Below are 115343 nucleotides of genomic sequence, written 5' to 3' on the forward strand. Positions count from 1 at the left end.
CGGGCCGGGAACGGCCGTTCGGGCAACGGCGGCGCGGCGAAGGGCAAGGGCAGGCCCGGTGGCGGTCGGCCGACGCGGCCGGGCCCCGGCCGGGGCGGCTCCGGGGCTGGGCCGGCGTCCGGGGCGCCGGCGCAGGACGCCGCCCCCGCCTCGTCGGATGCAGGTCAGGCGGGAAAGGCTGCCGCTGCGGCAGTGGGCGCGGGATCCGCCGTCGTGACGGACGGCGGGAAGGCCGCGGGCCGCACCCCGGCCAACGGGGACGCCACCTCGGCCGGAAGCAGGCCCGCCGAGGCCGAGTCTGCGGAGCACGAGCGCGTGGAGGAGGCTGCCGCGGGCGAGCCGGTCGAGGGCACGGCAGCGGAGGAATCTGCCGCGGACGAGCCGGTCGAGAGCATCGCCGCGGAGAAGACGGCTTTAGGAAACCAGGCCGCGGACGAGCTGCCCGGAAACCAGGGCGCGGACGACGAGCCCGCGCAGGACGAGCCCGCGAAGGGCGAGCCCGCGAAGGGCGAGCCCGCGAAGAACGGAGCCTCGGCCGAGCCGACTGCGGACGCGCGGCCGCAGCCGCCTTCCGCGCCCTCTGCGCCGGGCACTTCGCAGGAGACAGGCCCGCAGCCTGCACCGGACGTGCCTGCCGTCCCCGGAGCCGCCGGCGCGACACCGGCAGGCCGGCTCAGCGCGTTGCGGCCGCTGCTGGGCACGAACCGCCGCCAGATCGCCATCGCGGCCCTGCTCGCCCTGGTCGGGTTCGCCGGGGCGGTGCAGGCGCGCACAACCCATGACGCCGGGCTGACCGGGCTGCGCCAGGCCGACCTCGTCCGGATCCTCGACGACGTCGACGAGCGCGCCGCGCGGCTGCGGGCGGAGGAGCGCGAGCTCGAGGAGTCGTACGAGCAGCTGGCCAGCGGCTCGGGCGGCTCGGGCGCGGCGATCGAGGACGCGCAGCGCCGGGCCGACGTGCTCGGGATCCTCGCGGGGACCCTGCCCGCCCAGGGCCCGGGCATCGAGCTGCGGATCCCCGACCCCGGAGGGGCCGTGCCCGCCAGCCAGCTCCTCGACGCGGTGCAGGAGCTGCGTGACGCCGGAGCCGAGGCGATGCAGCTGGGCGACGTGCGCGTCGTGGCGAGCACGGCCTTCCTCGATGCCTCCGACGACTCGGGCCCCGCCGTCTCGGTGGACGGCGTACGGGTGGAGCCGCCGTACCAGCTGCGGGCGATCGGTGACCCGGACGCCCTGGAGTCCGCCCTCGGGATCCCCGGCGGTGTCCTGGAGTCGCTGCAGGCCGCCGGGTTGCGGCCCGACGTGGCCCGCCGGTCCAGCCTGGAGATCGACGCGTTGCACGCCGAGAAGGACGCGCAATACGCTCGCCCGGCCGCCGACGAGTCGGGCGGGTGACCCGGATCAAAGATCGTCGGGGACGGCGAAAGGCTCCCGACGGACACGGGCAGGCTCCGGGCGGCGGCACCGAGGAGGGCTCCGGAAGGGCGCACACGCAGCTCCGTACGGGCGACCCACGGGTCCCGCACACCCGGCCGGCACGAGTGCGGCGCCTGACCGGCACAATCCCACCGCACAGACGAGGCGGCGCCCCAGCCGCCGCGACGCGACGACGAGAGGCGTGACGTGCTGCCGCAGGAGCTCCGCTACACCCCCCAGCACGAGTGGGTCCGCGACGGTGGGACCGTCCGCGTGGGCATCACCGACTTCGCCCAGGATGCGCTCGGCGACGTCGTCTTCGTCACGCTGCCCGAGGTGGGGGCGCAGGTGCAGGCCGGCGAGCCGTGCGGCGAGGTCGAGTCGACCAAGAGCGTCAGCGACGTCTACTCGCCGGTGACCGGCACCGTCACGGCGCGCAACGAGGCGCTCGAGGCGACGCCCGAGCTCATCAACTCCGACCCGTACGGCGACGGCTGGATGTTCGAGGTCGAGGCGGCCGACGCGGGCCAGCTGGACGGCCTGCTCGACGCCGACGCGTACGCGGCGCAGACCGGCGCCTCCTGAGCCGAGCGGCCGGGCGGGACGGCCCGTCCCGGTGACGCCTGCGCGACTCCGTCCGGACGGCGCAGATTTGTCCATGCCGCGGCGGGGCAGACCCTCACCCTCGACCTTCGGTTGACGGTCGGTGCCGCCAGCCTTAGGTTGCGGCACTACGGTGGAGACTCGCTCACGACGAGGCCCACATCGAGGAGGCCCCACGCATGCCGGTCTGCACGAACTGCGGACACGCGAACCCGGACGACGCGCGCTTCTGCAGCAACTGCGGGAGCTCGCTGCGCGCCGCAGGCGGCCCGGGTGGAACAGACATCACCTCGACCATGTCCATCTCCGGGCTGACGGTCGAGCCCGGCCCGGACACCGACACCGGGACGGAGCTGCCCGCGGTCTCGGCCGCCGACCTCGCCGCGGTCGAGGCGCTGCCCCCGGGGTCGGCGCTGCTCGTGGTGCGCCGCGGGCCGAACGCGGGCAGCCGGTTCCTGCTCGACGAGGACGTGACGACCGCGGGGCGCCACCCCCAGAGCGACATCTTCCTCGACGACGTGACCGTGTCGCGCCGGCATGCGGAGTTCGTCCGGTCCGGGCAGGGCTTCGCGGTGCGGGACGTCGGCAGCCTCAACGGCACCTACGTCAACCGCGAGCGGATCGACGAGGTCGTGCTCAGCGACGGCGACGAGGTCCAGGTCGGCAAGTACCGCATGGTGTTCCTGCCCAGCGGTGGAGGAGCCGTGGCGTGAGACCGCTGCCCGCACATCTCGCGCAGACGCGCGGAGCAGCGACCATGAGCATCGGCGAGGTCCTGGCGGCGCTGCGCCAGGAGTTCTCCGACGTCACCATCTCCAAGATCCGGTTCCTCGAGGCGGAGGGGCTGGTCGAGCCGCAGCGGACGGCCTCGGGCTACCGCAAGTTCGCGCAGGAGGACGTGGAGCGGCTGCGCTACGTCCTGCGCGCCCAGCGCGACCGCTATCTCCCGCTGCGCGTCATCAAGGAGCACCTGGACGCGATCGACCGCGGTCTGGAGCCGCCGGCCGACCTCGACGGCCCGCCGCGCGCGCCGCGCCCGGTGCCGGACGCCGGCGGCTTCCCCGGGCCGGAGTCGTTCCGCCGCGACGGCGCGGGGCTGCGGCTGGCCCGGGGCGAGCTCTGCGAGGCGGCGGGGATCGAGGACCAGCTGCTCCGCGAGATCGAGGGCTACGGCCTCGTGGCCACCACGTCAGAGGGCTATTTCGACGGGGACGCCCTCCTCGTCGCCCAGACGGTCGGGGAGCTCGCCCGGTTCGGGGTGGAGCCCCGACACCTGCGCCCGTTCAAGACGGCGGCCGACCGCGAGGCCGGGCTCGTCGAGCAGGTGACCCGGCCGCTGCTGAGCCAGCGCAGCCCGGAGGCGCAGGCCCGGGCCGAGGAGGCCACCCGGGAGCTCGGCGCGCTCTCGGTCCGACTGCACGCGCTGTTGGTGAAGGCGGCCCTGCACCGGGGATAGGAGTGCGGGACGGCGCTCGACAGGCCGCTCGACAAGGACCGTCTCGGGGGCCGCGCGGCCCGTCGGTGAGAGGTAGGGTTGCGGAGTGCGCCAGCTCGACGTCGTCGGCGTCCGGGTAGAAATGCCCTCGAACCAGCCCATCGTCCTGTTGAAGGAAGCAGGCGGTGAGCGCTACCTGCCTATCTGGATCGGGGCGGTGGAGGCCACGGCCATCGCGTTCGCCCAGCAGGGGGTCGTGCCGGCCCGGCCGCTGACCCACGACCTGCTCCGCGACGTGCTCGGCGCGGTCGGCCGGGAGCTCGAGCAGGTCCGCATCACCGGCCTGCGTGACGGTGTGTTCTATGCCGAGCTCCGCCTCTCCGGCGGCGTGGAGGTCAGCAGCCGGCCGTCCGACGCGATCGCGCTGGCCCTGCGCACGGCGAGCCCGATCTTCTGCGCGGACGCCGTCCTCGACGAGGCCGCGATCGCGATCCCGGACGAGCAGGAGGACGAGGTCGAGAAGTTCCGCGAGTTCCTCGACTCCATCTCCCCGGAGGACTTCGAGGCCGGCGGAGCCCCGGGCTCGCCCACCTGATCCCTGCCGGCCCGCTGACGTCCACGACGTCGGTCGTCAAGACCGGCCGCGACACGCCCGGGGAGCTCGTTGACCCCGGAGTTCGGACCCCCGTACCGTGCGGAGGGAAACGCCGTCGCTGTAGTTCCACCGGTGAGAGCAGCCCAGGTCCAACCCGGGATGTGCCGGTCCCCTGACTAGCGACCCACGACGGCTGGACGGAGGACGGCATGGCCGGGAGCGGCTCGGACGGTGGCGCCACCGCGAGCGGTGCGGCCGGGAACGTCCCCGGCAGCCTGCCGCGGGCCACGCAGGAGATGCTCTTCCCCGACCAGCTGCCGACGCTGCCGGAGGACGTGGGCTACCGCGGGCCGACCGCGTGCGCCGCAGCCGGCATCACCTACCGCCAGCTGGACTACTGGGCGCGCACCGGGCTCGTCGAGCCGAGCGTGCGCTCCGCGGCCGGGTCCGGCTCCCAGCGGCTCTACTCCTTCCGCGACATCCTCGTGCTCAAGGTCGTCAAGCGGCTGTTGGACACGGGCGTCTCGCTGCAGAACATCCGCGCCGCCGTCCACCACCTGCGCGACCGCGGTGTCGAGGACCTGGCGCAGATCACGCTCATGAGCGACGGGGCGAGCGTCTACGAGTGCACGTCCGCCGACGAGGTCGTCGACCTGGTCCAGGGCGGGCAGGGCGTCTTCGGCATCGCCGTCGGCCGGGTCTGGCGCGAGGTCGAGGGCTCCCTCGCCGAGCTGCCGGCCGTGCGCCCGGACGCCGAGGACGGCACGGCGGCCGCCGACGCGACCGACGAGCTGGCGAAGCGGCGCGCGCGGCGCATCGGCTGACGCGCGCCTGCGCCGGCTCGCTCGGCTAGGGTGGAGGCGTCGACGACCCCGGACGGGAGAGTCGGCGCCGCAGCCAGCGGTGCCGCGCCGAAGGAGCAATCCTCCCCACGAACCTCTCAGGCCCACGGACCGTTCGGGAAAGACGCCTCTGGAAAGCAGGCGATGGCTCCTCGTACGCGCGGTGCGGCGCGTACGGCCCCGGGGCGATCGGCTCGCCGACGGTGAAAGCCGGCCCTCGTTCCCGGGCCGGTGAAGCTCTCAGGCCCACGGACAGAGGGGGAGGCCCTGCCCCGTCGTGCCCGGGAGGCCTCGTGACGATCCTCGACCCGCTCCGCACCACCGACGCCGCGCCGGCGTCCGCCGCGCAGACCGACGAGCCTGGCGCCGCCGCGTTCGTCCGTCGGCACATCGGCGCCGCGCCCGAAGAGCAGGCCCGCATGCTGGCCGTGCTCGGCTACTCCTCGCTCGACGAGCTGACCGACGCCGCCGTCCCCGAGGCCATCCGCAGCGACGAGCCCCTGGCGCTGCCCGCCGCCGCCAGCGAGGAAGCGGTCACGGCCGAGCTGCGCGCGCTCGCCGCGCGCAACCGGGCCCGGACGCCCATGATCGGGCTCGGCTACTACCGGGCCGCGACGCCGGCGGTGATCCGGCGCAACGTGCTGGAGGACCCGGGCTGGTACACCGCGTACACGCCGTACCAGCCGGAGATCAGCCAGGGCCGGCTCGAGGCGCTCTTCACCTTCCAGACCCTCGTCTCCGACCTCACCGGCCTGCCCGTCGCGGGCGCCAGCCTGCTCGACGAGGCCACCGCGGCCGCCGAGGCGATGACGCTCGCTCGCCGGGTCGCGGGCGCGAAGGGGGCGGGTCGGCCGTTCCTCGTCGACAGCGACGTGCACCCGCAGACCCTCGCGCTGCTGCAGGCCCGGGCCGAGCCGCTGGACATCCCCGTCGTCGTGCTCGACCTGTACGCCGCCGCAGCCTCCGGCGCCGGGCTGCCGGACGCCGTGCTCGGCGCGCTGGTGCAGTACCCCACGTCGACCGGTGCCGTGCACGACCCGGCTGCCGTCGTCGCCGCGGTGAAGGAGCGCGACGGCCTCGTCGTCGCCGCGACGGACCTGCTCGCGCTCACGCTGCTGACGCCGCCCGGCGAGTGGGGCGCCGACGTGGCGGTCGGCAGCTCGCAGCGGTTCGGCGTCCCGCTCTTCTACGGCGGGCCGCACGCCGGGTTCATGAGCGTGCGCACCGGCCTCGAGCGCCAGCTGCCGGGCCGGATCGTCGGGCTCTCGCGCGACGCCGACGGGCGCCCGGCGTACCGCCTTGCCCTGCAGACCCGCGAGCAGCACATCCGCCGGGACAAGGCCACGAGCAACATCTGCACCGCGCAGACGCTGCTCGCCGTCGTCGCCGCGATGTACGCCTCCTACCACGGCCCCGAGGGCCTGGCCGCGATCGCCGAGCAGGTTCACGGGCGGGCCGCCGCGCTGGCTGCGGGGCTCCGGGCGGCCGGGGTCGACGTGGCGCACGGCGCGTTCTTCGACACCGTGCTGGCCCGCGTGCCCGGCCGCGCCGACGAGGTGGTGGCCCGGGCCAGAGCGGCCGGCGTCGACCTGCGCCGGGTGGACGCCGACACGGTCGGGATCAGCGCGGACGAGACGACCACCGCCGCCCACGTCGAGGACGTCCTCGCCGCCTTCGGCGCCCGCCCGGTGGCCGACGCGCCGGCGACGGTCCCGGCCGCGCTGCGCCGCACGTCCGCGTACCTCACCGCCCCGGTCTTCGCCGACTACCGGTCCGAGACCGAGATGCTGCGCTACCTGCACCGGCTGCGCGACCGCGACTACGCCCTCGACCGCGGCATGATCCCGCTCGGGTCGTGCACGATGAAGCTCAACGCCACCGTGGAGCTCGAGCCGATCAGCTGGCCGGAGTTCGCCGGGCTGCACCCGTTCCAGCCGGCTGAGGACGCGGCGGGCTACGCCGAGCTGACCGCCGACCTCGAGCGCTGGCTGGCCGAGGTCACCGGCTACGACGCGGTCAGCCTGCAGCCCAATGCAGGCTCGGCGGGTGAGCTGGCCGGCCTGCTCGCCATCCGGGCCTACCACCGCGACTCCGGGGACGCCGAGCGCGACGTGTGCCTCGTGCCGGCCTCGGCGCACGGGACCAACGCGGCGAGCGCCGTGCTCGCGGGCCTGCGCGTCGTGGTCGTGAAGACCGACGAGAACGGTGAGGTCGACCTCGCGGACCTGCGTGCCAAGTGCGAGCAGCACGCCGGGCGCGTCGCCGCGATCATGATCACCTACCCGTCGACGCACGGCGTCTACGAGGAGGGCGTGCGCGAGGTCTGCGCGACCGTCCACGACGCGGGCGGCCAGGTCTACGTCGACGGCGCCAACCTCAACGCCCTCGTCGGGGTCGCCCGGCCCGGCCGCTTCGGCGCGGACGTGAGCCACCTCAACCTGCACAAGACCTTCTGCATCCCGCACGGCGGGGGCGGCCCGGGTGTCGGCCCGGTCGCGGTGCGCGCTCACCTCGCGCCGTTCCTGCCCAACCACCCGCTCGCGTCGAAGGCGGGCCCGCCGTCGGGCACCGGCCCGATCAGCGCCGCGCCGTGGGGCAGCGCGGGGATCCTGCCGATCCCGTGGGCCTACATCCGGCTGATGGGGGCGGAGGGGCTGCGCCAGGCGACGCAGTCGGCGGTGCTGTCGGCCAACTACGTGGCCGCGCGCCTTCGCGAGCACTACCCCGTGCTCTACACCGGGCGCGGCGCGCTCGTCGCCCACGAGTGCATCCTCGACCTGCGCCCGCTCACCGCCGCGACCGGGGTCACGGTCGATGACGTGGCCAAGCGGCTGGTGGACTACGGCTTCCACGCCCCGACGATGAGCTTCCCGGTCGCGGGGACGCTGATGGTCGAGCCGACCGAGAGCGAGGGCCTGGCCGAGCTCGACCGCTTCATCGACGCGATGATCGCGATCCGCCGTGAGGCCGACAAGGTCGGTGCGGGGGAGTGGCCGCGAGAGGACAACCCGCTGACGAACGCGCCGCACCCGGCGGAGCGGCTGGTCGAGGAGTGGGCACACCCGTACTCGCGGCGCGAGGCCGTCTTCCCGGGTGCCGTCTCGCCGACGGCGAAGTACTGGCCGCCCGTCTCGCGGATCGACTCGGCCTTCGGCGACCGCAACCTGGTGTGCGCCTGCCCGCCCACGGCGGCGTACGAGGACTGACGGGAGCGGCGGGTCGACCGCGCGGGGCGCTGGGCGGTCGACCGGCTGACCCGGCGGGAAAGCCCCGCCTCTGCACGAGCGCGATGCGGCCTGGGCCGCGGGACCGGCGCGGACGCCGGCCCGTGGCTCAGGCCGCGTTGCTCACGGCGCGGTGCGGGGCGACGGCCCGCCCGTTGGGCAGCAGGTGCCCGGTGTCGTCGAAGATGACGACTCCGTTGCACAGCAGGAACCACCCCTGTTCAGGGTGGCCGGACACGATGGCAGCAGCCTCGTGGTCCAACGCGTCCGCCGCCGGACAGGCGGGGACATGGGTGCACTTCATCGCACGCCTCCCTTCTTGGCTCGTGCCGAGCCACTCCAGAGTGCTCCTCGGCTGTGTGCTGCGCCACCTTCAACACGCCTGGCGTTTCCCGGCTTCCTTTCACCCAGGAGACGTGACCCACATCGCCGGATACGCCCGATCGGCCTAGCCCGTCCCGCGCCAGCGGGCTACGCCGGAGGGGGCTCAGCCGACCGGGGGCCAGGACGTGCGTCGACCTCGCATCCCAGGGCCGCACCCTGGCGGCCGCGTGCATGCCGGTGCTGGCGAGCCTGCGCCGCCTCGAGCCTGCGCCGCCTCCAGCCAGGGCCGCCGGAGGAGGCTGTCGCGGCAAGTCGTCGAGGTCGTCCGTCGGCCGGCGGGGACCGGCGCCGACCGAAGGGGCGCGAGCCCTGTCTCACCGGGCCGCTGCGTCCTAGTCTGTGCCTCGTGGACGTCGTGAGCAGGAACAACGTCGTCGTACGCGGCGCGAGCGACGCGCCTCCCCTCGTGTTCGCGCACGGGTTCGGCTGCGACCAGGGCATGTGGCGCTACGTCGCTCCCGCCTTCGAGGCGACCCATCGCGTGGTGCTCTTCGACCACGTCGGCGCGGGCCGGTCGGACCTCGCGGCGTACGACCCCTCCCGCCACGGCAGCCTCGAGGGCTACGCCCGCGACGTCCTGGAGATCCTCGACGCCCTGGCCCTGGGCGAGGTGACGTTCGTGGGCCACTCGGTGAGCGCCACGATCGGGCTGCTCGCCGCCGCCGAGCGCCCGGACCTGTTCGCGCGCCTCGTCCTGGTCGGGCCGAGCCCGCGCTACGTCGACGACGTGGGCTACCGCGGAGGGTTCGCCCGCGAGGAGATCGACGAGCTGCTGGAGACCATGGACGGCAACTACCTCGGCTGGTCTGCGCAGATCGCGCCGGCCATCATGGGCGTGCCCGAGCGGCCGGAGCTCGGCCGCGAGCTCGCCGACAGCTTCTGCCGCAGCGACCCGAGCATCGCGCGGGCGTTCGCACGCGTCACGTTCCTGTCCGACAACCGCGCCGACCTGGCCCGCGTGCGCACGCCCGCGCTCGTGGTCCAGTGCCGCGAGGACGTCATCGCCCCGCCCGAGGTGGGGGCGTACGTCCATGCGTCCCTGCCCGGCAGCGAGCTGACCGTGCTGGATGCGACCGGGCACTGCCCCAACCTCAGCGCGCCGGGCCAGCTCGTCGCGGCGATCCGCGACTACCTGCGGCCGCGCTCCGACGTCAGCGCCGCACCACGGGTGGGCGCCACGCGGTGAACGCGTCGACGCCGTGGGACGACGCCCCGTGCGGCCTGCTGACGATGCGACTCGACGGGACCGTCGTCGCTGCCAACGCCACCCTGCTCGCGTGGGTGGGGCGTACCCGCGAGGAGGTCGTCGGGCGGGCGCGGCTCGCAGAGCTGCTCACGGTCGGGGGACGGATCTACTGGGAGACCCACCTCGCCCCGCTCCTCATCGTCGAGCGTCGGCTCGACGAGGTCGCGGTCGAGCTGCGCGCGGCCGGCTCCCGGCTCCCCGTCCTGCTGAGCGCGTCGGCCACTGCCGCCCGCCGTGACGGGCCGGCCGCGGCCGAGGATGCCGACGGCGCGCTCGTGCAGGTGGCTCTGACGCCGTCGTCGGAGCGGTCGCGCTATGAGCGGGAGCTGCTCGCCGCCCGGCGCGTGGCCGAGCAGTCGGCTGCGCACGTGCGGGCGCTGCAGGAGGTGACCGCCGCCCTGTCACGCGCCGTGGGGGTCGAGGCGGTGGCCGGGGCCCTGCTCTCCGCCGTGCTCGCGACGTTGCGAGCTCCCGCGGGGACCGTGTGGGTCGCCGAGGCGGGGGCAACGCTCGTGCAGCGCGCCAGCGCCGGTGAGGCGGGCGGCGCCGCGCCGGCGCCCAGCGCGCAGGAGCTGGCCGCGGCGGGCGAGCCGTGCCTCGACGGCGCCCGAGTCGTGGTCCCGCTGCACGGCCGCGACGCCCTGCGCGGCGTGCTCTCGCTCGTCCGGCCGAAGGGGCCCACCGCGCCGGCGCTCGACCGGGACGTTCTCGTGGCCGTGGGCCGTCAAGCCGGCCTCGCCCTGGACCGCGCGCAGCTCTACGAGCAGCAGGCGGGCGTCGCCCACGAGCTGCAACGCGCGCTCCTGGTCGGCGAGCCGCCGGAGGACCCGCGCTACGAGGTCGCCGCCGCGTACCAGCCGGGGGTGGAGGCTCTGGAGGTCGGCGGCGACTGGAGTGACGTCTTCCTCGCCCGCACCGGCGTGCTGGCCGTCGTCGTCGGCGACGTGGTCGGGCGCGGGCTCGGGGCCGCCGGGGCCATGGGGCAGCTACGCAGCGCCGTGCGTGCCCTGGCCGGGACGGGCGCGCCGCCTGCCCGCTTGCTCACGCTGCTCGACGGGTTCGTCGCTCAGATCCCGGCGGCCTCGATGGCGACCCTGGCGTACGCCGAGCTGGATCTCGCGACGGGACTGCTGAGCTACGCGTGCGCTGGGCACCCGCCGCCGCTGCTGCTGCCACCGCAGGCGCCCGGGCTGCTGCTCTGGGAGGGCCGCTCCACCCCGCTCGGCGCGTTCGTGGGACGCGCGCCGAGGACCCAGGCGCGGGCCTGGATCAAGCCCGGCGCCAGGCTGCTGTTCTACACCGACGGCCTCGTGGAGCGGCGCAGACAACCGCTCGACGACGGCTTGCTGCGGCTGCGGGAGGCGGCCGATCGGGTGCGGGACGTCCCGGGTGCCGACGCCGTCGGCACGATCATCGGCACGCTGCTCGCCGACGCGGAGGCCCGGGACGACGTCTGCATGCTGTTGCTCACCTGGCTCGGGCCGACCCTGGCCGAGGAGCTGCCGGCCGATCTGCGCCGCCTGCCCGGGCTGCGGCGGTCGCTGGGGGAGTGGCTGGCGGCGCAGGGCGTGCCGACCCCGGTCTGCGGAGACGTCGTCCTCGCGGCGTCCGAGGCGGTGGCCAACGCCGTGGAGCACGGCTGCGCCGGAGGCCCCGGGTTGGTCCGGGTCTCTGCGGGCATCGAGCGGCACGCGGACCGGCCGCAGGTCGTCGTCACCGTGAGCGACGACGGACGTTGGCGCGAGGCGGGCGCCGCGGTTCCCGAGCGGGGGCGTGGGCTGCGCATCATGCGAGGGCTGATGGACGACGTGCAGGTCATGGCCGGGGAGGGCACCACCGTCGTGCTGCGCCGCGCGCTGGGAGGGGCGGTGCCATGACGATCCTCGGGCTGGCGGAGCCCGGGCCGGACGCGCCCCAAGTGCTCCACGCCTCCGGCGAGCTGGACGCCGCCACGGTGCCCGCGCTGCTCGAGCAGGTCCCGGACCTGCTGGCAGGCGCCTGCGGCGTCGTGCTCGACCTCAGGGACGTCACGTTCTTCGACAGCTCCGGCGTCCGCCTCGTGGACGTGGTGGCCCGGCAGTGCGCGCGCCGGGGAGTGCCCGTCGCGGCCGTGGCGCCGCCCGGGCACCTCGCGCGACGCGTGCTGGAGATGGTCGGGATGGCCGAGAGCTTCGTGGTGGACGGCATCGACGAGGCGTTCACGGCCGTGCGCCGGGGATGAGCCCGGCTCCCGAAGGAGGAAGCGCTTTCCCCTGAGCCGCACTTCCTCCGCGGTCCGCCCGGAGAGGGCAGCACGACACGGCCTAGGCGTAGCCGCGCACGTAGTCGACGACGAGCTGCGGGACGGCTCCGGCGTCGTGCCCGTCGGAGCGGTCGGGGAAGTCGAAGACGGCGAGCATCAGCTGCATCGGGTACGTCGGCGGCGCGGCGCAGGCGCGCACCGCGACGCCGTCGACGAGGAACTCGACCCGATCGCTCGTCCAGTCCACGGCATAGGTGTGGAAGTCGGCGACGTCGATCGGCAGCTGCGTGACCGCGAAGTCCTCGGGCACATGTGGGTCGCGGAACGAGTGCAGCCCGCACCCGACGCCGGCTCCCGAGCCGGGGACGACCGCGTCGCCGAAGACTTCTGCGACACAGATCTCCGCGCTCCGCGCGGGCACGTCCTCCAAGCCCACGAGCCACCACGCGACCATCGAGCGGGGTGTGATGTCCGCGCGGGCACGCATCTCCAGGTAGCCCGAGCTCGGAGTCCAGCCCCTGAACTCCGGCTGCTCCTGCTTCACGGTCAGCCCGGGCCGGAACGGCTGCTGGCCGCGTGTGGACCCGACGGGCCCGGACAGGCTCGCCGATTGCACGCCGGAGACGCGCAGGGGAGGGGAGTGCTCGTCGGCGCACCACAGCCCCTGGTCGGCCGGGATCGACAGCCGGAGGCAGGAGTCCTGGACCTCGTACGTCGCGGCGCTCGTCGCGCGCGAGCTCCACTCCGGCAGGTAGTGCGGCAGCCACCGCGAGCGGTCGAGGCGCGGGGCGTCGAACTCCTCGGCGAAGACCAGCCGCGACCGGCCGGGCGGCGGGGTCACGGTGCCTTCTCGAGACGGTCGGGCGTATCGGCTTCGGCCGCCGCGGTGCCGGAAGGGGCCACGAGGAACGGCTGCCGGTCACCGCCGGGCTCGACCTCCGCACGTGTGCGGGGCAGGGCGTACGGATGGTTCTGCTGCAGCCAGGTCAGCAGCTGCTCGCGGATGTCGCACCGCAGGTCCCAGGCACTGGGCGCGTCGTGGGCGGAGGCGAGGACGCGCACGACCATGGTGGTCGGAGTCGTGTCGACGACCTGCAGCACCCAGTCGCGCCGGTCCCAGAGGGGCGACCCCTCGATCACCTCGCGCGCGTGGTGGCGCAGCGCGTCGAGCGGGGTCGCGAAGTCCAGGTGCAGCTGGACCGCCCCCAGCACCCGCGACTCCTGCCGCGTCCAGTTCTGGAACGGGTTGCTCGTGAACCAGCTCGTCGGCAGCACGAGGCGGCGCTCGTCCCAGAGGTGCACGACGACGTAGGTCAGCGTCAGCTCCTCGATGCGCCCCCACTCGCCCTCGACGACCACGACGTCGTCGATGCGCAGCGCGTCGGTGAACGCGAGCTGGATCCCGGCGAAGACGTTGCCCAGCGTCGCCTGCGCGGCGAAGCCTGCGATCGCACCGGCGATGCCCGCCGAGGCGAGCAGCGAGGCGCCCACGGTGCGCAGGGTGTCGAAGGACATGAGGATCGCCCCGACGCCGACGGCCGTGACGACCGCCGCGGTGATGCGGCGCACGATCAGGATCTGGGTGCGCATCTTGCGGACGCGCCGGTTGTCGGTGACGTCGATGCGCAGCTTGGTGAAGGCGGCGTCCTGCGCGACGAAGAGGGCCTTGACGACGAACCACGAGACCGCGGCGATGGCCGCGATGACGAGCGCGTGGCGGACCACCCGCTGCACGTCGTCGTCGGGGAGCGGCTCGGCGTCGACCGCCTGCAGCAGGGAGAACGTGACGAGCGTCGACACCCAGGCGCGGTGGCACGCCTCGTGGACCCGCCGCGCGAAGCCCCGGTAGCGCTGGGGCGGCAGCAGCGTCACGGCCTTTCCGGACAGCCAGCCGGCGAACGCGGCGGCGACCCCGGTCGCGGCGAGCACGAGCAGGGTCCGCCAGAGGCTCTCGCCCTCGGACAAGCCTTCCTCCTTCCTCGCCTGCCGAGCGGCAGCAGCGGTACGACGAGCGCCGTGCCCGTCGGGGTGGGTCGGGGTCAGGTGCGCCCGTCGTGCTCCTGGGCCTCGAAGAGCGTCGCCTGCGCCCCCTGGTCGGTGCCCGCGCCCGGCTCGGTCATCCACGTCGCGTGCAGGACGGGGAAGCCGGCGGCGCGGACCGCGGCGACGACAGCTGCGTCGTCGTCGACGACCATCCCGACCGGCGCGTCCCGGGCCAGCTCGCGCAGCCGCTCGACCTTGACCAGGCGCGCCGGGCGGCGGTCACGGGTGGGCCGCAGCAGCAGCCGGCCGGGGGGAAGCCCGTGGCGCCGGAGCCAGTCCTCGGTGGCTGTTCGGCAGGAGACCGGCCGCCCGCTGAGGTAGACGACCTCGTGCTCGGCGGCGAGGGTCGCGGCTACGGCAGCCCCTTCGGCGAGCAGCTCGTCCTCCGGTGCCGCTGCGAAGAAGGCGGGCCAGTCCTTCGGCCGCTGGTCCAGGTGATGGAGCCGATGGCGTACGTCGGCCAGCACGCCGTCGATGTCGAGGACCGCATAGGGCCGCGCCGGGCGTTCGGTCGCCATGCGCCCAACGCTAGGCAGCGTCGCTTCCGGCACCGCCCCCGGCCCCGTCGTGGCCGGTCGGGCCCGGCTCGTCGCCGAAGAGCGTGCCTTGCCCCAGCGTGTCCGCAGCCGACGCGCGCCGGCGCCCCTTGGTGGGGCGGCGCGCCTCACCCGAGGTCGCGGGGACCGGCTCCGGGGCTGGGGGAACCGCCTCCCGGGCCGGCAACGACGCCTCGACCGACTCCGCAGCCGGTTGGGGCACCTGGGCGACCGCATCCCATCCCGCCCGCGCCGGCGTCGCGGCCCGGTCGGACGCCCGCGGCCCGGGCAGCGGCCCTCCGGCTCCGGCTGCGGCGGCGGGCACGCGGTGCAGCAGCGCCCGACGCGGGCTCGTCGCGGCCGGCGCGGCGCTGCCCAGGCCGGCGGCGGCGGCGGCCGCCGCCGAGAGCCCCACGGTGGACCCGCTGCGCCCCTTCGCCACGAGCAGCTGAGCGGGGATGCGGGCGCGCAGCTCGGACACGTGGCTGACCAGGCCGACGACGCGGCCGCCCTCGCGCAGACCGTCGAGCACGTCCAGCACCTCGTCGAGCGTCTCCTCGTCCAGGGCGCCGAACCCCTCGTCGACGAACAGCGTCTCCATGAGCACGCCGCCCGCCTCGCTCGTGACGACGTCGGACAGCCCCAGCGCGAGCGCGAGCGAGGCCATGAACGCCTCGCCGCCGGACAGGGTCGCCGGGTCCCGCTCGGCACCGGTCCACGCGTCCAGGACGGCGAGGCCGAGCCCCGCTCGGCCCCGGCCGCCGGCCGCGTCGGTGTGGACGAGGCTGTAGCGCCCGCCCGACATCCGGCAGAGGCGCTCGGTCGCCGCCTCGGCCACCTGCTCGAGCCGCGCCGCGAGGACGTAGGCGGACAGCCGCATGCGCAGCGTGTTGTCCGCACTGGTGCCCTCGCACAGGGTCGAGAGCCGGTGAGCGACCTCGGCGGCCGCGCGCAGCGGCGTGATCCGCTCGACGGCCTGCTCGACCTCCACGCTGATCTGCTCGAGCTCGACCGCGCGCTCGCTCGCCCGCGACGCGGCCGCCAGCGCCGCTCCGGCGATCGCCTCGGCCCGGTCGGCGAGCTCGAGGGCCGCGGCCTCGTCCGGGGCGGGCTCGGCGAGCAGCTGCTGCAAGGCGCCGTCGGCGTAGGCGGGCTCGGCGAGCCGGTCTGCAACGGCGGCGGCCTCGCGGTCGTGGGCCGCGACCTGCTCCTCCAGTCGCGCGAGCGCGGGCGCGGGCAGGGCAGCGCCGTGTGCGTCGGTCACGGTCGCAAACCCCTGCGCCTGGGCTGCCTCGACCGCCTGCCGCTCGACCTGCGCGACGTCCGCCGCGCATCGAGCGGCGTCGGCCGCCGTCTCGGCGGCCTGGTCGACGGCTGCGCACAGCGCCTCGAGGCGGGCGCGCCGGGCGCGCACGCTGTCATCCTCGCCCCGCGCGGCGTCCAGCCGCTGGCGCAGCTCGCGCGCCTGCTCGGACGCGGTGGCCGCCGCGGCGGCCAGCTCGGCGCCGCGCTCGGCCAGCGCCTGGTCCTCCTCGACGAGGGCGGACTGCGACCTCTCCAGCTCGGCCAGCGCCTGCTCGTGTCGGGACAGCTGCCCGGCGGCGCGGGCGACGGCAGCGGCCGTGGCCCGGGCGGTCGTGAGCTCCTGCTGCAGCTGCTCGAGCGCGGCGCCACCTGCGGCGGCTTCGGCAGCGGCCAGCTCGACCCGGAGCGCCGACGAGGCCTGCTCGCGCCGTCGCCGCTCGCCCTCGGCGGCGTCGGAACGCCGGTGCGCGGCTTCCTCTTCCTCGGCCGGAGCGTCAGATGCGGCCCGGGCGGGCTCGGGGTGGCTGGTGCTACCGCAGACGGGGCAAGGGTTGTCGGGCGCCAGGCCGGCGGCGAGCTCGGCGGCCATCCCGTCGAGCCGGCGCTGACGGGCGTCGAGCCACGCCTCCCGGGCGCGCAGCGCGCGGTCGGTCGCGGCGCGCTCGGCATCGGCCGTCGTGACGACGTCCGACCTCAGCGCAGCGGCGCGGCTCGCCGCGGCCACGCGCGTGCCGAGGTCTGCCACCGCAGCATCCGCGCGCTCGCGCTCGAGGACCGCCGACCGGGCGGCGTCGCGCCGCTCGGTTGCGTCACGCAGGCGCGCTGGAAGCGCGGTCAGCTCGCCCGCGACCTCCTCGCGGCGCTGGCGAACGCCCGCGGCAGCCGCGGCGGCGGCGGCGGACCGGCGGCGCAGGTCACGCTCGGTGGCCTCGTCGCGCTCGAGCAGGGCGAGCGCCCCGCACTCGCCCGCAGCCGCCGCGGAGGCTGCGCGCAGCTCGTCGAGCCCGGCGGCCTGCAGGTCGGGTGGGAGCGCCTTCCGCGCGACGCGCTCGGCCCGGGCAGCCGCGCGCGCTGCGGCTGCGGACGCGGTGGCGGCCTCGAGGTAGGGCAGCACCCCGGCGGCGCGCCGAGCGGCCGCGAGCTGCTCCGCCGCCCGCTCCCGCTCACCCCGTGCCGCCTCGACCCGGGTGGCGCGCGCCGCCAGCTCGACCGCGTCCCGCCTCCGCCGGGCCTGGTCCTGGGCGGCGGCGGCGCCGGCGCGGGCCGCCCGGGCTGCCTCGGCCGCAGTGGCCGCTGCCGCGGTGGCCTCGTCCGCGTGCGCGAGCGCGGCGCCGGCGAGCTCACGGACGCGCTCGAGGGCGGTGCTGTCGTCGTCTCCCGGGCCGGTGCCGCCGAAAGCCCCTACCGCCCTGCTGCCGCCCTCGGCGACCGGCCCACCGCCGTCGGCGGTTGAGCCGCTTGGTGCGCCGTCCGCGCCGTCCGCGCCGTCCGCGCCGTCCGCGCCGTACGCGTCGAGCGGAGCGCCCGGGGACGCGCCGCCACCCTCTGCCGCGGACGGCCCGCCCTGCGCGCCCAGGACGTCGACGAGCCCGCCCGCCGCCTGGGCCGCCCGCGCGGACAGCAGTGACAGCTCCAGCGCGGCGGACTGGACCGCGTCGCGGGTCGTGCGGCGCCGCTCGGCGAGCCAGGCCTCCACCGCGCTGAACCGGTCGGTGGAGAAGAGCGCCTCGAGGATCGCCCGCCGCGCCTCCGCGTCCGCGCGCAGGAACCGCGCGAAGTCGCCCTGCGGGAGCAGGACGACCTGGCAGAACTGCTCGGCGCTCATGCCCATCAGGTCGCGCAGCAGGTGGCCGGCCTCGTCGAGCCGGGTCGAGAGCACGACCGGCTCGCCGGAGGTGACCTCCTCGAGCAGCACCTTCGCCGGCTGGCGCGTCACGCCCTCGCCGCGCCGCTTGGCCCTGTCCCACGCCGGGCGGCGCGCGACCCGCAGCCGCCGCCCGCGCACGGTGAGCTCCAGGACCACCTCGGTCGGCAGATCGGCCGAGGCGTGGTCGCTGCGCAAGCGGGCCGCGCCCTGACGCGCGCCGGGGACGACGCCGTAGAGCGCGTAGACGACCGCGTCGAGCAGGCTGGTCTTGCCGGCGCCGGTAGGACCGCTGAGCAGGAACAGGCCGGAGACGCCCAGTGCGTCGAAGTCGACGGACTCGGAGCCGGCGAAGGGGCCGAACGCGGTGGCGGTGAGCGAGTGCAGCCGCACGTCAGGCCTCCGCCTCCGCGCGGCGGGCCGCCTCGAGCGCCCGCTGCAGCAGGGCGGCCTCGTCCGCGGTCGCGGCAGCGCCGCGTACGTGCTCCACGAAGCCGCCGACGAGGGCCAGGTCGTCCAGCCCGCGCACGCGCTCGGAGTAGGACGTGACCGTGGCCCGGACGCTGCGCTCCGGCTCGTGGCCCAGCACGAGCACGTGGGGGAAGCGCGCGCGCAACCGCTCCATCGGCTCCCGCGGCCGGGCGGCGTCGGTCAGCGTCACCTGCAGGTAGGACTGCTCGTGCCGGGCCAGCACCGGGTCGGTGAGCAGCGCGTCGAGGCTGCCGCGCAGGCGGGCGAGCGGCCGCGGCACGGGGCAGGGCACGAGCTGCACCCCGCTGAGCCCGCCGGGGCCGAGGTCGACGAGGGCCACGGACTTGACGTGGCCCGCCTCGGAGAAGGAGTAGGCGAGCGGGGAGCCGCTGTAGCGCGCCCACGGCGAGACCGTCTGCGCCCCGTGCAGGTGGCCGAGCGCGGCGTAGTCGACGCCGGCGAACGTCTCGACCGGCACGACGCTCACCCCGCCGACGGTGATGTCCCGCTCGCTCTCGGACGGCACCCCGCCGGCGACGAAGGCGTGCGCGGCCACCACGGACCGGGTGCCGGCCCCGCGACGGGCGAGATCGGCCCGTACGCGGCGCATGGCCTCCCCGAGCACGCTCGCGTGGCTGCGCGTCGCGCAGCCGAGCCGAGCCGCGACGGCGTCGGGCTCGAGGTAGGGCAGCGGGTAGAACGCGACCGGCCCATGGGCGTCCTCGACCAGCACCGGCTCGTCGATGCGCCCCGGGTCCGTGCGCAGGTGCACACCGGCGAGGTCCAGCAGCCGGGAGCCGAAGCCGAGCCGGGAGGCGGAGTCGTGGTTGCCGCTCAGCAGCAGCACGCGGGCGCCGGTCGCGGCCAGCCGGGCGAGCGCCTCGTCGAAGAGCTGCACGGCGTCCACCGACGGCAGCGCGCGGTCGTAGACGTCGCCGGCGACGAGCACCACGTCCACCCGCTCGGACCCGGCCAGGTCGACCAGGAAGTCGACGAATGCGGCCTGCGGCCCGAGCATCCCCTCGCGGTGGAAGGAGCGGCCCAGATGCCAGTCGGAGGTGTGGAGCACTCGCACGCCCCGCACCGTAGGAGGCCCCACTGACAAGACCCGGGAGGCGCGCGGCAGCCGGTGGGGGATTGCCTCATCTGCCGCACGGGGATCGGGGGGTCATGGGCAAACGTGTCGAGCGGCAGGAGTTCACCCGCGAGGACCGCCGCCGCTACCGGCAGAAGGCCCATCGCTGCCTCGACGTCCTCGGCCTCATGCTGGCCGAGGACCGGTTCGACCGCGAGCGCCCGATGACCGGGCTCGAGGTGGAGCTCAACCTCGTCAACGGGCAGGGGCTGCCGGCGCTGCGCAACACCGAGGTCCTGGACCGGATCGCCGACCCGGCCTTCCAGACCGAGCTCGGCAGGTTCAACATCGAGGTCAACGTCGAGCCGCGCCGGCTCGACGGCGACAAGCTCGCCGGCCTCGAGCGCGAGCTGCGCGGGGCGCTGGACGCGGCCGAGGCGCGCGCCCGCGAGGCCGGCGCGGGCATCGTCATGGTCGGGATCCTGCCGACGTTGCGCGAGGAGGACCTCGGCCGCGGAGCGCTGTCGGAGGACCCGCGCTACGGGCTGCTCGACGAGCAGATCCTCGCCGCTCGAGGCGAGGACATCCCGCTGGAGATCTCCGGCCCGGAGGTGCTGTCGACGCTCGCGGCGACGATCGCCCCGGAGGCCGCGTGCACGAGCGTCCAGCTCCACCAGCAGGTGCGGCCGGAGCGCTTCGCGGCGCACTGGAACGCGGCGCAGGTCCTCGCGGGGGTCCAGCTCGCCATGGGGGCCAACTCGCCCTACCTGCTGGGCCGCGAGCTCTGGCGTGAGACGCGCATCCCGCTCTTCACGCAGGCGACGGACATGCGCAGCGAGGAGCTCAAGGCCCAGGGCGTACGCCCGCGGGTGTGGTTCGGCGAGCGGTGGATCACGTCGGCGCTGGACCTGTTCGAGGAGAACCTGCGCTACTTCCCGGCGCTGCTGCCCCTGTGCGACGAGGAGGACCCCGTCGCCGTCGCGGAGGAGGGACGGGCGCCGAAGCTCTCGGAGCTGGCCCTGCACAACGGCACGGTCTACCGGTGGAACCGGCCGATCTACGACACCGTCGGCGGTGTCGCCCACCTGCGCATCGAGAACCGCGTGCTGCCCGCGGGGCCGACGGTCGTCGATGTGCTCGCGAACGGCGCGTTCTACTACGGGTGCCTGCGCTCGCTCGTCGAGGCGCACCGCCCGCTGTGGACGCGGATGCCGTTCCGCGTCGCCGAGGAGAACTTCCTCGCGGCGGCGCGCCACGGCATGGGCGCGTCCTTCACCTGGCCCGAGGCGGGGCGCATCGCCGCGCCCGACCTCGTCCTGCGCCACCTGCTCCCGCTGGCCCACGAGGGGCTGGAGAGCGCCGGGGTCGACGCCGACGTACGCGACCGGCTCCTGGGCGTCATCGAGGGGCGTTGCATCGCCCGCCGCAACGGCGCGACGTGGCAGGTGCAGCAGTGCGCGCACCTCGAGCGCTCCGGCTGCGACAGGGGCACTGCGCTTCGGCTGTTGACCCAGCGCTACGTCGAGCTGATGCACTCGAACCTCCCCGTGCACCAGTGGCCGGTGGGCTGAGCGCTCCGCCACCGACGGGCGGCCCGGCGCCGGCAGGAGGTGTGCGCGAGGATGGGCCGGGCACCGGGCAGGTGCCTGCGACGTCGAGGGGGAGCCGGTGCGCGAGACGGGGCTGTCGGGGATCGAGCGGTTCCTGATCCTGCAGCGGGTGACGCTGATGGTGAACCGGTACGAGGTCCGTGCCGCGGGGTCCGACGGCACCCCGGGCGCGCTGCTGGCGCTGGCCGAGCAGAAGCGCCTGGCGTTCAAGGAGGAGGTCACCTTCTTCGCGGACGAGGCACGCCGGGTGCCGGTGTTCTCGTTCAAGGCGCGCTCGCGGATGGACCTCGGCGCGACGTACGACGTGCGCGACGCAGCGGGCACCCCGATCGGGCTGTTCCGCAAGGACTTCGGCAAGTCGTTGCTGCGCTCGACCTGGCACCTGGAGGCCGCGGGCGTCGCCGCGACCGGGACCGAGCGGAGCGCCGCCGTGGCGATCGGGCGCCGGGCGTGGGAGCTGCTCCCCGTCGTGGAGAGCCTGCCGTCGCCGTTCCGCTTCCACTTCGACTTCCGGGACGCTGCCGGCGACGTGGTGCTGAGCTCGCAGCGGATGCGCTCGTTGCGGGACCGCTACGAGGTCACCGTCCCCGGCGCGCGGGTGGACGGCCGGGTCGCTGCGGCGATGTGCGTGGCCTTGGACGCGCTGCAGTCGCGCTGACCCGAGGGGGCTAGTCGGCCGGGCGCCGGTGCACGTCGCGCGCCGTCGCCTGGTCCCGGGGGAACAGGTCGAGACGCGCCACCGACACGTGCGCCGGCCGAGTCACGGCCCACGTGACGACGTCGGCGACGTCCTCACCAGTGAGCGGCGTCATGCCGTCGTAGACCGCGTCGGCGCGGTCGACGTCGCCGGAGAACCGCACGGTGGAGAACTCGGTGTTGACCAGCCCGGGAGCGATCTCGATGACGCGGACCGGCTCGCCCAGGAGCTCGAGCCGCACGGTGTCGACGACGGCGGCGGCCGCGTGCTTGGCGCCGGTGTAGCCGCCTCCGCCGACGTAGGTCTGGTGGCCCGCGACGCTCGTGATGACGACGATGCGCCCGTCGCCGGAGGCGCGCAGCGCCGGCAGGAACGCGTTGATGGTGCGCGGCAGGCTCAGGACGTTGGCTTCGTACATCCACCGCCACTTCTCCTCGTCCCACTTCTCCACGGGGTCGAGACCGAGCGCACCACCTGCGTTGCACACCAGGACCTCGCAGGACGTGACCCCGGCGGCGAACTCCTCGACGGAGGCCGAGTCGGTGACGTCGACGCGGCGCGTCCGAACGTCCACGCCGGGAATCCCGGCCGCCACCTCGGCGAGCCGGTCGGCGCGCCGCGCCCCGAGCAGGAGCGGGAAGCCGGCGGCCCCGAGCGCCCGGGCCGTCGCGGCGCCGATGCCGCTGCTCGCACCGGTGATGACTGCCGTGCCGCGCGTCGCCGCAGATGTGGTCACGGGGCAGAACCGTACGGCCCGCAGGTCAGAGCAGCGTCAGCTGGGCGGGCTCGACGGCCGGCTGCGGCCGGGACAGCCGTGCCCGCTCGTGGCCGGTGCGCCAGCGCGTGGTGGCCCGCCGTCCGATGCCGTGCTTGTCGGCCAGCTCGCGGACCTGCCGCGCGATGAGCTCCTGGTAGCCCTTCGGCGCGTATGACCCGGCGGCGTAGAGCGCCTGGTAGCGGGCGACGAGCTCGGGGTGCTCGCGCTCGAGCCAGGCCATCCACCACTCGCGCGCGCCGGGCCGCAGATGGAGCACGATCGGGGTGAGGTACGCCGCCCCCGCCGCCGCGGCGGCGGCGACCGTCTCCTCGAGCTGGGCGGGGGAGTCGGTGAGCCCGGGCAGGATCGGCGCCATCAGCACGCCGCACCGGATGCCCGCCTCGTTGAGGGCCGCGACGGTCTCGAGCCGGCGCATCGGCGCGGGCGTCCCGGGCTCGACCCCGCGCCAGACCGTCTCGTCGACGAACCCGACCGAGAGCGCGGTCGAGACGTCCGTGCGGTCTGCGGCGTCGGTGAGCAGGTCGAGGTCGCGGGCGATGAGCACGCCCTTGGTGAGGATCGAGAAGGGGTTGTTCGCGTCCCGCAGGGCGGAGATGACGCCGCGCATCAGGCGGTAGCGGCCCTCGACGCGCTGGTAGGGGTCGGTGTTGGTGCCGAGCGCGACGTGCTCGCCCTTCCACCGCCGCCCCGCGAGCTCGCGGCGCAGCACCTGGGCCACGTTGACCTTGACGAGGACCTTGGCGTCGAAGTCGGCGCCGGAGTCCAGGTCGAGGTATTCGTGGGTCTTCCGGGCGAAGCAGTAGCGGCAGGCGTGCGAGCAGCCGCGGTAGGGGTTGACCGTCCACGAGAACGGCACCTGCGACGCGGCCGGCACCCGGTTGAGCGCCGAGCGGGCCTGCACCTCGAAGAAGGTCATCCCGCGGAACGCCGGGGTGTCGAACGTGCGGGTGACGGCGCCACGGGGGAGAAGCGGGAGCGCGCCGTCGGCGAGCCCGGCCCCCTCTTCGTCCGCGTCGAGGCGCAGGTTGTCCCATCGCACCGCATCAGTAGAACACATGTTCGACTGAGGGCGCTGGGGCGGCGGGTCGGTTGCTGTGCGAGCAGGGGGTGCGCCAGGGTTGGCGGGTGAGGCAGCGCGAGCGAGGGCCGGTCCGCGAGCCGGCCGGGGAGCCCGGGTCGGCCCCGCCGCCCGCCCGCAGCGACGGTCGGCGGCGGTGACGGGCGAGCGATGACCCGGAGCTTCCTGATCCTGCACGGGTGGCAGAACACCCGCCCGCCGGGGCACTGGCAGCGGTGGCTGGCCGAGCAGCTCGAGGCAGGTGGAGAGCGCGTCGCGTACCCGCAGCTGCCGGATCCCGATGAGCCACGGCTCGACGTCTGGACCGAGCACCTGCTCGCCGCCCTCGACACGCTGCCCGCGCAAGGCCGCACCGTCGTCTGCCACAGCCTCGCCTGCCTGCTCTGGCTGCACGCGGCCGCCCGGCCGTCGCCCGTGCCGCCGGTGGACCGGCTGCTGCTCGTCGCGCCCCCGTCGGGCGAGGTCCTGCGCCGGCACATCGAGGTGGCGGCGTTCGCCGGCCCCGCCGCCTCTGCGGCCGATGTCCGCGCCTCGGCCCTGAGCGAGGCCCGGCTGGTGGCGGCCGACGACGACCCCTACTGCCCGGCCGGCGCGGCCGGCGAGTACGCCCGCGCGCTCGAGCTCGAGCTCGACCTGCTGCCGGGCCAGGGCCACCTGAGCATGGACGAGGGCTACGGGCCCTGGCCCTCGGTGCTGCGGTGGTGCCTCGAGCCGGGGGTTCGCGTCGAGGCGCGGGCCGGGGCGATGCCGCCCGGCTGACGAGTCCGGCTCAACCAGGCGGCTCGGCTGCCGATGAAGAAGCCAAGCGGCCGGAAGGGCCCGGAGCGGACGCGCAGCGGCTCCGGCGCCGCGCCGGCGGTGGGTCTGCGCGGTTGATGTGAGTACGCCGGTCCCGGCCTTGCCCTCGAGGCGCCGGGGCCGGCGTCGCCATGCACGAGCCGCTCACGACGAGCAGGAGGGGAGCACCACATGCGTACGTCGCCCGCCCGTCCGCTGCTCGCGGTGGGGCTGAGCCTCGCCGGCGCGGTGGCCGCGCTCGCCGCGGTCGTCGGCACCCCCGCGCAGGCCGACGTACGCATCACGCTGCCGCCGATCGGCTGGAACCACGGCACGGGCCAGCCGGGCACGACGACCCCCGCGCCGGCGTGCGACCCGCGCCAGCACGGCTACCAGGCCCAGGGCTCGCCCGGTGTCACGCCCGCAGCCGGCGCACTGGTCGTCACGTGGAAGCACATGAGGGACCCCGACGTGACGGCGTACCGCGTCGCCGCGGTGCCCAAGCGGCTGCGGACCGGCGCCCAGCCCGCAGTCAGGTGGACGACGGTGAAGCCGCCGAGCAGCTGCTACGCCACGATGAAGGTGACGATCCGCGGCCTCGACCGGAAGGCCCCGTACGACGTCTGGCTCGACGTCGTCGTCAAGCGGACCACCCCCGGGGTCGGCGGGACGCGCGACCTGAACCTGGGCCGTTCGGGTGTTGTCTGGACCCGGTGAGGCCTGACTCCTCAGATTCGCGTGCGCGCTGTCGATGGCGGCGGCATGGACCAGACCTCCTCCATCAACGCTGCCGGCTCGGGCGCTGCCGAGGTGCTCGAGCTCCGGCGTGCCCTCAGCGCGCTGCAGACGAAGGCGACTCAGCTGCTGGCGGCGCTTCCCAGTGACGCCGAGGCGACCGCCCCGACCAAGCCCGGGCTCTATCTCTAGGCGTGCTTCCGTACTCGTGCTTCCGGTGTCCGCGGCGCTGCTCCGACCGGGTGGACACCGGCGCGGAAGCGTCAGCCGCCCGGCCAGCGGACCGATGAGGAGGCATGGACGGAATCTCCTCGGTCGACGCGAACCCCGGCGCCGCTCAGGTGCTCATGCTGCGACGCGTGCTGGACTCTCGCCAGGACGCGGCGGCTCAACTGCTCGCCGTGCTGCCGGAGCTGCCGCCGGCCGTCGCGCCGCAGCGCCCGGGCCTCTACCTCTGAGCAGGGCGTGACGCGCGCTCGGCCCTGACGGACGCCGGTCAGGAGCGGCCCGCCTCGGCCGCTCCGCCGAGCGCTGTCGGCAGCTCGGCCCGGGTGCTGATGCCGAGCTTCTGGTACGCCCGGTTGAGGTGGTTCTCGACCGTGCGCGGCGACAGCACGAGCTGCGCGGCGATGTCACCGCTGCGCAGGCCTTTCGCCGCGAGCAGGGCGATCTCGCGCTCGCGTCCGGTGAGGGCGGTCATCGCGGGAGTGTCGGCGAGGGCCGGTGTGGCCGCACCAGCGGTGGTCGCAGCCCACGTGTCGGCGAGCCGCCGGCACGCGCCCGCTCGCCGCGAGTCGCGGGCGCGCGCGTAGGCCGCCGCCGCCAGGGTGGCGGCCTCGCGGGCGAGCAGGCACGCGCCGAGTGCGCCGAGCCGATCGGCGCACCGCTGCAGACCGGCCCCCTTGCCCGCGGCCGCGGCTGAGGCGAAGTCTGCTTCCGCCGTCACGAGGGGGGACCCCAGCGCGCGGGAGAGCTCGCCGAGGCGTGGTGCCGCTGCGCCGGCGTCCCCGATCCGCGCGAGGTCGGTCAGCAGCAGGATCTCGGCGGCGTGCAGCCCGGCCTCGCGCGCGCGGCCGGCTGCCGCGGCGAGGACGGAGCGCCCACCGGCGAGGTCGCTACCGGCGACGGCGGCCCACGCTCGCCCGCGCTCGACGAGGTCCAGCTCGAGCAGCACCCACTCGCCCCGCTCGGCAGCGTCGAGCTCGGCGACCGCGTCGGCGGCGACGTCCGGCTGGCCGAGCTGGCCGGCGGCCAACGCGATGCCACCGAGGCACCAGCGCAGCGCGGCGGGGTCGTGGAGCTTGCGGTTGGTGGCCGCTCCCTGCCGGGCCACGGCGAGCCCCTCGCCGAGACTGCCCTGCGCCAGCAGCGCCCACATCAGCACCAGGGAGCCGGTGGCCTGGAGCTCCTCGTCGTTGGTGGCGGCGGTCACCCGGACGAGCTCGCGGGCGTGGCCCACGGCTTCTGCAGCCCGCCCGGTGGCGGCCAGGGCGAGCACCCGCGGCACGAGCTGCACCTCGGCGGGCATGTGGCTCGCCCCGCTGACGCGGTGGGACCGCTCACCCGCCTCGCTCACGGCGATGGCCTCGGCGAAGCGGCCCTGCATCCACAGCGCGAGCGCAGCGGGGTAGGAGCTGCGGGCGAAGTCCGGGGAGGACTCGTCGAGGAGCGGCTCGAGCGTGCGGGAGGCGAGCGCGGGACGACCCGCGAAGACGTGCTCGAAGGCGAGGCGCTGCACCAGCAGGGCTCGGGTCTTGGGCTCGGAGATCGTCGGCAGTGCTCGCTCGACGGCCGCGACGGCGTCGGCGTAGCGGCCCAGCTGGTTGGACAGCAGGTAGGCCTGGCCGTTGATGACGCGCACCCGCTGCTCGTCGTCGACGGCCAGCGGGAGGAGCGTCTCGAACAGCTCCAGCGCCTCGTCGCGCCGGCCCTGCTTGAACATCGACTCCGCGAGCCGGATCCCGGCGGGAACGCCGGCGCCCGCCTCCCACGCGGCCGCCGCGACGCGCTCGGTGACCGTCCAGTCCAGGCCGACCGTCGCCTCCTCGGCGGCGCGCGCCAGCACGGCCGCCTCGCCGGGAAGCCCCGCGTCGAGCTGCCAGAGGGCCAGCCGGAGCGCGTCTCCGCGGCGGCGGAGCCGGCCGTCGGCGAGCGAGTCCGCGAGGACGCGGCGTACGCGCCGGGCGCGCAGGGCGGGCAGCCGGGCCCGCGCGACCTCGCCGAAGAGCGGGTGGGCCAGCCGGACCTCGTGCCGCCGGCCGTCCACGTGCAGCTCGACCAGCCCAGCCTCCTCGAGCTGCTCGAGCGCCTGCTCCCCGGTCTCGGCCTCGAGCCACGAGAGGCCGAGCGAGCCGCCGACGGCGAGCAGGTTGACGGCCGACTGGGCGCGCGTGTCCAGTCGGTCGAAGCGGGCGGCGAGCAGCTCGACGAGGGCGGCGGGGGCCGGCGGCGGGCCCGACAGGCGCCATACTCCGCCCGCCTCCGTGAGCAGGCCGGCCGCGGTCGAGCTGCGGATCAGCTCGTGCAGATAGAGCGCGTTGCCCCGGCTCAGCTCCGCGAGGACGTGGGCGGCCCGGACGTCGACGGGGCCGCCGAGCGTGGCCGCAGCCAGCTGGCCGACGTCGGCCTCGGCGAGCACGGACACGTCCAGCCGGTGCACCCAGGCGTAGCGCGTCAGGGCCGACACGGCGTCGGGCGCCGGCGCCCCGGAGCGGACGGTGGCGACCACCGGCAGCTCCCGGTCGGCCACGACCTGCTGGAGCAGCGCGGCCGATGCGTCGTCCAGCAGGTGGGCGTCGTCCACGACGAGGACAGCCTGCGCCGTGCGGCCTCGCTCGGCCAGCCGCTGGCGCGCCGCGCGCAACAGATCTAGCGAGCCGCCGGCGCCCTCGAGGTCGCCGGTGAGCACTCCGGCGAAGGCGCCCAGCGGGATGGTGCGGGCCGCCTCGCTGCCGACCGCGAGCAGCGGCTCCGCCCGGTCGCCGAGCGAGCGGCAGGCCTCCTGGGCCAGCCGGGTCTTGCCCACGCCGGGGTCGCCGCTGAGCAGGACGGCCTCCGCCGGGCGGCGCCGCAGGGCTGCGGCCACGGCGCTCAGCTCGGCCTCTCTGCCGACGAGCGGGCTCTGCTGCACGGCGCTCAGTCTCGGCAATCAGGCGAGGGGCACGCAACCGGCGGGGAGCGTCAGACGAAGACGAGCCCGGCCGGCAGGGCGGCCCCGGACGGGACGCCCGGCGCGGGCACCGGCGGCCCCTGCGTCGTCCGCAGGGGCACGACCCCTGCCCAGTAGGGCAGCGTCAGGTCGGCCTCGTCGTCCGCCACGCCGCCGGCGCGCTGCTTCAGGCTGGCTTCCTCGATGTCCAGCGCGAGGACTGCGGTGGCGGCGAGCTCCTTCGCGTCGGCGGGGCGGCACTCGCGCGACCGGCCGGGCGAGACCGCCTCGAGCAGCGCGTCGAACGCCGCCCGCTTGGAGGCCTCGTCCTTCATCAGGCTCAGTGTGCCGTGCACGACAGCACACCTGAAGTTCACCGAATGATGCATCGCTGAACGCGCAAGCACGAGTCCGTCGACCGTCGTCACGGTGAAGCCCGCCGCGATGCCCGTCCCGCGCGCGGCGAGAGCCGCCGCTCCGCCGGTGGACCCGTGCAGGAGGAGGCGGTCGCCGTCCCGGGCGTACAGCATCGGCAGCGCCTGCGGGGCCCCGCGCGCCACCCACGCGAGGTGCCCGAGGTATTCGCTGTCCAGGAAGCCGTAGAGCGCCGTGCCGTCGTGGGTGACCCGGTCACGCAACCGCGTCGCGGAGCTGCGTGCGCCCGCGAGACCTGTGCTAGTACATTGTGTCGTCACACCTAGGACGATAGGAGCGTGGCATGGGCGCTGTCGAGGGGTTTGCCGAGGCGTCGGCCATCTCCGGGCGGACTGCCGCGGCGATCGCCGACAGCATCGAGGCCGGCGTACGGGGTGGGCAGCTGCCTGCCGGAGGCCGGCTTCCCGCCATCAGGGCACTCGCGGCACACCTCGGCGTGAACCCGAACACCGTCTCGGCGGCCTATCGCCTCGGGCGCGAGCGCGGGCTGCTCGAGGCCGCCGGCCGGTCAGGTACGCGGGTGCTGGCCCGCCCCGCCACCGCCCCCCGTGGGCAGGTCGGCCCCGACCTCCCGCCCGGGGTGCTCGACCTGTCGCGGGGGGAGCCGGACGGCGCGCTGCTGCCGCCGCTCGAGCTGCCCGCCTCCCGGCCGGCACGCAACTACTCCGACGCGGCCGGCGCTCCGGTCCAGGCCGACCTGGCCCGGGTGGCCCGAACCGCGCTGGATGGCGCCGGCGTGCCGGCCGAGCACGTCACGTGCACGTCGGGGGCGCTGGACGCGATCGAGCGGACGCTCCTGGCACACCTGCGGCCGGGCGACCGGGTGGCCGTGGAGGACCCGGGCTGGCCGAGCCTGCTCGACCTGCTGGCGGCGACCGGGCTCGTGGCCGACCCGGTCGCCGTCGACGACGAGGGGCCGCGCGCCGAGGGGCTGACGGCTGCGCTGCGCCGTGGTGCGCGCGCCGTGGTGGTGACGGCCCGCGCGCAGAACCCGACCGGGGCCGCGATCTCCCCGGCGCGGGCGCAGCTGCTGCGCCAGGTGCTCGCAGCGGCGCCGGGCGCGCTCGTGGTGGAGGACGACCACGGGGCCGGCATCACCGGCGCGGCGCTGCAGACGCTGGCCGGCGCGACGGATGCCTGGGCGCACGTGCGGTCGGCCTCGAAGGCCAGTGGGCCCGACCTGCGGTGCGCCGTGCTGGCAGGCGATGCGACGACCGTCGCGCGGGTGACCGGACGGTTGCGGCTGGGGCCCGGCTGGGTCAGCCACCTGCTGCAGGAGGCGACCGCGCGGGCCTGGGGTGCGCCCGGCTTCGGCAGCGCGACGGCGGTGTACGACGCGCGCCGGCAGGCGCTGCTCGACGAGCTGGCGGCACGCGGCGTGGGTGCGGCTGGCCGCACCGGGCTCAACGTCTGGGTCCCGGTGCCCGACGAGGCGGCCGTCGTGAGCGGGCTGCTCGCCCGCGGGGTCGCGGCCGCCCCCGGCAGCCGCTTCCGCCTCTCCGCGGCGCCGGGGGTGCGGCTGACATCGGCCGCGCTCGCCGTCGAGGACGCGCCCGGGGTGGCGGCAGCGGTGGCGGAGGTGCTGCGCCCCCGGGCGTACCTCGGGGTCTGACGTCAGCGCGAGTAGTGCTCGACGACGAGCTGCTCCTCGCAGACCACGGGGACCTCGGCGCGCTCGGGCATGCGCAGCAGCCGGGCCTCGAGGTCGGCGAGGCGCACCTCGAGGTAGGGAGCGGTCCGCTCGCTGGCGTGGGCGCCGGCAGCGGCCACGGCGAACGGCTGCTTCGCGCGGCTGCGCTCCGCGATGGACACGACGTCGCCGGGGCGTACGCGGAACGAAGGCTTGTCCACCCGGCGGCCGTTGACGACGACATGCCGGTGCGTCACGGTCTGACGCGCCTGGTAGATCGTGCGGGCGAAGCCGGAGCGGAGCACGACCGCGTCGAGGCGGGTCTCCAGGTCGGCGACCAGCGCCTCGCCGGTCTTCTGGCCCACCACCTTGGACGCCTTGTCGAAGGCGTTGCGCAGCTGCTTCTCGCTGATGTCGTACTGCGCGCGCAGCCGCTGCTTCTCCAGCAGCCGCACCTTGTAGTCCGACGTCTGCTTGCGGCCGCGGCCGTGCTGGCCGGGCGGGTAGGGGCGGGCCTCGAAGTACTTCACGCACTTGGGCGTGAGCGGGATCCCCAGGGCGCGGCTGCGCTTGACCTTCGGGCGGGACGTGTTCATGCTCCTCCTCATCGACTAAGGCAAGGCTAACCTATCCGTGATGAAGGAGCTGCTCGTGCCGATCTCTGCTGCTGCCGCCGGCTCGCCCACCGGAAGGCCCCGCCTGTCCGCCCCCGAGCGCGTGCGCTCGGTCGTGCAGGCCGCCGGCTCCGTGACCCTGGTCACCGGCACGCACCGGGCGCACCTCGAGGGGCTCCACGCGGTCGCCCCCGACGGCGGGCTGCTCCTCGCGCTTCCCGAGGACTCCACCATCGCCGCCGAGGCGGCGCAGGAGGGCGGGCTGCCGGCGCACGTGGAGCTGACCGACGTGGCGCCGGTAGCGGTCAAGGACCGGGTGCGCGCCCGCGTCCTGCTCGCGGGCTGGCTCGAGACCGAGGACGTGCTGGACGACGCGCCGCAGTGGCGGCTCACCCCGGTCGAGGTCACCCTCGAGGAGGAGGGGCGGCGGGTCGAGCTCGACGGCGAGGACTACGCCGCAGCCAGCCCGGACCCGCTGTGCTGCCTCGAGGCCGAGCTGGTCTCCCACCTCGACAGCGCCCACGGCGCCGAGCTCGACGCGCTCCTGCACGCCTGCCCGCCCGCGCTGGACGGCGGCCGCCGGACCCGCCCCCTGCGGCTGGACCGGCACGGCCTCACCCTGCGGGTCGAGCGGCTAGCCGGCTCGTGCGACGTGCGGGTCCCGTTCCCGCGACCGGTCCGCGACGTGGAGGAGGCGGGCGCCGCCCTCCGCGCGCTCACCGCCGCTGCGCTCGCGGCCCGGCTCGACCGTCCCGACGCCTGAGCCGGGACCAGGGCCCCGCTGCGCCCCCTCGCGGGCCGCGCACCCCCTGCGCCTCAGCCGGCGACCACCCGGACCGTCTCCATCGACGGGTCCGCGGCGTCCGGGATGAGCATCCCGGCCTTCGCCCCCGAGACCAGGTAGTCGATAGCCTCGGCCGTGATGAGCTCGCCGGGAGCGAGGACGGGCACTCCCGGCGGGTAGGGGGACACCATCTCCGCGGCGACCCGCCCGACCGCCCGCTCCGCGGGCACCTGCTCGACGGGCCCGAAGAACGCGTCCCTCGGCAGCATCACGGTCTCCAGCTCGAGGGCTCCGGCAGAAGGCAGCTGCGCCTGCGGCTGGGGCGAGATGCGGTTCCGGTCGCGTACGAGCCGCTGGAAGCCCTCCACGAGGGCCTGGACCGTTGCGTCGTCGTCCCCGTGCGTGATGCGGGCGCTGACCCGGCACTGGTCCATGGACCCGAGGTCGAGGTGGTACTCGGCGCGCATCCAGTCCGCAGCCTGGTAGCCGGAGATGCCGAGGCCGCGGACGTCGACGGTGACCGCGAGCGGGTCGATGTCGAACGCGCCCTGCGGCCGGACGACGTCGCGCCCCATCAGCGCCAGATGCGGGATCGAGCCGATCTGCGCGCGGGCGCGCTCGGCGCGGCGCAGCGCGCCGCCCAGCAGCTCGCTGCCCTGCTCGGCCATCTGCCGCCGCCAGCCGTCGAGCGAGGCGTAGACCAGGTTGGAGGAGCTCGTCGTGCCGAGCAGGTCCTCGCGCTGCTTCAGCACCGTCGGGTCGATCCGGTCGCCCTGCAGGTGGAAGACCGAGCTCTGCTCGACCGCCGAGCCCATCTTGTGCACGCTCGTGACGACGAGGTCGGCCCCCGCGTTCATGCCCCAGGCGGGGAGCCCCTCGTGGAACGGCAGGTGCGCCCCCCACGCCTCGTCCACGATCAGCGCCACGTCGTGCTCGCGGCAGACCTCGGCCACGCCGGCAATGTCCGCGCACGTGCCCCAGTCAGTAGGCGTGATGAGCAGCATGCCCTTGGCGTCGGGGTTCGCCTGCAACGCACGGCGGACGTCCTCCGGCTCCGGCGGGTGCGCGAGCGCCAGGTCCTCGTCCCAGTGCGGGTGGACCCACACCGGCCGGGTGCCGTTCACGATGACGCCCGCGATCACTGACTTGTGGGCGTTCCGGGAGATGAGCAGCTTCTCGCCCGGCCCAGCGACGGCCAGCATCGCGGTCTTGACCGACAGCGAGCTGCCGCACGTGGAGAAGAACGCGACGTCGGCCCCTACAGCGTCGGCCATGAGCTCCTCGGCCTGCGTCAGGACCCCCTGGGACTCGCGGCGGTCGTCCAGCCCGTTGAGGGTGAGGACGTCCGAGCTGAAGACGCCTTCGCCCATCACCTCGAGCACGCGCGGGTCCACCCCGCGGCCCTGCTTGTGCCCCGGGGGCCCGAAGACGAGGTCGCCTCGACGGCGGAACTCCTGCAACGCCTCGAGCACCGGCACTCGCGACTGGTCCACGACCCGCTCCTTGCACGCTTCGGAAGCTGTTCGACGGTCCAACCTGCCCTGTCGTCGCCGGGCTACGCACGTCGAGCGCCCGGCCCGTTCGGCGTGGGCAAGGCCCTGCCCGGGGATGCTGGCGACACCACTCCCGCCAGCGACGCCGAGGAGCATCAGGTGACGACGCTCGCCCCGCTGCCGGACGCCGTGCCGGAGCGCCCTGCTGCCGCCGTCACGGTCGGCGTCGAGGAGGAGTACCACCTCGTCGACGCCGAGACGCTCGCGCTGCGCGACTCCGCCGAGCTCAACGACGCGGCGCTGCACGGCCGCATGGGCCCGCAGATCCAGGCTGAGATCGCGACGACGCAGCTCGAGACCGCGACGGCGGTCTGCCGCACGGCCGGGGAGCTGCGGCAGCAGATCGTCCACGTACGCACGGAGGCCGCCGCTGCGGCGGCGACCGCCGGGAGCGCCCTGCTCGTGGCGTCGACGCACCCGTTCGCGACGTGGGACCAGCAGCGGCTGACGGCGCGCCCGCGCTACATCGAGCTCTTCGAGCGCTGGGGCCTGCTCGCGCTGCAGCAGGTCATCTGCGGCTGCCACGTCCACGTCTCCGTGCCCGACCTGGACACCGCCGTGGCGGTCATGGACCGCGCCAGGGCGTACCTGCCGACCGTGCTCGCGATGACCGGGAGCTCACCGTTCCACGAGGGCACCGACACCGGCTACGACAGCTACCGCACCCAGTGGTTCGCCCGGTGGCCGATCACCGGTCCCACCGAGCCGCTCGGCAGCGGCACGGCGTACCTCGAGCTCGTGGAAGGGCTGCGGCGTGCGGGCGTGATCGAGGACTCCTCGAGCCTCTACTGGGACGTCCGGCCATCGGCGAAGTACCCGACGGTTGAGTTCCGGGTGGGCGACGTCTGCACCGAGGTCGACGACGTGGTCCTGCACGCGGTGCTGCTCCGGTCGCTCACCCGCGTCCTTGCGGCGCAGGCCGAACGGGGCGTGCCGGCCCCGGAGATACGTCCGGAGCTGCTGCGTGCAGCGCGCTGGCGGGCAGCCCGGCACGGGCTGTCGGAGTCGCTCTTCGACGTCCTGCAGGGCGACCTCGTGCCGGCGCCGGTGGCCGTCGAGCGGCTGCTCGCCCTGCTGCGGCATGACCTGCAGGACGCGGGGGAGTGGCAGGAGGCGAGCGAGCTGACCACCCGGCTGCTCGCCCGCGGCACCTCCGCCCAGCGCCAGCGGGCGGTCCTGCAGCGCACCGGTGACCTGCGCGCGGTCGCCGCCTCCGTGGTCCTGCGCGCCGGCTCCGCCTAGCCCCGAGCACTGATCGAGCAGACGACACGGGAGCGGCACATGGCACAGGACGTCGACCGGGTCCGCGACTGGGTGCGCGACCAGGAGCAGGACCTGCTCGCGCACCTCATCGGCTGGGTACGCCTGCGGCCGGTGGCTGCCGAGGAGGAGCACGCGGTCGACCTGGAGCGGTCGGCGAACTGGCTCGCCGGAGTCCTCCGGGAGACCGGCTTCCCCACGGTCGAGCTGTGGCGCTCCGGCGGTCCGCCGGCGGTCTTCGCCGAGTGGCGCGCCGAGCCGGGCGCACCGACCGTCCTGGTCTACAGCCACCATGACGTGCGCGCGGCGAAGGACGACACGTGGACGGAGTGCCCGCCGTTCGAGCCGGCGTTGCGCGACGGGCGGCTCTACGGGCGCGGCGCCTCCGACGCCAAGGGCCAGGTCCTCTGCCACGTCTGGGCGCTCCGGGCCCACCTTGCGGCCACGGGGCGCGACCGCCCGGCGGTCAACGTCCAGTTGCTGGTCGAGGGGGAGGAGGAGGCCTCCTCGCCCCATCTGGCCGCGCTGCTCGAGCAGCAGCGGGACCGGCTCGACCCGGACTTCGTGATCGTCTCGGACACGATGTTGTGGGCGGCGCACGCTCCTGCCGTCTGCGTCGGGGTGCGCGGCATGCTCGAGGCCCATCTCGAGGTGATGGGCCCGCGGACCGACATCCATGCCGGAGCCGTGTCGGGGGTCGTCCCCAACCCGATCGTCGAGCTCTCCGCCCTCCTGGCCCAGCTGCGGGACGAGCGCGGGCGCGTCACGCTGCCCGGGTTCTACGACGACGTCGCGGACGCCTCTCCCGAGGAGCGGGAGCAGCTCGCGCAGCTGCCGCAGGACGAGGACGAGTGGCTCGAGCGCACGGGTGGGCGGAGCGTCGTCGGCGAGGCCGGCTACACCCTGGCCGAGCGGCTCTACGTCCGGCCGTCCGTCGACGTGACCGCGTTCCTCGCCGGCGACCCGACGGGCGCGTCGCGCGGAGCGGTCCCGTCCATGGCGGCGGCCGACGTGAAGTTCCTGCTGGTGCCCGACCAGACCGTCGAGCGCGTCGCCGAGCAGGTCCGCCGCTGGGTGGACGAGCGCATCAGCCCGCACGTCGCGTACGAACTCACGCTCAGCGAGGAGCTCGGCCAGCAGCCGTACGTGACCCCACGCCACCACCCGGCCCTGGCCGTCCTGCGCGCCGCCATGGAGCAGGGGTTCGAGCAGCCCGTGGGGCACATGCGCAACGCCGGCGGCGCGCCCGCCGCCCTCCTCGCGAGCACGCTCGGCACGCCGGTGCTCTTCTTCGGCACGGGCCTGCCGGAGGACCGTTGGCACGACAGCAACGAGAGCGTGCTCGTGGACGTGCTGTTGAAGGGCGTCGTGTCGATGGCGGTCTTCTGGGAGGAGCTGGCCGCGAGGGGGACGGGCTGACGTGGGAGGCTGCTTGGAGCCGCCCGCTAGTCCAGCCGCGACTCCAGCCGTGCCTTGACCGTCGGCCACTCGTCCCGGAGCACGCTGAAGACGACCGTGTCGCGGAAGGTGCCGTCCTCGCGCCGCATGTCGCGGCGCAGCACGCCCTCGCGCACGGCGCCCAGCCGGGCGATCGCCGACTGCGAGCGCGTGTTGAGGGCGTCGGTCTGGATCTTCACCCGGCCGTAGCCGCACTCCTCGAAGCAGTGCTGCAGCAGCAGGAGCTTGCACTCGGGGTTGACCTGGCTGCCCCACCACCGCCGGCCGTAGAGCGTCGAGCCGACGTGGATGCTCTCGTTGAGCACGTGCGGCTCGAGCAGCGAGGTGGTCCCCACCAGCTCGCCGCGCCGCCCGAGCGCGCTGCCCCCGACGAGCCGGACCGCGTACGCCATCCGCCCGCCGCCGCTCCCGTCCAGCCGGCCCTGGCCGCCGAGGAACCGCTCCCGGGCCAGCAGCACGCTGTCGTCGGCGGAGGACGGGCGCCGGTGCATGACGTAGCCGTCGGCGTAGATACCTGGGTCGGCCAGGAGGAGCCCCACCTCGGGAAGGTCGGCCTCCGTGAGTGGTTGGAGCCGGACGTAGCGACCCGTCAGCTCCTGCCCGTCGGGAAGGCGGGCGCCGCTCATCGCTCGACCGGAAGCGAATGCGTGCTATGCGATGCGTGCATCAGCCTTCGTGACCGACGTGGTCGACCGGCGGAGGCGCGATGTCTCCCGGCCGGCCGCCCTTCGGGACGATGTCGAACGTCGCCATCATCCCGAGGTCGGAGTGAAGCACGATGTGGCAGTGGAAGACGGACCGTCCGATGAAGTCCCGGATCGGCATGCGGAACGTGATGCTGCCGCCGTTCGGGGTGACGGGGTAGGTGTCCTCGTAGCTCTGCCGCTCGACCGGCTGCCCGTTGACGTGGGTGAGCTGGAACGGGTTGACGTGGATGTGGAACGGGTGGAGCAGGACGCTGTTGTTCACGATCGTCCACTCCTCGATCGTGTCCAGCTCCATGGTGATGTCGCAGCGGTCGGGGTCGAAGACCTTGCCGTTGATGGTGAAGCCGCCGGTCATCGAGAAGACGACCTCGCGCTTCGTGTCGACCTTGGCCTGACGCAGGTCCTCGAACGGGCGGAAGAACGGCGTGGTGCTGCCCGGGAGCACCACCTTGTCGCGGCGGGTCACGATGGTGGCGACGTCGTGGTCGGGGGTGAAGAACCCGGCGCCCATGTTGTAGGGGAGGGCGCGCAGCCGGTACGTCCCGGGCGCGGCGGCCTTGACCAGCACGTCCGCGCGCTGGCCCGGGGTGAGCGAGAGCGTGTCGATGGGCACGGGCTTGGCGAAGGGGTGCCCGTCGGCGCCCACCTGGACCATCGAGTGGCCCTCGAGCTGCAGGTGGAAGGCGGGGTCGGGCGAGGCGTTGACGATCCGCCACCGCTCCGTCTGGCCGGTCGACATCTCGAGCGCGGGGACGCGCTGGCCGTTGATGTGAGCCACGGTCTTGCGCACCAGGGTGGCGGTGAACGGCACGAGGCTGCCGGCAGCGTCGAACTCGGGGCTCTGCAGCACGAGCACGCGCTCGGGGATCCGCTTGGTCAGGACGTTGTCCTCGGCGGGGTCCCGCACGATCAGCGCCCCGGCCATGCCGCCGAACAGCTGCAGCACGCCGTTGCCGTGCGGGTGGGGGTGGTACCAGTTGACGCCGCAGAAGTGGTCGTGCGGGATCTCGAACTCGAAGTCGAAGGTCTCGCCGGGCGCGATGTGCAGCAGCACGTTGTCGGCACGCCCCTGCGGGGAGATGTGCAGACCGTGCGTGTGCAGGTTGGTCGACTCGTCGAGGTTGTTGACGAGCTTGATGCGCAGCGTGTCGCCGGGGTAGACCACCAGCGTCGGCCCCGGGACCCTGCCGTTGTAGGTGTAGGTCGTGACCGGCTTGCCCGCCACGATCGTCTGCTTCTTCTCGCAGACGAGGGTGACCTCGAGCAGGCCGTTGCTGCTGCGCAGGACCTCGGGCTGGGTCAGCGGGTTGCTGACCGCTGCCTCGACGTCGGCCGCGAAGGGGTCCGTCAAGAGCCAGGTCGCCGCGGTGGCGACACCGAGCCCGAGCAGGGCACGGCGGGACATCGGAAGCCGGTCGACCTGGTGCTCGCCCATGAGCATGCCTTTCGATCTGCGCGCCCGTCTTTGGGTCGCCACTGACAAAAGTTCTGTGGCCCGTGCAGTATCACCATCAAGAGGCGGCCGGGCAAGCAAGATCACAGGATTGCCGTCACCCGGTCGCGCTTCGCGTCCGTCCCGGGCGGGCACCTGTGTCAACGTCGCTCGGCAGGGCTTCATTCCTGCTGGGCGTGGGGCGCAACTGATGCGTAAGCCACTGATGCATCTGAGGTGGGACCCGCTGGCGTGCTCCGGTGCGCACGCGTCACCCTCGTTCGCCGCCGACGCGCGCGCCTGCGAAGGTGGACGAGGAAGGTGTCCCGCCGCAGGCGGGGCCGGGTTGTGGAAGAGGGTTGCAGGATGCAGGGCAGCGTGCGGTGGTTCAACGCGGACAAGGGCTTCGGCTTCATCACCCCTGACGACGGCGGCGAGGACGTCTTCGTCCACTTCTCCGCCATCGCCGACGAAGGAGGGTTCCGCACCCTGGACGAGGGCCAGCGCGTCGAGTTCGACGCGGCCCCCACCGACCGCGGCCTGCACGCCTCGAACGTCCGCCCCCAGGGCGGCCGGCCCGCCGGCCGCGGGGACACCCGGCGCGACGTCCGGGACGAGCCGCGGCGGGACACGCGCGACTACCGCGATCAGCCGCGACGTGACGGACGGGACAGCCGGGAGAGCGGCCGGGGCTTCCGGGACCAGCCGCGTTCGGACTTCGGGCGCGGACGGGACCGCGGCTCCTCCGGCGGCGGGGGCCGAGGCGGCGTCGTCACCGGGACCGTGCACTGGTTCGACGGCGAGAAGGGCTACGGCTTCATCACCCCCGACGACGTCTTCGTCCACTTCTCGGCGATCCGCAGCGGCGGGTTCCGCTCGCTCGACGAGGGCCAGCGCGTGGAGTTCGTCGTGACCGAGGGCGAGCGCGGCCTGCAGGCCGAGGAGGTCAGCGTCTTGGACGAGCGGCCGGCCCGCCGCGAGCGGCGTGAGGACGACCGCTGGGGCCGTGACCGTGACGCGGCGCCTCGCACCCGGGAGCCGCGGCGCCCGGTCGAGCGCAACCCCGCCAACGACGTCCCGGGCGGCCTCGTGCAGGGCACGGTGCAGTGGTTCAACGGGCAGAAGGGGTTCGGCTTCATCACCCCGGACGACGGGGGAGAGGACGTGTTCGTGCACTTCTCCGAGATCGACGACGCGTCCGGATTCCGGTCCCTGGAGGAAGGGCAGCGCGTCGAGTTCGGGCGCACGTCCGGCGAGCGGGGGCTGCAGGCCGTCGACGTCCGCCCCGTGGGCTGATCGGCCGCGAGGGCCCCTGGCATGCCGGCGGGCCGCAGCGAGCGGGAGGGGCGGCCCTGTCGGGGCCGCCCCTCCCGCCCGTTCGGCCGCTACGCGTCGGCGGCGTGCTCGGGCAGCGGCCCGACGAGCGCCGACCGGCCTGCGTGCCAGGCGGCCAGGACGTGGTCCGACAGCCGCGCGTCGAGCAGGTTCGCCGCCTGCATGCCGAAAACCACCGCCTCGGCCATCGCCGGGTCGCCGGCGACGAGCGGCGCGAGGATCCCGTGCCGCACCACCTGCTCGTGCACGGCGTCCGCCTCGACGTGCTCGGCGTAGAACCCGATCGTCGCCGGGCCGCAGCCGAGCCGTTCGGCTGCGCGGACGAGCCGGTCCGAGCCGGGCGACGACGTGAGCTCCACCACGGCGAACTGCCCGACCAGGGCGCCGCGCAGCGCACGGTGCAGCCCGCTCATGGACATGAAGTTGACTTCGGCGATCACCGGCGCCGGCGCCACGTCGACGTAGGCGCCGTAGCGGTCGGAGAGGCCGAGCTCGCGCATCATGTCCGCGAAGAGCTGCGCGTGCATGCGCTCGCCCCGCCCGGCGCCGTACTCGTCGTGCTCGACGGACACCAGCGCGGCCTTCGCCTCGCCCTCCAGCCGCGGGATCACCCACGCCTGCGGGTCGGCCTCCTTGAGGTGGTAGAGCGAGCGGAGCGCGATGTACTCGCGGAACTGCCAGAGCTCCCCGCGCCGACGCAGGTGGCGGGAGACGCCGGGGGCGTCCACGTGCTCGACCAGCAGGGGCTCGATCTCAGCGGCCACGTCGCCGCCGCCCGGGACCTCTGCCCGCAGCGCGGCGAGGAAGGCCGCCTCGAGCCGGCGGCGCAGCCCGAGCAGGGCCGGGTCCCACTCGAGGTCGTCGTCCACCCCGGCGAAGCCGCGGTAGTGCAGCTCGTAGCAGACGTAGAGCGCGAGCTGGAGGTCGTCGCCGAACGGGTCGGCGCCCTCGACGTCCAGCTCGTCCGGAAGGGGGCCGCCGCGCAGCGCCGCGAGGACCGCGGCCGACAGCGGGCCGCGCGCCAGGGGCAGCGCCGGAGCCGAGAGCGCGGGGGCGGTGGGGGTGGTCGTCATCGTTCCTCCTCACGGGCGGACCGGACACGGCGCCGGTGGCTCGTGTCGCAGAAGGGGTAGCGGCGGCTGTTGCCGCACACGCAGAGCGCCGTCACCGGCCGCTCGGACACGGCCTTGCGCCCGTCGGGCAGCTCGACCTCCACCGGTCCCTCGACCAGGATCGGGCCGTCCGCGGTGACCACCACCCGGTGGGGGAGCGCCTCAGGCGGCACGCTCGGCACCTGCCGCTGCCTCGGCCCCCGCCGGCCGGCGGACGTCCACCTCGACGAGCGCCGGGCGCCGGGCCTCGATGACGACGAGCTCCTCGTGCTGCTGGCCCGGCTCCACCAGCCCGCGGGCTGCGAGCATGTCGGCGCGCTTGCGCATCACCGGCCCGAACGGCTCGAGAGCGCGCTGCACGACGGACGCCTCGAGCCCGGCCTGCTTAAGCCGCTCGACCGTGAGCCGCTCGTCCGCGAGCGCGGAGTGGGTGAGCAGGAGCACCCCGTCCTCGGCCAGCACGTCGCCCACGTCCGCGCAGATGCGGTCGAGCACCGCGCGCCCGTCGCGGCCCGCGTCCCAGCACCGCCCCTGCCGGTGACGGGGCAGCTCGTCGCTCGCCGCGGGGACGTACGGCGGGTTCGCGAGCACGAGCCCGAACCGCTCCCCGCGGACGGGCGCGAACAGGTCGCCCTGCCGGACCGTGATCGGAGCCCGGTTGAGCCTGCTGTTGAGTCGGGCGGTCATGACCGAGCGCAGGGACAGGTCGACCGCGGTGACGGCGGCCGCCCCCGCCTTGGCGGCTGCCAGCGCCAGCGCTCCGCCCCCGGTGCCGACGTCGAGGACCCGTCGCCCGGTGGCGAGGTCACGGCGCCGCAGGGTCTCCGCGAGGAGCCTGGTGTCGCCCTGTGCTGGATAGGTGCCCGGTAGGCGCAGCAATATCACGATTGAGAAGTCTCCTGGCTCCGAGTCGTTTCCGCTCGCCGGAGCTTCTGCCCACCTCGACGCGGCTCAACAGCCCCCGTACCCAGAAGATCATCGAGGTGGGCGGTCCACCGTCGCGTCAGCGCCCCGGCGGGAGCGGGAGCGGGTCGACGCTCTGGTCGTCGTCGGTCAGGTCTATGCCGAAGTCGGACGCGAACACGTTGTGCGTCTCGACCAGCGCGCCGTCCACGCGCTCGTCGAGGGTGAACACCCGCGCGCCGCGCAGGCGGTGGTTCGCGGCTCCGCCGAGGCCGTACGTGCCGAAGCCCGTCCCGGGCCCGTAGCCGAGCAGGACGCCGTAGTAGTTGCCGACGTAGGTGTTGACGTGGTCGTGGCCGCAGAAGACGCCCTTGACGTCGCCGCGGTGCTGGATCGCCGAGAACATGCCGGAGTTGAACGGTCCCGGGCACTCCTCCTCGTTGCGCTCTCCGACGATGGAGTGCTTCTGCACCGCGCGCTGGTGGTCGGCGTCGGTGCGGCTGTCGACCGAGGCGTACCACATGAAGCGGTGCTCCCAGAGCGGGATGTGGATGAACATCAGGCCGGGCACCTTGCGGCCGTGGCGCTTCTCCAGCTGGGCCGACTCCTCGAGGTACCAGCCGATCTGGTCGCCGCGCAGCCAGTCCCAGTCGGGGTAGCCCCCGAAGTCCTGCCCCGCGATGGTGTCCGGCGCGTAGCGGCCGCTGTCCAGCATCCACACGTTGAACGCCGGCGCGATGCCCTGCGAGTCGTCGATGAGCAGGCTCATGTTGCCCGTGCCCGTGATGTCGCGGGCGCCCTTGTCGTTGACGTTCCAGCGGTAGCCGCGGAAGAAGTCGAGCATGGCGGGCTCGTCGAAGCCGGTGCGGCCGGTCGAGTCCTCGTCGTGGTTGCCGAACGTCGCCGCCCACGGGATCTGCCGGCTCTCCATCGGCTGGATCACGTTGTTGAGCGCCTGCTTCATCTCCGACGTCGTGCGCGGCCCGCCGTTGATGTTGTCGCCCACGAGGACGACGAGGTCGGGCTGCTCGGAGTCGAGCACCCGGCCCATGAGCTCGAGCGTCCGCCGGTCGGTCCGGGCGTCGTCCTGCGTGTCGTTGAACTCGACGATCTTGAACCTGCCGTCGGCGTCGAACCGCAGCCGTTTGGGTGCCCGCTCCTGCTTCGCCTCGGCCGCTGCCGGGAAGCCCGTGCCCATCGCCAGGGCGAGGGCGCCGGCGCCTCCCGCCCGGATGAGGCTCCTGCGGTCGATGCCGCGCTCGGTCGTGCCGTCCATGGTGGCCCTTCCTCGAGGTCTTCGGGGTCGGGCCATCACGCTGGGTGAGAAGCGTGAGCGCAACGTGAACCCGGGTCAGCGCCCGGGGGAAGCCGGGGTGACGGGCGCCCTGCACCGGGGGCTCACGTCCGGGCAGGGTCGTGCAGGCGCGGGGCCAGGCCGATGCCCGAGTGCACCATCATCTGCAGCCGATTGCGCGCACTGTGATTCAGCCCCGAGGCGTCGGCCTCGCGGGCGCCGGCGAGCGGTGCCCGGCTGCGTCAGTCCCCGTCGTCGGCGCCGCCGTGTCCGCCGTCGGCCCAGGCGGGCACGAGGCCGCCGGTGAAGAAGGCGGGGACGGCCGCCACCGGCACGCCGGCCACCCATGTCGCCGCCGGAGGACGGGCGTCGCGCAGCAGCTGCTCGAGCGGGACCGCGTAGGGGGAGCGCTCCATGCCCTCAGGATGCCCCTGCGGGTGATCGTCAGTCCAGTACGCCCCGGGCACGAATGTGGGGATGGCCCGGAGTGCTCTGCGGCCGAGCCGGCCACCGGGCGGCGTGCGAGGCGGAGGTGCCCCGCAGGTGGACCGGGAACGCCGGCGCCCGAGCCGACGTCACCGTCCCAACAAGAGGCGTTGCGCCCGCCGTCCTCCTGGCACTGAACGCGATCGTCGTGGTGAACGGCTCGATGCCGTCGCGGCTCGGCGGGATGCACTTCCTTGGGTGTGCGTTCACGTCGCATTAACAATTCTCGGTCCACCAGCGCAAATCTCGACATTGGCTGCGAGTAGCCCTAGCCTGACGCCGCGTGTGCTGCGTGGTGCGAGCCACCACGCGCCCCGCACACGGACGACGTGAACTTCGGCTTTCGGAGGGGCAGTGGGCACGATCACCACCGCGGACGGCACGGAGATCTTCTACAAGGACTGGGGGAGCGGGCAGCCCATCGTCTTCAGCCACGGCTGGCCGCTCTCGGCCGACGACTGGGATGCCCAGCTGCTGTTCTTCCTCGGCCACGGCTACCGCGTCATCGCGCACGACCGGCGGGGGCACGGCCGTTCCTCGCAGACCAGCGATGGCCACGACATGGACCACTACGCCGCCGACCTCGCGGCCCTCACCGAGCAGCTGGACCTGCGCGAGGCCATCCACGTCGGGCACTCCACCGGTGGCGGCGAGGTCGCGCACTACGTCGCTCAGCACGGTGAGGACCGCGTCGCGCGCGCGGTCCTCATCAGCGCCGTGCCGCCGATCATGGTGCAGACGGAGAGCAACCCCGGTGGCCTGCCGAAGAGCTTCTTCGACGACCTGCAGGCGCAGCTGGCCGCAAACCGGTCGGGCTTCTACCGCGAGCTGGCGGCGGGGCCGTTCTACGGCTTCAACCGCCCCGGCGTCGAGTCCTCGGAGGCCATCATCCAGAACTGGTGGCGCCAGGGGATGATGGGCGGGGCGAAGGCCCACTACGACGGCATCGTCGCCTTCTCCCAGACCGACTTCACCGATGACCTGAAGAAGATCACGGTGCCGACGCTGGTCATGCACGGCGACGACGACCAGATCGTCCCGTACGCGGACTCGGCGCCGCTGTCCGCGGAGCTCCTGCAGAACGGCACGCTCAAGACCTACGCCGGGTTCCCGCACGGCATGCCGACGACGCAGGCCGACACCATCAACGCCGACCTGTTGGCCTGGCTGCAGTCCTGACGCCGTCGTCCCTGCCGGGCTCGTCGACAGTTGGCGTCAGCGGTTGCTCCGGCAGCCGCTGACGCCAACTGCTGCGCTCACGGTCCTCGCGTCCCGCCGCGGGTAGGCCAGGGGCGTGGACACACGCACGCTGCTGCTCGGTGACTGGAGCCCGGTCGTACGCGACGGCATCGACCTGCTCCGGATCGGGATCCTCGCCGGCGCCGCCGGGTTCGCCCTCGCTGGCGATTGGGGCGCAGCGGCGGTCCTCGGGGTCCTCGGGGCGCTGACCCTGCTGGCGCGCGCCCTCAACCTGCCCCGGGTCTACGACCTGTGCTTCACGGCCGCGATGGCCCTGCAGGGCTACGGGGAGGCGTTCGCCGTCTACGACAGGCTCGTCCGCTTCGACGACCTGGTGCACTTCACGCTCCCGCTGCTCACCGCCCCCGTGGCCTACATCGCCCTCGCCCGGGCCGAGGTCGTACCGGACCCCAAGGACGAGACGCGGCTCCCGCACTACGTGGGCATCTTCGTCGTGACGCTCGCGCTCGGGACAGCGCTCGGCGCCGTGTGGGAGATCGTCGAGTGGCGCTCGGACGCCTGGCTGGGCTCGGACCTCTCGATCAGCAACGACGACACCGTCGGAGACCTGGTACGCGACACGGCCGGATCACTGGTCGGAGCGGCGCTGCTCGTGGTCTGGGCCCGATGGGGCTGGGGGTCCGTCCGGCGCGTGCCCGGGGTCAACACGCACGAGGACGTGGACGCGTGAGAGCGCCGAGCTTCCTCAGCCGCGGCCCAGCACGCAGAACTCGTGGCCCTGCGGGTCGGCCATGACCGTCCACGGCACCGAGCCCTGGCCGACGTCGAGGCGGCTCGCGCCGAGTGCCTCGAGGCGGGCCACCTCCGCGTCCTTCGCCTCGACGGGATCCGGCACCAGGTCGATGTGGATCCGGCTCCAGGCACCGTGCAGATGGGACGTGCGCAGCAGCTCGAGGTAGGGCCCGACGCCCAGGGGAGACCGCAGCAGGGCGCGGTCGTCGCTCACCTCGAGCAGGCGCCAGTCCAGCGCCTCGTGCCAGAACCCGGCCATGGCGCGCGGGTCGGGGCAGTCGACGACCACGGCGGCGATCGGCCCGGTGTCGCGGTGGGCGTCCGCCGGCTCGCGCACGCAGAACAGGTTGCCCTCGGGGTCCGCGAGGACGGTCCAGGGGAGGCCCGCGGAGTCGGCCGGTGTGGCACCGAGCTCCCTCAGGCGGGCGACGAGCTCGGCGTGGTGTGCGGTCGAGGTGGACGCCAGCTCGAGGTGTACGCGGTCGCGTACGGCCTCCGGGTCGGGCACGGCCACGAGGTCGATGCACACGGCGGTGGGGTCGGGCCAGGAGAGCCCGACGGGCTCGAGGTTGGTCACGCCCGGCCCTTCGCTCGAGCTCTCCCAGCCGAGAGCCTCGGCCCAGAACCGCCCGAGCGCCGCGTCGTCGCGCGCCTTGATGTTCACCTGCACGAGCTGCAGAGCCATGACGCGGAGCCTATTGCTGTTGGGTGCGGGCTGGTCGAACGCGACCGGCCCGAGCCTGGATAAGGCTCGGGCCGGTCGTCTCTGGCGCGAGGAGTGTCGTCGCCTGCTCGCGGGACTGCGAGGGCTACCGGTAGCTCGGGGCGGGCTTGAAGAAGCGGTTGGACTCGGGCTTCCAGAGCAGGAAGATGACCGCGGCCGCGACGACGACCTGGACGGCCCCGAGGACCAGCGACAGCGCCGTCTGCTCCTGGGTCAGCCCCACGAGCCAGAAGAGCACCGCGAGGCCGCCGAGCACCGTGCCGAAGATGCGCGACCAGTTGGCGCCACGACCGCAGAAGACGGCGTTGAGGATCCAGAGCGCCGCTCCGACGACCGCTCCGATGATCCCGACCGTGACCCCGACGGCGACGGCGGTGTCGATCTCCGAGGCGGTGAGGTCGCCCTGGTCCTCGAGCTGCTCGCGGATCGCGTCGATGCCGAGCAGCGAGGCCAGGATGGACAGCGCCGAGAGCGCTGCGCCGACGTACATCAGCTTCACCGCCAGGTCGACCGACTTCGGTCGCGGGCCGCGCTGCTGCTGCTCCGGCGGCGCGGCCGGGGCGTTCGGCACGCCGTACTGGTTGAAGCCACCGGGGGGAGGGGCGGAGGGATAGTCCGTCATGGGCCTTCACCCTAGGGGGCGAAGCGGGCGAAAGTCGCGCGCCGCCACGGTCGTTGCGAGAACAGCCTCGACGGCATGACGGCCGGATGCGACGTGGGAAGATCCGCCTGGTGATTTCGCTTCAGTGCAAGCGAGTGAGGCGAACAGGCGTCCTCCCGGGGTGGCGGTCCGCAATGACCAGGCCAACGCAGTCGCGCAACGTCTGGGTTGGGGCGTGGCGTGGTCACCGTGGTGCCCGTGACCGGCAACACGACCAAGCTGCTCCCCTCTCAGGTGCTGCTTCCGGCCGAGGACACGGGCTTGCACGTGGACTCGAAGGCGCAGGCCGAGCAGGTGTGCAGGCGAGCTGACGCCAGCTTCGCCCATCGCGAGGCTCGCCTAGGTCGAACGGTCAGTGGTGGCAAGCGTGTGGTGCGGGCACCAGTCCGCTAGCAACTGCTGCCAGAAGGGGGGATCAGCCTTCTGTGGCCCGCCGCGGCTGTGTGGGTGAGACGCTGGGGTGGTGTTCCAAAGAACTCGGCTGTCTCTGGTCGTGCCTGCCGTCTTGCTCGCGCTCGCAGGCTGCACCGGGGGAGACTCCGCACCTTCCTCGGACGCTGCTTCGGTTCCCTCGGCATCACCAACGTCCGAGAGGCTTGTCTCGCCTGCGCCGGAGGGCCGCCCGGTTGAGACTCTTCCGCCACTCGAGCAGGGCCTGTCGGACACTCGACCGGTCCTGGACCTGGCTGGACGCAGCGGGTCGCGGACCTACCGGGTCCGCGCTTCTGATCCGACCCGAGAGCTCGCCGCTCGAATTGCATGTGTAGGGGCCGGCGGCAGCGTCAAGCTGGAGTTAGAAAGTTTCGATCAGCTCGCGACGTCCGAGGGCCAGTGCGACGGGACGCCGTCCGACTACGTTTCCTTGGACGCGCGACAGGCGTCGGTCACGGTGACGACGACTGATGGTGTGCGGTGGTCGCTACTTGTCGAAGATCCCGAGACCAGCCTGTTCGAGGACACCGACACTCGATAAATCACAGTGTCGCTACTCTTCCGTCTTGCTCCTTCCGATGACTGCGAAGGAACTCACAGAACGTTTGGCGACTTGTCAGCCCGGACTCCTGAGAATTCCCGGCGGTGCGCACTCAACCGGGGGCGGCGGTCGGACGGCTTCGGCGTGCGGCGTATGCGCCCCAGGTGGCGCCGGCGTGCCGTGCGGGGGTCTCGGCGATCTGTGGCCGTAGCCGAGGGCTGAGCAGCGACCGCTGGCGAATCCGCACTGGTTGACAGGTAGCAGCCGGTATCAGTAGGGGACGTATCGGGCGAACGTGCAGGAGTCTCCCGATGTAGGCCGCCCCGGTGACGATGGGATGCACGCAAAGCAGTGATCTCAGTCCGTGTGACAAGGTGAACGATGCGATGATGGCCGTGTGTCGCACGACTCTCTCATCCTCAGACCTAGCGAGAACCAGAAGAGGCGGTCTCGATCACGCGCTGCTCTCGGCCTCAACGCGTGGCGCGCCGGTGCCGTTGCCGTCGTTGTTGGAGTTCTGGCCGTCCTCTCGTGGTGGGTTCTGGCACTGAAGCTGGGCGAGGCCAACCTCGTGGCCTACGACGGGGATGCTCCCGTCTATGACGTCTTCCACGTCAGCAAGTCGATCGTGGCGTGGGCGGCGGTCGCCGTCACGAGCACGTTGTGTCTGTCGCGCTTGCGCTGTTCGCAGCCATCGTTCGCGCGATCGTGGCGCTCGACTATGCGCGCGACGCGTGAATGTCGGGATGAACGAGGAGGCGAATCCGACGGCTCTGAGCTAGTGTTTGGGCTGGCGTAGTGTCTTGAAGGAGAAGCGGAACTCGGCCTCTCTGTAGGTGCGAGCGGGGTGCCCCATCGAAGGCCACCCCGCCTCACTCGCATCGGATGCACGAGTTGGTCATCAGATGCAAGTCGCTGCAGCGACATCTGGAGGCACCTCAGCGAGAGTCCGTGCGCCCTCAGGGCAGGGGAGCTACACGGGACGGGCCATCGTGCACCTGACGCCAGACAGGCTCCGTCCAGGTTGACATAATCTCTCTTATCGGCGGGGGCTCGGGGGCTTACCCACCCCTGGCACGCAGGCCCGTGACACAACCAGGCGCGCACGTCGCTCCAGATCGGACCCGTCATCCCGCTCCAGTCGACTACTTGAGCACCTCGTACTCGACCCGCAAGGTCGCAGTGTCTGGCCCGAGGGCCTTCGGCGTAGGCAGCGGGTCGATCAACTGGCCCGTCCACTTCCCTTCGACGAGCAGGCCTCGAAGGGGGTCAGTCACGCGTTCGCTGGGCAGCATGTCAGTGGTTGCGCTGTTGTCGTTCGCGTCGACGAGGCGTACTCTGAATCCGTAGTGAACAGTGCGCCGTTCCCCCGAGATGCTGACGGTTTGAGAGACAGTGTTTTCCACGGAACGTATGACACCCTCGTATCGGAACGTGCTTCCCTCGTACGTACCGTCACTCTGTCGGAACAGGGTGACCCCCGTTGACGGAAGAGGAGGAGGGGGAGCAGGGCGCTTGTAGACATTCAGTGCGATACCGTCCTCGTTCTTCGCGAGAATCGTCATCACGCGTTCCCCTCCGCCATTCGGCTCCCCGCGAACCCATTCACCGTGGGGATTCCAGCCGATCCGGTCGAACCGCACCTTGTCGTCCGCATAGTCATCGTGTTGCCATAGAAAGAACCTGCCGCTCTCCGTGCCGTCGTCGCCCGATCCAATCAGTTCAACGTGGTGACTGCGGAAGTCCGCTCGCTTGGTGGCCCAAGGCACCCAGAAGTAGACGTCCTTCTCGGCGTACGGCGGGATGAGCCCTCGATCGCCTTTCGTATCACTAGGCGTCTCATGGTTGATGACTCGCCAGGTGAACTGAGTCTCGTTGTACACCCGGTGCACCGCTGTCACCTTCATGGGGCCTCCCCTTCTGCAAGGTTGACACCATGGAAGTCCCGCTGGGCCAGCCAGTCAACACCACGAGGAACCGGTGTGATTGAACCTCGACTGCCAGCTCGAGGCCGCGCCGCCAGTCGGCGGCCGCGTGTCGGCGCTCTGGACCGAGTGGATCGACCTGGTCAGCACCCATCCACTACGTGACCGGCTTCGCGGCTTCGCAAGAGATGGACGCCTTGGCGACCTCTCGGGCGCGTGGCTGCTCTCGACGCGATGCTTAGCCCCGCCGACATCACCGCCGAAACTGACCCGAGGGGCGCTCCCCGCGTTCAGCGCTTCGCCTCGTACTTGGTCAACAGCTCGCCGTCGGGGAACGCCCGCGTCTTCACCAGTTCCAGGCGCGCCCAGTTGTCCAGAGCCAGAAAGAACGGCGTGCCGCCGCCGACCAGGGCCGGGTGGTGACCAACCGCGCTGGGCGTCGAGGAGAGCACGATCTTCGGCATGTCGCGCCAGCGCTGGGCGTACTCGACCGTCGCCGGTGTGGCGCCAGGCTGCTGGTCGGCCGTCGGCCAGTGAACCCTCCCCGGGCCTGCGCGCCCGTACAGCGCCAGCCCCGGCCCGCTCACGCAGCTCGTCCGGCTACTTCCTCGGTGCTGGCACTGACCCACTCTCCCGTGGCTTCAGCGCCTCCACCAGACCCGGGGCGGTTCAGTTGAGCGTGACCGCGGTGGCGCCGACCGGCGCAAGACCGCGGCCGGCCGGGCCGATCACAGGGAGCCGCAGCGTGGTGTCCGGGCCGACGGGCCTGGCAGGTGCTCCGGTGCCGATGGCCATCAGTGCCGCAACGGCCAAGGCCGTCAGCGCGAACATGGTCCGGCCGTTCAGGCGTGGCACCATGAGGTCTCCTCGTCGAGATCAGGCTATTTCCGCCAGGCGTCATTTCACGATGGCGCGTCCTGGGCCTCGTCGATACCGATCCCCGGCTTACGGGCTTCTTACGAGGTAGGCCACCGAACCAGGCATCGGGTGGGAGGGCATCGGCCACCCTTGATGCGCCATGTGTTCGGTGGCAGCGTGCCTTCTACACTGCTGCTCGTTGGAGCAGCGCGGGGTCGTGGCCCTGACGGCGACGCGGGCAGGCCGCCTCCGTCACACCGGGAGGGTTCCATGTCGATCCTTCCTCAGGTTCGCCTCGTTCCTGCCACCGTGCCGTTGCTGACGGCGTTGCTCCGCGACCGCTTGCTATTCGGCGAACTGATCGGCTCGCCGGTGCCCGACGGGTGGCCCGAGTTCCCCGAGGCGATCGATTTCACGCTGCAGCATCTGCGGGAGGCGCCGGAGGCTGACCGGGCATGGTCGATGCAGTTCTTCGTCGACCAGGTGACCGGGCGGCTGCTCGGCTCGGGCGGGTTCGCCGCGCCACCAGTGGACCGGACGGTCGAGATCGGCTACGAGATCGCCCCGGAGTTCCGCGGCCAGGGGTTCGGCGCCGCCGCGGCCCGCGCGCTCGTCGAGCGCGCCGTGGCCAGCGGCGAGGTCGACCACGTGCTCGCTCACACGCTGCCCGGCCCGAACCCCTCGACGGGTGTGCTCGTGTCGATCGGCTTCGAGCACGTCGCCGACCAGCATGACTCCGAGGTCGGGACGGTCTGGGAGTGGAGATGGACCCGGCCGCTCGCGCCGTAGCCCGGTAGGCGTTCCACCCGCGCGCAACCTCGTGCCCCGGACGTCTTGCGGGGAGCGGCCGGGCGCGCTACACCTACGAGGGAGGCCGCCGCAAGGGACGGCTCGGCTCCGGCCTCCCACGACGTACGCGGCCTCCCCGGCCGGTGCGCTTCGAGACGCCTCGCCCGCAGGCTTCCGACGCCCCTGTCGCGCCGGAACGACGCGCGCCCTCGTCCCGTCTCTCCCCGCGCACCATTCGGCAAGAACACGTACGTGGAGAGCGCCTTCAGCTCTCTTCCCGGCACAGGTCTCTTCCCACAGCGGAATGATCCGAAAGGAGACGGCCAGTGACCCAAAGCATTTCCGACCCGAACGGCCTGGAGATCGTTGATTCCGACGTCCAGCTCGAGCCCGAGGGTGTCGCGCCGGCACCCGCAGCGGGGCTCGCCCTGGCGGACGGCGTCAGCTCGATCCCGATGCAGGCCAGGGGCGACCCGAACGGCGAGGGCACGGTGGCCACCCTGTCCCTCGCTCCTCCCGATGTCGCGGAGGAGCAAGCCTCGGCACCACCGATCCCGATCCCTAGGCCCATCCCCGTCCCGATCCCCATCCGACGGAAGACCGTCAGCGGGCGCTACCGCAGCTCGACCGTCGGGTTCCAGCTCGAGCTCCGGGTGGACGTCGACGGCGCGACCAAGCTCAACAAGGTGAGCGGCGACTACTACTCGGTGTCCGGCTCGACCACGGCCTACTTCGGCTCGTGGCGCATCGCGGCGCCGACGGTCTCCGTCAGCGCCACGACGGTGACCGTGGAAGGCATCGCCGAGTGCACGTGGAACACGGCGTTCACGAAGGCGCGCATCACGATCCCCCGCGTGCTGATCCTCCAGCCTCAGGCCAACGCGACCCTCACCTGGTTCAACGCCGCCGGCGCGCAGGGGGCGACGTACGTCTGCGCCTGGGAGTCCAGCGCCTTCCGCACCATCCAGTGGGAGCAGGACTCGGTCACCGGCACGGTGCCCTTCGTGTCCTACGACACCGGCTCGCTCCCGCAACCGGCCAGCAGCCCGGCGCGCACGCTCTCGGTCGTCACCGCGTTCGCCGAGGCCCGCATCCAGCTGCTCACGGCTGGCGCGCCGAACGTCATCACCAACGCGCTGGCCGGGGCCGACGCGCGCTGGGACGAGGCCGAGCTGCACGCCGCCATGCAGGCGAACTTCAGTCTGTGGGCGAACGTCCCGCAGTGGAAGGTCTACACGCTGGTCGCGACGAAGTTCGCCGAAGACGGCGTGCGCGGGATCATGTACGACGCGTCGGGCGTCAACCAGCGCCAGGGCATGGCCGTCTTCTACGACGCCATCAAGGGAGCGGACGCGGCGACGCAGCGAGCCCAGCTGCGCACGTACGTCCACGAGCTCGGCCACTGCTTCAACCTCCTGCACTCCTGGCAGAAGGGCCTCGCCCAGCCGCCACAGCCGCTCGGGCCCAACGGCGGGCTCGGTGACCTCTCGTGGATGAACTACGCGTGGAAGTTCCAGCCACCGGCCCCGGCGCCCGGCGGGGAGGCGGCCTACTGGGCGGCGTTCCCGTTCCAGTTCACCGCCAGCGAGCTCGCGCACCTGCGCCACGCGATGCGGGGCCACGTCATCATGGGCGGCAACGCCTTCGGCACCAACGCCGCCGAGGTCGACCCCCTGCTGTTCGCGGACCGGGAGGTCGACAACTCCGACCTCGCGCTCGAGCTGAAAGCCGAACGCAGCTACCTGCTCGGAGCTCCTGTCGTCGTCGAGCTCAAGCTCTCGTCGACGAGCCGGAAGCCGGTGCGCACGCACGGCCGGCTGCATCCGCGCGACGGCCTCGTGCACATCGCTGTCCAGGAGCCGTCCGGCCGCGTGAAGGCGTACCGGCCGCTCATGCCCCGTTGCGCCGACGACGCGCAGCTCCTCGAGCTCGACGAGCAGCGCCCGTCGGCGTACGAGAGCGCCTACATCGGCTACGGCCAGGACGGCTTCACGTTCGAGCAGATCGGCACCTACCGGCTCCGGGCGGTCTACGTCGCCGACGACGGCTCCAGCGTCGTGTCGCCCACCCTCACCCTGCGCGTGCGGTCACCGCTGTCGCCCGCGGACGAGGAGGTCGCCGACCTGTTCACGGTGGACGGCCAGGGCGAGCTGCTCTACCTGCTCGGGTCCGACGCCCCGGCGCTCGCGCCGGCGCGAGCCGCAATGGACGAAGTGCTCGACAGGCATCCGGACCACCCGCTCGCGGTCTTCGCGCGACTCGTGCAGGGCGTCAACGACGAGCGCACCTTCAAGACCGTCACGTCGGACAAGACGCTCGAGCTGCGGTCCGCGCGGACCGACGAGGCGGTCGGCCGGCTCGGCTCCGTCATCGAGGCGTCGTCCGACGGTGGCGGCGTCGACAACATCACCCTCAACCTCGTGATGCGCCGGCTGGCCCGGGCCGAGGCGAAGGCGGGCGACGTCGACAAGGCGACGGCGACCCTCCAGGCGATGCCCAGAGCGTTCGCCGACAAGGGCGTGAAGCCGTCGGTGGTCAAGGTGATCGCTACCCAGGCGAAGCAGGAGAAGGCCCGCCTGCTGCACGAGGTCCTGGGCCAGACCGGGGATGACGGCGAGCGATAGCGGCCTCGCTCCCCTGCGCCTGCGGCTGCAGGTGCCGCCGGGACCGGCTCACCGCGGGGAGCCGGTCCCGGTGCGGGTCGAGGTCGAGAACACCGGTGCCTCGCCGGTCCCCTGCGTCGGCGTGCTCGACGGGTCCGAGTCGGGCCTGCGCTACCCGCGCTGGGCCCCGGTCGTACGCCGCGGCTCGGAAACGGTCGCCCGGCCTGGGCCCGTCGAGGACCCGCTCGTCGGCCCGCTCCGCCGAGCGGACGTCGTCACGCTCTCCCCCGGCGGAACGTTCGACCCGACGAGCGCGGAGGGCGGCCGCGCGTACCTGCCGCTCTCGACCTTCGCGGCGTTCCGTCCGGCCGCCCCGGGGCGCTACACCTTCGAGCTGGCTCTCGACACGCGCGAGCCCGAGCCCGAGCGCTGGCTGGGGCGCTTCGGGCAGGGGACGGACGCCGAGCGCGCCGGTCTGCTCATGGCCGTACGCCGCATCCCAGCCGTGCTGCTCGTCGCGACCGTCGACGTCGACGTGGGGTGACTCCGACCGCTGAGCAGGTTCCGGGGGATCACAGCCACTCTGCGCCCGTTGACACCTATTTGTGCCCTCTCTACGTTCGAGCCGTCGTCGAGTCCGTGCACACCCCGATGGAGAGGTGGCTACGTGAAGAGGCTCCGTTCCCTCGCCGGCTTGACCGGCGCCGCACTGCTCATGGCGATCCCGTACGCGGCGGCCCCCGCGCAGGCCGCTGTGCCCAAGCAGGTGGACTCCGCGGTGATCGTGACCGAGTCCCTGCCGCTGGGGCACTTCGTCACCGCCGTCGCGATCAAGTACACGACCCGGGTGGACACCCTCGGGGCGCCGGTGCCGACGTCCGCCTTCACCGTCGTCGGGACGCGTACGTCGTCGGTGAACGGCGCGGTCACCACCGCCCCGCGCACCGTGGTCCGCGCCTACACCAATGACGAGCCCGAGCGCGCGGCGCAGGGCACCCGCGGCAAGTACCTCATCCTCGAGCTCAGCACGGACGACGCGAACGCCGGCGCACTGCAGTACACCGGTGGGATCAACAATCCCTACCAGCTGTCGTACTCCGTGACGCAGACGGCGGACGTCCTCGACGCGCGCGGCCGGCTCGAGCTGGCGGCGTCGGCCCTTCCGGTGACGACCACGAGCACGGTCACGCCGATCGTCGACGACTTCCTCGCCGCCACCTTCACCAGCACCGCGGGGCAGGCGCTGAACTACCGGCTCTTCGTGCCCGAGGCCTATCGCGACAAGCCGCGGGCGAAGACGTTCTACCCGATGGTCGTCTTCCTCCACGGCGGCGGGGAGCGCGGGCTCAACAACCTGTCCCAGATCACGGCCAACCAGGGCGCCACCGCGTTCGCGGACCCGTCCCGCCAAGCCACCGACCCGAGCTTCGTCCTCGCCGCGCAGGTGCCCGCTCCCCCGGCTGGCCAGGGCTGGACGACCCCGGCGATCCAGGCCGCGCTGATCCAGCTGATCGACTCGCTGGTCGCCGACTACCCCGTCGACCCCGACCGGCTCTACCTCACCGGGCTCTCGCTCGGCGGCATCGGCAGCTTCGACATCCTGCCGAGATACCCGACGAAGTTCGCCGGCGCCATCATCATCGCCGCGTCGGGGGACCCGGCGCGGATGCCGCTGATGAAGGACGTTCCGATCTGGGTCACGCACTCCGTCGACGACCCGACCGTGAGCTACACCAACGGCAGCCTGCGTCTCGTCAACGCCTTGGAGGCGGCCGGGTCGGTGGTCGTCCGCGACACCTGGCCCGGCAACCTTCCCGAGCCGGAGGCGGACGCACGCGCCCTCGCGCTGTGGCAGCAGGCTCAGGCCGCGGGCAGCCACACGCTGTTCACGACGTACGCCGCGGGCACCACGCCGGTCAGCGCGCACTGGTCGTGGGTCCCGACCTACCTCAACGACACGATGATCGACTGGCTCTACGCGCAGGAACGCGCGAACGGCGCTTCCTGCGACGCAACTGTCCGGACGTCTTCGTGGAGCGGCGGCTTCTCGGGAGCCGTCGTCGTCACCAACACGGGGACCAAGCCCATCGCCGACTGGACGGTGAGCTGGCAGGCCGGCGCCGGGCAACAGGTCACCAGCGCCTGGCCGGGCACGTTGAGCCAGTCCGGCACGACGGTCACCGTCAGCGCCCCGGCGTTCAGCAGCTCGATCCAGCCGGGCAAGTCGCTCTCGATCGGCTTCAACGCCACCGGCACGGCGGGGACTTCCGCCCCTGCGGTGACGGTGAACGGCGCGGTCTGCGGCTGAGCGCGCGAGGCCCCGGTGCTCGCGGAGCACCGGGGCCTCGTCCGGACGTGCAGATGTCAGGCGGGAACGTCCTCGGTCCCGCTGCGCGTCCAGTGCCGGTGGGCGACGACGGCGTCGATGAACGCCGGAGCCGTGGAGGCCGCCGTGCGGCCGACGACGACGCCCGGCTGACCGCTGCGGCTGCCGAGGGCGGCGGTCAGGAACGCCTCCCCGTCACCGTCGGCGCCGATCGGCTTGTAGTGCTTGTACGCCTCCCGCACGAAGTGCAGCGCCTCCGCGTTGGTCCGCAGCGCACCCGCGCCGCTCGGGACGTAGACCGCGTCGTACTGCACCGACTCGCTGTTGAAGAAGGTCGCGTTGACCGCGACCTCGCTGCCGCCCGCCGCCGCGACCGTGCCCAGGTGCGGCGCGATCACGTGCGACGCGGCCTTCGCCTTCGTCACCGCGGCCTTGAGGGCGGTGACGTCCGCGCCGTCGACGCCGTCCGCCACGAGGATGGCGACGAGACGGCCCTTCGCCGAGGGGCGGGGCAGGCTCTCCTCGCTCAGCGCCGGGGAGGTGCCGATCGCGGTGTTCGGCCGGCCAGAGGGTGCCGGCATACCGAGGGCGGCGGCGACCTCGCGGACGAGCCGGGTGTCGATGTTGGCCAGGTGGCCGAGCATGCGCTGCCTGACCGCTGCGGACTGCACCTTGCTCAGCTCGAACTGCAGGGCCATGACGATGTGCTTCTTCTCGCGCTCGGTCTGGCTCTGGAAGAAGAGCGTCGCCTGGCTGTAGTGGTCCCCGAACGACTCCGCGCGGGTGCGGGCTTTGCGCCCCGACACCGGGGCGGCGTACGAGACGAAGCCGCCCTGCGCCGCGTTGGCCTCGTCAGCGCGCGCTCCCAGCGAGTTCGGCTCGTAGTTCACCTTGCCCGGCCGGTTGTTGTAGCGCATGAACCCGTCCTGGTTGAACGTGTTCACCGCCGACTTCGGCTGGTTGATCGGGAGCTGGGAGAAGTTCGGGGTGCCGAAGCGGTTGAGCTGGGTGTCGAGGTAGGAGAACAGCCGGCCCTGGAAGAGCGGGTCCTCCGTCGCGTCGATGCCGGGCACGAGGTGGCCGATGTGGAACGCCGACTGCTCGGTCTCCTCGAAGAAGTTGTCCGGGTTGCGGTTGAGCGTGAGCCGCCCGACCCGCTGGGCCGGGATCAGCTCCTCGGGCCAGATCTTCGTGGAGTCGAGCACGTCGAACGGGGCCTTCTCGGCCTCGGACTCGGGCAGCAGCTGCAGCGCCAGCTCATACTCGGGGTAGTTGCGCGTCGCGATGGCGTCCCAGAGGTCGCGGCGGTGGTAGTCCGCGTCGATCCCCATGAGCTTGTGGGCCTCCGGCCACACGAGGGAGCTGATGCCGAGGAGCGGCTTCCAGTGCCACTTCACCAGCGTCGACTCGCCTCGGGCGTTGACCAGCCGGAAGGTGTGGACCCCGAAGCCCTCCATGGTGCGGTAGCTGCGCGGGATCGCGCGGTCCGACATGGTCCACATGACCATGTGCATGGACTCAGGGGTGAGCGAGATGAAGTCCCAGAAGTTGTCGTGCGCCGTCGACGCCTGCGGGATCTCGTTGTGCGGCTCCGGCTTGAACGCGTGGACGAGGTCGGGGAACTTGATCGCGTCCTGGATGAAGAAGACCGGGATGTTGTTGCCGACTAGGTCGAAGACGCCCTGGCTGGTGTAGAACTTCGTCGCGAACCCGCGGGCGTCCCGCGCGGTGTCGGCCGAGCCGCGGGACCCGTTGACCGTGGAGAAGCGGACGAACACCGGCGTGGTCGCCGACGGGTCGGTGAGGAATGCCGCCGTCGTATATTGCGACAGCGAGCGGTAGACACGGAAGACCCCGTGCGCCCCGGAGCCACGCGCGTGCACCGCCCGCTCGGGGATGCGCTCGTGGTCGAAGTGCATGATCTTCTCGCGGAAGGCGAAGTCCTCCAGCAACGACGGCCCACGGGCGCCGGCGCGCAACGTGTTCTGGTTGTCGGAGATGCGGACGCCCTGGTTCGTGGTGAGGAACCTGCCCGACGCCACCGGCGGGTCCGCTGCCGGCACGGCAGCCGCGGGGGCGACGCCGGACTCGGCGGCGGCCGCCTCTCCCCCGTGCATCGCCGCCCCGACGGCGATCGCGCCGGCCGCCGCTCCGGCCCCCTGGATGAGCTGGCGCCGGCTCAGCCCACCACGATCGCTTTCCTCCGGCGTGCCGGAGACTGCTGTCCCATCTGTTGGCCCTGCGGTCATTTCCCGACCTCCTGCGCCTGGCCACCCTGCTCTGGATGGCTGCCCCGAGATGTGATCCCGCGCGAACTCTAGGGCCATTGGCAAGGGGTCGCTGGAGGGGTTTTCGGTTACGGATCCCTAACGTCGCGCCGGTGTTTCGGCAGCCGCGGACCAGGGAAAAAAGGGTGGCGCTCGTGCGCGGACAGGCCGGAGGCCGGGCGGGGGCTCATGCCTCCGTCCGGCCTCCGGCCGTACCTGGTCCCGGTCCCATCCGGGTCGCTCGTCGCGTCCTAGAGGTCGCGCACCCCCTGCGACCGCGGACCGAAGCCGAACGGCGCGGCCGGGTGCTCCGGCTGGGCTGACGCGTCGTAGGCCGGCTGGGCCGGGACCTGCGGCGCCGGGGCCGGGGTGGGCGCCGGCGGGTACTCGTGGCCCAGCGGCTGGAACGGCGCCGGCACGTGCGGACGGTCCTGGTGCGCGGGCTGCGCCGGGACGGGCGCGGTCGGGTGGTCCCCCTGCGGTGCGGTGGCGTGCGGGTAGCCGTCGGCCACCGGCGCGGCGGGGTAGGCCGGGGCGTACGGCCCCTGCGGCTGCTGCGGGAACTGACCCTGGGCCGGCATCGCCGGGTGCTGGCCGGCGGCGTACACGGGAGCGCCTTGGGCAGCGGGGCCGTAGCCGCCGGCGGGAGCCTCGGCGTAGCCGGCACCGGGCGCGCCGACGGGGAACACCTGCTGGGCGGCGGCTGCGGCCCGCTTGCGGCGGCGGCGCAGGACGACGGCCAGGACCGCGCCGAGGACGACGAGCAGCGCCGCAGCCGCGCCGCCGAGGATCAGCGGCAGAGAGCTCGACGAGGGCGTCTCGTCCTGGCCGGCGGTGATCGCGGTCTGGCTGTCGCTGATGTAGCGGTCGGCGTAGGCGTGCGAGGGGAAGAGGTCCTTCACCTCACGGAAGAGCGGCAGCGCACGCTTGTAGTAGTGGTTGAAGTAGTCCTCCAGCGCGGTGTTGTACTTCGTCGTGGTGACGCTCGTCGCCGGGGTGACGTTGTTCGCCCGCAGCTGGTCCTGCAGCACCTGGCCCTGCTGGCAGAACTGCTGTCCCACCGAGACGCCGCGGTCGTCGATCGCGCCGGAGACCAGCACGCCGATCACGGCGCCGCTCTCGTCGAGGCAGGCACCGCCCGAGCTGCCGGGCGAGGCCTTCGCGTCCGTCTGCAGCAGCGGCACCCCGGACTCGGTCGTCTTGGTGGCGGTGATGGTGCCGGCCGAGATCGTGGGCTGCAGGGTCGCGGCCTCGCTCATGCCCTGGATGTAGGTCGCGTCCGCCGGGAACCCGCTGACGTACACCTTGCTGCCGACGGCCATGGTGTTGCTGTCGCCCATGGCGACGGTCGGCAGGTTCTCGTAGCCGCGGATGCGCAGGAGCGCCGTGTCCTCCCCGGAGTCCTGGGCCGACGAGGCGAGGACGGTCGCCGGGACCGGCTTGCCCTCCCGGGTGCCGCCGTTCGCGGCGACCCCCATGAGGACCTCGACCTTCGGGGCCTTCATCGAGACCTTGACGTGCGTGCTGTTGTAGGTCGCGACCGCCTTCTGCATGGCGGTGATGGCCTCGTCGGAGAGGTCGAGCTCCTCGAGCTCGAGCGAGGTCATGTCGGCGGTGGAGAACTCCTCCGCCGCCATCGACGCGAACTGCTCCTTCGTCGCGTCGTCGGCGGTCACCACGTGGGCGGCCGTGCCCAGGACGCCGTCGGGCGTCAGCACGAAGGCGCTCCCGACGGCTTGCAGCTCGTAGCTCTTCGAGCGGCTCTTGCCCGTCGTCTTGATATAGCTGTCCGGGTCCCGTGCGAAGCGCGTGGTGATGTAGTCCCACATCGCGGACTCGTCCGCGCCGATGCCACCGGTCAGCGCCTTCTGCACCGCGAGGGTGACCAGGTCGTTGAACGCCGGCGCGAGCGTCCACTCGCGCTGGGCCACCGTCGCCGCGTACGTCGTCACCACGGCCTGCACGGCGGGGTTCGTCCGCTCGGCGACCCGGGTCTCGGGCCGGACCGACGCGGCCTCGTCGGCGGCGAGGGCGGGGGCGGCGCCGAGGGTGCCGGCCGCGATCGCCGCCGCGGTACCGGCGAGCAGCATGCGGGATCGTGCGTTCACTGTCGTCTCCCTGAGAAGGTTTCCGCTCGGCGCCCGGAGCACGAGCCGCTGGGGGTCGCTCGTGGCCGGACCGCCGTCACGTGGGGGTGTCGGTCGGGGCAGCGGGTCGCGGGTGGGTCGGGGCCGTGGTGCCCCGGTCCGTCCCGCCGCCCTTGCCGAGGGTTAGGAAGGGCCGGGCCCGCTCTGAGATACGCCCAGGTCAGGAAGATTTCGGCAGCGGTGCCGTGCCACCGCGGCGAGATCGGAGGCGAGCGCTTGTCAAGGGCGCTGGCCGGGCGGCGTCGTGGGTGCCGGCACCCCCTGAGCGAGGCCGAGACTGCGCAGCTGCATCGCCGCCAGAGCCCGGGCGGCCGACGGATCGCCGTCCCGCCACCCGCGCACGGTCCCGGCGGGCAGGGCGGCCAGGTCCGCGAGGGGGCGCTGCGCCAGGGCGCGGACCGCGAGGACCTCGAGGCCGTCGGGCCCGAGCGTCAGACGACGGGCGACGGCCGCCTCGCGCACCCAGCCGATCCGGCGCGGCAGCCAACGGGCCAGGACCGCTGCGGCCGGGAGCAGCAGGACCAGGACGGCGAGCAGGAGCGCGAGACCGCTGACTGCGTCCTGCTGAGTACGCCCCGCCTCTTGCAGGGCCGACCCCGCCCCGCTCGCCCCCGTCAGCGCATCGCGCAGCCGGTCACCCACCAGCGGCAGGCCGCCGGCGGAGTCCCCGGCGGAGGTGAGCCTGCGCGTCAGATCGCTGCCGGCCTGCTCGATCTCCCGCCCCGGCGCGCCGAGCCGCTCGACCTGCTGGTGGGTCTCGTACGCGACCCGGGCCCACAGCAGGATCCAGGCCAGGACGAGCGCGTCCCCGAGTGCCTGCCGGAGCCGGTGGGAAGGGTCGTCGGCATAGAGCTTCATGGACGCACAGTTCCCGAACCAGGTCTCCTGCTACTCAGTACGGGCGACGAGAAGGAAGCCGTGGGCGCCGCTCGTCGTCGCCGTGGCGGTCGCCGGCACGGGGCTGGGGGTCTCGTCGGTCGCCGCGAACTCCGTGGGGACGGACGTCGAGGAGGCGCTCACCGGCAGCGCGACGGGCATCGTCAACACGGGGGCGCAGCTGGGCACCCCGCTGGGGTGGCCGCCGCCGTCCTTCTCGCAGCAGGGGGGCCGTACGGCCCGCTGTCCGGCACCGCCGCCGCGTGGGCGGCCTGCGCGCTGGCCGGCGGGGCATGCGCGGCCTGCACGGCGGCGGGCGCGCGGCAGCCGATAGGTTCGCACCGGTGACGACGCAAAGCCCGGCGGTCCCGGGACGGGAGCGGGTCGACGTCCTCGTCGCCGGAGCAGGACCGGCGGGGCTCGCCGCGGCGGCGGCGTGTGCGCGCGAGGGGCTGCAGGTCATCGTCGTCGATCCGCTGCACGCTCCGTGGCGGCCCACCTACTCCCTCTGGCACGACGAGGCGGAGGCGGCGGCGTCGGCGTTGGGCCTCGGGACCGCCACGACGATCAGCTCGGCGTTCGACCGCACCCTCGTGCGCACCGCACGGTCCGAGCTGACGCTGGCCCGGCGCTACGCCGTGCTGGACAACACCGCTGCCCGGCAGGCGCTGCTCGACGCCGCGACCCGCCGCGGCGCGCAGCTCGTCACCGACCGGCTCGTCGCCGTCTCGCCGGACGGGACCGGCCGCCTCGCCTCCGGCCGCCGGATCGACGCCGCGGTGGTCCTCGACGCGACCGGGCCCAGGCCACGTCGCGGTGCGGCCGGCCCGGCGCAGCGGGCCTGGGGCGAGCTGGTCGAGGGCGCCGACGCACTGGTGGCAAAAGGCGAAGCCCTTTTCATGGACTGGGCTACGCCGAAGCGCGTTTCAGCCGACTTCCCTTGGTTCCTCTACGCGCTCGACCGCGGCGACGGCTCGACGCTGCTGGAGGCCACCTCGCTCGCGGCGGCCCCGCCCGTCCCGCTGCCCGCGTTGCGCGCGGCGCTGCACCAACTGCTGGCCCGGCACGCCTTGCGCCCGGTCGGGCCGGCCGAGCGCGTCTCGATCCCGCTGGGAGACCCTCCCCCGCCCCGCCGCAGGACGACGGTCCCCCTCGGCGCGGCCGCAGGCCTGGTCCATCCTGCGACGGGCTACAGCGTCGCCGCGTCGCTGCTGCTGGCGACCCCGCTCGCCGGGGCCGTGGCCGCCGCCGTGCAGGCCGGGGACGCTGCCGGAGCGCGGCGCGCGGCGGAGCGGACGACGTGGCCGACCTCCCGCCGTCGGGCTTGGCCGCTGCTGCGGCTGGGGCTCGACGTGCTGCTGGGGCTGGACGCGGACGGGCTCGACGCGTTCTTCGCGGCCTTCTTCACCCTCCCCGAGCACACCTGGGCGGGCTACGCGGCGGCCGACCCGCACCCCACCGCGGTGACGGCGGCGATGCGCAGCACGTTCATCGCGCTCCCGTGGCGGCTGCGGCGGGACGTGCTCGCCGCGTGCGCCACGCCGCCGGGCGCGCGGCTGCTCGTGCGCGCGGTCACCGGGTAGCACGTGCAGGCGCCCTGGGCGGCCGGCCCGGGCGCGCGCAGCGTGGGGGAAGCGGGCAACGACGGACAGCGGCGCGGGTCGCGGCAGTGCGGTTCGTCACGCAGACGCGTCGAGAGACGTCCCGTGGGGCACCCTACATAACAGGGAATCGGTTCCGACGGTGATGCGTTGGATCAGGTGCTGGGGAGAGTCCCGGTCCCCTATGTGAGCGAGGAGGCATCCGATGGCTGAGCGAGCGCTACGCGGCTCGCGTCTCGGCGCGCAGAGCTACGAGTCGGACACGGGCGTGGACGCCGCCCCCCGACAGCGCGTGGAGTACGACTGCGCGGCAGGACACCGGACGTCCGTCCCGTTCTCCACCGAGGCCGAGGTCCCACTGGTGTGGGAGTGTCGGGTCTGCGGCCAGGAGGCGCTGCAGGTCGACGCCTCCCGCCCCGAGCCGAAGCGGGCCAAGCCCCCGCGGACGCACTGGGACATGCTGATGGAGCGCCGGACCGTGGCCGAGCTCGAGGAGCTGCTCGCAGAGCGGCTGGAGCTGCTGCGGGCGCGGCGCGGCGAGACGACGCGCAAGAGCGCCTGACCTGAGCTGACAGGAGGAGGGCCCCGGGGCGACGCCCCGGGGCCCTTCTGCGTGCGCGGGCCGCTGCGGGCACCCACCGGCCCAGGCGCCTCGGCCCACGCAGCGTCGCCGCTACCGCTCCTTCGCGGGGCCGTCGTCCGGGTCGACGACCTCGCCCTCGATCACCCGGCCCGGACCGGCCGCCCCGCCGCCCCGCCGCGCTCCGGGCCAGCCCGGCGGCACGGGCCCCGGCGGTGCCGAGCCGGGCGGCGCGGCCCCCGGCGGCCACACGCCGCCACCGGCGGCCGCGGCGCGCAACGCGGCGGGCGAGAGCCCGAGCCGGCGCGCCACTCGGCGGGTGAGCAGCAGGACGAACGCCGACCGGGCGAGCGCTCGCGTCGGCGGGAAGAGCAGCAGCAGCCCGACGACATCGCTGAGGAAGCCGGGCACGGACAGCAGCCCTGCGCCGAGCAGCACGAGCGCAGCGTCGGCGAGCTCCCGGCCGGGCAGCTGGCCGCCGGCCATCGACCCACGCAGCGCGCTCCAGGCGCGTACCCCTTCCCGCCGCAGCAGCCACAGCCCGAGCAGCGACGTCGCCAGCAGCAGGAGGAGAGCGGGGGCCGCTCCGGTCTCCTGGGCGACCTGGACCAGGGTGTAGACCTCGGCGACGGGCAGGCCGACCAGGACGAGCAGGACGACGAGGGGCAACGCGGCCTCCGCCTCAGCCGCCGGCCGGGCGCCGCACCAGCCGGCGGGCCCGGGACGGCAGGTCCATAGCCCCCCACAGCGTCACCCGGAGCAGGGCCTCGCGCACGATCGGGCCACTCATCTTGGACTCGCCGTGCTCGCGCTCGACGAACGTGATCGGGACCTCGGCGACCCGGAAACCGGCGCGGACGGCACGCCAGGCCAGGTCGACCTGGAAGCAGTAGCCCTGCGAGTGGACCGTCTCCAGGTCGAGCGCCTCGAGAGTGCGGCGCCGGAACGCGCGGTAGCCCCCGGTCGCGTCCTGCAGGCCGATGCCGAGCGCGAGCCGGGTGTAGATGTTGCCCCCGCGCGAAAGCACCTCCCGCGAGCGCGGCCAGTTCACGACCTTCCCGCCGCGCACGTAGCGCGACCCGAGGACGAGGTCGGCGGTCAGCAGCCGCTCCAGCAGCAGCGGCAGCTGCTCGGGCTGGTGGCTCCCGTCGGCGTCGAGCTCAACGACCGTGCCGTAGTCGCGCTCGAGCGCCCAGGCGAACCCGGCGAGGTAGGCGGCGCCGAGCCCCTCCTTGCCGGCGCGGTGCAGCACGTGCACCGCGGGGTCCTCGGCGGCCAGGCCGTCGGCGATCTTGCCGGTGCCGTCCGGGCTGTTGTCGTCCACCACGAGCACGTGCGCGTCGGGCACCGCGGCCCGGACCCGTCCGACGGTGCGCGCGACGTTGATCGCCTCGTTGTAGGTCGGGACGACGACGAGGACGCGTCCGAGCGGCTCCGGCTTGATAGCTGTCGGCCCCGCTTCGGACTGGTACGCCCCGGTCACTGCTGTTCTCCGTCCGTCCGGCGCGCGGGCTGCGCGTCGCTCCCCCTCCGGGGCGAGCCGCCCCGGCGTACCCCTTCGACGAGCCGGCGGCCGCGGCGGGTTCCGGCCAGCGGCACGGCGGCGAGCGCCACGGCCGCCAGCGCCAGGGCCGCCTCGGGCAGCAGGCCGAGCCGGGAGGCGAGCGTGCGCTGCCCCTGGTCGGCGAGCGCGATGCGCTGCACGAGCACGTCGGGCTCGAAGAGCTCGGTCCGCTGCACGACGTCGCCCGCGGGCGAGACGACCGCGCTCACCCCGCTGGTGGCGGCCACCAGCACCCAGCGCCCGGTCTCCTGCGCGCGCAGCCGCGACATCTGCAACTGCTGCTCGGTCTGCGGGGTGCGCCCGAAGGTGGCGTTGTTGGTCTGCACGACCAGCACTTGGGCGCCCTCGTCGACCGTGTCGCGGATCAACCCGTCGTAGCCGACCTCGAAGCAGATGACGTCCCCGAGCCGCAGCGTCGGGGCCGCCGCCGGGCTGTCGAACACCCCGACGCGGTCTCCTGCCGCGAAGTCGCGGGTGACGCGGTCGACGGCCGAGGACACCGTGCGCGCGATGCTGCGCATCGGGATGTACTCGGCGAACGGGACCGGGTGCCGCTTGACGTAGGACTGGCCCGGGCCCGTCTCGGGGTCCCACAGGATGCCCGTGTTCGAGGACATCTCGCCGGGGCCGCGCAGGACCGCGCCCACCAGGACGGGGACCCCGATGTCGCGCACGGCGTCGTCGATCAGCGCGTAGGACGAGGGGTCCAGGAACGGGTCGATGTCGGAGCTGTTCTCCGGCCACAGCACGATCTCGGGGGCCGGCACCTCGCCGGCGCGTACGCGGTTGGCCAGCTCGTGCGTACGGGCGACGTGATTGCGCAGCACCGCCTGGCGCTGGGCGTTGAAGTCGAGCCCCTCGCGTGGCACGTCGCCCTGCACGACCGCCACGACCGCGGAACGGGCGGCCGGCGCGGCGAACGGGACGGCCAACGGCCCGAGCGTGACCGCGGCAGCCGCAGCGAGGGCGATCGTCGCCCCGGCCGTGCGCCGCCGAGCCGCGCCGAGGACGGCGGCGGCCAGGCACCCTCCGGCGAGGGCGTAGCCGAAGGTGACGAGCGGGACGCCGCCGAGCCGGGCCAGGTGGGTGTAGGCCGCGTCGCCCGTCGCCAGGCCCAGCCGGCCCCAGGGGAACCCGCCGTAGGGCAGCCGGCCGCGCAGCGCCTCCTGCAGGACCCACGCGGCACCGGTCCCGAAGGCCCACAGCGCGGGCGACAGGCGGCCGAGCAACGCGAGCACCGAGCCGAGGCCGGCGAAGAAGGCGGCCTGGCTGGCGGCGAGGAGAAGCCAGGGGGCCGGGCCGACGTAGACGCCGCTCCACTCCAGCAGCGGGACCATGAACGTGACGCCGGCGAGCAGCCCGAGGGCGGCCCCGCGGCGCGCGTGCACCCCGCGGGTGGCCAGCGACAGCAGGGCCACGCCGGCCGGGGCGGCGGGCCAGACGGAGTACGGCGCGAAGGCCAGGAGCAGGAGGGCTCCGGAGCCGGCGGCCGCAACGGCCCGGAGGGCGACGCGGCGGGACCGCTCCGCAGGCGCCATCGACGACGGGGAGGGCGACGGGGCGGCAGAGCTCGCCTCGGGCGGGACGGGCGGCAGCGACGGGCGACGGCCCGACAGGCCCCTGCCCCGAGGCACGGCGGCGGGAGCCTGTGCCTCGACCACCCCGCGCCTCCGCAGTCCGCCGCGTCACGGCCCCGGGCGGCCGCTCCTCCTGGCGAGGGTACGGGAACGCCGGGCCAGACGCGGCGGCCGAGCGCTGCGCGTGCGGGACGGGACACGGGGGCGCGCAGGCCCTTCGGACCGACTCGGACTCGCTGGCCGCGAGTTCCCCAGCCGTTGTCTACTGGGCCTCCGCTCTCACCCGTGTCCCGTCCCCCGAGGTGCCGCGCCTCGACGGGGCGCATCGCCGACGCCGGGCCTGGCGCGGGAGCACGGCGGGGATCGCCCGCCGCCCTGACCCGGGGTTTCGACGCACCGTGCGCGGGGCTTTCCCTCGGTCGTCCTCGCGCTGGACTGGGCACGACGGTACTCAGGCTGGATGGAGTGTCAACCCGCGTCTGACCTGCACAGATGGCGGAAGCTGCAGGTCAGCGCCCCTCGCCGGACATCCGTCGTTCGGGCTCCGGACATCTTCGCTGCGGCGTGTCGAGCACGACACGCCGCGTACCCTTCGGCAGCCGGTGCGTGCGCCCGCGCCGCCGTGCCCGATCCCGTCGTCCGACCGTAGGGGCTTCCCCAGTGCTCTTCGCGTCCGCAACGCCGCGCCACGCCGTCCACCCGCGCCACACCCGGTTCCTGGTCCCCGCCGTCGCCGGCGCTCTCGGCCTCAGCCTGCTGACGGTCCTGCCCGACGCGGGCCCGGCGGGAGCCGTCCCCGCGCGCCCGGCGCAGGTCGGCCCGGCGCCCGAGGTCTCCCCCGAGCGCAGCGTCCCCGGCTACGCCGCGGTCGACCAGCGGGTGGCCAAGACCACCGCGGACCAGAGCGGCTACGAGATCGTCGTCCGCGTCCCGACGCCCGAGGGTGGCGTCGCGCTATGGGGCGACTGGGAGGGCGACGGGGCCTGGACGCCGGCGGCGTACCTCAACGGGACGTGGACGTTCTGGGCGGTCGCCGTCGGCAAGGCCCCCGCGCCGGCACGCACGGTGCTGCTCGGGGGTGCGGGCGACGTCCCGGTGGTCGGCGACTGGGACGGCGACGGGCGCAGCGACATCGGCGTCTACCGCGACGGCGTGCTCACCCAGCAGGTGCTGCGGCTCGACGGGTCCGTCGCTCGCACGACCCGGCTGCGGTACGGCCGGCCGGGCGACGTGCCCGTCGTGGGCGACTGGGACGGCAACCGCGTGGACGACATCGGCGTCCGCCGCGGCGACACGTTCTACCTGCGGGCGCCCGCCGCGCGGCTGCAGCCGCGCCCTGCGCCGTCGCCGGGCGCCTCGCCCTCCGCCTCCCCCACGACACCCCCTCCGCCGCCGCCCGCCGTGCCCGGCATCCCCGCCGGCGGCGTCGTGCTGAAGTTCGGCTCGGCGAGCGACGAGCCCGTCGTCGGCGACTGGAACGGCGACGGCCGTGACTCGGTGGGCACGGTGCGCGGGCGCACCTGGCTGCTGCGTGACGACTTCCTCGCCAGCGCCCCGACACGTCGCCAGATCGTGCCCCGGCTCGACGGCATGGTGCCGCTGCCCTGGCGTACGCCGGCGGGCGAGACGGCGTCCTCCTGCCCCTGGGCGGCGGCCAAGCGCGTGCAGCGCCGGCTGGACGCCAACGCGGCGCTGGTCACGCCGGCCGTCGGGCTGCGCCAGGCGATGGGCGACCAGGACGCCGCGGGCAAGGCGCGCTCGGCGCTGCTGACCGCGCAGCGCTACCTGCTGGGCGCGGGCTACATGTCCCAGACCGTGGTGCGCCAGCCCTACGCCGACCTCTTCGCCCCGTGGCAGCCCAACCAGATCGAGTACGCCGTCCGCATCCCCGCCATGCGCGCCCTGACGCTGGCGGTCGGGCTCTCGACGAGCGGCTACGACGAGGGCCTGGTCGGCGTCCCGGCCGAGCGGGCGCAGGAGTACGTCTCCTGGCTCGTCCGCTCGATCTCCTGCGAGCACGCGGCGTTCACCCCCGGCGGCTGGGGCTACGGCTGGCAGACCGCGCACTGGGCGATGCTCGCCGGCCTCGCCGCCTGGCTGACCTGGGACGAGCTGCCGCCCCAGGCGCGGGAGTACACCGCCACCATGATCGTCGCCGAGGCGGACCAGCTGCTGACGGTGGGCGTGCCGTACTGGAAGGACCGCGGCGGCGCCGAGCTCTCCCCCGGGGACACGAAGGCCGAGGAGAACTCCTGGAACGGCGCGCTGCTCGGGCTGGCCGCCGCGATGATGCCGTCGCACCCGCACGCCCGGCTCTGGCAGCGCAAGGCGGTCGACTACCAGGCCTCGTCGTTCGCGACCCAGTGGGACGCCCAGTCCAGCCGCCGCGTCAACGGGGTCCGCATCGGTCAGCGGCTGAGCGGCTGGAACGCCGACCCCAACGGCACGGTCGTCAACCAGGGCCTCGTGAGCCCGGACTACATCTCGACCGTGCAGCAGAACTGGTGGAACGCGGCCTTCGCCCGCCTCGCGGACAACGAGGCCCCCGAGGCGGCCTACGTCAACGCCGACCTGGTCTGGAACGCGTTCACCAAGGAGCTCTACACCCGGACCGACCCCGACGGCACGGTCACGACGAGCACGATCTACCGCCCCGACGGGCAGGTCTTCTTCCCGCAGGGCTCGCGCTGGGGCACGATCCGGCGGGCGCAGTTCGCCAGCCTCGACGCGTTCCGCCTCCTCACGACACAGGACCCCGCGGCGCGCGAGGAGGCCTGGGACCTGCTCTCGATGCACCTGGACGGCCAGCTGGCCCTTCAGGCGCGCAACCCCGACGGGCGGACCTTCCAGCCGGGCGAGGACAACTACCCCGGCCGTGAGGAGTACGCGGCGAGCATGCTCGCCATGGCCTGGCTCGGCGTCTACCTCGACGGCTGGCTGCCGATCGACAGCCGGGACACCGGCCCGTACGCGGTGCTGCCGCCGATGACGAAGGCGCAGCTCTCCCGGCAGTCCCTCGGGCAAGCGGCGCGCATCGAGCCCGTCGCGCCGGTCGGCCCGGTCGCGCCGTCGCTGCCGCGCGTCAGCCCCTGATCCAAGGCCGGGCCCGGGGCTGACCGCCCCGGGCCCGACGCTTAGGCCGCGATGTAGACCGCACGCCCGCGCACGACCGTGCGCAGGCAGCGCGGGACGGGCACGCCCGGCGTGAGGTCGGGCAGGCCCGGGACGCCCGAGCGCGGGTCGGTCGACCAGTTCGACACCCGCAGGTCCGGCGCCTGCACCAAGAGCTCGCCCGCCTCCCACACGGCGTACGTCGCCGGCGCGCCGGGAGCCAGCACCCCGGCGTCGTCACGCCGGGCGGCCCGCCAGCCGCCCCGGGTGTGGGCGGTGAACGCGGCCCGGGCCGAGAGGCCGGAGCCCGGCGTCGAGTGGTGGGTCGCGGCCCGGACCGCCTCCCAGGGGGCGAGCGGGGTGACGGGCGCGTCGCTGCCGAGGGCGAGCACGACGCCGGCCGCGGCCATGGCGGCGAACGGGTTGAGCGCCCGCGCCCGCTCCCGACCGAGCCGCTGGGCGTACATCCCCGTCTCCCCGCCCCACAGCGCGTCGAAGGCGGGCTGCACCGAGGCGCTGACGCCCAGCCGGGCGAGCCTCCCCACGGCGTCCGCGTCGGCGAGCTCGACGTGCTCGAGCCGGTGGCGTCCGGCCCGCAGCGGCCCCTCGCCGACCACGGTGGCGGCCTCCTCGAGGCCGGCCAGCGCGACGTCGAGCGCGCCGTCGCCGATGACGTGGAAGCCGGCCTGCAGCCCGCTGCGGGTGCAGGCGACGACGTGGTCCCGGACCTGCGCGGCGGTGAGGTACGCGGCGGGCGCCGCGGTCCCGTCCGCGTACGCCGCGCGCAGCGCCGCGGTCCGCGAGCCGACCGTCCCGTCGACGAGGATGTCCCCCGCGGCGCCGATGGCCCCCACGCCTTCGGCCGCCTCCGCGCCGCCGAGCTCCCCCCAGTAGCCGAGGACGTCGGGCAGGGCGCTGTCCTGGGCGCTGAGCTCCAGCAGCGCGCCGAGGTCGTCGAGGCTGCTGAACGCCGGCCCGGCCATCTCGTGGACGCAGCCGATGCCCAGGGACGCGGCGTGGCGGAGGGCGGCGCGCTGTGCGAGCGACCGGTGCGCGGCGGGCAGCGCGTCGTGCGCCCAGCGGGCCGCCGCGGCGTGCGCGCTGCCGGTGAGATGGGCGGACTCCCACGGCCCGCGCTGCGGGTGGGCCGCGGCGAGGCTGCGCAGCGCGGCGGACGAGGCCAGGGAGGCGTGGGCGTCGACCCGGGTGAGCAGGACGGGACGGCCGCCTGCGGCCTCGTCCAGCTCCTCGGCGGACGGCAGCCGCGTGTCGGGCCACGCCGTCTCGTCCCAGCCGGAGCCGAGGACGGGCCCGACGGACTGGGGGCCGGCCGCCTCGCGCGCGGCCCGCCGCACCGCGTCGAGCAGCTGTGCGGCGCTGCGGGCCGGGCGTACGTCGAGCCCGATCAGCGAGAGCCCGGTCCCGGTCGTGTGCACATGGGCGTCGACGAAGGCCGGGGTGACGAGCGCGCCGTCGAGGTCGACGAGGTGCGCGCCCTGCGGCGCGGACGCGCGCCCGGCGGCGTCCTGCCCCACCCAGGCGACGCTGCCCTCCACCACGAGCATGGCGGTCGCGAAGGGGTCGGCGGGGCTGTGGACCGAGCCGTTGTAGAGCAGGACCGCCCGGGGCAGCGGCTCGAGGGGCTCGGGCGGGGGGTAAGCAGGCACGGGAGGCATCCTGCCCCCGGCCCTCCCCGCGCCGTGCCGAGGGGAGGGCGGCCGGTGACGGCCGGAGCGTCAGCCCCGACGGTCGCGGAAGACCTCGGTGACCCAGACGAGCCCGCCGGACTGGACGACGGCGACGCCGACCTCGTCGAAGCGGCGGTCCAGGATGTTGGCCCGGTGCGGCGCCGAGGCGTAGAGCGTCTCCGAGGCCTGCGCGGCCGAGCCGGCGTAGGCGACGTTCTCGCCGACGCGGGCCCAGCAGCACAGCGTCGACAGGCCGCTCGAGTGGTAGAGCTTGCCCGGGCCGGCCATGGCCTTGGAGTGCTTGGCGGCGTAGGCGTTGAGGTCGGTCCGGGCCTTGAGCGGGGCGAGCCCGTGCGCCCTGCGCGACGCGTTGAGGTCCGCGAGCACCTCCTTGGCCAGTGCCGCGTTGCTGCGCTTGACCGGGGCAGCAGAAGCGGTTTGCGTCACACCGGCGATGGGAATGACGACAGAGGTGGCCGCGAGCGCGGCGACCAGAAGAGAGCGCATGCGTGCGCGGGGGGCGGGCCGGGTCACGGTCACGTCCTCACAGGTTTCGGTCAGAAGCGGTTGGATCCTTACACACCCGTGTTACATCGGGTGACACCTGGGCCTCGGCGCGTGTCTGCCCGGGCTTGAGTGGTTTGTCCCTCGAGCTCGGTCACGGCGGACGGTCAAGGGGGGGTTCCGCGCGGCCGTCAGGCCGGCTCACGCGTCCAGCACGACCAGGTCCCGCGGGCGGGCGTTGAGCCGCTCGGCCCCGTCCGCGGTGCAGACCACGATGTCCTCGATGCGGGCGCCGTGCCGGCCCTCGACATAGACGCCGGGCTCCACGGAGAACGCCATCCCCGGCTCGAGCAGCTGCAGGTTGCCCGCCACGATGTAGGGGTCCTCGTGCGTCTCGAGGCCGATGCCGTGCCCCGTCCGGTGGATGAACTTCTCGCCCCAGCCGGCCTCCTCGAGCACCTCGCGGGCGGCCCGGTCGACCTCCTCGCACGGCATCCCCGGGCTCGCGGCCGCGCAGGCGGCCTCTTGGGCGGCCTGCAGGGCGCCGTAGTAGGCCAGGAAGTCGGCGGGCGGCTCGCCCACGGCGTACGTGCGTGTGCTGTCGGAGCAGTAGCCCTCCTCCGTCGTGCCGCCGATGTCGACGACCACCGGGTCTCCGGGCGAGATCACGCGGTCGGACACCTCGTGGTGGGGAGACGCGCCGTTGGGGCCGGACGCGACGATCGCGAAGTCGGCCCGGACGTGCCCCTCGGCCAGGATCGCGTCGACGATGTCGCGGGCGACCTCGCGCTCGGTCCGCCCGGCGCGCAGCCACTCCCCCACGCGGGCGTGCACCCGGTCGATCGCGGCGCCGGCGGCGCGCAGCGCCGCGACCTCGGGCGCGTCCTTGCGCATCCGCAGCTCGCGCAGGACCACGCCGGCCGCCTCCTGCTCGGCGTTGGGCAGCGCGCGGCGGAACTCGAGCGCCTTCACGGCCCACATCCGGTCGTCGACCGCGACCCGGTTGGCCCCGGGCACCGTCGCGGCCACGATCGCGTAGGGGTCGTCGGTCTCCTGCCACGTCGCCACACCGAGCCCGAGCGACCCGATCGGCGAGGCGAGCGCCGCGGCCCGCTCGAGCTGCGGGACGACCACGAGCGGCTCGTCGTAGGCGCGCACCACCAGGCACGTCAGGCGCTCCAGCGTCACGGCGTCGTAGCCGGTGAGGTAGCGCAGGTCCGGGCCGGGCGTCACGAGGAGCGCGTCGAGCCCGGCCTCCAGCGTGGCGGCGCGGGCGCGCTCGAGCCGGCCGCGCAGCGCCGACACCCGGTCCACCGCGCCCTCGCCGGAGGGGCCGGACGACGACACGGGGCTGGCGGATGCGCTCATGGGCCCCACCGTAGCGAGCCGGGTGTGCGAGGGTCGGGTCGTGGCGCAACGGCTCCTCGCTCTCGACTCCCCGTCGCTGTACTTCCGGGCCTTCCACGGCATCCCGGAGTCGGTGACCGCGCCGGACGGCACCCCGGTGAACGCGGTCCGCGGCTTCCTCGACTTCGTGGCCCGGCTGGTGAAGGACCGCCAGCCGACGCGCATCGTCGCGGCGATGGACGCGTCCTGGCGCCCGGCGTTCCGCGTCGCGGCCATCCCGTCCTACAAGGCGCATCGCCTCGCCGAGGGCGACGCCGAGCAGGTCCCGGCCGGGATCGTCCCCCAGGTGCCGGTCATCGAGCAGGCACTCGACCTGCTCGGGATTGCACGCATCGGGGTTCAGGGGTACGAGGCCGACGACGTGCTCGGGACGGTCGCCGAACGGGCTGGCTGCCCGGTCGACGTCGTGACGGGCGACCGCGACCTGCTGCAGCTTGTCGACGACGCCCGCCACATCCGCATCTGCTACACGGTCCCCAAGGGCGTCGGCGCGGCCGAGCCCTGGGACGAGGCCAAGGTGAGCGCGAAGTACGGAATCCCCGGTCGGGCGTACGCCGACTTCGCGACGTTGCGCGGCGACCCGTCGGACGGGCTGCCCGGCGTCCCCGGCGTCGGGGAGAAGACCGCGGCCACGCTGATCACGAAGTTCAAGACGCTGGACGCGCTGCTCGCGGCGCTGGACAGCGGCGACCCGGCGATCGCCGGGTCGGTGCGGACGAAGCTGTCGGCGGCGCGGGACTACCTCGCCGCCGCGCCCGTGGTCGTGCAGGTGGCGCAGGACGTCCCGCTCCCGGAGTACGACGACACGCTCCCCACCGCGCCGAAGGACCCGGAGGGGTTCGCCGCCCTGGTGGAGCAGTGGGGCCTCGGCGGGTCCGCGGACCGGCTGCTCGCCGCGTTGGCCGAGGCACGCTGAGGCGCTGGCGCGCGCGTGGGGCGTCTTCGCGTCCCGGCCACCCGCTGCGGCCGCATCATCGCTACGTCCGGCTCATGGCCCGCGTCACACCCGCGACCAGGGCGGTCGACAGGATCCACCCCGCGGCTGTCACGAACCAGGTCCACCACCGGACGTACGACCCGGGGATCCACGCGTCCTGCTGGCGGAAGTCGATGATGGGCAGCAGCGTGTCGAAGGAGTACACCCAAGGGTTGAAGACGGGCACGTCCTCGCGGGCGGCGTGGAAGTGCTCGGGGTGCCCCAGCATGCAGACCAGTGCGCCCAGCAGGCCGAGGAGGACGAGCCAGCCGACGGTGCGCTCCGGGCGGTAGCCGAAGGCCACCGTGGCCCCCAGCGTGCGCGACCACACGCGCCCGAACACGTTCTTGCGCGCTGCGCCGAGCTGGTGCTTGCGCATCTCGATCAGGACGTCCTTCGACACCTCGGGATGTCCCGACTGTCGCAGAGCGGAGGCCAGCTGTTCGTACGGCTGCGCGGCGAAGCGGGTACCGGTGGGCAGCATCGCGGCGAACGCGGTGGCGGGCTCGCCCTCGATCGCACGGTAGGTCAGCCCGTTGACCTCCGGCCCCGAGCGCAGGAACACCGGGTTCACCTTGAGAACCGCCATCGAGGCGTGGCTCAGGTCGAGCCGGCCGTCCGCTCGCGCGGGGCTGAGATAGGTCGGGCCCGTGACCGTGAGACGCCTGCAGTTCACCGATCGGTCGAACTCGCTCTGCGTGGCATTGAGCCCGCCGAACACGCAGTCCGGCAGTGCGACGCTCCCGGTGAAGGTGGCGCGGTCCAGCAACAGGCTCCGCGCCTGCAGCCCCTCCGCCTCGAGGGACTGCGGGGTGCCGTGGAACGCGCCGCCGCGCAGGTTGACCACTCCCCCGACACGCGCGCCGAAGAGGTGGACAGCGCCCGGTGCGACGAAGTCGTTGAGGTAGCAGGCACCTTCGATCCGGGCGCCGTTGAGGAGCACGGTGTCGGCCTGCACAGTTGAGGCCTCGCGCGGAAGCGCGCCGTCCTCGCCGGGCGCGTCCTGGATGCAGCTGAGGCCGGTCAGGCGCACGTCGCCCTCCGCCCTCACGCAGTCCATGGCCAGGCGGCCCCGGATCGTGGGCCTGCTCGACGTCGAGGGCCGGATGGAGCCCTTGACCGTGGACCGGGTCAGGTCGACAGCATCGGACGCGGTCACGCCGACGGTTCCCGCGAGCACCACGTCGCCTTCGACGACGGCATGCTGCGCCGAGAGCGTCCCGTTCATGACGAGCCGCTCCTGCAGGACGAGCGAGCCGCCCACCTTCAGGCGAAGGGCGGAGAATGCGTCCCCCTCGCCGGCCTCCCACCTCCCGCCGAGGAGCAGGTCCCGGCCGACGGACCCACCCCACAGCCGGACGCCGCCCACGAGGTGGAAGCCGTCGTTCAGGTGCATCGCGCCGGCCACCGTGATGCGGTCGCACAACACCGAGAAGAAGCCGAGCGGCCCCTCGACGTCGGCCCGCGACAGATCGAGGTCACCCCCGAGGCGCGCGTCCTGCAGCACGAGAGAGCCCTCGATCCGCAGGCTCGAGTCGCTCTCGAAGGATCGGACCACGTCCATGCTTCGCGCGCTGAAGGCGCACGGGGCGGGGGCGGCTCCGCCCTCGCCTGCCTTCTCCTCGCGACACCGGAACGTCCCGCCCAGCATCGCGCGGTTCGCGCTGGCGTGATCGAGCACGACCGTCCCCACGACGTCGCAGTGCGGGCCGAGGCGCAGCAGCCCCGCGCACTCCAAGCCACCGGCGAGCAGGGCGTCGTCGTGCTCACCCGAGCGCAGCCGCAACCTCTCCACGTCCAGCGCCGAGACCGACCCACGCTCCAGCTGCAGCGTCCCCTGCACATCCAGGCTGGTCGCCATGAACGAGCCGTCGAGCCGAAGGTCCCGGAACTCGAGCGCGACCCGCTCCGGGTTGTCGAACGTCGCTCCGCTGAGGTCGATGAACTGCCCGATCGTCGCTCCCTGCAACGACGTCTCGCCCTCGCAGTGGAACCCGTCGGTCAGCAGCACGCCACGGCGGACGTCGAGCAGGAACGCCGTCAGCGCGGGCTTGCCTGCTCCAGCGCTGATCTGTGTGCCCGCACAGTTCAGCTGCCCTGCGATGCGCGCGCCCGCCAAGCGGACCTCGCCGGTCACGTGACAGTGCTGCAGCTCCAGGTTGTGAGTGAGCGCGACCGAGTCGGCGCTGAGCCCGCGCAGGTGGCAGTTGGTGATCGTGATCGACGATCCGGATGCGTCGTCGAAGACGACGGGGTCCTCGAAGTAGCAGTGGTCGGCGGTGAAGCCACAGACCAGCTCTCCCCTCGACACGTCGAGAGCACCGCGAATGCGTAGTCCGCTCAGCCGGAGGCCGGCGGGGTGCGGCGGCTGATCACCACACGAGCGCCCAAGGAGCAGGGCCTCGATGGTCGTCGCAGCAACGGTCCTGTCGGGGGGCCACTGCCGGCCGAGCGCCACGTCCCCGACGTCTTCCTCGGGACCGAGGACCCTGCCGGAGCTGAGCGAGGCGAGAGCGTCGGCCGCCCTGATGCCTCCGGTTCCAGCAGGCGCGGTGTCCCTCGGCTCGGGCACCGTTCTCGTAGCGTCCATCGCTCAGCGCCCCCCGGCGAGGCTTCGGTCTGCCCGTCGGATTTATCGCGGGCCGATCCACGCAACCGCCGACCAGAGCCGTTGTCAACGGCGGCCTGGGCGGACCAGCGCCAGGGCTGCCCCGAAGGGCACCGCGAAAGCACCGCGAGTGCTGCGCCTCACGCCACGCTGGAGTACGCCACCACCCCGCGCCGCACCTTGTCGATCGCCTGCCGGGCGGTGCCGCGCACGGACGAGCCCTCGGGGGCCGCGTCGGCGAGCTGCCCGAGCAGGTCCATCAGCTGCTTGCACCAGCGCACGAAGTCGCCGGCCGCGAGCCCGCTGTCGGCCAGGACGGTCTCCAGTCGGGCGCCGGACGCCCAGCGGTAGGCGGCCCAGGAGAAGCCGAGGTCGGGCTCGGAGGTGAAGTCGAGCTTGTAGTCGTCCTCGATGGCGTCGATCTCGCCGAACAGCCGGACCGTCTCCTGCAGCGCGGTCCTGGCCTGGCCCTCCGGCAGCCGCGGCGCGCCGACGTCGTCGGACGAGCGCGACTCGTAGACGAGCGCGGCCGCGCAGGCCGCGAGCTCGGGCGCCGACAGGCCCTCCCACACCTTGGCCCGCAGGCACTCGGCGGCCAGCAGGTCCAGCTCGGTGTAGAGCCGGCCGAGCCGCTCCCCCGCCGGCGTCACCCGGTCGTCCTCGAGGTAGCCAAGCGACTCGAGCAGGTCGCAGACGCGGTCGAAGGTGCGCGCGATCGTGTGGGTGCGCGAGGCGACCCGGCGCTGCAGGACGCTCGTGTCACGGTCGAGCCGCGACGCCCGCTCCGCCCAGCGTGCGTGCTCCTCGCGGTCCGGGCAGCGGTGGCAGGGGTGCTCGCGGATCGCCGTCCGGAGCCGCGCGATCTCGGGGTCGTCCGCGGCCAGCGAGCGCGACCGCACCGGCCGCCCACCCTCGGTCGCGAGCCCGGTGTTGCGCAGTGATGAGGCAAGGTCGCGGCGCGCCTGCGGGCTGCGCGGGTTGAACCCCCTGGGGATCTTCACCCGGTCGAGTGCCTCGACCGGCACCGGGAAGTCGGCCGCCGTCAGCTTGCGCACCTGCCGGTCGAGCGTCAGCACCGTCGGCCGCGGTCCGTCGAACCCGCCGACGAGCCCTGGGTCCAGCACGACCGCGAGCCCGGCCCGCCGACCGCTCGGGACCAGGATGACGTCGCCCGGCTTGAGCTTCTCCAGCGACTCGGCGGCCTGCGCGCGGCGGTTGGCCGCTCCGCGGCGGGCGAGCTCTGCCTCGCGGTCGCTGAGCGCGCGCCGCAGCCCGGCGTACTCGGAGAAGTCGCCGAGCTCGCAGGACATGGCCTCGCGGTAGCCCTCGAGCGCGGCCTCGTTGCGCTGGACCTGGCGGGCCAGGCCCACGACCGCCCGGTCCGCCTGGAACTGGGCGAAGGAGGTCTCGAGCAGCTCGCGCGAGCGGGGGCGGCCGAACTGCCGGACGAGGTTGACGGCCATGTTGTACGACGGGCGGAAGCTCGAGCGCAGCGGATAGGTGCGCGTCGACGCCAGCCCCGCGACGGCCGCCGGGTCGAGCCCCGGGGTGAAGAGCACCACGGCGTGGCCCTCGACGTCGATGCCGCGGCGCCCGGCCCGCCCGGTGAGCTGGGTGTACTCCCCCGGTGTGACATCGGCGTGCGTCTCGCCGTTCCACTTGACCAGCTTCTCGAGCACCACCGAGCGCGCCGGCATGTTGATGCCGAGGGCGAGGGTCTCGGTGGCGAAGACGGCCTTGACCAGGCCGCGGACGAACAGCTCCTCGACGATCTCCTTGAACGTCGGCAGCAGCCCGGCGTGGTGGGCGGCGATCCCGCGCTCGGCGGCCTCGACGAAGTCGGCGTAGCCGAGCACGTTGAGGTCCTCGTCGGGGATGATCGAGCTGCGCGCCTCGACGATCGTGCGCACTTCGAGCGCCTCCGCCGGGGTGTTGAGCCGCAGGCCCGCGTGCAGGCACTGCTGCACCGCGGCGTCGCACCCGGCCCGGCTGAAGATGAACGTGATCGCCGGCAGCAGGCCTTCGGCGCGCAGCCGCTCGATCACCTCGACCCGGGACGCAGGCGCGGCGCCCCGGCCGCGCGGCCCGCCGTTGCCCCTGCCGCCGCGCGAGAAGCTGCGCTCGGACATCCGCTGCTGCTGCTCGCGGGCGACCCGGGCCACCTCGGGGTTGACCTTGCGCTGCTCGTCGTCGACGAACAGGTCGTAGAGCCGGTCGCCCAGCATCACGTGCTGCCACAGCGGGACGGGCCGGTGCTCCTCGAGCACCACGGTGGTGTCGCCGCGGACGGTCACCAGCCAGTCGCCGAACTCCTCGGCGTTGCTGACCGTGGCCGAGAGCGAGACGAGCCGCACGGACTCGGGCAGGTGGAGGATGACCTCCTCCCAGACCGCGCCGCGGAAGCGGTCGGCGAGGTAGTGCACCTCGTCCATCACCACGAAGCCCAGCCCGGCCAGCGTCGGGCTGCCGGCGTAGAGCATGTTGCGCAGGACCTCGGTCGTCATGACGACGACGGGCGCCTCGCCGTTGATCGTGTTGTCGCCGGTGAGCAGGCCGACGGTCCCGGCGCCGTAGCGCTCCACCAGGTCGTGGAACTTCTGGTTCGACAGCGCCTTGATCGGCGTCGTGTAGAAGCACTTGCGCCCCTCGGCGAGCGCCAGGTGCACGGCGAACTCGCCGACCACCGTCTTGCCCGAGCCGGTGGGCGCGGCGACGAGGACCCCGTGGCCGGCCTCGAGGGCGCGGCACGCCTCGAGCTGGAACGGGTCGAGGCCGAAGGGGTAGCCGGCCTGGAAGCGGCCGAGCTGCGTGCGCTCGTCCGCCTGCCTGCGCCGGGCCGCGGCGAACCGCTCGGCCGGAGAGCTCATGGATTCAGCCTACGTGTCACGTTCCGGGCATGACGAAGGCCGGCCTCGCAGGCGTACCTGCGGGGCCGGCCTCGGTCAGACGTGTAGGACGATCAGTCGTCGATGCTGCTGGGCCGCATGTCGAGCGGCGAGACCTCGTCGTCGGCGAGGTCGTCGTAGTCCGGCTCGCCCCGGTTGCGCAGCCGCCGCCGGTCGTTCCACCGGCAGAAGAAGTAGGCGAGGACGAACAGGACCAGCATCGGCGTGGCCAGGGCCAGCATCGTGAACGGGTCACCGGTCGGCGTCGCCACCGCGGCGAAAACGAACACGCCCAGCGTGATGGCCCGCCACCACTGGGTCAGCTTCTTGGCCGGCAGGACTCCGACCGCGTTGAGCATGGCGACGAAGACCGGGATCTCGAACGCGAGCCCGAAGACGAGGATGAGCCGCAACAGGATGTTGAGGTACTCGTTGACGTCGACGAGGTTCTGCGCGTCGTTGATCGTGAAGCTCAGCAGGACGTCGATCGCCTTGGGCAGCACGAGGTAGCAGACGACGGCGCCCGCGAAGAAGAGCGGCAGAGACGTCGCGAGGAACGCCAGCGACCAGCGGCGCTCGTTCTTGTGCAGCCCGGGCGTGATGAAGGCCCACAGCTGGTAGAGCCAGACCGGCGAAGCGATCATCAAGCCGGTCACGCACGCGATGGCGATCGCCGTGTTGAAGGGGGCGGTCAGGCCGTTCGCCACGAGGACGCCGCAGCTGTCGGCGTCCAACCGGTCCACGTCGGCCTTGCACATCGGCTCGACGAGGAAGTCCGAGATCGGCCGGTAGAACACCAGGCCGATCACGACGCCGGGCACGACCGCGATGAGCGACTTGACCAGCCGCGACCGCAGCTCGCGCAGGTGCTCGACGAGCGTCATCTGCCCCTCGGTGAGCTGCGGCTCACGAGGCTTGCGCGGTTTGCGGCGAAGGCGCGGCCCGCGGCGGGCCGCGCCGTTCACCCTGACCGCCTCGTCGACACTGGGCACGAGGGGCCGTCCCTAGGAAGTGGAAGGAGAGGTCAGCGGTCTGCTGCGTCGCGGTGCACGGCGTGCGCGCCCGCGGCGGGCGCCTGCGCGACGCCACTCTCGATCGGACGCGGCTCCACCACGACGGGCTCGGCGGCCGCGGTCGTCACGGTCGTGTCCTTGGTGGCGTCCTTGGCGTCGTCCTCACGCAGGCCCTTGGTCTCGGCCTTGAAGATGCGCAGCGAACGGCCAAGGCCACGTGCGGTGTCCGGGAGACGCTTGGCGCCGAAGAGCAGCACCACGACAGCGAGGAGAACGAAGATCTCCCAGCCCTGCAGATTCCTCATGTTGAGACCCACTCGGCTCGACGCGAACTGACTCGGTCATGCTACGCCGAGCAGTGGGCTCAGGGGTAGGAACGCGCCCTGTCCGTGACGTTGCCGAAAGGTGTCGCCCGGTCGGACGACGAGCTGGGGCCTAGACCGGATGCGGCCCGGACGCCGAAGGGGGCGGCACGCCGGGCGCCGCGCCGGACGAGCCAGGCATCCCCGGCGCGCCCCGGACGGACATGTCGATCGTGAGCTGCCGGCTCGCGGCGGACACCTCGCGCATCAGCGCCTTGCTCTTGCGCCACAGCGACAGCGCGAGCAGGCCGAGCACGACGACGGCGCCCAGCAACAGCACCGCCCAGAGCACCGCCCACGCCCACACGGGCGCTCACCCTAGCGGGGCGAGGGGTGGCCGCTCCGGGCGACGTGTCGCTGCCGAGCGCCTCGGCCACCGGGCGCAGAGCCCGGTCGTGCGCCTCAGCCGAAGAGCGAGGACGCCTCGACGTCGAGCCGGTCGAGGTTGAGCACGAAGTCCAGGACGTCGTCGTAGGAGATGGCGGCGCCCGCCTTCTCCTCGAACGCCTCGGCCGGCACGTGCCAGCGCTCGGCGGGGACCCCGCCGGAGACCAGCAGGGCGACGATCTCCTCGTCGGCCGGCTTGCGGACCTCGTCCCGGCAGGTCGGGCAGGTGAAGGCGTAGTACGACCAGTCAGCGCGCGAGCAGACGACGAGGCGCAGCTGCGCGGGCTTGAGCTCGACGTCCCCGCAGACGGGGCACGAGGCCTTGATCGTGGTCATGCGGTCCTCCGGAGGGGGTGTAGAGCCCCGCCGTGGTGCGGGAGCGACACCCACTGCTTCGGCATCACCGCGGACGACTTGACGTCCCGGTCGCGCCGTCACTCCTCTGGAGGGTTTGCAGCCCCTCAGGCGTACGCCGAGAGCGCCTCGTTCGCCCGGGTGCGCACGGCTTCGGCGACCTCCGGCGGGTCGAGGACGCGGCCGGAGCCGCCGAGCCGCAGCGCGAGCCGGACCACCCACGCGGTCTCCGAGGTGCGCAGCCGCGCGCGCAGCCGGCGCCCGGGCAGCTCCTCGACGTCCTCGCAGGGGTAGTACTCGGCCACCCAGCGCCCGGCCGGCTCGAGCTCGAGCGTGACGGCCACGTCGCCGTCGCCCGGCTGGAAGAGCCCGGCGCCGACGTCGCGCGGCTCCGCGTCGGCGGGGACCTGCGCGGAAGCGTCGAGCTCGGCCGCCTCGACGACGCGGTCGAGCCGGAAGAGCCGCACGTCGTCGACGCGACGGCACCAGCCCTCGAGGTAGGTGCGCCCGTCGACCACGAGCAGGCGCATCGGGTCGACGTCGCGCTCGGTGACCTCGTCGCGCGCCGGGACGTAGTAGCGCAGGTGGAGCCGGCGGCGCCGCTCGAGCGCGCCCCGCACGACGGGCAGCGCGCCGGGGGCCGGCTCGACGTCCACGGCGACGTTCTCGGCGGCCGCCGCCGCGTCGCCGGCCGCCTCCTCGAGCTTGGCCAGCGCGCGGTTCAGCGCGTCCCGGTCCTGCAGGCCCGGGACGAGCCCCGGGACCGCGGCGAGCGCGCGGAGCCCGACGAGCAGCGCGAGGGCCTCGTCCGCGCCGAGCCGCAAAGGCCGGGCGATGGCGTCCGCGTTCCCGACGTGGATGACGCCGCCCTCGAAGCTGGCCTCGATGAGGTCGTCCGGCATGTGGCCGGGCAGCCCGCAGACGAAGAGCAGCTGCAGGTCGTCGAGGAGCTGCTCCTCGGGGATGTCGAACGCCTGGGCGACGTCCTCGACGCGCGAGCCCGGGCGCGCAAGGAGGTACGGGACCAGCGCGAGCAGGCGGGAGAGCCGCGTCGACGCGCTCTGCTGTGCGCTCATGCCTGCTGCGCCTCCGTCCCCGCCCGCCCGCCGTCCTGCCGGCCGCCCGCGGCGACCGCGAGCGCGGCCCGCAGCCGGCGTACGACGGCGGCGCGCAGCTCGGCCGGCTCGAGCGCGACGGCGTCCGGGCCGAGGCCGGCGACGTCGTCCGCGAGCATCTCCAGGTCCGAGTAGGGCAGCGCCAGCACGTCCCAGCCGTCCTCGTCCTTCCCGACCTCGGCGCGCCCGGGGGCCGGCTCGGCCTGGCGGCGCAGCCACCCGCCGTGCCCCGAGCGGAGCCGGACGACCGCGCGGCCGCCGCCCGAGCGGGCAGCGGCGCGGCTGGCGACCTCGGCGCGCAGGTCCACCCCTTCCGGGACGGTCACGGCGCCCGCCTTCCCCCGCGCCGTCACGTCGCCGACGACCCGTCCGAGCCGGAAGACGCGCGTCGCGTCCCGCCCTCGGTCGTGGCCGACGAGGTACCACCGGCCGTGCCAGGAGACGACCCCCCACGGCTCCACCTCGCGGCGCTGCGGCTCGCCGTCGCCGCGCGTGCGGTAGTCGAACCGGACGACCCGCCGATCGCGCACCGCCCGCACGAGCGGGAGGAAGGCCGGCTCGCTGGCCTCGACCCGCGGCTCGAGCCCGGCGACGGCGACGTCGTCGATCTGCGCGCCGGAGGCCTGCAGCTTCAGCAGCGCCCGCGACGCGGCGCCGGCCAGCGCGGCCGACTGCCAGGCGCGGGCGGCGAGCGCGAGCACCGCCATCTCGTCCGGTGTGAAGGACGCCTCGGGCAGCGCGTAGGCCTCGCGGCGCACGCGGTAGCCGACCTCGTCCTCGAACAGCGAGCTGCCGCTCACCGTGCCGGTCTCGATGGGCACGCCCATCTCGCGCAGCTCGTCCTTGTCACGCTCGAACGCGCGGTCGAACGCCTCGTCGGTCTCCGGGTAGCCGGGGACGCTGCCGCGCAGCTCCTGCTTGGTCAGCGGCCGGCGGGTCGCCAGCAGCGCCAGCAGCAGGTTGAGCAGCCGCTCGGTCTTGCGCCGGGAGACGGTCTGGGCCGGAGCGGGCGCCGCGGCCTCCTGCTCCGGCTCGCCCGTGCCCGGCGCGAGGGTGACGTCCGTGCCTCAGCCCACCTGCAGCAGGTCCACCACGAAGATCAGCGTCTCGCCGGGCTTGATGACCGCCCCGGCGCCCCGGCTGCCGTAGCCCAGGTGCGGCGGGATCACCAGGCGGCGGCGGCCGCCGACCTTCATGCCCGCGACGCCGCGGTCCCAGCCGGCGATGACGCGGCCCTTGCCCAGCGGGAAGGTGAACGCCTCGCCGCGGTTCCACGAAGCGTCGAACTCCTCGCCGGTGGAGAACGCGACCCCGACGTAGTGGACGGTGACGTTCTGGCCGGGCTGCGCCTCGTCGCCGTCGCCGACCGTGATGTCCTCGATGACGAGGTCCGCCGGGGGCTCGCCGCCAGGGAAGTCGACCTCGGGCTTCTCGCTCACGTACGCCTCCTCGTCGCGCCCGGCCCGGTGGCCGGGGCAGCGCCGGCGGCTCTGGTGCCCACCGGCTCCCGCGACCTTACTGGCTGCTGCCGCAGCTTCCGCTGTGCGTAGGGTGCCGACCGTGATCCGGTGGCGGGCGGGCGAGGTCGTGGCACGCGGCCGGACGTGGCCGGGGGCCGTGGAGCTGCAGGTTGCGCTCGAGGACGGGGGCGCGGCGCGCGCCCTCGCGTACCCGGCGCTCGTCGGCGACCCCGAGCCCGGGGACCGGGTGCTGCTCAACGTCACCGCGCTGGAGCTCGGGCTGGGGACGGGCGGCTTCGCGCTCGTCGTCGCGCTGCCCGACCGGCTTCCGCCGGACCCGCCGCCGGCTCCCGGGCACCTGGTCAAGGCGCGCTACTCCCCCACGCAGGCAGTGGTCCTCGGCGTCGACGAGCAGGAGAGCCCGCACCACGCGCTGCTCGCCGACGCCGACGGCCTCGACGGAATGCCCGTGGTCGTGGCCGACCTGCATTCGGCGCTCCCGGCGGTCGTCGCGGGCCTGCGGGCGGGCGGCGCGCGGCCGACCGTCGCCTACGTCATGACCGACGGCGGGGCGCTGCCGGTCTGGTTCTCCCGCACGGTGGCGGCCCTGCGCGAGGCCGGCTGGCTCGCCGCCGCCGTGACGGTCGGCCAGGCGATGGGCGGGGACGTCGAGGCGGTCACCCTGCACACCGGGCTGCTGGCGGCGCGGCACGTGCTCGGCGCCGACGTCGCCGTCGTGGCCCAGGGGCCGGGCAACCTCGGGACCGGCACCCGGTGGGGGTTCTCCGGAGTGGCCGCGGGCGAGGCGGTCAACGCGGTGTCGACGCTGGGCGGGCGCGCGGTCGCGGCGCTGCGGGTGTCCGGCGCAGACCCGCGGGAGCGCCACCGGGGGGTGTCGCACCACAGCCTGACGGCGTACGGACGGGTTGCCCTCGCGGCTGCGGACGTCGTCGTGCCGCGGCTCGCCGACGTGCTGCCCGGCCCCCTCGCGGAGCAGGTCAGGGCAGAGGCGGCCGGCCTCGGCAGCCGTCACCGCCTCGTCGAGGTCTCCTGCGCCGGCCTGCCCGAGGCCCTCGACGCATCGCCGGCCGCCCTGTCCTCCATGGGCAGGGGGTACGCCGCGGACCCCGCCGCGTTCCTCTCCCCCGCCGCCGCCGGCCGGCACGCGGCCGCCCTGCTGGGCACGGACGGCCGCTGACCCGTCACATGCTCGCGATGAGCTTGTCCACCCGTTCGTCGACGCTGCGGAACGGGTCCTTGCAGAGGACCGTGCGCTGGGCCTGGTCGTTGAGCTTGAGGTGCACCCAGTCCACGGTGAAGTCGCGCCGCCGCTCCTGGGCGCGCTTGATGAACTCCCCGCGCAGCCGTGCCCGCGTGGTCTGGGGCGGCCGCGACTTCGCCTCGAACACCTCCAGGTCGCGGGTGACCCGCTCGACGAGGCCCTTCGCGTCCAGCAGGTAGTAGAGCCCGCGTCCGCGCCGGATGTCGTGGTAGGCCAGGTCGAGGTGGGCGATGCGCGGGCTCGACAGCGCCAGCCCGTGCTTGGAGCGGTAGCGCTCGATGAGCTTGAGCTTGATGACCCAGTCGATCTCCCGGCCCACGAGGTCGAGGTCCTCGGTCCGGACCGCCTCGAGCGTGCGCTCCCACAGGTCCAGCACCCGCTTGATGACCGGGTCGTCGAGCCCCCGACGGGCGGCGAAGTCGCGCGCACGGGTGAAGTACTCTTCCTGGATCTCGAGTGCGCTGGCCTCGCGCCCGTTGGCAAGCCGGACCTTGCGGCGCCCGGTCAGGTCGTGGCTGACCTCGCGGATCGCGCGGATCGGGTTCTCCAGTGTGAGGTCGCGCATCACGACGCCGGCCTCGATCATCCGCAGCACCAGGTCGGTGGCGCCGACCTTCAGCATGGTGGTCGTCTCGCTCATGTTGGCGTCGCCCACGATGACGTGCAGCCGGCGGAAGCGCTCGGCGTCCGCGTGCGGCTCGTCCCGCGTGTTGATGATCGGGCGGCTGCGCGTCGTGGCGGACGAGACGCCTTCCCAGATGTGCTCGGCGCGCTGGCTGACGCAGTAGACCGCCCCTCGCGGGGTCTGCAGGACCTTGCCCGCGCCGCAGACGATCTGCCGGGTCACCAGGAACGGGATCAGCACGTCGGCGAGCCGGCTGAACTCGCCGTGCCGGCCGACGAGGTAGTTCTCGTGGCAGCCGTAGGAGTTGCCGGCGGAGTCGGTGTTGTTCTTGAAGAGGTAGACGTCGCCGGCGATCCCCTCCTCGCGCAGGCGCCGCTCGGCGTCGACGAGGAGGCCCTCGAGCACCCGCTCGCCGGCCTTGTCGTGGGTGACCAGGTCGTAGATCGAGTCGCACTCGGGCGTCGCGTACTCCGGGTGGCTGCCCACGTCGAGGTAGAGCCGGGCGCCGTTGGCGAGGAAGACGTTGCTGCTGCGCCCCCAGGAGACGACTCGCCGGAAGAGATAGCGAGCGACCTCGTCCGGGGAGAGCCGCCGCTGGCCGCGGAACGTGCAGGTGACGCCGTACTCGTTCTCGATGCCGAAGATCCGCCGGTCGATGTCGATCACCCGTTTCCGCACGTCAGAGCACTGAGCATCGGGGACTACGTACCAGTTCCGGCCGTCAGGACGAGTACGCCGGGCCCGCCGAGGCAAGCCTATGCGTTGATGCTGCTCGACGAGCCGCCCAGCGCTCGTGCTCCTCCGTCGGGCGAACGCGCGCCCGCAGCGGCACGCGGAAGAGGCAGGCACCGCCGTACACAGCGACACGGTCCCCGCACCGCCTCCGGCCGGAGGCGGTGCGGGGACCGTCAGAACGCTGAGCGCGCCGTCATCGATGCGCCTGTCGCCGCCACAGCTCCTCGCAGAAGCCGCCGGCGAGGAGGCCGGCGACCACGAAGGCCACGACGCTCTGGCCGGGGGCGTCGTCGGTCCGCGCAAGAGCGGCGGCCCCGACCGCGAAGAGCGCCGCGACACCGGCTGCGGCCAGCCGCGCCCTCCTGCGCCAGAGCAAGCTCACGGCCACGGCCCCGATGACCGCCGGGACGACTGCGATCAGGAACGTCATCAGCACCACCTCCCGTTGTGGTACCAAGGCGCCTGCACCAGCCAACCGCCGGCGAGCGCCGCCTTGACCGCGAGACAGCCGCCGGAAGCGTAGAACGACCCGGCGATGGCCGCGACGGCGCGACCACCCCACACCGTGTACGGCGTCGGTATCCAGGAGATGACCGTGCCGCCCAGCGCGATCTGCGCGGTCTCCCGGCGGTTGAAGTAGACGGTGGCGACCGGCACGACCCACTTCCACGTGCCGTAGTCGAAATGGGCGTCGGGCGTGCCGGCCGGGACCTCCTGGGCCCCGTACTCCACGCGGTCACCCTCGAGCGGCAGGCCGGTCTCGAGATCGACGGCGATGGGCGGCGCCGGCGGCTTGACGCGCTCGGCCTGTGCCGGCGCGGCACCGGCCAACACGCTCGCCGCCGCGGCGGCGGCCACGATCACGGCTCGAATTCGCATGTGAGCACTCCCCCGTAAATCCCCGGAGCCCCCGTGGCATCCGGGTGATGCACGAAGAGTGCTCCCGCGCTGCGCCCGCTGAAAAGAGCCTTTGAGGCAGGAGATCCGAATTCCGCTCGGACTTCGATGTTGCCGGTCCTGCTCGGGGCTCGCCCGTCCGGCTCGATGAGTCGACGTCGGTCAGCGTCGACGGCTGGAGGGGTTGCGCATCGACGTGCACGTCGGTCGGCTCGACTACCCCGGCTATCGGGCCATCGTCGGGGAAGACTCGTTCTAGACACGCCTAAGGAAGACGACGTGTCCGCCGACTGCATGAGGGTCGCCGGCCCGACGGGGTGCCGGCCGGGTCGAGGTGGGGGCATGCTGACGCTGGGTCGCCCGCGTGCTCGCCTGCGGGCGGTGAGCCGGCACGCCAAGATGCTGCTGGCCCGCACCGCCGCCCCCGCCGTCGCCGGCCCCGAGACGTTCGCGAAGGCGACCGGGGCGATCTTCGCCACCGGCGGCCTGGTGTCCCTGGCCGCGCTCGCGTTCCCGCAGGGGCCCGACGTCGACGTCGCGGCCCTGCGGCTGATGGCGGTGCTCGCGGTCGGCTTCGGCCTGGTCGAGGCGCTGCTGCTCAAAGGGCGCATGCCCGCCTGGTTGCAGCACGTGCTCGGCTTCGGCGGGACCGGCATCATCACGCTCGCCGTCGTCGTGGCGGGCGGCGGAGTCGCGTCGACCGCGTACGCCGCGCTGTACGCCATCGTTGCGGTGGACGCGTTCTTCGTCTTCAGCTGGCGCTGGGCCGCGGTGCACCTGGCCACGGTGCTCATCGCCTGCCCGACCGCGTTCGCGCTGCTGCCCGACGTGAGCGTGGCGCAGAGCGTGCTGCTGGCCGGGACGTTCCTCGTCGTGGCCGTCGTGACGGCCTACCTCGCTCGGGCGGCGAGCGCGGCCGAGGTGGACGCGCTCACCGGGCTGCTCAACCGGCGCGGCTTCGACCGGCTGCTCGGCGAGGCGATGGCCGACGCCGAGCGTGCGTCTGCGCCGCTGATGCTCGCGCTGCTCGACCTGGATTACTTCAAGTCGGTCAACGACACCGACGGCCACGCGCACGGGGACCACCTGCTGCGCAGCACCGCCCAAGCGTGGCGCCCGATGCTGCGCCCGGGCCAGGTGCTCGCGCGCTTCGGCGGCGACGAGTTCGCGATCCTGCTGCCCGGCTGCCCGCCCGAGCGCGCCGCCTCCGTGGTCGAGGCGCTGCGCGAGGCGGTGCCCGCGGGGCGCACGTGCTCGGCGGGGTTGGCCGAGTGGGAGCCCGGCGACTCCGCGTCGATGCTCATCAACCGGGCCGACGTCGCGCTCTACGCGGCAAAGCGCAGCGGCCGCAACCGGGCGAACCAGCACGAGGGCGAGGCGGGGCGGGGACGCGAGCTCGCCCGGGCCATCTCCTCCGGCGAGCTCGTCGTGCACTTCCAGCCGGTGGTGGACCTGCAGGCGGTCGGCGCCGTGGGGATGGGCCGGGATGCGATCACCGCGGCCGAGGCGCTCGTGCGCTGGGAGCACCCGACGCGCGGGACCGTGCCCCCGCTGCAGTTCATCCTGTACGCCGAGAGCCGCGCGATCATCCTCGACCTCGGGCAGCACGTGCTCCGCGCCGCCTGCGCGGCCGCCGCGACGTGGCCCGTCGGTCCCGCAGGACGGCGCTCCGTCGCGGTCAACGTCTCGGCGCGCGAGCTGTGCGACCGCGGATACGCGCGCCGGGTCGCCGAGGCGCTCGACGAGGCCGGCCTGCCGCCGACGGCGCTCGTCATCGAGGTCACAGAGAGCAGCACCGAGACCGACGACCCGCAGCTGACGCGCTCCCTGCACGAGGTGCGCGAGCTGGGCGCCCACGTCGCGGTCGACGACTTCGGCACCGGCTACTCCTCGCTGAGCCGTCTCGCCTCGCTGCCCGTGGACGTGCTCAAGATCGATCGCTCGTTCGTGCAGCCGCTCGGGTCCGGCCCGCGGTCCACGACGATCGTCTCAGCGATAACCGGGCTCGGGACGGCGCTGGGCCTCACCGTGGTGGCCGAGGGCATCGAGACGGCTGCGCAGGCCGACGTGCTGCGCGGGCTGGGATGTGCCCGCGGCCAGGGGTACTTCTTCGGCCGGCCCGTCCCCGCCGACGCCTTCGCGGCGAGCCTGCACGGGCCCGGCGCCGGGCCGTCTCGGGCGGCGCTCGACGCGCTGGGCGCAGGGGGCCCGCTGCGGTTGCGTGGGTAGTAGCCGCCTCGACCGATCCCCGGACCCGAGGACAACCGTGACGCACCAGCCGCCCCAGGAGCGCATGCTCGACGACCACCGACGCCCGGCCGGCGTCGACGACGCGACGGTGGAAGCCGTCGGACGCCTGACCGAGGCGCTCGAGACGGTCGAACGCGCGCGCGGCCGCCTGTTCGACTTCCACCAGCTCACCGGCGAGGCCGACATCAAGGCCGGCGACGCCGCCGACCTGCTGCGCAAGGCCGGCCACAACGAGCTGGCGGACCGCGTGGAGGCCGAGCTGGTCGGGCGCAACGTGCTGTCCGGGCGTTGGACCTTCCAGATCGTCGAGGACTACGACGACGGCTACTGGTCCACGGCCCGGCGCCTCGAGCGCGAGGTCCGCGACGCCCTGCTGGGCGGCCAGCGCCACATCTACGAGGCCGAGATGAAGGAGGACCGGCGTACGCACGGGCTCCCGGGCCACGAGGCGAGGCCGGTCGAGGGCTGACCAGCCGACCTTCGCGGTGCCAGGGGCACGTCCGCGGTGGCCTGACGCCGCGCACGTGCCCCTGGCGCCGCCGAGGTCGCGGCCCAGGCGGCCCCGGGCCTAGTCCCCCGACTCGCGCGCCTTGCGCGTCTCCCGGTCGTTGGCCTTGCCGATCGCCTCGACCAGCTCGTCCTTAGTCATCTTCGACCGGCCGCTGATCTCCAGCCGCTTCGCGACGTCCATCAGGTGCTGCTTGGACGCGTTCGCGTCTACGCCGCCGGCGGTCTCGCGCGACTGCCGCGAGCCTTCCTTCACGGTGCGCGCGGCCTGGTCGTCGCTGGGGCCCTTGGACTCCTTCTCCTCCCAGTGGTCGCCCACCTTCTCGAAGGAGTGCTTCAGCGACGCGAACGCCGTCCGATGCGCGCGCTCGCCCTCGCCGTACGTCTCCACGGCCGAGTCGTGCGTCTTGAGCCAGGTGTCCTGGGCCTTCTTCGACGACCGCTCCAGGGTCGAGGGCAGCTCTTCGCGTGCGGGCATGGCGACCTCCGTCTCGTCGACGCGGAGCCTTCCCGCTGCCGACCGGGCTACCCGCGACCGGCGCTCAGAGCACGACTCTGCGCACGGCCTCGTCGACCGGCAGCTCGCCGCCGACGACCTCGAGGACGGCGCCGGCGGTGGCGCCGTCGTCGAGCAGGGCGGCGAGGACGGCCGCCACGTCGTCGCGGGGGACGTCCCCGCGCGGCACGGACGCCTCCAACCGCACGTGCCCGCTGCCCGGGTCGTCGGTCAGCCGGCCGGGACGCAGGACCGTCCAGTCCAGCTCACGCCCGCGCAGGTCCTCCTCAGCGGCGAGCTTGGCCCGGAGGTACGCCACGAACACCTCGTCGAGGCCGTCGGGCGTGCCGCCGCCGCGTACGGACTCCACGCCCATCGAGGAGACCAGGAGGTAGCGCCGGACGCCGGCCAGCTCGCAGGCATCGGCGAGCAGCGCGGCCGCCGCCCGGTCCACGGTGTCCTTGCGGGCGGGCCCGCTGCCCGGGCCGGCGCCCGCGGCGAACACGGCCGCGTGCGCGCCGCTCAGCACCGCCGCGACCTCCGCCACGGAGGCCCGCTCGAGGTCGAGCACGGTGGGCTCCACGCCGGCTGCGCGCAGGTCGTCGACATGGCCGGGGTTGCGGACGATGCCGACGACCTCGTCGCCGCGCTCGGCGAGCAGCCGGCCGAGCCGCAGCCCGACCTGTCCGTGAGCCCCGGCGATGACCACGCGTCGCGCCACGATGGCCTCCTTCATCGAACCGGCCGCTAGGCCGGCGGTCGTCAAGCCGGCAGGTAGCGGGCCGCGAGGCGCGGGAGCACGCCGGCGAACGCCGCCGGGTCCTCGACGTCGACGTGCGGGCCGGCCGGCTCGTCGACCGGGTCGCCGTCCTCGGAGGCGGCCTGGGCGAAGGCGTCCTCGTCGCCGCCCGCGGCCTCGTAGGCGGAGATGGCGACGTAGAGCATCTCCTCGCTGAACGCCTCGTCGAAGCCCGCCGGCACGACGTCCGCCAGCGAGTCGGGGGCCGCCACCGCCGCGGCCCACACGGCCCGGCCCTGCGCGGCGAGCCACCCACGGAAGTCCATGAAGCCGTCGTCGGAGCACCCGCCGTTGACGAGGTAGGCCGCCGCCCACAGGTCCCACCGGTAGGCCTCGTCCTGCAGCCGGTCGAACACGCGCTGGAAGCCGACGATCTGCTCCAGCGGCAGCGCGGTCAGCCGGCGTACGAGCTCCTCGGCGACGTCGTCCGCCGACGTGACGGGGTCATCGACCGCCGTCCGGGCCGACTCGACGAGAGACCAGAAGTCGTCTTCGGTCATCGCTCCCCGCCCTACTCCCCCGCCGCCGGCCCCGGCGGCTCGTGCGCCCCGCCGGCCAGCTTCGTCGGGCCGGGCGTCTCGCGCAGCGCCGGGTCGTCCGGCGCGACGTTGACGTCGGAGACCTCACCGTCGAGCAATGACGCGAGCGCAGCGCCCACGACGCGGCGGAACTTGCGCCGCGGCCGGTTGCGGTCCAGGACCGCGACCTCGAGCTGGGCGGGCGGCAGCTCGCGGGCCTGGCCACCTGAGGGATCGCGCGCCAGCATCTCGACGGCGAGCCGGAGCGCGTCGCGCAGCGGCAGGCCGGGGGTGTAGCGCGACTGCAGGGTCGAGGTGATCGAGTCGGCCTGGCCGCCCATGGCGACGAAGCCCCGCTCGTCCGCGACCGACCCGTCGTAGGTCAGCCGGTAGAGCTGGTCCTCGTCCTCGCTGTCGCCCACCTCGGCCACCGCGAGCTCGACCTCGTAGGGCTTGGACGTCTCGGTGAAGATCGTGCCGAGCGTCTGGGCGTAGACGTTCGCCAAGCCGCGGCCGGTGACGTCGCGCCGGTCGTAGGCGTAGCCACGGAAGTCCGCGATGCGCACGCCCGCGATGCGCAGGTTCTCGAACTCGTTGTACTTGCCGACCGCCGCGAACGCGATGCGGTCGTAGATCTCGCTGATCTTGTGCAGCGCGCGCGACGGGTTCTCGGCGACGAACAGGATGCCGTCGGCGTACGCCAGCACGAGGACGCTGCGGCCGCGGGCGATGCCCTTGCGGGCATAGTCCGCCTTGTCCTTCATGACTTGCTCAGGCGATACGTAGAACGGCGTGCTCACCGGGCTCCTCGTCCCTCGAACTGTGCTGAACGGTCCGTGCTCTCGGATGTACGGGAATTCGCGAGTCCCGGCTCGGGCGCCGGCGGCTAGGTGAGCGGGGCCTGCGGCCCGCCCGGCCGGTCCATGCGCGCGTCGAGCACCCGCGCGACGAACCCGCCGACCTCCTCGTCCGACAGCCTCCGGTAGCCCTCTGCGGTCACCACCGCCACGACCGGGTAGATCCGGCGCGTCACGTCGGGCCCGCCGGTGGCGCTGTCGTCGTCCGCCGCGTCGTAGAGCGCCTGGACCGTGCAGGTGACCGCCTCGTCGGCGGTGAGCCCGTCGCGGAAGAGCTTCTTCAGCGCGCCGCGGGCGAACAGCGACCCCGAGCCGACCGAGTGGTAGCGGTGCTCCTCGTAGCGGCCACCGGTGACGTCGTAGCTGAAGATGCGGCCGAGCCCGGACTCGAGGTCGTAGCCGGCGAGCATCGGGACCACGGCGAGCCCCTGCATGGCCAGGGCGAGGTTGCCGCGGATCATGGTCGCCAGCCGGTTGGCCTTGCCGTCGAGCGAGAGGGTCGTGCCCTCGAGCTTCTCGTAGTGCTCGAGCTCGACCTGGAACAGGCGGACCATCTCCACGGCCAGCCCGGCGGCACCGGCGATGCCCACCGCGGAGTACTCGTCCGCGTGGAACACCTTCTCGATGTCGCGCTGCGCGATGAGGTTGCCCATCGTCGCCCGCCGGTCGCCGGCCATGACCACGCCGTCGTCGAAGGTCACGGCGACGATCGTCGTGCCGTGGGGCGCCTCGGACGAGACGGGGACGGCGGGCGGGGTCCGCCGTCCCGGCAGCAGCTCAGGGGCGTACGAGCCCAGGAAGTCGGTGAAGGAGGAGCTGCCGGGGGTGAGGAAGGCAGCGGGCAGCCGGCCGACGCCGGCCGTCGCGATCGGGTCCGCCATCGGGGCTACTGCCCGCCCTTCTGCACGAACCCGCGCACGAAGTCCTCGGCGTTGGACTCCACGACCTCGTCGATCTCGTCGAGGATCGCGTCGATGTCGTCGTCGAGCTTGGCCTTGCGCTCAGCGACCGAGGCGGCCGAGTCGGCCGTCTCCTCGACCTGCTCGTCCTCGTCGCTGCGCCGGGTCTCGCGGCGCTGGCCGCCCGTGTCCCGAGTGCTCATGGACCCTCCCGAGTTGCGTCCTTGCCCTGATCCTAGGCAGGTCGTCCGACAAGGCCTGCCCAAAGGCACGGGCGTTCACCCGCAGAGGAACCGCCCCGGTGGGGGCGTCATCCGCCGGTGAGGGCCGCGACGAGCTCCTCGGCCGTCTCGCAGCGCTCGAGCAGCGCCCCGACGTGCGCACGCGTCCCGCGCAGCGGCTCCAGGGTCGGCACCCGTTGCAGGGAGTCGTGGCCGGGCAGGTCGAAGACGACCGAGTCCCAGGACGCCGCCGCGACCGCCTCGGGGTACTTCGCGATGCAGCGCCCGCGGAAGTACGCGCGGGTGTCGGCGGGCGGCTCGGCGACGGCCCGCTCGACCTCGCCCTCGTCCAGCAGCCGCTCGAAGCGGCCCTTGCCGACGAGCACGTTGTAGAGCCCGCGCTCGGGGCGGACGTCGGCGTACTGCAGGTCCACCGCCTCCAGCCGCGGCGAGGCCCAGGCCAGGCCGTCGCGCGAGCGGTACCCCTCGAGCAGGGTCAGCTTGGCGACCCAGTCGAGCTCGCGCGAGAGCGACATGGGGTCGGCCTCGAGCCGGGTGAGCACCGACTCCCAGCGCTCGAGCACCTCGCGCGTGTCGTCGTCGACGTCGGAGCCGTAGCGGTCCTCGACGAACTTGCGCGCCTGCTCGGCGTAGTCCATCTGCAGCTGGACGGCGGTGAGCTTGCGGCCCGAGCGCAGCGTGATCAGATGGCGCAACGAGGGGTCGTGGGAGACCTCGTGCAGCTCGTTGACGGGACGCGCGACGGCGAGGTCCGACCCCTCGAGGTAGCCCGCCTCGATCATCGCGAGCACCACGGACGTCGTGCCGACCTTGAGGAACGTGGAGATCTCGGAGAGGTTCGCGTCGCCGATGATCACGTGCAGCCGGCGGTACTTGTCCGCGACGGCGTGCGGCTCGTCGCGGGTGTTGATGATCGGCCGCTTGAGCGTGGTCTCGAGGCCGACCTCGACCTCGAAGTAGTCGGCGCGCTGGCTGACCTGGAAGCCGCTGCCCCGGCCGTCCTGGCCGATGCCCACCCGGCCGGCCCCGCAGACCACCTGGCGCGAGACGAAGAACGGCGTCAGGTGCCGCACGATCTCGGAGAACGGCGTCGAGCGCGGCATCAGGTAGTTCTCGTGGGCGCCGTAGGACGCGCCCTTGTTGTCGGTGTTGTTCTTGTAGAGCGTCACCGGCTGCGTCCCGGGCACCGTGGCCGCCAGCCGGGCGGCGGCGGCGACGACCCGCTCGCCGGCCTTGTCCCACAGCACCGCGTCGCGCGGCCCCGTCACCTCGGGCGCGGAGTACTCCGGGTGCGCGTGGTCCACGTAGAACCGGGCGCCGTTCGGCAGTATGAGGTTGGCCAGCCCCGAGTCCTCGTCGGTCAGCTGGGAGGCGTCGGCGGCCTCGCGGGAGAGGTCGAACCCGCGCGCGTCGCGCAGCGGGCTCTCCTCCTCGAAGTCCCAACGCGCACGCCGCGCCCTCGCTCCAGCGGCGAGGTACGCGGCGTAGGCATTGACGATCTGGGACGACGTGAGCGTGGCGTTGGCGGTCGGATGACCCGGCACGCTGATGCCGTACTCGGTCTCGGTCCCCATGACGCGGCGGGCGGTCATGGGACCGAGCCTAGGCGCCCGTGCGCTCCTTCGACGGGCCCAGCTCCTTCTCGGCCGCCAGCGTGGCCGGGTCCAGCGCCTCCTCCTCGGGCAGCGGGCGCTTGATGCTCGCGACCACGGCGGTGGTGAGGACGACCGCGATGACGCCCAGCGAGAGCCAGATCGGCATGTGCCAGATGTCGGTGATGAGCATCTTGACGCCGATGAAGCCGAGGATGACCGCGAGCCCCATGCCCAGGTAGTGGAACTTGCCCATCATCCCGGAGAGCAGGAAGTAGAGGGCGCGCAGGCCCAGGATGGCGAAGGCGTTCGAGGTGTAGACGATGAACGTCTCGTCGCTGATCGCGAGGACCGCCGGGATCGAGTCGACCGCGAAGACGAGGTCCGCAGCCTCCACCGCCACGAGCACCGCGAGCAGCGGGGTGGCCATGCGGATGCCGTTCTTGCGGGTCCAGAACTTCTGGCCGTCGTACTCGTCGCTGACCGGCGTCAGCTTGCGCAGCATCCGGACGGCGAAGCTCTTGCCCGGGTCGGCGTCGGGCTCGCCGCCGTCGCGCGCCATCTTGATCGCGGTGTAGATGAGGAAGGCGCCGAAGACGTAGAGCAGCCAGTGGAAGGTGTCGAGCAGCTGAACGCCGACGCCGAGCAGGACCGCGCGCATCACGAGGGCGCCGAGGACACCGAAGAAGAGCACCCGGTGCTGGTACTGCGCCGGCACCTTGAAGTAGGCGAAGATCAGCGCGAAGACGAACAGGTTGTCGACCGACAGGCTCTTCTCGAGCAGGTACGCCGCGGTGTACTCACCGGCGGCGGTCGCGCCGAACGAGGCCCAGACGACCAGGGCGAAGCCGAGGCCGAGCGACACCCACAGAATGCTCCAGCGCGCGGCCTCCTTGAACTCGATGACGTGCGCCTTGCGGTGGGCCAGCAGGTCGATGGCGAGCATCGCCACCACGAAGAGCCCGAATGCGGCCCACGCCCAGGTGGGGACGTCCACGCGATCCTCCAGTTAGTCGGGTACGGCGTCTCCACCTATGTTCGCCAGCGCGGAGCGCGCAGCAACGGGTCCGATCATGACGAGCCTGCGCATCTTCTCTTCGCGGAGTACGCAAGCAGGCGCTAGGCTGCACGTACCACGCAGCGTGCGATCGCTCGGCTTGCGCGAACCGGAAGGGGCGGCACGGTGACGGACTCCTCCTCGTCCACGGACGGGGCCGGCGCGACCGAGCTCGCCGCCGCCCTGGCGGCCGCGGGTGACGACGCTTCGCTGCGGGTGGGGCTGCTCGGCGACTTCCTGCCCCTCCTCGTGACCGCCGCCCGCGAGGCCCGGCGCCCCACCCCGGCCGAGATCGAGCCGTTCCGCGGCCTGGGCGCGCGGGCGGCCGAGGAGGGCGCTCCGCTGCGCGACCTGGTCGACCTCTACCTCTCGGCGGCCTGGCGGGTGTGGCCGCTCCTCCCTCCGCTGCGCAGCGCCGTCGAGGCGGGCAACGCGGGTGCGGTGCAGGGGGTCGCGCTCGGTGTGCTCCGTGCGTCCGACGACGTCGTGCAGGCGGTCGCGCTCGGCTACGACGAGGCGAGGCGGCAGGCAGCCCGCAGGGAGGAGGCGCTGCGCCGCGAGCTCGTGGACGACCTGCTCGGCGGCAGCGGGGACCCGACGGCCCTGTCCGAGCGCATCGAGGTGCTGGGGCTGCGGCTCGTCGCCCCGCACCGGGTGCTCGTCGTCCGCGGCGAGGGCCCGCTGGTCGACGGCGGGCGGGTGGCGAGGCTGGCCGAGACTGCGCTCCGGTTGCGCCTCGGCACCACCGACCTGCTGGTCACGAGCAAGGACGGGCTGCTCGCGTGCGTGGTGCCGGGCGTCGACGCGGCCTCGCCGGCCGACGTGCTCCTCGAGCGGCTCCGCACCGCGGAGCCGACGACGCCCTGGCGTGTCGTCGCCACCCGTCCGCGCGCCGGCGTGGCGGGCGTACGCGACGGCTGGCAGGAGGCGCTGGAGACGCTCGACGTCGCGGACCGGCTGCAGCTTCCCCCCGGCCTGGTGCAGACCGACGACCTGCTCGCCCACCGGGCGCTGCTGCGCGACCGGGAGGCGCTCGCCGACCTGGTCGAGCATGTCCTCTCCCCGCTGCGGGCGGCCCGCGGCGGGGCCGCGCCGCTCGTGGCCACGCTGCTGGCGCTGTCGGACGCGGGCGGCAACCAGGCGGAGGCCGCCCGGCTGCTGCACCTGTCCACCCGCGCGCTGCTCTACCGGCTCGAGCGGATCGAGGCGCTCACCGCGTACTCGCTGGACGACCCGGTACAGCGCTACGCGTTGCAGACAGCGGCCGTCGGGGCGCGGCTCCTCGGCTGGGCGGGGTGACGCGGTCCGGAGTCACGCAACCTTCCCGGCGTGCCAGGCGTCTAGCAGATCGTGATCGACGCTTCTGACCGCGCCGGGGCGGGGGACGCCGCGCAGGAGCCCGCAGGCGGGCGTACGTCCCGGCGGCACTGGCTGGTGCTGGCCGGCGTCGCCGTGGTGTCGGCCACGGGGGTGCCGCTGGTGCTGGCGACGCGCGGCGACGCCGACATGGCACCTGTCCGCTCAGCGCCCGGGCCTCCCCCGAGCGAGCCCGCGGCCGTGCTGCCGCTCGGCTTCCGCACCTCGGGCCTGGGCAGCGTGCCGGGCGCTGTGGAGGGACCGTCGATCGGCCCGGCGGCGTGGGAGGACCCGAAGCCGCACGACGCGGCCGGAGTGCGCCTGGTCCGCGTCCACGGCACCCTGCAGGAGCACCCGACGGCCCAGGCGAGCTACGGCCAGGCCAACCTCGTCGCGCACTCCCGGACGGGGGACGTGCGATTCCTGCATCGCGCGACTGCCCAGGCCGAGCGCCTGCTCGTGCGCGCCCAGCTCTCCGACGGCGCGTTGTTCTTCCCTTTCGCCTACGACTTCCCGCTGCACGGGGGCAAGGTCGAGGAGACCATGCGCGCTCCCTGGTACAGCGCGATGGCGCAGGGGATGGCGCTCGGGCTCTTCACCCGGCTGCACCGGGCCACCGGGGAGGCGCGCTGGCGCGAGGCGGCCGACGCGACGTTCGCGAGCTTCCTCGTGCCGCCGTCGGACTCCTCCCCCTGGGTGGTGCACACCCACGAGGGCTATCTGTGGCTGGCGGAGTACCCGCTCCCGGGCGGCACGAGCGACCTCACGTTCAATGGGCACAACTTCGCGGCGTTCGGCGTCGACTCGTACGCGCGGCTGAGCGGCAGCGCCGAGGCGAAGCGCATCCTCGACGGCGCCCTGACCACGACCCTCGCGGTGGCGCCACGGCTCGCCCGGCGCGGCCTGCCGTCGAGCTACGGGCTGCTCTATCCCGAGATCGGCACGGCGAAGTACCACGGGGTCAACGCCGGGCAGCTCGACCTGCTCAGCCAGATCACGGGCGACCTGCGGTTCGGCGCGAACGCCTGGGGGCTGCGCGAGCACGCCGAAGGACGCGCCTGAGGACCAGCGGGCCGCGCAGGCCTGCGCGGCAGCGTCCGGGCCCCCTCCGATCATCGGGGGGCCCGGACGGAAGCCGGAAATGCTGGTCAGGAGATGGCCGGGGGCCTGGCGCAGAAGCAGCCCGCCCACGTGGGCCCGGCGTGCAGCAGCCGATGAGCACCACCGGAGAGGTACATCACGATCTGCTTGCCCGCGACCATGGTGCCGTGCCCCGTCACGCCCAGCGGCGCAGCTGCGTGAGCACGAGCGAGGCCACGGCGCCCGGCGCCTCCCGGTGCGGGAAGTGGCCTACCCCGTCGAGGACGACGCGCTCGTAGTCGTCGAACCAGTCCTCCAGGCCCTCCGACGACTCGGGCGGGTCGCACGCGTCCGCCACGCCCTGGACCATGAGCGTGGGCACGGCGATGCGCCCGCTGCCGGAGACGGCTCCTCGGACGTCGTCGTACCTCGGGTCGCGGGGCTCATCGGCCAGGAAGCGCGTCCGGTACGCGTTCAGCGTCACCGCGGCGAAGTCCGGGTTGGCGAAGGCGGTCGCCGTCGCCGCGAACTCCGCCTCGTCCCACCACCCGGGCGGGCTCCAGGTGCTCCACTGCTCGCGCGCGAAGCCGACGGGGTCGCCCCGGACGGCCTGCGCGCCCGCCTCGACGTACATCAGCCACTGGTACCAGAACGGCCGGGCCAGCTCGAACGACGGCATCTCGAACCGCCCGCCCGGCTGGTAGGCGAGGGCGAGCGCCGCGGCCGACCGCACCCGCGCCGGTGCGACGGCACAGAGCTGGTAGGCGACGCGCGCGCCCCAGTCGTGGCCGACGACCGCGAACCGGTCGACGTCGAGCGCGTCCATCAGGTCGAGCGCGTCCTGGACCAGCGCCGCGGCGGTGCCGTCGCGCAGCGTGGAGGAAGACCTGAAGCACGTTTCGCCGAAGCCGCGCAGCTCCGGCACGACGGCCCGGAAGCCTGCGCCGACGAGCTCGGGGACGAGCGAGCGCCAGCCGCGGACCGAGTCCGGCCACCCGTGCAAGAGCAGCACGGCGGGGCCGTCCGGCGGCCCGTGGTCCGCGTACGCGATCGAGAGCGCGTCGGTCAGCAACAGCGGCACGCGCCCGACCCTCTCAGACGCCCGTTGAGGCGTCCGGCGCAAGGACTCCCAGCAGACGCGCCACCTCGGCCGCGACGGCGGCCCGGCCCGGCCCGAGGTACTTGCGCGGGTCGACGAGCGCCGGGTTCGCGTCGAGCGCCGCGCGGACGGCGGCGGTCATCGCCTTGTTCAGGTGGGTCGCGATGTTGACCTTGACCATGCCGTGGCGGACGGCCGAGGCCAGGCCCGCGTCGGGCACGCCACTGGACCCGTGCAGCACGAGCGGCACGCCGGCCCGGGCGGCGAGCTCGGCGATGAGCGCGTCGTCGAGCACGGCGTCCCGCGTCAGCATCGCGTGCGAGCTGCCCACCGCGACGGCCAGCGCGTCGACCCCCGTCACCGCCACGAACTCGGCCGCCTCGCCAGGCTCCGTCCGCACGCCCGGGGCGTGCGCGCCGTCCTTGCCGCCGACCTCGCCGAGCTCCGCCTCCACCCACACGCCCTGCTCGTGGCACTCGCGGGTGAGCTCGGCGGTGACCCCGACGTTCTGCGCGTGCGGCAGGACCGACGCGTCGACCATGACCGAGGGGATGCCGAGCTCGACGGCCTGCCGAACGAGCTCGGGGCGGGTGGCGTGGTCGAGGTGGACGACGACGTCGGCGTCGCAGTCCTCGGCGATCTGTAGCGCCGCGCGCGCAAGGGGGGCCAGCGATCCGTGGTAGTCGGCGGTGTTCTCCGACAGCTGGAGGATGACGGGCAGCCCGGCCCGTTCCGCACCGTCGACGATGGCTTCGGCGTGCTCGAGGGCGATGACGTTGAACGCGCCGATCGCGCGGCCGGCGGCGCGGGCGTCCTCGACCAGCCGGGCCATGGGTACGAGCGTCACAGTTCCTCCACCGGCACGAGCGGCCGCCACCGGTCGGCGGCCGCGACGTCGACCTCGCCCGCGACCGGGCGCAGGACCGCCGCCGCCGAGACGGCGACGACGTCCGCCGCGAGCGGCCGCAGCTCGAGCGCGGCAGCCGACCCGGCTGCCGCGAGCGCCCGCGCGACGGCGGCGCATGCGGCGTCCCCCGCACCGGTCGGGTTGCCCGCGAGCGTCTCCACGGGGCGGGCGTGCACCGCGCGCCGCCGGGTCGCCACGACCACGCCCTGCTCGCCCAGCGTCGCCACGACGGCGGCCGGGCCGGAGGGGCGGGCGACGACCTCGCGGACCGCGTCCGCGGCCTCGGCGGCGCTCTGCGGACGGGCGCCTGCCAGCACCTCCAGCTCGTCGAGGTTGGGCATCAGCACGCAGCCCTCGACGCGGGCCGCCTCGACGAGCGCGGCGCCGTCGAGGTCGAGGACCACCGGGACCCCGCGGGCGGCCCCTGCCCGCGCGATCCGGGCGGGAAGGGCGGCGTCGACGCCGGGCGGGAGGCTGCCGCTGACGGTCACCGCGCGCGCGGCAGCCAGGCGTGCCGCGACGGCGTCCACGAGCCGGTCCGCGGCGCGCCCAGGGTCGTGTGCCGCCCGCCCCGGCTCCCACAGCGAGGTGACGACCCCGTCCTCGCCGGAGACCACGAGCGTGCGGCGCACGTCGGGCAGCTCGTCGAGGAAGTCGGCCTCGACGCCCTCGGCCCGCAGCTCCTCCACGAGGCGCGCCCCGTCCGGCCCGCCGCCGAGCCCGGTCGCCACCACGGGCTCGCCCAGCTGCCGCAGCACCCGGGCCACGTTGACGCCCTTGCCGCCGGCGCGTACGAGCACCTCCCGGACGCGGTGCACGCGTCCCGGGGCGAGGGCGGGCAGCCGGTAGGTCACGTCGAGCGCGGGGTTGGCGGTGACGGTGAGGATCACGCCGCCTCCAGGGCCGCCATGGCCGCCCCCAGCACGCCCGCCCGCGGGCCGAGCTCCGCGGCGACCACCGGGGGCACGCTCACGCACGGGGAGGCGGCGGCGAGCCCCGCGCGGACCGGCTCCAGCCACGCCTCGCCGGTGGCCGCCAGCTCGCCGGCGAGGACGACCCGGGCCGGGGCCAGCAGGGCGCAGGCCGTGAGCAGTGCCTCCGCGAGCGCGGCTGCCGCGCCGCGCCACACCTCGTTCGCGACCGGGTCTGCGCCGAGCCGCGCGCGCAGCTCGGTGGCCCGGGCGACCGGCGTGAGGCTGCGCGCGTTGTACGCGTCGACGATGGCCCGGGTGGAGGCGAGCACGTCCAGGCAGCCGCGCAGGCCGCATGCGCACACCGGGCCCTCGCGGCGTACGCCCAGGTGGCCGAGGCGCCCGGCCTGGCCGGAGCGTCCCCGGACCAGCGCGCCATCAGCGATCACGGCGGCGGCGATCTCGGCGTCGAGCAGCACGACGAGCACGTCGTCGGACCCGCGGCCCGCTCCGTGGCGCCACTCGGCCAGGCCGGCCGCCGTCGCCTCGTCGGTGACGACGACGGGGACGGCGAGCGCCGCGGCGACGGCGCGAGTGTCGACGGCCGCGGCGGCGGCGAGGCCCAGCCGGCGGACCGGGACGCCCGGGGGCGCGGAGCCGGCGAGCCGGCGGCAGAGGCCGACGACCGCGTCCGCGGTCGGGTCACCGCCCGTCGAGGCGGACGACGACGGGCTCGTCACGGTCGTGCCGGCCGACGGCGTGGTGGTGGAGGCGCGGGCCAGGCAGGCGAGCCGCTCGTCGAGGATCTCCGCGTCGATGCGGCTGCTGCCGACATCGACGGCGAGCACCGCGACCCCGGCGGCGCGCTCAGACTGACCGGCGCCCTCGGGGTCTCCGGTTCGCTCGGGGTTCCCGGGGCGGGCGGACAGCGACGGAGCGCTCATCGCGACCTCCCAGGGCGCGCACAGCAAGCATTCGTGAGCGGTTCGGCGGCAGACTACTCAGGAACGCGCACGCGGCTCAAGAGCCCCCGGACGTGGCGCGCCGACTGGGCGCGAGCGCCCGCGCCACGACGCAGGGCGCGGCAGGCTGGGCGCCCACGCGGACCGGAGGGAGCGACGAGGTGAACCAGTCCGAGCGGCTCAACGACCTGCTCGAGCTCGTGACGCAGCGCGGCTGGGTCGGCGTCGAGGAGGCCAGCCGGGCCCTCGCCGTCTCGACCGCGACGATCCGCCGCGACTTCGACCACCTGGCCCGCCAGCAGCTCATCCACCGTGCCCGCGGCGGCGCGTCCCCGGTCGTGGGCTACGAGCTGCCGTTGAGCTACAAGGCGACCCGCCACGCCACCGAGAAGCAGCGCATCGCGGCGGCGGCGTCCGCTCTCGTGCAGCCCGGGCAGGTCGTCGGGATCAACGGTGGCACCACCGCGGCCGAGGTCAGCCGCGCGCTCGCGTCCCGGCCGGACATCGCGCAGCGGGACGGCTCGCCGCGGCTGACGGTCGTGACGAACGCGGTGAACATCGCGGCCGAGCTGACGGTGCGGCCGTACATCAAGCTCGTCATGACGGGAGGCATCGCCCGCCCGCAGTCCTACGAGCTGACCGGGCCGCTCGCGCGGCAGACGCTGACCCGGCTGCGGCTCGACGTCGCCTTCCTCGGCGCGGACGGCGTGGACGTCGCAGGGGGGATCACCGCCCAGCACGAGGGCGAGGCGGAGGTGAACGGCCTGCTCGCGGCCCGTGCGCGCTCGGTCGTCGTCGTGGCCGACTCCAGCAAGCTCGGGCGGTCGGCGTTCGCGCTGATCTGCCGCCTTTCGGCGGTCAACGTGCTCGTGACGGACGCGGGAGCACCCGAGCATGCGGTGCGCGCGGTCGAAGAGGCTGGAGTACGCGTCGAACGGGTCTGATGGCCCGCTCGTTTGCGCAGTGGTGCAGCTTTCTGCCCAGATATTGACATCACTGTGCATGCGGTGTTTTGGTGGCGGCCTCCCCTGGGCCTCCGCCGCAGCTCGCGCAGGCCGTCGACGTGCCCGGGGCAGTTGCTCGGAGCTACTTATCCGCCGCCGTCCACCGAGCCTCGACGCCGGTGCGGACGGCCGACTCCGAAGGAGTTGCCCGCGTGACCGCTCCCCCGCTCCCCCGTCCGTCCCGGACCGTCCGCCCGCTCCGGCGCCCCCGTCGCAGAGCGCGGGCGGGCCTGCTCGCCGTGGCCCTCGCCGTCGGCGGGACGACCCTCCCGCTCGGGGCGTCGACCGCGTCGGCCGCCCTCAAGACCGGCTACTCCGCCTCCGGCTCGACGCTCACGGTCAACGTCTGGGCGGACCGGGCCGCCGACTCCCGCGGCTACAGCGTCGAGATCGACCGGGCCACTCTCCGTCTCACGACGAAGCGGCTGGGCAAGGTCGTCCTGCAGTCCGCCGACGCCGCGTCCGCGGCCACCGCCGCGCCGTCGTTCGACTTCCGACCGACCGGCTCGAGCGGTTGGGTGAGCGCCACCTCGGTCCGCTCCGCGTCCTGGGACGGGCGCGCGCTCTCCGTCGTGGCGAACACCAGCAACCCGGTCTACTCCCTGCTGCTCACGCTGACGCCGGCGCAGGACCGGTACGCGCTGACGGCGGCCGTGCAGGGCACCGGGGCCACGCAGCTCGCCGCGCACTACGACATGAACGCGTCGGGCCACTGGTACGGCCACGGCGAGGCGTCGACACCGAACAACGGCCCCTACACCGACCAGCCCTGGCCGCTCGACAGCGGCACCGTCCTCGACGAGGCGTTCGGGCCGGCGGCGTACGAGATGACCGAGCCGTTCTGGTTCACGTCGAAGGCCTCGGGGCTGTTCATCGACACGACGTCCACGATGACGGTCTCGCTGGGCGAGGCCAAGGACAACGTCGCCGGCTTCGCCGTGACGGACGGGCAGCCGCTGCGGCAGACCGTCTTCGTCGAGGAGACGCCCAAGCAGGTCTACGCGGACTACCAGGAGATCGCGGGCACGCCGCAGAAGAGCGACGCGCCGGACTACCAGTACCAGTCCACGGTCTGGAACTCCTGGGCGCAGTTCTACACCAACGTCACCCAGGCCGGGTTCCTCGACTGGGCCCGGCAGCTGCACGCGACCGGCATCCCCGCGCACACGTTCAGCCTCGACGACGGGTGGATGAGCAAGTACGGCGACTTCACGTTCAACGCGAAGTTCCCCGACCCCAAAGCCATGGTCGACGAGGTCCACGCCATGGGCTACAACTTCGGGCTCTGGGTGACCCTCTGGCTGAACAACGACTCGCAGAACTACCAGGTCGCCCGCGCCAACGGCTGGCTGCTCAAGTCCGCGTCGGACCCGAGCCAGCCCTGCGCGGTGCGTTGGTGGAACGGGAATGCCGGAATCGTCGATCTTGCCAACCCGGCCGCTCGCGCGTGGTACGAGAGCCAGCTCGACGGCCTCATGAGCAGCCTCGGCGTCAACGGCTTCAAGTTCGACACCCGCTTCTTCGACCTCGGGTGCGCGCCCTACACCAGCGACCTCGGTATGGAGGACTACCAGGCGCTCGGCGCCGAGCTCGCGGACAAGTACGACCTGCAGGGCATGGGCATCCGCGTGCACTGGACCGGCAACCAGTCCCGCGGGTTCGTGACGCGCGAGATCGACAAGGGCACCGGGTGGGACAGCCTGCAGGCCGGCATGCACCAGCTGCTCGCCCTCTCGACCGTCGGGCACCCGTTCGTCACCAGCGACATGATCGGCGGCTCGCTCGGCCAGGCACCGCCGACCAAGCAGGTGCTGGTGCGCTGGGCGCAGGCCGCCGCCCTGACCCCGCTGATGTACTCCTCCACGGCCCCGACCGGGGTCACCGACTGGACCACCGGGCGGCAGGTGGCGTACGACGCGGAGACGGTGCAGCTCTACAAGGCCGCGGTGGAGCGCCACGGCGACCTGTCCGACTACATCCTCGCCCAGGTGCGGCGGGCGGTCGGGACCGGAGAGCCGATCATGAAGCCGCTGTTCTGGGAGTTCCCGGAGGAGCAGGCCACCTACACCCTCGACGACCAGTGGCTGCTCGGCGACTCGCTGCTGGCCGCGCCCGTGCTTGAGCAGGCCACGTCACGCGACGTCTACCTGCCCGAGGGTCGGTGGTACGACCCGTACACCGGGCAGACGCTGCGCGGCGAACGGTGGGTACGCGACTACCCGGCGCCGCTGTCGGTCACGCCGATGTTCGTGCGAGAGCGGGTCGCCGAGACCCAGCAGCTGAAGGACGCGTTGTCCGGGCTGCGGCAGGGAGCGGAGCGCAGGTAGCGGCCGGCCGGGAGCGGCTCCGCCCGGGCCGCTCCCGGCCGCGCGTCCGATAAGCCGCAGCCGATCCCGTTGGAGCGGGTCAGCCCGGAGTGCGGAACGGGCGGAAGAACTCACGGAGCTCCTCGACGTAGAGCTCGGGCTCCTCGAACGGCGCGAAGTGCCCGCCGCGCGCGGGCTCGGTGATCCGGACGGCGTTCGCGGTGCGCTCGAGCCACGCCCGCGGGGGGCGCACGATGTCGCCGGGGAAGAGCGAGAAGCCCGACGGCACCTCCACCCGGCGGGCGAGCTGCGCGGGCGGGATGGCGGAGTTCGCGGAGTACATCCGCATCGCGGACCCGATCGTCCCGGTGAGCCAGTAGATCGTGATGTTGGTGAGGATCTCGTCCTTGGTGAAGCTGCGCTCGACGTCGCCGCCGCAGTCGCTCCACGCGCGCATCTTCTCCACGATCCAGGCGGCCAGCCCGGCCGGGGAGTCGGTGAGCCCGACAGCGGCGGTCTGCGGCTTGGTGCGGTGCATGGCGGCGTACGCGCCCTCGGCCCCTCCCCAGGCCGCCGCCTCCTGCAGCCAGGCGCGCTCCTCGGGGGCGAGCTCGGCCGGGTCGCCGGGGTGCAGCGGGAGGCCGGCGTCCGTGCGGTGCACGGCCACGACGCGGTCCGGGTGGTCGAGCGCGAGGTAGCGGCTGACGTGGCTGCCGATGTCCCCGCCCGCAGCGCCGAAGCGCGGGTAGCCGAGCGCGGTCATCAGCTCGGCCCAGAGGCCGGCCACGGCCACGGAGTCCAGAGGCGCTCCGCCGGGCCGGTCGGAGTAGCCGTAGCCCGGCATGTCCGGCACGACCACGTCGAACGCGTCGGCCGGGTCCCCACCGTGTGCGGCGGGGTCGGTGAGCAGCGGGACCACCTTGCTGTAGCGCCAGAACGAGTCCGGCCAGCCGTGGGTCAGGACGAGCGGCAGCGCCGAGCCGCGCGGGGCGACGGCCCGGGCGTGCACGACGTGGATGCCGAGGGACCCGCCCGGGCCGGCGAGCCGCACCCGGAAGCGCGGCAGCCGGGCCAGCGCCGCTTCCTGCGCCGGCCAGTCGAACTCCTCGGCCCAGTACGTCACGAGCTCGCGCAGGTAGCCCACGTCCGCGCCGAGGGACCAGCCGGCACCCTCGGGAGCGTCGGGCCAGCGCGTCGCCCGCAGCCGGGCGCGCAGATCCGCGAGCGCGGCGGGGTCGGCACGCGGGGCGAACGGCTCGGGGCGGGGCGCGGCGTCCGGCATGGGCGCAACCTACCGATCGACCTACCGATCGACCTACTGATCGACGTTGAGCAGGCTCTCGATCGTCGAGCAGACGGAGGGCCAGGCGCCCGACGCGGGGTCGACGAGGCCGAAGTGCTCGATCCCCGGAAGGACCGTGAGCCGGGCGTCGCCCCCGTCCGCGCGCGCCGCGCGCTCGTACGCCCGGGACAGCCCGACGGGGACCTGCACGTCGTCCTCGCCGTGCAGCAGCGCTATCGGCACGGCGGGCGGTGTCAGGCTCGAGGGGTCGGCGGCCGCGTAGCGGTCCGGCTCCTCCACCGGCTCGCCGCCGAGCAGGGCCTGGGTGGCCCCGTCGCCGAGCTGCAGGGCAGCGGCCAGCCGGAGGTCGAGCACGCCGGCCAGCGAGACCACGCCCCGAACCGGCAGCGGGGCGTCCGTGAACCAGGGCGAGCCGGCCGGCAGGTTGGGGCGGGAGGCGTACCACGCCGCCAGGTGGCCCCCGGCCGAGTGACCGAGCAGCAGCACGCGCGCCGGGTCGACGGCGGCGCCCAGCTCGGCGGCCGCGAGCGCGGGGACCGCGTCGACCGCACGGGCCACGTCGTCGAAGGTGCCCGGCCACCCGCCGCCGGGCTGTCCGACGCGGCGGTACTCCGGCGTGGCCACGGCGAACCCGTGCCCGGCCAGCGCAGCGGCCAGCGGGCCGACGCCGGCGGAGACCCGGTCGTACCCCGAGCGCCAGAAGCCGCCGTGCAGGACGATGACGAGCGGAGCACCGGCGTCGGTCAGGAGGCCGCCGTCCGGCCGGCGCGGCGCCCGGAGGTCGACGACGCCGTCCTCGCCCGGGGCGTACCGCAGGACGGTGTCCGGCGGTGCCGCGGCCCGGGTGAGGACGGCGCGCGGGTCGGGCCTGGTCAGAGGTACTGGCCCGTGTTGGCGACCGTGTCGATCGAGCGGCCCGCCTCCGTGCCCTGCTTGCCCTGGATGAGCGTGCGGATGTAGACGATCCGCTCGCCCTTCTTGCCCGAGATCCGGGCCCAGTCGTCGGGGTTGGTGGTGTTGGGCAGGTCCTCGTTCTCCTTGAACTCGTCCACACAGGCCGCGAGCAGGTGCTGCACCCGCAGGCCGCGCTGGCCGAGGTCGAGCAGGTCCTTGATCGCCATCTTCTTCGCCCGGTCGACGATGTTCTGCAGCATCGCGCCCGAGTTGAAGTCCTTGAAGTAGAGGACTTCCTTGTCACCGTTGGCGTAGGTCACCTCGAGGAAGCGGTTCTCCTCGACCTCGGAGTACATCCGCTCGACGACGCGCTGGATCATCCCCTGCACCGTCGCCTCGCGGTTGCCCCCGTGCTCGGCCAGGTCGTCGGCGTGGAGCGGCAGGTCCGCGGTGATGTACTTGGAGAAGATGTCACGCGCCGACTCCGCGTCGGGGCGCTCGATCTTGATCTTCACGTCCAGTCGGCCCGGGCGCAGGATCGCCGGGTCGATCATGTCCTCGCGGTTGGACGCGCCGATGACGATGACGTTCTCGAGCCCCTCGACGCCGTCGATCTCGCTCAGCATCTGCGGGACGATGGTGTTCTCCACGTCGCTGCTGACACCTGAACCACGAGTCCTGAACAGCGAGTCCATCTCGTCGAAGAACACGATGACCGGGACGCCCTCGCTGGCCTTCTCACGAGCACGCTGGAAGACGAGCCGGATGTGGCGCTCGGTCTCGCCGACGTACTTGTTGAGCAGCTCCGGGCCCTTGATGTTGAGGAAGAAGCTCTTGCCCTGCGGACGGCCGGTGACCTCGGCGACCTTCTTGGCCAGCGAGTTGGCGACCGCCTTGGCGATGAGCGTCTTGCCGCACCCGGGCGGGCCGTAGAGCAGGATCCCCTTCGGGGGCCGCAGCTTGTGCTCGGCGAACAGGTCCGCGTGGAGGTAGGGCAGCTCGACCGCGTCGCGGATCTGCTCGATCTGGCTGCGCAGGCCGCCGATCGCGGAGTACTCGATGTCCGGGACCTCCTCGAGGACGAGCTCCTCGACCTCGGACTTGGGGACCCGCTCGTAGGCGTAGGCCGAGCGCGGCTCGACGAGCAGGGAGTCGCCCGCCCGCAGCGCCATGTCGCGCAGCGGGTCGGCCAGCCGCACCACGCGCTCCTCGTCGGTATGCCCGACGACGAGCGCCCGCTCCCCGTCGGACAGCAGCTCCTTGAGCATCACGATCTCGCCGACGCGCTCGAAGCCGAGCGCGCCCACGACGTTCATCGCCTCGTTGAGCAACAGCTCCTGCCCGCGCTGCAGGCTGCCCACCTCGACCGCCGGGCTGACGCTCACCCGGAGCTTGCGCCCGCCCGTGAACACGTCGACGGTGCCGTCCTCCTGTGCGGAGAGGAAGACGCCGAAGCCGGCCGGCGGCTGCGCCAGCCGGTCGACCTCTTCCTTCAGCGCGAGGATCTGCTCACGGGCGTCGCGCAGCGTCGCGACGAGGCGCTCGTTCTGGCCGCTGAGCGCCGCGAGGGTCGCCTGGGCCTCGGCCAGCCGCTCCTCGAGGGCGGAGCTGTGCCGAGGGGAGTCGGCAAGCCTGCGTCGCAACATGACGACCTCCTCCTCGAGCGCGTGCAGACGCGCCCGTGCGTCGTCAAAGCCCGCACCAGCGTTGTAGTCACGGGGCTCACGCCCCCCGCCGAGAGGATTCGACACGCAAATCACCTCCAAGGCCGCCGGGACTCGGTCCGATCGACCCTACCCTCGCAGGCGCCACATCGCCTGCGCCGACGCCGTGTCCGAGTCGTAACGGTGCCGACGCCCTCCTTCCCCCGAACGGGTCAGGCCAACGCGTCCCCACGGCATGTCACGCGCCGTGTCACGCGGCATCTCACGCCGGGTCGTGCGAGGCGTCTTCCCCGCCGCTGGCGGCCCCGTCGGCCGCGGTCGGTGCAGGGACCTCCGCCGGCTCCGGGTAGGCGCCCTTCGACGGGCGGCGGCGGCGCACCGGAGGCGTCACGCCGTCGGCGAGCCGCCGCGTCGTGAGCAGGAAGCCGGTGTGGCCGACCATCCGGTGGTTGGGGCGCACGGCCAGGCCTTCGAGGTGCCATCCGCGCACCATCGACTCCCAGCCCGTGGGCTCGGTGAAGGTGCCGTGCTCGCGCACCGCCTCGGCCAGCCGCGACAGCTGGGTCGTGGTGGCGACGTAGCAGCAGAGGACCCCGCCGGGGATGAGCGCCTTCGACACCGCGGCGAGGCACTCCCAGGGCGCCAGCATGTCGAGCACGACGCGGTCGACCGGCTCGCCGCCGAGCAGCCGCTCCTGGGCGCCCTCGACCTCCTCGACGAGGTCGCCGACGACGAGGTCCCAGGCGGGGTGGGGCCGGCCGAGGAACGACTCGACGTTGGCCCGCGCCACATCGGCGAAATCGGCCCGGCGCTCGAAGGAGACCAGCCGGCCGGTCGGCCCGACGGCGCGCAGCAGCGAGAGCGAGAGCGCGCCGGACCCGGCGCCGGCCTCGATCACCCGTGCCCCCGGGAAGATGTCGGCCATCTGGACGATCTGGCCGGCGTCCTTGGGATAGACGACCGTGGCGCCGCGCGGCATCGAGAGCACGAAGTCGCTGAGCAGCGGCCGCAGCACGAGGTAGTCGATGCCGCCGGTGTTGCGCACGACCCAACCCTCCGGCTTGCCGAAGAGCTCCTCGTGGGCGAACGACCCGCGGTGGGTGTGGAACTCCTTGCCCGGGGTGAGCGTGATGGTGTGGTGCCGGCCCTTGGGGTCGGTCAGCTGCACCCGGTCGCCGGGGCGGAACGGCCCCCGGCGGTCCTCGTCGGCGCCCGCGGGCACGGGTCGAGCGTCGGGCTCGGCGGGCTGCGACGGCTCGGCGGGCTGCAGGGGCTCTGCGGGCGAGGTCACGCGGGCCCTCCGAGGGCGCGGCGCACGTCACGGGCGGCCAGCACGCCGCTGACCTGCCCGTCCGGCGTGAGTACGAGGTATTCGGGCGCTGGGGCGTTGTGCAGGGCCGACAGGAGGTCCTCCCCGGTCAGATCGGAACGGATGGCGGAACCGGCGGCGAGCCGGTGGGAGGCGTCGGCGGCCGTGGTCCACGGCCGACGGGCGTCGGGTACGGCGGACAGCCGCTGCTCGTCGGCGACCGCGACGGGGCGGCCGTCGGCGGCGACGACGACGAGGGCGCGCGCGCCCGCCTCGGCGGCCCGGCGCATCGCCTCGGACACCGGTGTGGCGCCGAGGACCGCGACGGCGGGCTGGACGAGCGCGCCCGCGCTGAGCCGCGGCACGCGCTCGGACAGCTGGGCAGCCTCGAGGGCGGCGGACGCGGCCAGCCAGAGCGGGAGCGCGAGGGCCAGCCCGAGCAGGACGGGAAGGGGCTCGGCGACGCCGTCCGCAGCGACGTCGAGCGCCACGGGCACGACGAGGGCGAGGACCGCCACGGCCCGGCCGCCCCACGCGCCGGCGCGTGCGCCCGTCGGCCTGCGCCCGGTGGCCTTCCAGACGGCGGCGGTCAGCACGCGCCCGCCGTCGAGCGGCAGGCCGGGCAGCAGGTTGACCAGGCCGACGAGCAGGTTGGCGACGGCCACCTGGACGAGCAGGGCGCGCAGCAGCGTGCCGTCGGCCGCAGCCTGCCCGACCGCGAGCCCGACGGCGCCGAGCAGCAGCGAGAGAGCCGGGCCGGCGGCCGCGACCGCCGCCTCGCGGCCGGGCACGGGCGCGGAGGCTCCGAGGTGCGACCCGCCGCCGAGCAGGCTGAGCTCGACCCGGTGCACCGGGAGCCCGAACGCGCGGGCGACGACGACGTGGCCCAGCTCGTGCACGAGGACCGACGCGTAGAGCAGGACGGTGAAGGCCGCGGACGCGGCGTACGCCCAACCGCCCAGCCCGGGCACGGCGTCGGCCAGCACGGGGCCGAACACCCACGTGATGACGAGCGCCACGACCAGCCACGACGGGCGCACGACCACCGGCACACCGCCCACCCGGGCGAGCACGATCCCGCCCGACGTCCTCACCCCCGCATCGTAGGGGGCGGCGAGCGGGCGCCCAGGGCCGCGCGCGGCCGGACGGCTCGTCGTGCGCCGGCTGTCGGTGCCGGCGCCTAGTGTCGTCGGCATGGCCGGCACGACGACGCTCCTGGTGCCCGGGCAGGCGCTCGCCGGGGGAAGCACCGCGAGCCCCGGCCCGGAGCCCACCTCTGCGCTCGCGGGAGCGGCGGTCGGCTCGCTCTCGCCGTCGCGGGCCGGGGACTTCCTGACGTGCGCGCTGCTCTACCGGTTCCGGGTCGTCGACCGGCTGCCCGAGCCGCCGAGCGCCGCTGCCGCCCGGGGCAGCCTCGTCCACGCCGTCCTCGAGCGGCTCTTCGACCTGCCCGCCGGCGAGCGGACGCCCGCGGCCGCCGACGCCCTGCTCGCCCCCGAGTGGGAGCGGCTGCGGGCCGAGGAGCCGGAGCTGGAGACGCTGTTCGACGGGCCCGAGGAGCTCGGGCGGTGGCTCGCCTCGGCCCGCCCGCTCCTCGACCGCTACTTCCGGCTGGAGGACCCGCAGCGGCTCGAGCCGGCCGAGCGCGAGCTGCTGGTCGAGACCACGCTCGAGGGCGGCCTCGTGCTGCGTGGCTACCTCGACCGGCTGGACGTCGCGCCCTCCGGCGCCATGCGCGTCGTGGACTACAAGACCGGGCGCGCGCCCGGCCGCGGGTTCGAGGCCGCGGCGCTGTTCCAGCTGCGGTTCTACGCCCTCGTTCTCTGGCGCCTGCGCGGCGAGGTTCCGCGGCTGCTGCAGCTGCTCTACCTCGGCAGCGGGGAGGCGCTGCGCTACGAGCCGGACGAGGCCGACCTGCGCGCCACAGAGCGCAAGGTGCTCGCGGTGTGGGACGCGATCCGACTGGCGACGCAGACCGGCGACTTCCGGCCGAGCCCGGGGCGCATGTGCGGGTTCTGCGCGCACCACGCGATCTGCCCCGCGCGCGGCGGGACCCCGCCGCGCTACCCCGGGCCACGGACGTCGAGCGTGGCCGGCTGAGCCGCCTCGGGCGCCGTCGTCGAGTGCGGCCGGCTGGCCCCGTCGGGCTTGCGTCCTCCTTGAGGAGGAGGACGCGTTCGGCCGGACGCACGACGCAGGTCGTTGCAGGGGCACCTACCGTCTGACAGGTGGGAGCAACCTGGGCGCGGGCCCGTGCGTGGATGGGGCAGCACCCGACGGTGCCGGACGGTGCGGTGGCGGTCTGCCTGGCCGTGCTCGCCCTGCTGGTGCTGAAGGCGGAGCCGGCGACGGAGAACCTGCGCGAGCCGTTGCGCGACCCCGACGCCCTCGCCGTGGCCCTGACCCTCGCCTACACGCTGCCGCTGGTCCTGCGGCGGCGGCACCCGCTGGCCCTCCTCCCGCTGGTCGTACCCGCCGTCCTCGCGTCGGTCCTGGGCTACCCGCCGAGCACGGCGGTGCTGTCCGGGCTCCTGCTCGTCTACACCGCCGCCCTGCAGTGCCCGCGACGTCAGTCGTTCGGCGCGTTCGGCGTGGTCGTCGTCGCCTACCTCGTGGCGACCGCCTTCGACGCCTACGACGACGCGTGGGCCGGGACGGTCGCGGGCGGCGCGATGTTCTTCGGCGCGTGGGCCTTCGGCCGCGCCATCCGCTACCGCCGGGCCTACACCGCCGAGCTCGAGGCCCGGGCCCAGCGGCTCGAGGCCGAGCGGGAGGCCGCGGTGCGGGCCACGCTGTCCGAGGAGCGCGCTCGGATCGCCCGGGAGATGCACGACGTCGTCGCACACTCGATCTCGGTCATGACCGTCCAGGCCTCGGCCGCGCGTCGGATGGCCGACCGTGACATCGTGCGGAGCAAGGAGGCCATGGCCGCTGTCGAGGACACCGGCCGGGCCGCGCTCATGGAGATGCGGAGGATCCTCGGCGTGCTGCGCGATGTCGAACGCCCCGACGACGCGCTCGCCCCGCAGCCGGGCACGTGCGACCTGCCGGACCTGGTGGGCAAGGTGCGCGAGGCCGGGCTCGGCGTCGAGCTGCAGGTCGAGGGCGGCCCGCGCCCGCTGCCCGCCGGCGTCGAGCTGGCGGTCTACCGGATCGTGCAGGAGGCGTTGACCAACACCCTCAAGCACGCCGGCCCCGCGCAGGCGCAGGTCCGGCTCTGCTACCGGCCCGCGGCGGTCGAGGTGGAGGTACGCGACTCCGGGCGCGGCGCGGCGGTGTTCCCGGGTGCGAGCGGGGGCGCCGCTCTCCGACCCGGCCACGGCCTCGTCGGGATGCGCGAGCGCGTCTCGCT

103 protein-coding genes, 2 pseudogenes and 2 riboswitches (1 of these 107 running past the window's edge) are annotated in these 115343 nt (G+C 73.9%); of the genes and pseudogenes, 41 read left to right on the top strand and 64 right to left on the bottom strand.

The genetic code is table 11. The annotated features are described in order from the left end of the window. Positions 1-213: 213 nt before the first annotated feature. The 7 genes from G9H71_RS25055 to gcvP all read left to right on the top strand — a co-directional run bounded on the left by G9H71_RS25055 (position 214) and on the right by gcvP (position 8097). Positions 214-1395: a DUF881 domain-containing protein gene (locus G9H71_RS25055; RefSeq protein ID WP_166281636.1), complete on the top strand. Its 1182-nt coding sequence runs from the start codon at positions 214-216 to the stop codon at positions 1393-1395. Between the two features lie 228 nt (positions 1396-1623). Further along, the gene (gene gcvH / locus G9H71_RS10845; protein ID WP_166281638.1) at positions 1624-2001 is read left to right on the top strand and encodes a glycine cleavage system protein GcvH; all 378 of its coding nucleotides are present in this window, start codon (positions 1624-1626) and stop codon (positions 1999-2001) included. Positions 2002-2198: 197 nt separating this feature from the next. Beyond that, positions 2199-2732 (top strand): FHA domain-containing protein, encoded by a 534-nt coding sequence (locus tag G9H71_RS10850; protein ID WP_166281640.1) that lies wholly within the window; start codon positions 2199-2201, stop codon positions 2730-2732. Between the two features lie 44 nt (positions 2733-2776). Further along, complete coding sequence (gene ftsR / locus G9H71_RS10855; RefSeq protein WP_166281642.1) at positions 2777-3475, top strand: transcriptional regulator FtsR; 699 nt, start codon at positions 2777-2779, stop codon at positions 3473-3475. 85 nt (positions 3476-3560) lie between these two features. Further along, positions 3561-4049, top strand: coding sequence for a bifunctional nuclease family protein (locus tag G9H71_RS10860; RefSeq protein WP_166281644.1), 489 nt, complete (start codon positions 3561-3563; stop codon positions 4047-4049). Positions 4050-4258: 209 nt separating this feature from the next. Further along, positions 4259-4873 (top strand): MerR family transcriptional regulator, encoded by a 615-nt coding sequence (locus G9H71_RS10865; protein ID WP_166281646.1) that lies wholly within the window; start codon positions 4259-4261, stop codon positions 4871-4873. A 43-nt stretch (positions 4874-4916) separates the two neighbouring features. Continuing rightward, a riboswitch (glycine riboswitch) is annotated at positions 4917-5015 on the top strand. Continuing rightward, positions 5016-5157, top strand: a riboswitch (glycine riboswitch). It abuts the riboswitch before it with no gap. Positions 5158-5184: 27 nt separating this feature from the next. Then, positions 5185-8097 (top strand): aminomethyl-transferring glycine dehydrogenase, encoded by a 2913-nt coding sequence (gcvP, locus tag G9H71_RS10870; protein ID WP_331272903.1) that lies wholly within the window; start codon positions 5185-5187, stop codon positions 8095-8097. A gap of 127 nt (positions 8098-8224) precedes the next feature. On the opposite strand, the gene G9H71_RS10875 is transcribed toward gcvP, so the two are convergent. Further along, a complete protein-coding gene (locus G9H71_RS10875) occupies positions 8225-8419 on the bottom strand; it encodes a DUF5999 family protein (protein WP_166281648.1) in 195 nt (64 codons plus the stop codon). 426 nt (positions 8420-8845) lie between these two features. On the opposite strand from G9H71_RS10875, the gene G9H71_RS24490 reads away from it, so the two are divergent. Genes G9H71_RS24490 through G9H71_RS10890 form a run of 3 tightly spaced genes read left to right on the top strand, consistent with a single transcriptional unit; the run spans position 8846 to position 11966 of the window. Beyond that, positions 8846-9685, top strand: coding sequence for an alpha/beta fold hydrolase (locus G9H71_RS24490; protein ID WP_166281650.1), 840 nt, complete (start codon positions 8846-8848; stop codon positions 9683-9685). Beyond that, the gene (locus G9H71_RS24495; RefSeq protein WP_166281652.1) at positions 9682-11622 is read left to right on the top strand and encodes a SpoIIE family protein phosphatase; all 1941 of its coding nucleotides are present in this window, start codon (positions 9682-9684) and stop codon (positions 11620-11622) included. Before G9H71_RS24490 ends, G9H71_RS24495 begins: the two co-directional genes overlap by 4 nt. Further along, on the top strand, positions 11619-11966 hold the full coding sequence (locus tag G9H71_RS10890; protein WP_166281654.1) for an STAS domain-containing protein: 348 nt from the start codon (positions 11619-11621) through the stop codon (positions 11964-11966). Before G9H71_RS24495 ends, G9H71_RS10890 begins: the two co-directional genes overlap by 4 nt. Before the next feature lie 82 nt (positions 11967-12048). Here G9H71_RS10890 and G9H71_RS25060 read toward each other — a convergent pair whose 3' ends face one another. From G9H71_RS25060 to G9H71_RS10915, 5 genes are all read right to left on the bottom strand, one after another. Continuing rightward, positions 12049-12828, bottom strand: a complete 780-nt coding sequence (locus G9H71_RS25060; protein ID WP_331272904.1) for a glycoside hydrolase family 16 protein — start codon at positions 12826-12828, stop codon at positions 12049-12051. Continuing rightward, positions 12825-13952: a mechanosensitive ion channel family protein gene (locus G9H71_RS10900; RefSeq protein WP_166281656.1), complete on the bottom strand. Its 1128-nt coding sequence runs from the start codon at positions 13950-13952 to the stop codon at positions 12825-12827. Before G9H71_RS10900 ends, G9H71_RS25060 begins: the two co-directional genes overlap by 4 nt. Before the next feature lie 74 nt (positions 13953-14026). Continuing rightward, positions 14027-14548, bottom strand: a complete 522-nt coding sequence (locus tag G9H71_RS10905; protein ID WP_166281658.1) for a phosphatase domain-containing protein — start codon at positions 14546-14548, stop codon at positions 14027-14029. Between the two features lie 10 nt (positions 14549-14558). Further along, positions 14559-18128 carry an AAA family ATPase gene (locus G9H71_RS10910; protein ID WP_166281660.1) on the bottom strand — a complete coding sequence of 1190 codons (3570 nt, stop codon included), beginning with the start codon at positions 18126-18128 and terminating at the stop codon, positions 14559-14561. A gap of 1 nt (position 18129) precedes the next feature. Then, on the bottom strand, positions 18130-19281 hold the full coding sequence (locus tag G9H71_RS10915; RefSeq protein ID WP_166281662.1) for an exonuclease SbcCD subunit D: 1152 nt from the start codon (positions 19279-19281) through the stop codon (positions 18130-18132). A gap of 95 nt (positions 19282-19376) precedes the next feature. Between G9H71_RS10915 and G9H71_RS10920 the strand changes: the two genes are divergently transcribed. Both G9H71_RS10920 and G9H71_RS10925 read left to right on the top strand, forming a co-directional pair. Further along, positions 19377-20852 carry a glutamate--cysteine ligase gene (locus G9H71_RS10920; protein WP_166281664.1) on the top strand — a complete coding sequence of 492 codons (1476 nt, stop codon included), beginning with the start codon at positions 19377-19379 and terminating at the stop codon, positions 20850-20852. A 97-nt stretch (positions 20853-20949) separates the two neighbouring features. Then, positions 20950-21549, top strand: coding sequence for an LURP-one-related/scramblase family protein (locus G9H71_RS10925; protein WP_231134604.1), 600 nt, complete (start codon positions 20950-20952; stop codon positions 21547-21549). A gap of 10 nt (positions 21550-21559) precedes the next feature. Here the strand turns inward: G9H71_RS10925 and G9H71_RS10930 are convergent, their stop codons facing one another. Together G9H71_RS10930 and G9H71_RS10935 are read right to left on the bottom strand one after the other, a co-directional pair. Continuing rightward, a complete protein-coding gene (locus tag G9H71_RS10930) occupies positions 21560-22324 on the bottom strand; it encodes an SDR family NAD(P)-dependent oxidoreductase (RefSeq protein ID WP_166281666.1) in 765 nt (254 codons plus the stop codon). A 25-nt stretch (positions 22325-22349) separates the two neighbouring features. Then, a complete protein-coding gene (locus G9H71_RS10935; RefSeq protein WP_331272905.1) occupies positions 22350-23405 on the bottom strand; it encodes an Rv2578c family radical SAM protein in 1056 nt (351 codons plus the stop codon). A gap of 189 nt (positions 23406-23594) precedes the next feature. Between G9H71_RS10935 and G9H71_RS10940 the strand changes: the two genes are divergently transcribed. The 4 genes from G9H71_RS10940 (at position 23595) to G9H71_RS10955 (ending at position 25414) form a co-directional block, all read left to right on the top strand. Beyond that, entirely contained in the window at positions 23595-24203 is a 609-nt protein-coding gene (locus G9H71_RS10940; RefSeq protein ID WP_166281670.1) for an RBBP9/YdeN family alpha/beta hydrolase, read from the top strand. Positions 24204-24413: 210 nt separating this feature from the next. Continuing rightward, on the top strand, positions 24414-24938 hold the full coding sequence (locus tag G9H71_RS10945; RefSeq protein ID WP_166281672.1) for a hypothetical protein: 525 nt from the start codon (positions 24414-24416) through the stop codon (positions 24936-24938). A 45-nt stretch (positions 24939-24983) separates the two neighbouring features. After that, the gene (locus G9H71_RS10950) at positions 24984-25148 is read left to right on the top strand and encodes a hypothetical protein (protein WP_166281674.1); all 165 of its coding nucleotides are present in this window, start codon (positions 24984-24986) and stop codon (positions 25146-25148) included. A 104-nt stretch (positions 25149-25252) separates the two neighbouring features. Beyond that, positions 25253-25414, top strand: a complete 162-nt coding sequence (locus tag G9H71_RS10955; protein WP_166281676.1) for a hypothetical protein — start codon at positions 25253-25255, stop codon at positions 25412-25414. Between the two features lie 38 nt (positions 25415-25452). Here G9H71_RS10955 and G9H71_RS10960 read toward each other — a convergent pair whose 3' ends face one another. After that, positions 25453-28086, bottom strand: coding sequence for an AAA family ATPase (locus G9H71_RS10960; protein ID WP_166281678.1), 2634 nt, complete (start codon positions 28084-28086; stop codon positions 25453-25455). 50 nt (positions 28087-28136) lie between these two features. Continuing rightward, complete coding sequence (locus G9H71_RS10965) at positions 28137-28742, bottom strand: pyridoxamine 5'-phosphate oxidase family protein (protein ID WP_196791971.1); 606 nt, start codon at positions 28740-28742, stop codon at positions 28137-28139. An 80-nt stretch (positions 28743-28822) separates the two neighbouring features. Here G9H71_RS10965 and G9H71_RS10970 point away from each other — a divergent pair, with 80 nt between their 5' ends. Beyond that, entirely contained in the window at positions 28823-30151 is a 1329-nt protein-coding gene (locus G9H71_RS10970; protein ID WP_166281682.1) for an aminotransferase class I/II-fold pyridoxal phosphate-dependent enzyme, read from the top strand. 2 nt (positions 30152-30153) lie between these two features. On the opposite strand, the gene rpsD is transcribed toward G9H71_RS10970, so the two are convergent. After that, complete coding sequence (rpsD, locus tag G9H71_RS10975; RefSeq protein WP_166281684.1) at positions 30154-30765, bottom strand: 30S ribosomal protein S4; 612 nt, start codon at positions 30763-30765, stop codon at positions 30154-30156. Between the two features lie 40 nt (positions 30766-30805). On the opposite strand from rpsD, the gene G9H71_RS10980 reads away from it, so the two are divergent. After that, positions 30806-31546, top strand: a complete 741-nt coding sequence (locus tag G9H71_RS10980) for a DUF2470 domain-containing protein (RefSeq protein WP_166281686.1) — start codon at positions 30806-30808, stop codon at positions 31544-31546. Positions 31547-31599: 53 nt separating this feature from the next. On the opposite strand, the gene G9H71_RS10985 is transcribed toward G9H71_RS10980, so the two are convergent. Then, positions 31600-33060 (bottom strand): aminotransferase class I/II-fold pyridoxal phosphate-dependent enzyme, encoded by a 1461-nt coding sequence (locus G9H71_RS10985; protein ID WP_166281688.1) that lies wholly within the window; start codon positions 33058-33060, stop codon positions 31600-31602. A gap of 159 nt (positions 33061-33219) precedes the next feature. Here G9H71_RS10985 and G9H71_RS10990 point away from each other — a divergent pair, with 159 nt between their 5' ends. Then, positions 33220-34362, top strand: a complete 1143-nt coding sequence (locus G9H71_RS10990) for a carboxylate-amine ligase (RefSeq protein WP_166281690.1) — start codon at positions 33220-33222, stop codon at positions 34360-34362. A 39-nt stretch (positions 34363-34401) separates the two neighbouring features. Next, a complete protein-coding gene (locus tag G9H71_RS10995; protein ID WP_166281692.1) occupies positions 34402-35799 on the top strand; it encodes a M20/M25/M40 family metallo-hydrolase in 1398 nt (465 codons plus the stop codon). A gap of 26 nt (positions 35800-35825) precedes the next feature. Here G9H71_RS10995 and G9H71_RS11000 read toward each other — a convergent pair whose 3' ends face one another. After that, on the bottom strand, positions 35826-36464 hold the full coding sequence (locus G9H71_RS11000) for a GNAT family N-acetyltransferase (RefSeq protein ID WP_166281694.1): 639 nt from the start codon (positions 36462-36464) through the stop codon (positions 35826-35828). Positions 36465-36504: 40 nt separating this feature from the next. After that, positions 36505-37980: a multicopper oxidase family protein gene (locus tag G9H71_RS11005; RefSeq protein ID WP_166281696.1), complete on the bottom strand. Its 1476-nt coding sequence runs from the start codon at positions 37978-37980 to the stop codon at positions 36505-36507. A gap of 363 nt (positions 37981-38343) precedes the next feature. On the opposite strand from G9H71_RS11005, the gene G9H71_RS25520 reads away from it, so the two are divergent. Next, positions 38344-39273: a cold-shock protein gene (locus G9H71_RS25520; RefSeq protein ID WP_407939729.1), complete on the top strand. Its 930-nt coding sequence runs from the start codon at positions 38344-38346 to the stop codon at positions 39271-39273. 89 nt (positions 39274-39362) lie between these two features. Here G9H71_RS25520 and G9H71_RS11025 read toward each other — a convergent pair whose 3' ends face one another. The 5 genes from G9H71_RS11025 to G9H71_RS11045 all read right to left on the bottom strand — a co-directional run bounded on the left by G9H71_RS11025 (position 39363) and on the right by G9H71_RS11045 (position 43037). After that, positions 39363-40385, bottom strand: coding sequence for an iron-containing redox enzyme family protein (locus G9H71_RS11025; protein ID WP_166281698.1), 1023 nt, complete (start codon positions 40383-40385; stop codon positions 39363-39365). Continuing rightward, positions 40382-40597, bottom strand: a complete 216-nt coding sequence (locus G9H71_RS11030; protein ID WP_166281700.1) for a CDGSH iron-sulfur domain-containing protein — start codon at positions 40595-40597, stop codon at positions 40382-40384. The genes G9H71_RS11025 and G9H71_RS11030 overlap by 4 nt, the downstream gene beginning before the upstream one ends. After that, positions 40587-41300, bottom strand: a complete 714-nt coding sequence (locus G9H71_RS11035; protein ID WP_166281836.1) for a HemK2/MTQ2 family protein methyltransferase — start codon at positions 41298-41300, stop codon at positions 40587-40589. Before G9H71_RS11035 ends, G9H71_RS11030 begins: the two co-directional genes overlap by 11 nt. Before the next feature lie 127 nt (positions 41301-41427). Beyond that, positions 41428-42603, bottom strand: a complete 1176-nt coding sequence (locus G9H71_RS11040; protein WP_166281702.1) for a metallophosphoesterase family protein — start codon at positions 42601-42603, stop codon at positions 41428-41430. Between the two features lie 260 nt (positions 42604-42863). After that, positions 42864-43037: a hypothetical protein gene (locus G9H71_RS11045; RefSeq protein ID WP_166281704.1), complete on the bottom strand. Its 174-nt coding sequence runs from the start codon at positions 43035-43037 to the stop codon at positions 42864-42866. 424 nt (positions 43038-43461) lie between these two features. Here G9H71_RS11045 and G9H71_RS11050 point away from each other — a divergent pair, with 424 nt between their 5' ends. Then, complete coding sequence (locus G9H71_RS11050) at positions 43462-44286, top strand: alpha/beta fold hydrolase (protein WP_166281706.1); 825 nt, start codon at positions 43462-43464, stop codon at positions 44284-44286. Positions 44287-44401: 115 nt separating this feature from the next. Continuing rightward, positions 44402-45037, top strand: a complete 636-nt coding sequence (locus G9H71_RS11055; RefSeq protein ID WP_166281708.1) for a hypothetical protein — start codon at positions 44402-44404, stop codon at positions 45035-45037. Between the two features lie 15 nt (positions 45038-45052). On the opposite strand, the gene G9H71_RS11060 is transcribed toward G9H71_RS11055, so the two are convergent. Both G9H71_RS11060 and G9H71_RS11065 read right to left on the bottom strand, forming a co-directional pair. Beyond that, entirely contained in the window at positions 45053-45784 is a 732-nt protein-coding gene (locus tag G9H71_RS11060) for a VOC family protein (protein WP_166281710.1), read from the bottom strand. 124 nt (positions 45785-45908) lie between these two features. Next, positions 45909-46445, bottom strand: coding sequence for a hypothetical protein (locus G9H71_RS11065; protein WP_166281712.1), 537 nt, complete (start codon positions 46443-46445; stop codon positions 45909-45911). Positions 46446-46531: 86 nt separating this feature from the next. On the opposite strand from G9H71_RS11065, the pseudogene G9H71_RS25525 reads away from it, so the two are divergent. Beyond that, a pseudogene (locus G9H71_RS25525) lies at positions 46532-46877 on the top strand (type II toxin-antitoxin system PemK/MazF family toxin). Between the two features lie 1725 nt (positions 46878-48602). On the opposite strand, the gene G9H71_RS11070 reads toward G9H71_RS25525, so the two are convergent. From G9H71_RS11070 to G9H71_RS11080, 3 genes and pseudogenes are all read right to left on the bottom strand, one after another. Continuing rightward, positions 48603-49364 carry a hypothetical protein gene (locus G9H71_RS11070; RefSeq protein WP_166281714.1) on the bottom strand — a complete coding sequence of 254 codons (762 nt, stop codon included), beginning with the start codon at positions 49362-49364 and terminating at the stop codon, positions 48603-48605. A gap of 308 nt (positions 49365-49672) precedes the next feature. Beyond that, positions 49673-49969: pseudogene (locus G9H71_RS11075) on the bottom strand (dihydrofolate reductase family protein); the annotation flags it as partial. Positions 49970-50051: 82 nt separating this feature from the next. Beyond that, complete coding sequence (locus G9H71_RS11080) at positions 50052-50240, bottom strand: hypothetical protein (RefSeq protein ID WP_166281716.1); 189 nt, start codon at positions 50238-50240, stop codon at positions 50052-50054. A gap of 270 nt (positions 50241-50510) precedes the next feature. Here G9H71_RS11080 and G9H71_RS11085 point away from each other — a divergent pair, with 270 nt between their 5' ends. The 4 genes from G9H71_RS11085 (at position 50511) to G9H71_RS11100 (ending at position 55940) form a co-directional block, all read left to right on the top strand. Next, on the top strand, positions 50511-51029 hold the full coding sequence (locus tag G9H71_RS11085; protein WP_166281718.1) for a GNAT family N-acetyltransferase: 519 nt from the start codon (positions 50511-50513) through the stop codon (positions 51027-51029). Positions 51030-51355: 326 nt separating this feature from the next. Next, positions 51356-53653, top strand: coding sequence for a hypothetical protein (locus tag G9H71_RS11090; protein ID WP_166281720.1), 2298 nt, complete (start codon positions 51356-51358; stop codon positions 53651-53653). Continuing rightward, the gene (locus G9H71_RS11095) at positions 53637-54176 is read left to right on the top strand and encodes a hypothetical protein (RefSeq protein WP_166281722.1); all 540 of its coding nucleotides are present in this window, start codon (positions 53637-53639) and stop codon (positions 54174-54176) included. Before G9H71_RS11090 ends, G9H71_RS11095 begins: the two co-directional genes overlap by 17 nt. Before the next feature lie 123 nt (positions 54177-54299). Further along, complete coding sequence (locus G9H71_RS11100; RefSeq protein ID WP_166281724.1) at positions 54300-55940, top strand: cellulose binding domain-containing protein; 1641 nt, start codon at positions 54300-54302, stop codon at positions 55938-55940. Positions 55941-55996: 56 nt separating this feature from the next. Here the strand turns inward: G9H71_RS11100 and G9H71_RS11105 are convergent, their stop codons facing one another. The 4 genes from G9H71_RS11105 to G9H71_RS11120 all read right to left on the bottom strand — a co-directional run bounded on the left by G9H71_RS11105 (position 55997) and on the right by G9H71_RS11120 (position 61419). Continuing rightward, on the bottom strand, positions 55997-58075 hold the full coding sequence (locus G9H71_RS11105; protein WP_166281838.1) for a catalase: 2079 nt from the start codon (positions 58073-58075) through the stop codon (positions 55997-55999). Between the two features lie 401 nt (positions 58076-58476). Next, the gene (locus tag G9H71_RS11110) at positions 58477-60333 is read right to left on the bottom strand and encodes a trypsin-like peptidase domain-containing protein (RefSeq protein WP_166281726.1); all 1857 of its coding nucleotides are present in this window, start codon (positions 60331-60333) and stop codon (positions 58477-58479) included. 258 nt (positions 60334-60591) lie between these two features. Continuing rightward, positions 60592-61230 carry a hypothetical protein gene (locus G9H71_RS11115; protein WP_166281728.1) on the bottom strand — a complete coding sequence of 213 codons (639 nt, stop codon included), beginning with the start codon at positions 61228-61230 and terminating at the stop codon, positions 60592-60594. A 30-nt stretch (positions 61231-61260) separates the two neighbouring features. Continuing rightward, positions 61261-61419, bottom strand: coding sequence for a hypothetical protein (locus tag G9H71_RS11120; protein ID WP_166281730.1), 159 nt, complete (start codon positions 61417-61419; stop codon positions 61261-61263). 173 nt (positions 61420-61592) lie between these two features. Here G9H71_RS11120 and G9H71_RS11125 point away from each other — a divergent pair, with 173 nt between their 5' ends. Together G9H71_RS11125 and G9H71_RS11130 are read left to right on the top strand one after the other, a co-directional pair. Beyond that, positions 61593-62831 (top strand): lycopene cyclase family protein, encoded by a 1239-nt coding sequence (locus G9H71_RS11125; protein ID WP_166281732.1) that lies wholly within the window; start codon positions 61593-61595, stop codon positions 62829-62831. Positions 62832-63054: 223 nt separating this feature from the next. Next, positions 63055-63411 (top strand): RNA polymerase-binding protein RbpA, encoded by a 357-nt coding sequence (locus tag G9H71_RS11130; RefSeq protein WP_166281734.1) that lies wholly within the window; start codon positions 63055-63057, stop codon positions 63409-63411. A 111-nt stretch (positions 63412-63522) separates the two neighbouring features. Here G9H71_RS11130 and G9H71_RS11135 read toward each other — a convergent pair whose 3' ends face one another. The 3 genes from G9H71_RS11135 to lnt are packed head-to-tail and all read right to left on the bottom strand — an operon-like array spanning position 63523 to position 66531. Next, a complete protein-coding gene (locus tag G9H71_RS11135) occupies positions 63523-64098 on the bottom strand; it encodes an FxsA family protein (RefSeq protein WP_166281736.1) in 576 nt (191 codons plus the stop codon). 13 nt (positions 64099-64111) lie between these two features. Continuing rightward, a complete protein-coding gene (locus tag G9H71_RS11140) occupies positions 64112-64912 on the bottom strand; it encodes a polyprenol monophosphomannose synthase (protein ID WP_166281738.1) in 801 nt (266 codons plus the stop codon). Next, positions 64909-66531 carry an apolipoprotein N-acyltransferase gene (lnt, locus tag G9H71_RS11145; RefSeq protein WP_166281740.1) on the bottom strand — a complete coding sequence of 541 codons (1623 nt, stop codon included), beginning with the start codon at positions 66529-66531 and terminating at the stop codon, positions 64909-64911. The genes G9H71_RS11140 and lnt overlap by 4 nt, the downstream gene beginning before the upstream one ends. Positions 66532-67230: 699 nt before the next feature. Between lnt and G9H71_RS11150 the strand changes: the two genes are divergently transcribed. Next, complete coding sequence (locus G9H71_RS11150; RefSeq protein WP_166281742.1) at positions 67231-69663, top strand: FG-GAP repeat domain-containing protein; 2433 nt, start codon at positions 67231-67233, stop codon at positions 69661-69663. A 41-nt stretch (positions 69664-69704) separates the two neighbouring features. Here the strand turns inward: G9H71_RS11150 and G9H71_RS11155 are convergent, their stop codons facing one another. The 3 genes from G9H71_RS11155 to G9H71_RS11165 form a co-directional block, all read right to left on the bottom strand. Then, on the bottom strand, positions 69705-71348 hold the full coding sequence (locus G9H71_RS11155; protein ID WP_331272907.1) for an amidohydrolase: 1644 nt from the start codon (positions 71346-71348) through the stop codon (positions 69705-69707). A 69-nt stretch (positions 71349-71417) separates the two neighbouring features. Then, positions 71418-71816, bottom strand: coding sequence for a CAP domain-containing protein (locus tag G9H71_RS11160; RefSeq protein WP_166281746.1), 399 nt, complete (start codon positions 71814-71816; stop codon positions 71418-71420). Between the two features lie 258 nt (positions 71817-72074). Then, positions 72075-73241, bottom strand: a complete 1167-nt coding sequence (locus tag G9H71_RS11165) for a M24 family metallopeptidase (RefSeq protein WP_166281748.1) — start codon at positions 73239-73241, stop codon at positions 72075-72077. Here G9H71_RS11165 and G9H71_RS11170 point away from each other — a divergent pair. Continuing rightward, positions 73240-74196: a 5'-3' exonuclease gene (locus G9H71_RS11170; protein WP_196791973.1), complete on the top strand. Its 957-nt coding sequence runs from the start codon at positions 73240-73242 to the stop codon at positions 74194-74196. The genes G9H71_RS11165 and G9H71_RS11170 overlap by 2 nt on opposite strands. A gap of 61 nt (positions 74197-74257) precedes the next feature. On the opposite strand, the gene G9H71_RS11175 is transcribed toward G9H71_RS11170, so the two are convergent. The 9 genes from G9H71_RS11175 to G9H71_RS25065 form a co-directional block, all read right to left on the bottom strand. Continuing rightward, positions 74258-76567 (bottom strand): hypothetical protein, encoded by a 2310-nt coding sequence (locus tag G9H71_RS11175; protein WP_166281752.1) that lies wholly within the window; start codon positions 76565-76567, stop codon positions 74258-74260. A gap of 437 nt (positions 76568-77004) precedes the next feature. Next, positions 77005-79731: a DEAD/DEAH box helicase gene (locus G9H71_RS11180; RefSeq protein WP_166281754.1), complete on the bottom strand. Its 2727-nt coding sequence runs from the start codon at positions 79729-79731 to the stop codon at positions 77005-77007. 92 nt (positions 79732-79823) lie between these two features. Beyond that, a complete protein-coding gene (gene tatC / locus G9H71_RS11185; RefSeq protein WP_166281756.1) occupies positions 79824-80741 on the bottom strand; it encodes a twin-arginine translocase subunit TatC in 918 nt (305 codons plus the stop codon). Positions 80742-80773: 32 nt separating this feature from the next. Then, on the bottom strand, positions 80774-81067 hold the full coding sequence (gene tatA / locus G9H71_RS11190; protein ID WP_166281758.1) for a Sec-independent protein translocase subunit TatA: 294 nt from the start codon (positions 81065-81067) through the stop codon (positions 80774-80776). 130 nt (positions 81068-81197) lie between these two features. Next, complete coding sequence (locus tag G9H71_RS11195) at positions 81198-81431, bottom strand: hypothetical protein (protein ID WP_166281760.1); 234 nt, start codon at positions 81429-81431, stop codon at positions 81198-81200. Between the two features lie 95 nt (positions 81432-81526). Continuing rightward, positions 81527-81847: a hypothetical protein gene (locus tag G9H71_RS11200; RefSeq protein WP_166281762.1), complete on the bottom strand. Its 321-nt coding sequence runs from the start codon at positions 81845-81847 to the stop codon at positions 81527-81529. A 125-nt stretch (positions 81848-81972) separates the two neighbouring features. Beyond that, the gene (locus tag G9H71_RS11205; protein ID WP_166281764.1) at positions 81973-82941 is read right to left on the bottom strand and encodes a helix-turn-helix transcriptional regulator; all 969 of its coding nucleotides are present in this window, start codon (positions 82939-82941) and stop codon (positions 81973-81975) included. Further along, positions 82938-83807, bottom strand: a complete 870-nt coding sequence (locus G9H71_RS11210) for a helix-turn-helix transcriptional regulator (RefSeq protein WP_231134608.1) — start codon at positions 83805-83807, stop codon at positions 82938-82940. Before G9H71_RS11210 ends, G9H71_RS11205 begins: the two co-directional genes overlap by 4 nt. Positions 83808-84047: 240 nt before the next feature. Further along, the gene (locus tag G9H71_RS25065) at positions 84048-84419 is read right to left on the bottom strand and encodes an FKBP-type peptidyl-prolyl cis-trans isomerase (RefSeq protein ID WP_166281766.1); all 372 of its coding nucleotides are present in this window, start codon (positions 84417-84419) and stop codon (positions 84048-84050) included. Between the two features lie 121 nt (positions 84420-84540). On the opposite strand from G9H71_RS25065, the gene G9H71_RS11220 reads away from it, so the two are divergent. Then, positions 84541-85638: a DUF3866 family protein gene (locus G9H71_RS11220; protein ID WP_331272908.1), complete on the top strand. Its 1098-nt coding sequence runs from the start codon at positions 84541-84543 to the stop codon at positions 85636-85638. 4 nt (positions 85639-85642) lie between these two features. Here G9H71_RS11220 and pafA read toward each other — a convergent pair whose 3' ends face one another. The 3 genes from pafA to G9H71_RS11235 all read right to left on the bottom strand — a co-directional run bounded on the left by pafA (position 85643) and on the right by G9H71_RS11235 (position 87961). After that, positions 85643-87004, bottom strand: coding sequence for a Pup--protein ligase (pafA, locus tag G9H71_RS11225; RefSeq protein ID WP_166281842.1), 1362 nt, complete (start codon positions 87002-87004; stop codon positions 85643-85645). Positions 87005-87275: 271 nt separating this feature from the next. Then, positions 87276-87512 (bottom strand): hypothetical protein, encoded by a 237-nt coding sequence (locus G9H71_RS11230; protein WP_166281770.1) that lies wholly within the window; start codon positions 87510-87512, stop codon positions 87276-87278. Continuing rightward, the gene (locus G9H71_RS11235; protein ID WP_166281772.1) at positions 87512-87961 is read right to left on the bottom strand and encodes a hypothetical protein; all 450 of its coding nucleotides are present in this window, start codon (positions 87959-87961) and stop codon (positions 87512-87514) included. The genes G9H71_RS11230 and G9H71_RS11235 overlap by 1 nt, the downstream gene beginning before the upstream one ends. Before the next feature lie 360 nt (positions 87962-88321). Between G9H71_RS11235 and G9H71_RS11240 the strand changes: the two genes are divergently transcribed. Both G9H71_RS11240 and G9H71_RS11245 read left to right on the top strand, forming a co-directional pair. Continuing rightward, entirely contained in the window at positions 88322-90208 is a 1887-nt protein-coding gene (locus tag G9H71_RS11240; protein WP_166281774.1) for a putative bifunctional diguanylate cyclase/phosphodiesterase, read from the top strand. A gap of 64 nt (positions 90209-90272) precedes the next feature. Then, positions 90273-90698: a hypothetical protein gene (locus tag G9H71_RS11245; RefSeq protein ID WP_166281844.1), complete on the top strand. Its 426-nt coding sequence runs from the start codon at positions 90273-90275 to the stop codon at positions 90696-90698. A 99-nt stretch (positions 90699-90797) separates the two neighbouring features. Here G9H71_RS11245 and G9H71_RS11250 read toward each other — a convergent pair whose 3' ends face one another. The 8 genes from G9H71_RS11250 to G9H71_RS11285 form a co-directional block, all read right to left on the bottom strand. Then, the gene (locus G9H71_RS11250; protein ID WP_166281776.1) at positions 90798-91214 is read right to left on the bottom strand and encodes a ChaB family protein; all 417 of its coding nucleotides are present in this window, start codon (positions 91212-91214) and stop codon (positions 90798-90800) included. 64 nt (positions 91215-91278) lie between these two features. Beyond that, positions 91279-91968, bottom strand: coding sequence for an NAD(P)H-binding protein (locus G9H71_RS11255; protein WP_166281778.1), 690 nt, complete (start codon positions 91966-91968; stop codon positions 91279-91281). A gap of 26 nt (positions 91969-91994) precedes the next feature. Beyond that, on the bottom strand, positions 91995-92531 hold the full coding sequence (locus tag G9H71_RS11260; protein ID WP_166281780.1) for a DUF4240 domain-containing protein: 537 nt from the start codon (positions 92529-92531) through the stop codon (positions 91995-91997). 11 nt (positions 92532-92542) lie between these two features. Continuing rightward, the gene (gene prcA, locus G9H71_RS11265; RefSeq protein ID WP_166281782.1) at positions 92543-93349 is read right to left on the bottom strand and encodes a proteasome subunit alpha; all 807 of its coding nucleotides are present in this window, start codon (positions 93347-93349) and stop codon (positions 92543-92545) included. An 86-nt stretch (positions 93350-93435) separates the two neighbouring features. Beyond that, entirely contained in the window at positions 93436-94287 is an 852-nt protein-coding gene (gene prcB / locus G9H71_RS11270; protein ID WP_166281784.1) for a proteasome subunit beta, read from the bottom strand. Positions 94288-94292: 5 nt separating this feature from the next. Continuing rightward, complete coding sequence (locus tag G9H71_RS11275) at positions 94293-94508, bottom strand: ubiquitin-like protein Pup (RefSeq protein ID WP_166281786.1); 216 nt, start codon at positions 94506-94508, stop codon at positions 94293-94295. Positions 94509-94615: 107 nt separating this feature from the next. Beyond that, the gene (dop, locus tag G9H71_RS11280; RefSeq protein WP_166281788.1) at positions 94616-96139 is read right to left on the bottom strand and encodes a depupylase/deamidase Dop; all 1524 of its coding nucleotides are present in this window, start codon (positions 96137-96139) and stop codon (positions 94616-94618) included. Between the two features lie 10 nt (positions 96140-96149). Continuing rightward, positions 96150-97136, bottom strand: a complete 987-nt coding sequence (locus G9H71_RS11285; RefSeq protein ID WP_166281790.1) for a TerC family protein — start codon at positions 97134-97136, stop codon at positions 96150-96152. A gap of 186 nt (positions 97137-97322) precedes the next feature. Between G9H71_RS11285 and G9H71_RS25070 the strand changes: the two genes are divergently transcribed. Both G9H71_RS25070 and G9H71_RS24510 read left to right on the top strand, forming a co-directional pair. Beyond that, the gene (locus G9H71_RS25070; protein WP_196791976.1) at positions 97323-98495 is read left to right on the top strand and encodes a PucR family transcriptional regulator; all 1173 of its coding nucleotides are present in this window, start codon (positions 97323-97325) and stop codon (positions 98493-98495) included. A gap of 51 nt (positions 98496-98546) precedes the next feature. Next, positions 98547-99614 carry a D-glucuronyl C5-epimerase family protein gene (locus G9H71_RS24510; RefSeq protein WP_166281792.1) on the top strand — a complete coding sequence of 356 codons (1068 nt, stop codon included), beginning with the start codon at positions 98547-98549 and terminating at the stop codon, positions 99612-99614. Positions 99615-99700: 86 nt separating this feature from the next. On the opposite strand, the gene G9H71_RS24515 is transcribed toward G9H71_RS24510, so the two are convergent. Genes G9H71_RS24515 through G9H71_RS23110 form a run of 5 tightly spaced genes read right to left on the bottom strand, consistent with a single transcriptional unit; the run spans position 99701 to position 103493 of the window. Then, positions 99701-99832, bottom strand: coding sequence for a hypothetical protein (locus G9H71_RS24515; protein ID WP_269204606.1), 132 nt, complete (start codon positions 99830-99832; stop codon positions 99701-99703). Continuing rightward, complete coding sequence (locus tag G9H71_RS11300) at positions 99829-100713, bottom strand: alpha/beta fold hydrolase (RefSeq protein ID WP_166281794.1); 885 nt, start codon at positions 100711-100713, stop codon at positions 99829-99831. Before G9H71_RS11300 ends, G9H71_RS24515 begins: the two co-directional genes overlap by 4 nt. Before the next feature lie 13 nt (positions 100714-100726). Next, the gene (locus G9H71_RS11305; protein WP_166281848.1) at positions 100727-101563 is read right to left on the bottom strand and encodes a class II fructose-bisphosphate aldolase; all 837 of its coding nucleotides are present in this window, start codon (positions 101561-101563) and stop codon (positions 100727-100729) included. 11 nt (positions 101564-101574) lie between these two features. Continuing rightward, positions 101575-102528 (bottom strand): 1-phosphofructokinase family hexose kinase, encoded by a 954-nt coding sequence (locus tag G9H71_RS11310; protein ID WP_331272912.1) that lies wholly within the window; start codon positions 102526-102528, stop codon positions 101575-101577. Then, the gene (locus tag G9H71_RS23110; RefSeq protein WP_196791977.1) at positions 102525-103493 is read right to left on the bottom strand and encodes an ROK family protein; all 969 of its coding nucleotides are present in this window, start codon (positions 103491-103493) and stop codon (positions 102525-102527) included. The genes G9H71_RS11310 and G9H71_RS23110 overlap by 4 nt, the downstream gene beginning before the upstream one ends. A gap of 92 nt (positions 103494-103585) precedes the next feature. Here G9H71_RS23110 and G9H71_RS11315 point away from each other — a divergent pair, with 92 nt between their 5' ends. After that, positions 103586-104455 (top strand): DeoR/GlpR family DNA-binding transcription regulator, encoded by an 870-nt coding sequence (locus G9H71_RS11315; protein ID WP_331272913.1) that lies wholly within the window; start codon positions 103586-103588, stop codon positions 104453-104455. 212 nt (positions 104456-104667) lie between these two features. After that, entirely contained in the window at positions 104668-106842 is a 2175-nt protein-coding gene (locus G9H71_RS11320) for a TIM-barrel domain-containing protein (protein ID WP_331272914.1), read from the top strand. A 79-nt stretch (positions 106843-106921) separates the two neighbouring features. Here G9H71_RS11320 and G9H71_RS11325 read toward each other — a convergent pair whose 3' ends face one another. The 5 genes from G9H71_RS11325 to G9H71_RS11345 all read right to left on the bottom strand — a co-directional run bounded on the left by G9H71_RS11325 (position 106922) and on the right by G9H71_RS11345 (position 113085). Continuing rightward, positions 106922-108103 (bottom strand): epoxide hydrolase family protein, encoded by a 1182-nt coding sequence (locus G9H71_RS11325; protein WP_166281798.1) that lies wholly within the window; start codon positions 108101-108103, stop codon positions 106922-106924. Positions 108104-108136: 33 nt separating this feature from the next. Beyond that, a complete protein-coding gene (locus G9H71_RS11330; protein ID WP_166281854.1) occupies positions 108137-109000 on the bottom strand; it encodes an alpha/beta hydrolase family protein in 864 nt (287 codons plus the stop codon). Then, positions 108997-110691, bottom strand: a complete 1695-nt coding sequence (gene arc, locus G9H71_RS11335; protein ID WP_407939730.1) for a proteasome ATPase — start codon at positions 110689-110691, stop codon at positions 108997-108999. The genes G9H71_RS11330 and arc overlap by 4 nt, the downstream gene beginning before the upstream one ends. A gap of 253 nt (positions 110692-110944) precedes the next feature. Continuing rightward, entirely contained in the window at positions 110945-111952 is a 1008-nt protein-coding gene (locus G9H71_RS11340) for a tRNA (adenine-N1)-methyltransferase (RefSeq protein WP_196791996.1), read from the bottom strand. A gap of 17 nt (positions 111953-111969) precedes the next feature. Further along, positions 111970-113085: a M50 family metallopeptidase gene (locus G9H71_RS11345; RefSeq protein WP_166281804.1), complete on the bottom strand. Its 1116-nt coding sequence runs from the start codon at positions 113083-113085 to the stop codon at positions 111970-111972. 100 nt (positions 113086-113185) lie between these two features. Here G9H71_RS11345 and G9H71_RS11350 point away from each other — a divergent pair, with 100 nt between their 5' ends. Further along, positions 113186-114091, top strand: coding sequence for a RecB family exonuclease (locus G9H71_RS11350; RefSeq protein ID WP_166281806.1), 906 nt, complete (start codon positions 113186-113188; stop codon positions 114089-114091). A 128-nt stretch (positions 114092-114219) separates the two neighbouring features. After that, on the top strand, positions 114220-115343 hold the 5' portion of the coding sequence (locus tag G9H71_RS25075; protein WP_331272915.1) for a sensor histidine kinase. 88 nt of this gene lie beyond the right edge of the window; only the first 1124 of its 1212 coding nucleotides appear in the window; its start codon is at positions 114220-114222; the stop codon falls past the right edge of the window.

It is taken from the genome of Motilibacter deserti, from assembly GCF_011250635.1.
Taxonomy (GTDB): domain Bacteria; phylum Actinomycetota; class Actinomycetes; order Motilibacterales; family Motilibacteraceae; genus Motilibacter_A; species Motilibacter_A deserti.

Bases quoted from the DNA above. Each gene is read 5' to 3' on its own strand.
- G9H71_RS10850 (WP_166281640.1), top strand. From the start codon at position 2,199: ATGCCGGTCTGCACGAACTGCGGACACGCGAACCCGGACGACGCGCGC.
- ftsR (WP_166281642.1), top strand. From the start codon at position 2,777: ATGAGCATCGGCGAGGTCCTGGCGGCGCTGCGCCAGGAGTTCTCCGAC.
- G9H71_RS10865 (WP_166281646.1), top strand. From the start codon at position 4,259: ATGGCCGGGAGCGGCTCGGACGGTGGCGCCACCGCGAGCGGTGCGGCC.
- G9H71_RS10875 (WP_166281648.1), bottom strand. From the start codon at position 8,419: ATGAAGTGCACCCATGTCCCCGCCTGTCCGGCGGCGGACGCGTTGGAC.
- G9H71_RS10890 (WP_166281654.1), top strand. From the start codon at position 11,619: ATGACGATCCTCGGGCTGGCGGAGCCCGGGCCGGACGCGCCCCAAGTG.
- G9H71_RS10905 (WP_166281658.1), bottom strand. From the start codon at position 14,548: ATGGCGACCGAACGCCCGGCGCGGCCCTATGCGGTCCTCGACATCGAC.
- G9H71_RS10920 (WP_166281664.1), top strand. From the start codon at position 19,377: ATGGGCAAACGTGTCGAGCGGCAGGAGTTCACCCGCGAGGACCGCCGC.
- G9H71_RS10940 (WP_166281670.1), top strand. From the start codon at position 23,595: ATGACCCGGAGCTTCCTGATCCTGCACGGGTGGCAGAACACCCGCCCG.
- G9H71_RS10945 (WP_166281672.1), top strand. From the start codon at position 24,414: ATGCGTACGTCGCCCGCCCGTCCGCTGCTCGCGGTGGGGCTGAGCCTC.
- G9H71_RS10950 (WP_166281674.1), top strand. From the start codon at position 24,984: ATGGACCAGACCTCCTCCATCAACGCTGCCGGCTCGGGCGCTGCCGAG.
- G9H71_RS10955 (WP_166281676.1), top strand. From the start codon at position 25,253: ATGGACGGAATCTCCTCGGTCGACGCGAACCCCGGCGCCGCTCAGGTG.
- G9H71_RS10970 (WP_166281682.1), top strand. From the start codon at position 28,823: ATGGGCGCTGTCGAGGGGTTTGCCGAGGCGTCGGCCATCTCCGGGCGG.
- rpsD (WP_166281684.1), bottom strand. From the start codon at position 30,765: ATGAACACGTCCCGCCCGAAGGTCAAGCGCAGCCGCGCCCTGGGGATC.
- G9H71_RS10980 (WP_166281686.1), top strand. From the start codon at position 30,806: ATGAAGGAGCTGCTCGTGCCGATCTCTGCTGCTGCCGCCGGCTCGCCC.
- G9H71_RS10995 (WP_166281692.1), top strand. From the start codon at position 34,402: ATGGCACAGGACGTCGACCGGGTCCGCGACTGGGTGCGCGACCAGGAG.
- G9H71_RS11000 (WP_166281694.1), bottom strand. From the start codon at position 36,464: ATGAGCGGCGCCCGCCTTCCCGACGGGCAGGAGCTGACGGGTCGCTAC.
- G9H71_RS11005 (WP_166281696.1), bottom strand. From the start codon at position 37,980: ATGGGCGAGCACCAGGTCGACCGGCTTCCGATGTCCCGCCGTGCCCTG.
- G9H71_RS25520 (WP_407939729.1), top strand. From the start codon at position 38,344: ATGCAGGGCAGCGTGCGGTGGTTCAACGCGGACAAGGGCTTCGGCTTC.
- G9H71_RS11025 (WP_166281698.1), bottom strand. From the start codon at position 40,385: ATGACGACCACCCCCACCGCCCCCGCGCTCTCGGCTCCGGCGCTGCCC.
- G9H71_RS11040 (WP_166281702.1), bottom strand. From the start codon at position 42,603: ATGGACGGCACGACCGAGCGCGGCATCGACCGCAGGAGCCTCATCCGG.
- G9H71_RS11045 (WP_166281704.1), bottom strand. From the start codon at position 43,037: ATGGAGCGCTCCCCCTACGCGGTCCCGCTCGAGCAGCTGCTGCGCGAC.
- G9H71_RS11060 (WP_166281710.1), bottom strand. From the start codon at position 45,784: ATGGCTCTGCAGCTCGTGCAGGTGAACATCAAGGCGCGCGACGACGCG.
- G9H71_RS11065 (WP_166281712.1), bottom strand. From the start codon at position 46,445: ATGACGGACTATCCCTCCGCCCCTCCCCCCGGTGGCTTCAACCAGTAC.
- G9H71_RS11070 (WP_166281714.1), bottom strand. From the start codon at position 49,364: ATGAAGGTGACAGCGGTGCACCGGGTGTACAACGAGACTCAGTTCACC.
- G9H71_RS11080 (WP_166281716.1), bottom strand. From the start codon at position 50,240: ATGGTGCCACGCCTGAACGGCCGGACCATGTTCGCGCTGACGGCCTTG.
- G9H71_RS11085 (WP_166281718.1), top strand. From the start codon at position 50,511: ATGTCGATCCTTCCTCAGGTTCGCCTCGTTCCTGCCACCGTGCCGTTG.
- G9H71_RS11095 (WP_166281722.1), top strand. From the start codon at position 53,637: ATGACGGCGAGCGATAGCGGCCTCGCTCCCCTGCGCCTGCGGCTGCAG.
- G9H71_RS11105 (WP_166281838.1), bottom strand. From the start codon at position 58,075: ATGCACGGGGGAGAGGCGGCCGCCGCCGAGTCCGGCGTCGCCCCCGCG.
- G9H71_RS11115 (WP_166281728.1), bottom strand. From the start codon at position 61,230: ATGAAGCTCTATGCCGACGACCCTTCCCACCGGCTCCGGCAGGCACTC.
- G9H71_RS11130 (WP_166281734.1), top strand. From the start codon at position 63,055: ATGGCTGAGCGAGCGCTACGCGGCTCGCGTCTCGGCGCGCAGAGCTAC.
- lnt (WP_166281740.1), bottom strand. From the start codon at position 66,531: ATGGCGCCTGCGGAGCGGTCCCGCCGCGTCGCCCTCCGGGCCGTTGCG.
- G9H71_RS11170 (WP_196791973.1), top strand. From the start codon at position 73,240: ATGGGCCCCACCGTAGCGAGCCGGGTGTGCGAGGGTCGGGTCGTGGCG.
- G9H71_RS11165 (WP_166281748.1), bottom strand. From the start codon at position 73,241: ATGAGCGCATCCGCCAGCCCCGTGTCGTCGTCCGGCCCCTCCGGCGAG.
- G9H71_RS11180 (WP_166281754.1), bottom strand. From the start codon at position 79,731: ATGAGCTCTCCGGCCGAGCGGTTCGCCGCGGCCCGGCGCAGGCAGGCG.
- tatA (WP_166281758.1), bottom strand. From the start codon at position 81,067: ATGAGGAATCTGCAGGGCTGGGAGATCTTCGTTCTCCTCGCTGTCGTG.
- G9H71_RS11200 (WP_166281762.1), bottom strand. From the start codon at position 81,847: ATGACCACGATCAAGGCCTCGTGCCCCGTCTGCGGGGACGTCGAGCTC.
- G9H71_RS11205 (WP_166281764.1), bottom strand. From the start codon at position 82,941: ATGAGCGCACAGCAGAGCGCGTCGACGCGGCTCTCCCGCCTGCTCGCG.
- G9H71_RS11210 (WP_231134608.1), bottom strand. From the start codon at position 83,807: ATGGGCGTGCCCATCGAGACCGGCACGGTGAGCGGCAGCTCGCTGTTC.
- G9H71_RS11230 (WP_166281770.1), bottom strand. From the start codon at position 87,512: ATGACGTTCCTGATCGCAGTCGTCCCGGCGGTCATCGGGGCCGTGGCC.
- G9H71_RS11235 (WP_166281772.1), bottom strand. From the start codon at position 87,961: ATGCGAATTCGAGCCGTGATCGTGGCCGCCGCCGCGGCGGCGAGCGTG.
- G9H71_RS11240 (WP_166281774.1), top strand. From the start codon at position 88,322: ATGCTGACGCTGGGTCGCCCGCGTGCTCGCCTGCGGGCGGTGAGCCGG.
- G9H71_RS11245 (WP_166281844.1), top strand. From the start codon at position 90,273: ATGCTCGACGACCACCGACGCCCGGCCGGCGTCGACGACGCGACGGTG.
- G9H71_RS11250 (WP_166281776.1), bottom strand. From the start codon at position 91,214: ATGCCCGCACGCGAAGAGCTGCCCTCGACCCTGGAGCGGTCGTCGAAG.
- G9H71_RS11255 (WP_166281778.1), bottom strand. From the start codon at position 91,968: ATGAAGGAGGCCATCGTGGCGCGACGCGTGGTCATCGCCGGGGCTCAC.
- G9H71_RS11260 (WP_166281780.1), bottom strand. From the start codon at position 92,531: ATGACCGAAGACGACTTCTGGTCTCTCGTCGAGTCGGCCCGGACGGCG.
- prcB (WP_166281784.1), bottom strand. From the start codon at position 94,287: ATGGCGGACCCGATCGCGACGGCCGGCGTCGGCCGGCTGCCCGCTGCC.
- G9H71_RS11275 (WP_166281786.1), bottom strand. From the start codon at position 94,508: ATGAGCACTCGGGACACGGGCGGCCAGCGCCGCGAGACCCGGCGCAGC.
- dop (WP_166281788.1), bottom strand. From the start codon at position 96,139: ATGACCGCCCGCCGCGTCATGGGGACCGAGACCGAGTACGGCATCAGC.
- G9H71_RS11305 (WP_166281848.1), bottom strand. From the start codon at position 101,563: ATGGCCCGGCTGGTCGAGGACGCCCGCGCCGCCGGCCGCGCGATCGGC.
- G9H71_RS23110 (WP_196791977.1), bottom strand. From the start codon at position 103,493: ATGAGCGCTCCGTCGCTGTCCGCCCGCCCCGGGAACCCCGAGCGAACC.
- G9H71_RS11325 (WP_166281798.1), bottom strand. From the start codon at position 108,103: ATGCCGGACGCCGCGCCCCGCCCCGAGCCGTTCGCCCCGCGTGCCGAC.
- G9H71_RS11350 (WP_166281806.1), top strand. From the start codon at position 113,186: ATGGCCGGCACGACGACGCTCCTGGTGCCCGGGCAGGCGCTCGCCGGG.